Here is a 111,532-nt window from a genome sequence, read left to right on the forward strand (position 1 = left end):
AGCGATTGAGGCTGCCAGTTCGCCCGCCAACACGGTAAACCAGACGTCGGCCTTGCTCGACAGGGCTATGATGAGTGCGAGGACGACGGTGAGAGCCCAGGCCTCTCTCCACCGGTCCGAGAACCAGTAGGCCCGCATCAGTCCCCAGAAGGTCCGCATCGACGATACTGGCGTCAGGGGCGACGGCCCGGCGGGGGCGTCGCGTTTCCAAAGTGCCGATATTGAACGTCGCGGTCTGTCGACCCGAATCACAATCCCGCCCAAACCTTTTTTAGTTTTGTTACGGATAGTAACACCAATTGATCATTTTCTATGAATTTTATCCCGGCGAATGTGAAGCAGCCCACCCGCCGTTGCCATGAGGCAACAGTTGGTACTGCGAGATCGCCGTCTTTGGGTCAAATTTGTCCTTTGTTTCAATGTGTTGCGAGAACGCTCAGATGTGCGAATATATTCCCTGAGGGAAGGCTCATACACGGCTTTGTGACCAAAAGGCCTGCCCGTCGGCCGGTTTTCCCACCGCGCGCTAACCGGATCGCCCGAAAAATTGCCGTCCGTGATCGCCCCAGGCCGCCCGAATCATTTCACCGGCCATCATGGTTGGGCACGCAAGATCGTCGCTCCTGCACGGCGACTGCTCATGAGTTGGCCCACGCTTTTTAGCTGCAGCTCAACACCGTTTGACAATCAAGCGCACTGGAATGAACCTTGCCGGGCACTGTCGGCACCGATGCATGTCCGGTCCCCAACAAGGAAGCTCCCCAATGCTTGCACGCGCAGCCGTTCCCGCAATGGTGACGCTCTTTGCCTGGCTGCCTCTTGCGCATGCCGTCAGCCAGACCATTCCGGCAAGCGCCGAAGGGCAAATCGAGTTCAATGCTCCGTCCGGCAACATCGGCTGCATCTACACGCCGAAGGGCGGCACCAGCACCTACGAACCACAGGATGGCGGTCCGGAACTGAGCTGTTCGCGCGTCGAGCCCAGCTGCGTCACCGTGATCCTTGGGCCGAACGGCCCGGCGACATTGATCAAGAATCCGGGAGAGCAGGGCTGCTGCAGCGATGTCGCGAAGCTGGCCTATGGCAACAGCTGGAGCAAAGGGCCGCTTACCTGCCAGTCGTCAACCAAGGGACTGACCTGCACGGGCAGCAACGGGCATGGCTTCTTCCTCAGCAAAGCCAAGGTGACGGTGAAATAACCCGAGCATGATCCCGAAAAGTGGTTGCCGGTTTTCTCGGACAAACGGGAAACCGTTTTGTCCAGAGATCATGCTCAAACAAGGAGATAGAGCCCATCCCGATTTCCATCGGGATGGAACAGGCTCTAGCCGGCCTTTTCCAGTTCGCCCTTGGCCTTTGCGGCCGCGACTTGGCGGATGGCATCAGTCAGCGTGTCGGCGTCCTGCGCGCCCATGACGGCGTATTTGCCTTCGAGCAGGAAGCACGGCACGCCAGTGATCCCCATCCGCGATGCCGTGGCGATTTCTGTGCGCACCTCCTCGACGTCGGCATCGGTCGGCAGGAGCGTTTCGACCACGGCAGCGTCCATGCCGGCCTCGCGGGCGGCATCGATCAGCACGGCGTGGTCGCCAATATTGCCGCCTTTCTCGAAATACAGTTGGAACAGCCGGCGCACGAGCCGGTTCTGCACGGCTTCACCGGCGGCACCGGCCCAGCGGATGACACGATGCGCGTCCAGCGTGTTGGCGGCGACCTTGATGGCGTCGAAAGCGAAATTGATGCCTTCGGCTTCGCCGAGCGGCTCTACGCGGGCATGCATCTGACGGATGCGCTCGTCGCTGCCGAATTTGGCCAGCATGTATTCGCGCCGGTCCTTGCCCTCGGGCGGGATGGTCGGGTCGAGCTGGAACGGCCGCCAGCGCACATGAACCTCAACGTCGCCGGCAGCGGCAATCGCTTTATCCAGCCGCTTCTGGCCGACGAAGCACCAGGGGCAGACGACGTCGGAAACCACGTCGACGGTAATGGAATTGTCATCGCTCATCTTGATCTCCTGCAGCCGAACGTTTCAGCGAGACCGATCTCGGCCACGCTCAGTTCGGCTTGCGCCACCAGGTCGGCCATTGATAACCGAATATGGGCGTCTTTTTGGGATGGTCCAGGTAATTCCAGTAAGCGAGCCATTGCTGCGCGTTGTACTGCATCGGCACCATGTAATTGCCGGAGATCAGCAATCGGTCGAGCACGCGCACGGCGGCGACATAGTCTTCCTTGGTCCGTGCTCTCAGCATCGCGTCGATCGCCGCGTCGACCGCCGGATCGGCGACGCCGGCCAGATTGAATGAACCTTCTCTTTTGGCCTCTGAAGAACCCCAGCGAAGGTTCTGCTCCATACCGGGAGACAGCGAGTTGCTGAACCCGCTCGACCCGACAAGAACCTCAAAGTCGAAACGCTGCTTGCGCGACTGGATCTGGTCGGCCTCGAGGCTGCGGATGGTCACCGCGATGCCGATCTTTTCCAGCGAGCGCTGATAGATGGCGGCAAAGCGTTCCTCGTCCTGCGACGCCGTCAGGATCTCGAAACCGAACGGGTTTCCCTTGGGATCCAGCAGGACGCCGTCCCTAACGGCGTAGCCCTGGCTCTTCAGCAGGTCGAACGCCAGCTTCAGCACCTTGCGGTCCTGGCCGGTGCCGTCATTCACCGGCGGGCGCCAGCTGCCGTCCATGACATCGGCCGGCACGCGGCCGGGGTAGGGCGCCAGCAGCGCCTTTTCCCTGTCGCTGGCGGAATGGCCGAGCGCGGAAAGTTCGGAATTCTGCCAGTAGCTCATCGTGCGCGTGTACTTGCCGCCGAACAGGTTCTTGTTGGCCCATTCGAAGTCGTAGAGCATGCCGAGCGCGCGCCGCACCTCCGGATTGGAAAACTTCTCCAGTCGCGTGTTGAACAGGAAGCCGGTCACCACGGGCGGTATGCCGGTGTCGAAGGTCTCGGCGATCACCTCGCCGCGATGATAGGCGGGAAAATCGATATCGCGCTCGCGCTTGACCGGATCGCCCTCATCGTAAATGGCGCAGATGCCTTTCTTGAACGCTTCCGTCTTGGCATTGGCGTTGAGGAAGTACTCGATGGTGATCTGGTCGTAATTGTCGAAGCCGCGCTTGGAAGGGATGTCCTTGCCCCAGTAATTCGGGTTGCGCTTGAACACGATGCGCTGTCCCGGCTGCACCTTGTCGATGATGTAGGGACCGCTGCCGATCACCGGCTTCAACGTCGTCTTGTCGAAGGTATCCTTGTTGAAGGCGTGCTTTGGGATGATCGGCGTCAGCGCGATGATCAAGGGGGTCTCGCGATTGGCCTTGTCGTTGAAGGTGAAGCGCACGCTGTGATCGCCGGTCTTTTCGAGCTTGGCGATCAGGCTCATGCGATCCCTGTAGGGCGGGCGGCCCTTGTCGGTGAAGACATCGTAGGTGAACAGCACGTCATCCGGCGTCACCGGGTCGCCATCGGACCACTTTGCATTTGGGTTGAGATGGAACTCGATCCACTTGCGCTCGGGATCCATATCGGCTGTGTCTGCGAGCAGGCCATAGAGGCTGAAGGCCTCGTCGTAGTTGCGCATCATCAACGGCTCGAAGACGAGATTGCCGAAAATGAGGTCCTGCATGCCGCGCGCCGTGGTGCGCAGGCTCTTCAGGATGAACGGGTTCAGATTGTCGAAGCTGCCGACGACGCAGTAAGTGATGTTGCCGCCCTTCGGCGCATCGGGATTGACGTAGTCGAAATGCTGGTAGTCGGCTGGCAGCGCCGGCTCGCCCTGCATGGCGATGGCATGTTTCGGTTCCGACATCGCCACGCCGGGTGCAAAGGCGAAGAACGAAATTGCGGCGATCAGCCAAACAAGAATGCGGCCCATGACCGTCTCCTTACTGGGCGGCTTGATGATTCGGAGTGCACCCTAACATGGCGCCGCGGCGCTCCGGCCAGATACATCAACCCAAATCGCACGACCCAAATTGCGAGGCCAAGAATTGCAGGCGGCGGGCTGGATTCGGCTGCTCATGCAGTGTAACACGCGCTCCGAAGTCATTCTGTTGCCTCAATTCGGCAACAGGTAGCAGGACCACACGGCGCGAAGAAGCCGGTCCCGGGATCATTTGAGAGGAAATGCACGACATGACGAGCCTGAACAGCAACGCATACCGCCTTTCGGTCCTGGCCGCGGGCGTGGTCGGCTTTCTGGGCGCCGGACTTCCCACCGCTTCGGCACAGCAACAGATTCCGCAGGGTTGGTTCAAGGCCTGCACCAAGCAGGAAGATGTCGACATCTGCAATGTCCAGAACATCATCACTGCCGGCAACGGCCAGTTCGTCACCGGCGTCAGCCTGATCGAGTTGAAGGGCAAGGTAAACCGCAAGGTCTTCCAGGTCACGGTTCCCCCAGGTCGCCTGGTGCCCCCCGGCATCGCCCTGCAGATAGACGCCGGCAAGGCGACGAAGCTGGATTATGTCATTTGCTTCGCCGACCGTTGCGTTGCCGAAGTGCCGCTGACCGACGCGCTCGTCGCGTCCTTCAAGAAGGGACAGGCGATCACGCTGACCTCGATCAACTTCCAAAGTCAGCCAAATCCCATCAAGGTTGCCTTGACCGGCTTCAGCGGCGCCTTTGACGGCGCGCCGCTGCAGCAGTCGGACATCGAGGATCGGCAGAAAAAACTTCAGGATTTCGTCGTCAAGAACAACCAGGACTTCGCCAAGAAGCTCAAGGACGAGCAGGCCAAGGCCAAAGCCGCCAACTAATCGCCGGGACAGATACCGGAGCGACAAAAAGCGGGGTCATGCCCCGCTTTTTTTGTTGTCGTCACGTCGATGCAAGGTGATGTCAGTGTCTCGACTGGCGTTTTGGCTCATAGCGTCCGTCCGGCCGCTTGTCGAACATCTCGCCGATCTGTGGATGCCGGACCGGCTCACCTGACTGGTCCTCGAGCAGGTTCTGCTCGGAGACATAGGCAATGTATTCGGTTTCCGAGTTTTCAGCGAGCAGATGGTAGAACGGCTGGTCCTTGCGCGGCCGCACGTCGGCCGGGATCGCCTCGTACCATTCATCGGTGTTGGCGAATTGCGGATCGACATCGAAAATGATGCCGCGGAATGGAAACAGCCGGTGGCGAACCACTTGTCCGATCGAGAATTTGGCTGTTTTCATCGTACTCACCACTAAGCCTCTAGAGCGCCCGGCGTCCCCTCGAATGTGCGAAGAGCGCTCTAAGACTTTGAATTTACACACACTGTGGCCAAAAATCGAGCCCGACTTAGGTCTGGGATCAGGCTTTATTTGGCGCAGATAGCGTGTCAGTTCAATGCCGAAGCGCTTGACGCCCGATGAAGCTACGGGCTAGCCCGGTCCCGGGGTTTCGGGCCAGGGCAAAAATGTCTGACATTGTCGGTCTTGTTCTTCCGTTCTTCGGGCTGATTTTCATCGGCTTTCTGGTCGCGCGCATGACCAGGCAGCCGCTGGAAGCGCTTGGCTGGATGAACACCTTCATAGTCTATGTCGCGCTTCCTGCCCTGTTCTTCCAATTGCTGGCCCGGACGCCGTTCGAGCAGTTGACCGAATGGCGCTTCATCTTCGGCTCGGTCTTTTCCACCTACGCGATCTTCTCGATCATGTTCGTATGGTCGGTGACGGCGTCGCGCGGCGAGATCGCCCAGTCGACGATCAAGGCGTTGGCCGCCGCCTACGGCAATATCGGCTATATGGGGCCGGGACTGGCGCTGCTAGCCTTCGGCGAACAAGCGGCGGTCCCCGTTGCGCTGATCTTCTGCTTCGAAAATATCATGCATTTCGCCATCGCGCCGATGATGATGGCGCTGTCGGGCGACGACAAGACATCGCCGTGGCGGCTCATCCTCGGCGTAGTCAGGAAAATCGTCCTGCACCCGTTCATCATCGCGACCGCGCTTGGCGTCGGCGCCGCCTATCTCGGCTTTCACCCACCGCAGCCGGTCGATCGCCTGCTTGAATATCTTTCGCGGGCAGCCGCCCCTTGCGCCCTGTTTGCCATGGGCGTGACGCTTGCGCTCCGGCCGCTCAACCGCGTGCCGCATGAGCTGGCGTCGATCGCGGCGCTGAAGCTGATCCTGCATCCATCGCTCTGCTACGTCGTGCTGAGCTGGATCGGGAACTTTTCCGAAATCTGGGTTTTTTCAGCCGTGCTTTTGGCGGCATTACCGACCGCAACCAACGTCTTCGTCATCGCCCAGCAATATGGCGTCTGGGTGCAACGCGCCTCGGCCAGCGTGCTGATCACCACCTGCCTCTCGGTGCTGACGGTGACCGGGCTGCTCTACATGATCCGCCACGGCATCTTACCGCCGGACCTGTTTCCCTGAACCGCCGGTAAGCGCCGCAAAGCCGCTGCCCGGCCTCAAGCCTTCGCGCATGAAAAAGGCGCGCAGCGGCGCGAAACTGCCGAGCACATTGAGGCCGGCGCTGCGTGCCATCTGCGCCGGCAGCATGTCCGAAAGCAGCGACATGTTGAGCAGATTGACCGCGCCGGAACGCGCCAGAATGTCGGGACGGCGCCTGGAATCATAGGCGGCCAGGGCCTTCGCGGCGCCGGGGTCGCCGCGATTTTCACCAGCGATTCCAATCAGATCCTCGATGTCCCTGATGCCGAGGTTGAGACCTTGGGCTCCGATCGGCGGGAACACATGTGCAGCCTCGCCGACCAGCGCCACCCGGTTTTGCGCGAAGCGCCCCGGTGATGCCGCTGAAAGCGGGTAAATTTGTCGGCCGGGCTCGACCGACACCCGGCCCAGCATCGACTGCATCTGCTGCTCGACACGCTCGGAAAGCGTCGCGTCATCGAGTGCGGCGAGGTCCTTGGCCGTCTCCGGTTTCACCACCCAGACGAGGCTGGAGCGGTTGCCGGGCAGCGGCACCTGGGTGAACGGCCCGGTCTCTGTGTGGAACTCGGTCGAGGTGAAGCCGTGTTCGCTGCGATGGCCAAAGTTCAGCACCAGCGCCGCTTGGCGGTAGGATCGAACCGAGGCCACTATGCCTGCCGCCTCGCGCGCCGGCGATAGGCGCCCATCGGCAGCGACCGCAAGCGCGGCCGAGACTTCGCGACCTTCAGTCAAGACGGCATGCGCCTGATCGGCGTCCAGACGCCAACTCTCGACCATCGACGTCAGCCATTCGATGCCGGGATGCGCCGCGATGGACTTGGCCAGCGTCGGGTTCAGCGCACTGTTGGGCAGGTTGAGCCCGAACTGCTCCTCGCCGATCTCTATGGCGCGAAAAGTCACCACCGGGCTGCGGATCAGCCGGCTGGTCGCATCAACGATGCGCATGACCTTCAGCGGCGCGGCCTTCGGCGCAAGTTCGGCCAGCACGCCCAGCCGATCGAGAACCTTGAGAGCAGGGTTCATCAGCGCCGTGGTCCGGCCATCGGGCCCGCCTGCTTCGGGTCCGACCAGGGTTACCGGAAAGCCCGCCTCGGCGAAACCGAGCGCCGCGATCAGGCCGGCAGGGCCGCTGCCGGCTACCAGTATCCGTGCTGTCTCGCGATGATCCAAATTGGACTTCCAGTTTGCGATGCAGGTGTCTACCCATGGATATAGGTCAGACCATGCGGCTTGATCAACGCGGCGATTAGGCTCATTCGGTTGTCATGACCGGCCAGCAGGACGATTTCAGCCATCTCGACCGCGCCGGCCGCGCCACGGAAAGCCTGGCCCGCAGCCCCCGCCTGACGGTCAACATCGCCATCGCCGGCGGCATTCTGCTCGCCTGGTTCATTCTCGGCGCCATGGCGATCCGCGGCGCCGAAGGCCGGCTCCCCGGCGTACCAGGCGATGTGGTCCTGCGATATCTGCCGCAACTGCCGCTGCCGGATGTCCTCGACCGCTTCTTCGGCATGTGCCTGACGCCCGCACCACTTGATGCCGGCGGCGCACCGGTTCTGGCGCTGATCGTGATGTGGTTTTTGATGGCCGTGGCGACGATGCTGCCGTCGGCGGCGCCGATGATCCGTACCTATTGTGAAATCGCCGACACCGCCCGCATCAAGGGCGAGCCGGTGGCCCACCCGCTGGTCCTGGTTGCCGGCTACCTCTCGACATGGCTTGTCGCCTCTATCGGCTTCGCGGTGCTGACGTTGCTCGTCCACGCATTTGCGTCCTCCGCTCGATTGCTCGATCCGGTGAGCGGCCTTGCCGCGGCGGCCGCGCTGCTGGTTGCCGGCCTCTACCAGTTCAGCAGCCTCAAGCAGGCCTGCCTGACAAAATGCCGGAACCCGTTCTCGACACTGTTTTCCAACTGGAGCGCGGAGCCGGGTGGCATCTTCCGGCTAGGGCTGAAGCAGGGCCTGTGGTGCCTCGGCTGCTGCTGGGCGCTGATGCTGGTCATGTTTGCCGTCGGCGCGATGAACGTGTTCTGGATGGCGCTGATCGGCCTGTTCACCTTGATCGAAAAACAGACCACCGGCAGCCTTCCAACCCGAGTGGCCGGTGCGATACTGCTTGTCTGGGCAGTCGCCCTGCTAGTAGTCTCGGCATGACGGGGGATAATTCCATGGCAGAGCAAGGCTGGGCAATGAAAGGAGAGCTCGTACTCTCCTGCAATTGCACGGTTTTTTGTCCTTGCGTACTGTCGCTTGGCAGCCATCCGCCGACGGAGGGTTATTGCCAGACCTGGGCGGGCTTCCGCATCGACGCAGGCCATTTCGGCGAGGTCGACCTGTCCGGCCTCAATCTCGGTCTGGTCATGGAAATCCCAGGCTATATGAGCCGCGGCAACTGGACCGCAGGCCTGTTCATCGACAAGCAAGCCTCCGTCTATGCGGTGAAAGCGCTGACCAGGATCTTCACCGGGAAGGCCGGCGGAACCACCGCGCTGTTGTCGATCCTTGTCGGCAAGTTCCTCGGCGTCGAGCAGGTGCCGATCACCTACGAGACGCGTGACAAGACCCGTATTTTCCAGATACCGAAGATCATCGACGGGGCGGTCACACCGATTCCCGGCAAGGATCGCGAGAAGGATACCGTGATCGGCAACTCGGAATACTGGATCGCGCCGGAGATCATCGTGGCCAGGTCCGATAAGAGCAAGATGCGGGCTTTCGGCCGCAACTGGAACTTTGCCGGCCGCTCGGCCGAAATCTGCAAACTGGATTGGCGGGGCCCGTGAGCAAGAACACAACGGCCAGAAACGCCGCCAAAAAGATCACCGACCGGATACCCAGGCCGAAGAAAAAGGTCACCTGGCCGCAGGCGCGGGCATTCTCAGTGCATCTGTTGACCGCGTCTGGCTCGTTCCTGGCTTTCCTGTCGCTGGTGGCGGCAAGCGAGCAACGCTGGACGGCGATGTTCTGGTGGCTGGGGTTGGCGCTGTTCGTCGACGGCATAGACGGGCCGATCGCGCGCAAGCTCGAGGTCAAGGAGATTTTGCCGACCTGGTCGGGCGAGCTCCTCGACAACATCATCGACTATGTCACTTACGTGCTGATCCCGGCCTTCGCACTCTACCAGCGCGGCTTCATGGGCGAAGGGCTGTCGTTCCTGTCGGCGGCCATCATCGTGGTGTCCAGCGCCATCTATTATGCCGACACCGGAATGAAGACGAAGGAGAACTTCTTCAAAGGCTTTCCGGTGGTCTGGAACATGGTCGTGTTCACGCTGTTCGTCATCGAGCCCGGACAGTGGGTGTCCTTCGGCGTCGTCGTGGCGGCCGGCATCCTGACCTTCGTGCCGATCAACTTCATCCATCCCGTGCGGGTGGTGCGGCTGCGGCCAATCAATCTTGGCATGACGCTGCTCTGGTGCGCTTTCGGTGCGCTGGCGCTGGCGCAGGCGGCCCTTGCCGCCTTCTACGACCAGATCGGCGTTTTGGGCGAACAGGTCGGCGTCTTTACCAAGGTCGGCATCACCATCACCGGACTTTACCTCGCCTGCATCGGCGGTATCATGCAGTTCTTCCCCAAACTCGGCGCCAAGCCGGACACTAAGAAAGCCTGACCGCAGGAAAGCCCACAAATGTCCAAAGCAATCCGTATCCACGCCCATGGCGGTCCGGAAGTCCTGACCTATGAAGACGCCGATCCGGGGCAACCCGGCGCCGGGCAGATCCTGGTCAGGCACACCGCGATCGGCCTCAATTTCATCGATGTCTATCACCGCATCGGCCTCTATCCGCCGCCCGGCGGCTTCCCGCTGATCCCGGGCGGCGAGGCGGCAGGTGTGGTTCTCGAGGTCGGCGCAGGCATCGACTGGCTGAAGCCGGGCGACCGCATCGCCTATGCCGTCAATGTCGGTGCCTATGCCGAACAGCGCATTGTCGCCGCCGACCGCGTGGTCAAGGTACCGGACCGCATCAGCGACGAACAGGCCGCCGGCATGATGCTTAAAGGCATGACGGCGGAGTATCTGTTGCGCCGGACCTTCAAGGTGAAGGCAGGCGACACCATCCTGTTTCATGCCGCCGCCGGCGGCGTCGGGCTGATCCTGGGACAATGGGCAAAACATCTCGGCGCCACCGTGATCGGCACGGCAAGCTCAACCGACAAGATCGAGCTCGCCAAGGCGCATGGCTTCGACCATGTCATCAACTACAAGGAGCAGGATTTCGTCGCCGGCGTCGCCGTCATCACCGGCGGCAAGAAATGTGACGTCGTCTACGATTCGGTCGGCAACGACACATTCCCGGCCTCGCTCGACTGTCTGAAGCCGCTCGGCATGTTCGTCTCTTTCGGTCAGTCCTCTGGACCGATCCCGCCATTTTCGATGTCGGTGCTGGCGCAGAAGGGCTCGCTGTTCGCTACCAGGCCGACGCTGTTCGTCTACAACGCCAAGCGTGAAGACCTCGAAATCTCCGCCGCGGCATTGTTCGATGTGGTGTTGAGCGGCGCGGTCGAGATCAAGATCAACCAGCGCTATGCGCTGAAGGACGCCGGCAAGGCGCAAGCCGATCTCGAAGGGCGCAAGACCACGGGTACGACAATACTGATCCCCTGACGGAGGTTTGCCTTCCTTTCAGTGCTTTGCCGCGGCGCCCAGGCACTGTTTGCACGAAAAACCGGTCGGTCGGTTTGTTGTGCGAAACGGGTCTATCTTTACCCCTTGAGTTTCCGCTGAAATTCTTGAAGCTCTTTCAAGGTGGGTGCTGCTTTCGCACGAGAGCGGCCAGCGCATACGATGTTGGCGGGAACACAGAACATGTCCGGGAACCGGATGGGAGGCACTGTGAGTGCAGATCATGATGGAGCGAACCTGCTTGAGGTTCGTGGCCTGACCAAGATATTCGGCACGCTGACGGCGTGCGATCATATCGACCTCAACATCGCCAAGGGCGAGATCCACGCGCTGCTTGGCGAAAACGGCGCCGGCAAGTCGACGCTGGTCAAGATGCTGTTCGGCTCGCTGGAGCCCAATTCCGGCGAGATATTCTGGAACGGGGAAGCGGTGCGGATCACCAGTCCGGGCATGGCGAAGAAGCTCGGCATCGGCATGGTGTTTCAGCACTTTTCGCTGTTCGAGGCGCTGACCGCGGCCGAGAATATCGCTCTGTCTCTGGATGACGGCTCACCGATCAGCTCGATCGCGGCCAAGGCGAGGGCGCTTTCCTTCAGCTATGGCCTGCCGCTCGATCCGGACTCGCTGGTCGGCGATCTCTCGGTCGGCGAACGCCAGCGCATCGAGATCATCCGCTGCCTGTTGCAGACGCCGCAGCTCATCATCCTCGACGAGCCGACCTCGGTGCTGACGCCGCAGGAAGCCGACAAGCTGTTCGAGACGCTGGAGCGCCTGCGCTCCGAGGGCAAATCCATCCTCTACATTTCGCACCGGCTGGAAGAGGTCAAACGCATTTGCGACCGCGCGACCGTGCTGCGTCACGGCAAGGTCGTCGGCCATTGCAATCCGCGCGAGGAAACGGCTTCGTCGCTGGCCCGCATGATGGTCGGCAACGAGGTGAAGGCCGTGGTGCGTGCGCCGGCCGAAGGCATCGAGACCGCGCAGCCGCTGCTCGAAATCCGCGCCCTCAGCCGCAAGCCGGCAACGCCGTTTTCGATTCCGCTGAAGAATATCAACCTCACTGTGCGCGCCGGCGAGGTGATCGGCATTGCCGGTGTCGCCGGCAACGGCCAGGGCGAGTTCTTCGAATCCGTCTCCGGCGAGGTGCTGCAGCAGGACGCCGCATCCGTGCGCATCCGCGGCAAGGATGCCGGCTCGCTCTCGATCACAGGCCGGCGGCTGATGGGCGCTGCCTTCGTGCCGGAAGAACGCCTCGGCCATGGCGCGGCGCCACGCATGAAGCTTTCGGAAAACCTGCTTCTGTCGCGGCACGCCACCGACGGCAAGGTTTTTGTCGGCGCCGGCGGCGCCGTCAAAAGCGGTGCGGTCTATGCCGCCGCCCAGCGCATCATCGTGGCGATGGATGTGCGCAAGAGCGCGCCCGATCCGGAAGCTGCGGCCCTTTCGGGCGGCAATTTGCAGAAATTCATCGTCGGTCGCGAACTCGACCGCAGCCCTGCCGTCATGGTCGTCAACCAGCCGACCTGGGGCGTCGACGCCGGTGCCGCCGCCCACATCCGCCAGGCGCTGATCGAACTGGCGCGCAGCGGCTCGGCAGTTCTGGTCATCAGCCAGGACCTCGATGAGCTGTTCGAGATTTCGGACGCGATCGCGGTCATGCACAATGGCGAATTGTCCAAACCGCTGCCGATCGCCGAGGCAACTTTCGAAAAGGTCGGTCTGTTGATGGGCGGCGCCGAGCCTGGCCACGCCGAACATGGTCTGGAGACGGCATGATGCGCCTCGAACTCGTCAAACGCCCGCAGCGCTCTATGCTCTTTTCGGCGCTGTCGCCCTTCATCGCCTTCGCCCTAACGATCATCGCCGGCGCGGTTCTGTTCGCGCTGCTCGGCGTCAACCCGCTGAGCGCATTTGAGATCTATTTCATCGAGCCGATCAGCCAGGTCTGGCAGCTGCATGAGCTGGCGATCAAGGCCGCGCCGTTGATCCTGATCGCGGTCGGCCTGTCGGTCTGTTACAAGGCCAACATCTGGAACATCGGCGCTGAGGGACAGTTCATCCTCGGCGGCATTTTCGGCTCGGCCATTCCGGTGCTGTTTCCCGGGTTCGAAGGCCCGCTGGTGCTGCCGCTGATGCTGTTGTTCGGCATGGTCGGCGGTGCCGCCTATGCAGCAATCCCGGCTCTCTTGAAGACGCGCTTCGGCACCAACGAAATCCTGACCAGCCTGATGCTGGTCTATGTCGCCCAGCTTTTCCTCGACTGGCTGGTGCGCGGCCCCTGGCGCGATCCACAGGGCCACGGTTTCCCGCAGACGATCCAGTTCAATGACTCGGCGGTCCTGCCGGAACTGATGCCGGATGCCGGCCGCGCCAATTGGGGTTTTGTCTTCGCGCTTGTTGCAGCCGTGCTGATCTGGGTGCTGATGAGCCGCCTGCTCAAGGGTTTTGAGGTCCGCGTGCTCGGCTCCAGCCCGAGGGCAGGGCGCTTCGCCGGTTTCGGCCTCAACCGCATGGTGTTCTTCGCCTTCCTGCTGTCAGGCGCGCTGGCTGGGCTTGCCGGCATTTCGGAAGTCTCCGGCGCCATCGGCCAGCTCCAGCCGGTGATCTCGCCCGGCTACGGCTTCACCGCCATTATTGTCGCGTTCCTCGGCCGGCTCAATCCGCTCGGCATTGTCGCCGCCGGCCTGGTGCTGGCGTTGACCTATCTCGGCGGCGAGGCGGTGCAGAGCGCGCTCGGCATTTCCGACAAAGTGGCACGCGTGTTCCAGGGCATGCTTTTGTTCTTCGTGCTCGGCTGCGACACGCTCATCCACTATCGCATCCGTCTGGTCGGCATGGCGCTGACGAAAAGCGCGGCGAAGCTTGAAGCCGCGCCGAAGTTGAAGGAAGCCCGCTGATGGACATCGCCGTCAACATCCTTTTGACCATCGCCACGGCGGCGACGCCGCTTTTAATAGCGGCCATCGGCGAACTGGTGGTCGAGCGCTCCGGCGTGCTCAACCTCGGCGTCGAAGGCATGATGATCATGGGCGCCGTCGGCGGCTTCGGAGCCGGCTATCTCACGGGATCGCCCTGGATGGGCCTGTTGGCGGCAATTGCCATGGGCGCGGTGTTCTCGCTGCTGTTTGCGGTGATGACGCTGTCGCTCGCCACCAATCAGGTGGCGACCGGCCTGTCGTTGACGCTGCTCGGCCTCGGCCTTTCCGGCATGATGGGGACCAGCTTCGTCGGCCAGCCCGGCGAGCGGCTGCCAAACCTCTACGTTCCGGTGCTCACCGACATTCCCGTGGTCGGCAGGCTGTTGTTCGGCCAGGACCCGATCTTCTACATCTCGATCGCGCTGACGGCGGCCGTCATGTGGTTCCTGTTCAAGACCCGCACCGGCCTCACTCTGCGCTCGATCGGCGACAGCCACACATCGGCGCATGCGCTCGGCATCAAGGTCATCCGCTACCGCTATCTCGCGGTCATCTTCGGCGGCGCCTGCGCCGGCCTTGCCGGCGGCCATCTGTCGCTGGTCTACACGCCGCAATGGGTGGAGAACATGAGCGCGGGCCGCGGCTGGATCGCGCTGGCGCTGGTCGTCTTCGCCTCCTGGCGGCCGTGGCGCGTGCTCGCCGGCGCCTACATCTTCGGCGCGGTGTGGATCGGCCAGCTTCATGCACAGGCATTTGGCATTCCGGTGCCTTCGCAGCTGCTTTCTTCTCTGCCCTATCTGGCAACCGTCGTGGTTCTCGTTCTAATCTCGCGCAACAAGCGTCTGACGATGATGAACACGCCGGCTTCCTTGGGGCAGCCATTCGTTCCGGATCGTTGACAACAAAAACAAACGGGAAGCTCCAAGGCTAAACTCAGAGAGGTAACACAATGAAAAAACTGCTTATTGCGTTGATGACCACGACCGCCGCCATGTCACTGGCGGCGTCCGCGCAGGCCGCCGACAAGTTGAAGGCATGCTGGGTCTACACCGGCCCGATCGGCGACTTCGGCTATTCCTACCAGCACGACCAGGGCCGCCTCGAGGTGGAAAAGGCGCTCGGCGACAAGGTCGAAACCGCCTATCTCGAGAACGTCTCGGAAGGTCCCGATGCCGACCGCGCTTTCGAGCGTCTGGCGCGCGAAGGCTGCAAGATCATCTTCGGCACCTCTTTCGGCTTCATGGATCCGGAAGTGAAGGTCGCCAAGAAGTTCCCCAAAGTGATGTTCGAGCACGCCACCGGCTACAAGACCGCTGACAATCTCGGCATCTACAATGCGCGCTTCTATGAAGGCCGCTATGTGCTCGGCCAGATCGCCGCCAAGGAATCGAAGGCAGGGGTCGCCGGCTATATCGTTTCCTTCCCGATCCCCGAAGTGGTGATGGGTATCAACTCCTTCATGCTCGGCGCGCAGTCGGTCAACCCGAACTTCAAGGCCAAGATCGTCTGGGTGAACTCCTGGTTCGATCCGGGCAAGGAAGCTGACGCGGCCAAGGCACTGTTCGATCAGGGCGCCGACATCATCGTTCAGCACACCGATTCCACCGCTGCCTTGCAGGTGGCGGAAGAGCGCAAGCTGCACGGCTTCGGCCAGTCCTCCGACATGATCAAGTTCGCGCCGAACGCGCAGCTGACCTCGCTGACGGACGAATGGGGGCCGTACTACATCAGCCGCGTTCAGGCAGCGCTCGACGGCACCTGGAAGCCGGACAATGTCTGGCTCGGCATCAAGGACGGCGCCGTCAAGCTGGCGCCCTTCACCAACATGCCGGACGATGTGAAGGCGATGGCCGAGGCAACCGCCAAGAAAATCGCAGATGGCTGGAACCCCTTCACCGGACCGGTCGCCAAGCAGGACGGCACGCCGTGGCTCAAGGACGGCGAAGTCGCCGACGACGGCACGCTGCTCGGCATGAACTTCTATGTGAAGGGCGTCGACGACAAGTTGCCGCAGTAAATATCGGAAACGCAAAGGAGAAGGGGCGCCGCGCGGCGCCCTTTTTCATTTCGCGGGCTGCACGCTTCGACTGCGAAACCGCGCCGAGGGCTGTGCCAAAAATCCGAGGGCGCCGGGAGGCGCCCTTTTTGGTAATTTTCTAAACCGCCGAGCCGTAAAGGTCGTAGGCGTCGGCGCGGTCGATCTTGACCGTGACGATGTCGCCTTGGCGCAGCGGGCGGCGCGACTGGATATGCACCGAACCGTCGATCTCGGGCGCGTCGTATTTTGTCCGGCCCTTGGCAGACGTGCCATGCGCCTCGTCGATCAGCACCGGCAGGCGCTTGCCGACCTTCTTGGCCAGCTGCGTCGCCGAGATCTTCTGCTGGCGCTGCATGAAGCGATGCCAGCGCGCTTCCTTGATCTCCTGCGGCACCTGTTCGAGGCCGAGATCGTTGGAGCGGGCGCCGCGGACCGGCTCGTATTTAAAGCAGCCGGCGCGATCGATCCTGGCCTCGTCCAGCCAGTCGAGCAGCATCTCGAAATCCTCGTCGGTCTCGCCGGGGAAACCGACGATGAAGGTCGAGCGTATCGCCAGATCCGGGCACACCTCGCGCCAGCCGCGAATGCGCTCCAGCGTCTTTTCGCCATGGGCTGGACGGCGCATGTTCTTCAGCACCTGCGGCGAGGCGTGCTGGAAGGGGATGTCCAGATAGGGAAGGATTTTTCCATCCGCCATCAGCGGGATGACATCGGCGACATGCGGGTAGGGGTAGACATAGTGCATGCGTACCCAGATGCCGAGCTTGCCCAGCTCCTCCGACAGGTCGAGGAATTTCGCCCGCACTTCGCGGTCGCCGAACATCGACGTCTGGTACTTGATGTCGATGCCGTAGGCGCTGGTGTCCTGCGAGATGACCAGCAATTCCTTGACCCCGGCCTTGGCCAGCTTCTCGGCCTCGCGCAGCACATCGGCCGCCGGGCGCGAGACGAGGTCGCCGCGCAGTGCCGGAATGATGCAGAAGGTGCAGCGGTTGTTGCAGCCTTCGGAAATCTTGAGATAGGCGTAGTGCCGCGGCGTCAGCTTGACGCCTTGCGGCGGCAGAAGGTCGATATAGGGATCGTGGCTGGGCGGCGCCGCCTCATGCACCGCGGCCATCACGCTCTCATAGGCCTGCGGGCCGGTGATGGCGAGGACGTTGGGGTGCTTCTCTCGGATGACGTCCGGCTCGGCGCCGAGGCAGCCGGTGACAATCACCCGGCCGTTTTCCGAAAGCGCCGAACCGATGGCGTTGAGCGATTCGTCGCGGGCTGAATCGAGAAAGCCGCAGGTGTTGACGACGACAAGGTCGGCGCCGTCATGCTTGCGTGCGATCTCATAGCCTTCGGCGCGCAGGCGCGTGATGATGCGCTCGGAATCCACAAGCGCCTTCGGGCATCCAAGGCTGACGAAACTGACGCGAGGCGCAGACATGAGAAAACATTCCGGGTTTTTCGGGATCGGCGGCCAGTACCACACTTATTGCGGCATTGGTATGTGCAGCGGCTGCGGCGAACGCGACCATGCTGCTACAGAAGCTGTGGGACCGGCAGCGTCAGCTCACCACAGGACTGACATGCGGCCAGACCTCGACAACGCCGCGATAGACCATATCGATCGCGACGTAGAGAATGATCAGCAAGCCGACATAGGCGATCCAGCGGTGGCGATGCAGCAGCTTGGCAATGAAGCTCGCGGCCAAGCCCATCAAGGCGATCGACAGCACCAGGCCTATGACAAGCACGGGAAAATGATCGCGCGCCGCACCGGCGACCGCCAGCACATTGTCCAGCGACATCGAAACATCGGCGACGACGATCTGCAGGGCCGCCTGGCCGAGCGTCTTGCGCGGCGCCTTGCCACCCACCGTTCTGTCGCTGTTGAGGTCGGAATCGGAGAGCGCCTCGGTCGCCTCGAACTCGTCGGCATGCGACGTCCGCAGCTCGCGCCACATCTTCCAGCACACCCACAACAAAAGGATGCCGCCGGCCAGCAGCAGGCCGACAATGGCAAGAAGCTTGACGGTGACGGCGGCAAACAGGATGCGCAGCACAGTCGCCGCCAACACGCCGATCAGGATGGCTTTCTTGCGCTGCTCGACCGGCAGACCGGCGGCGGCAAGGCCGATGACGATGGCATTGTCGCCGGCAAGCACCAGATCGATGGCGATGACCTGGAGGAGGGCCGTCATGCTTGCAGCGCTGAAAATGTCCATCGACCGGAGCCCCTTGCTGTATCGGCGTGTTCGTCGTCGGATATGCCGACGCCCTAACGTGTATGGTTCCCGCGCGTCAAGAGACTGCCGGCGCAATTCCAGGAAAAGTGCGTAGCGGTTTTCCGTCCGGAATTACGCAAAAACAAAGAGTTACAGTGGGTCAGCTGCTCCATAAAAAGGCTGAACCGCTCTAACCGCCGACGCTGAAAGCCACGGGAATAGGGAAGGTCGTTCTGCCAGAGAGAATTCTGGTCGCAGCGAATTCAGTCGTAGAGATTGTACTTCGCCCAGTCGGCTTCCGGAATCTCGTCGCCGATGCGGTAACGGAACTGCAGGACCTCCATATGGTCAGGCGCCGTCTCGCATTTGAACTTCAGCCGGTACCACTGCCCCTTGCTGCGGAAGGCAGCGCCCGGGCTGCGGATGGCATCGGCCTTCATTTCCGGCGTCGCGAAGGCGTAGGCGACGACGCGGTCTGCCTTGTACTTGTGGTCGTCATGGCTGATGCGGTCGAGCACTTCGGCGTCGCATCTCTGCTCCAGCCGGGTCTCCGGGTCGAGTTTCAGCAGGCCGGCGCGCAGGGCGGCGTCCATCGCGTGGGCGGGCCAGGCCAGGGTCACCGAGGCCAGCGCCGCAAGGAATAGTTTTTTCATGGGCGGGAGAACGACCATAACTCGCGTGAAAAATCAACCGGAGTGCCATTTTGGGGCAGCCGGATATGCGCGGAAATCGCCGTTGGCCGGGCAGGTTGTTTTGACGCAGCCGCTTTGATACGTCGCCGGCGCCATTCTTATTTGTCCGGGCTGCCATGCACCGATTGCCTGTTTCGCCATCTTTGCGCTTCTCGCGATCGCGGCACCCACCGCCACGGCCGCAAGGCGATATAGACAGCGAGGAAGGTTCTCTGTGCAAGGCCGGCCTCGCTGTGCCAGACCTCCCTTATCCCCGCCGCCCGCAAGGCCCTTCGTTGGGTGCTGTTGCGGTCCCAGCGCCGGCTGATGCTGCCCGCCCGGTAGTATTTGTGGCAGAGCACTTGCGGCACGCGGACAAAGCCGCCGAGCAGCGACAGATGCAGAAGCCAGGTCCAGTCGGCGCTGAATTCGCCTTGGCTGTTGGGCTTGATCCCGCCGCTACGGTGGAACGCCCAGGCCCTGAATATCCCACGATTGGGAACCCACCATCCATGCGGCTGGCGCGCCATCGCCCGGCCACGCGCAAAACCGTCCTGCAAGCCCTCCAGCAGGTCGAACTTCCACGTGGCACTTTCGCCGCTGACTTCGATCACTTCGACATCGCTGAACGACAGTACGGCCTCGGGATTGGCATCGAGCGCCCGCACCAGCGCCTCGATATAGGTTGGATCGATGACGTCGTCATGGAAGGCAAAGAACATCAATTCGCCGCTGGCATTGGCCATCAGATCGTTGGAGTTCTTCAGCCATCCCAGGTTTTTGTCCCGGCGCAGGATACGGACATCGTCGCGGCCGCCGGCGAAGGCTGAAACGATCTCGAATGTCGCGTCGGTCGAATTGTCCTCCCCGACCAGGATCTCGATATTGTCCCAGGTCTGCGCGGCGAGGCTGTCCAGCGTACGCGAAATGAATGCCGCCGAATTGTAGCATGGCACCAGCGCCGTGACCTTCGGCCGCCAGCCGGATCGAAGCTGGACTTGTTTCTGCGCTACCTGCTTCGCGCCGCCCTGTTCTGTCTCACCCATTCACTCGATCCCGCAGATTTGCCGCGCCAGCCTGTCGGCAAGCCACGGCGCCGTCGAATATTTACCTGTGTCGACCGAGATGTAGTTGCCCAGGCGGTTGACCCCGAATTGGTCGCGGCGATGGATTGTGGCTTTCGGGTCGCTGAGCGAACCACGCCCTTGCGCAAACACGAAGCCGCCGCGTACCTCAAGCTCCTCGGCATCGTCGAACATGCTGGAAACACTGGGCACCAACCGGGCGAGCGTGGCGCGAACGTCGCCGATGAACCGCTGTCGTGCGTCGGCATCGAGCGCTTGCGGCGTTTCGATCGACAATTCGCCACTCTCCGCAAGCAACCCGCTCGGGTACCAGGAGAGATAGAAGTTGCGCCCGTCATAGTTTTTTATGTCGCCGAACGGGCCAAGGGCGACGACCGCGCACGGCACATCGACAGGCTGCCTGGTGCGGCCGAACAGGCAAAGCCTGTAGCGGTGCGACCATCCGGGAACCGGCTCGATGCCGGCCGTGCGGTCGACAGCCAGCCGCCCCTCCCAAAGGCAATTGACGACGATGTCGAACGCCTCACTTTTCTTGCCTGCGACCGCCACGCGCCATTTCCCGTCAATTCCGTCCACCGGCTGTGCCGACAGGACTTTGGACGCCATCCGCAAGCTGATATTGGGTTCACCCCGAAGCGCCGCGCAAAGCCGGCAGGCAACCCATCGCGTGTTGACGGATCGCTCCGGCACCTGGAAGCCCCCGACGATCTGGTCCGAGTTGGTGACATCGGCCAATTCAGTTTTGGAAAGCCGATTCGATCGCGCCGCCGATACGTCGGCAAGGTAGCTGGTGGCGTCAGCGTGGCTGCGCACCAATACATCCACACGTTCAAAGATCGCCCCCAGCGCCTCGGCAGCGACGATCGAGTTGCGATGGACCAGATAAAGGTCTTCCGAAAGGGTCGTGTGCGCTTCCAGATTGCTTCCGATCAGCTCGGAAACAAGCCTGCCGAAACACAGTCCTCCCGAAAGCAGATGCCGGGCGGTCAGCAGCGAGGGATCGTTCCCGTAGAGATAGCCGAGATGAATCTTGCCCTCGTTCCAACGGCTGGCGCAGGCCATCGGCTCGCTCTCCTTGTCGAAGAGGGACACCGCGTAGCCTCTGCGGGCCATCATGAGAGCGAGGCTGGCGCCCATGATGCCGGCGCCGAGAATAGCCATTCTGCCGCGAGGCGCTGTCATGTCCTGGCGCGCATCGCCTCTCCTTTCCCGATGAGTGTCATCAGGGGTTCGATACGTAGTTTTCAGGGTCGTATTCGGTATCGCAGAAAACCAGCAAAGACGGGTTCTCGCCTTCATAGGTCTGCAGCGCCCACACCGGGGCATCGACCAGCACCGCGCGGTTCGATGCGGTGAGCGTCAGCCGTTCGATCTGTTCCTGATAGCGAAATTCGATGCCGATCTGGCCCGACAGCTGCATCATCAATTGCCGGCCCGAGCCGTGTGCATGTCCGCCCCGCGACGTGCCGCGCGGCGCGGTGACGACGAACGCCCGCACGGCTTGGAAATTGTAACCGCTGAACTCGATAGCGGTCAGCATTCCCCTGGGATCGCAATGTAACGAAGTGGGGATCTCGGTGACCTTGCCGCCAAAGAACGTTCGATGCTGCATAACGTAAGCCCGCCAGATGCCGGTCGAAATTTACCTCAGACTAGCGCTTATATCAAAAGACAGAGAATACAACCACTTAGGCGGTGTTTTGGGACACAGCAGCGGATCGATGTCGAGCTCGGCCTCAGGCCGATACGGTGCCGACTACCGAAGGTCGCCGCGCCGTCACGACTTCTGAGTCGCGGCCGAAACCACGGCTTAAGACCTTGGTCCGAGCGGTCTAGGACCTTTGAGTTCGGAAGGCCGGCCGGTCCCAACGAGGGTGATCTACTTCAGCAATTTCAAAGAGTTATGCTGGTTGGCGTTTCGCCGGCCGGCCGCTTCGTTCTCGCAATGAAAGCACAGCTATATCCAAGTTTACCCTTTGTGTTAGCGATTCCTCATGTTGCCCGCTATAGCGGTTAGTGGCGGTGGCAATCTCGGAGGTAGTTATGACATCCCGAAAGACCCTTTTTGCTGCATTTGCGGTGTTCTCGCTTCTGGTGTCGCCGGCCCTGGCTGCTGCTGGTGGCAACGGCCATGGTAACGGCCATGGCAATGGTAACGGTAACGGCAATGGCAATGGCAATAGCGGAGGAAACGGTAATGCTGGCGGCAATGGCGGAGGCGGCGGTTCGCTCGGCAAGTCGGCATCCGCCAAGGGCCAGGTCGCCAAGGCCGCTACCGGTTCAGTGTCCAAGGAAAAGAATATCCATGCCAAGCTGGGCCGATTGAACTCACTGCAGCGCAACGCCAACGCCTTTATGCACTCCAAGAGCAAGAACTTCGCTGGCGTGCAGGCTTTTGTGACACAGTCGGCAATAGCCAAGAACGCTCAATCGGCGCTCGATGCCGCTAATCAGGCGGTTGCCGACGCCAAAGCGGCGCTCGACGCGCTGAATGCGAAAGCGGCTGACCCGAATACCCCGCCCGAAGATGTCCCGACGCAGGCCGACCTCGATGCAGCACAGGCAGCGCTCGATGACGCCACCCAGGATGCGGCCGCTGCTCAGACCGCCGCCACAGCTGCCGCTGCCAACGTCCCATCGATCGATGCAGCCCTTGCCCAAATGGCCAACAAGCCCGTTGACCCTGAGGTGACAGATTGGGCCAATAGCGTACTTGCCGACAAGATCGACCAAGTAGCCGCCAAGCTGGCGCCGGCCGCGCCTTAAGGCCCCATGCGGCGGCAGCGATCCAATCGACGATAAGCCGTCGGGTCCGCCCGGCGGCTGCACCTTTCTCGCCTATCTGCAGCGTTGGTCCCAATGCAGGTCCGAGATTCTGGTCATGGCTATTTTGCGAAATCTCCAGCCGGGCCGCCGTCCTCAAGGCTGAATTCATGCGTGCTTCGCGCATCTTCATCGACCACACGAAACCAATGCTCCTGAAGCGCTCTAGGCGACACCCTTTGGCCCGTGACCTTCTCTACCGCAGATAACGGATCATCGGCGCTCGTGGCCTGAGTTGAGACACACTCCTCTCCATGCCACTCTTCCACCTGGTACTCTGGCATGCCGGCCTACCTACCGCTCCCCAGAGCCTTCGCTTCCCGCTCCAGCGTCTCGCGTCGGTTGCCGTGCTTCGCGATCAATTCCTTGACCTGCTGCGGGGTGATGCCGGCCTTGGTGGCGAAATACTCGACTTCATAATCCTCATCGGCAGAGACGCGGTCCCGATCGCGGAAGTCCGTCTTCGTTTTGTCGTCGGCCATTTGCTTTGCTCCTGGTTGAATGATCAACCGCAACGTGCAGCCGCAGCCTTTTGTTGCAGCGGAGCCCGGATTTCCGAAACGGTCACATGGGAAAACGGCCCTCAGTCGCAGGAGGTGCTGGTGTTGCTGTAACTTTGAACGGAACGGTTCTTCTCCTTGACGGTTGTGACGTGAAGGAGATGCCTCATGTTTGAAAGTGTGATGTGGTTGATCGTCGTTGCTGGTGGGCCACTGTTGCTGGCCCTATTGATGGCATACGTTCTTATGACCCGACGCCACCGTGGTCCTGCAGAACGCATGGAAAGCGACCGCGCGACCAAACGGCTCTATCGCCAGGACGAACGTTGATCCTGAGGCTGGCGCAACGTTTGCGCTCACGCTGGCCCGCTGCCTCGCGGTGGCAGGCTTCTTCGTTTTAGAAAGTTAGGAATAACTTAGGAAAGATTTGGCCCTCTTTGAAAATACAGAGGCAATTCAGCACGGTAGCCAAATATCTGGCGGAGGGAGTGGGATTCGAACCCACGGTGGGCTTGCACCCACGCCGGTTTTCAAGACCGGTGCCTTAAACCGCTCGGCCATCCCTCCAACGTGACTTTTCAATCATCTAGGAACATCAACCGACCCAGTGAACGACAGTTGGTATCGAATGATACCTATCCTTCCGGACCAGCTTGCGGTTCATTTCTCTAGAGCGTTGCCCATCGCCAAGTCAACCATCGGCGCTGCCATGGATAATAGGGGGTGGCGTTCGTTACCCGAACGGAGCTGCGAACCCGTTTTCGAAGGAGCCGGGATCTAATTGCGATCCTTGCTGCCGACCTGCACAAGTTGCAGAAGACCCAGCACGACAAGTGCGAGCAAGGTAGCCAAAGCCGCGATCTGCCAGAACCCGAGCCCAACCGCCAGGCCTATGGCGCCTGCCAGCCACATGCCCGCCCCAGTGGTAAGCCCTTGAACCTCGCCCTTGGAGAAGAAGATCAAGCCCGCGGCCAGAAATGCCACGCCGGCAGTCGTGGCTTCGATCAAGCGGATAGGATCAATGGCGATTTCCTGACCATCGAAGACGTGAAGATGAGTAATCTCGATCGTGAGGATGGCAATTAGAGCCGTCGCAACACAGACCAGGATGTGTGTCCTCAATCCGGCCGGTCGGTTACGCCATTCGCGTTCGATCCCAACGATGGAGCCAAGGACGGCCGCGAGCAAAAGCCTGGCTGAAATTACGGAAAAGGGCAGCCACGTCTGTTGCCCGAAACGTTCAATGAATTCATCCATGAGGCGCAGAACGTATCTCGGGTCGGTCGGTTCCAGGCAGCCGCGCTTCATGCCACAGGTTCACTTCCAGACTCCAAAGGACAGAGGTCTCGGATGCCTCCTCACAGGCGCCCGGCCAGCCCGGGACCTGGCCGCCACATTCCTGCCCGGTTCCGGACACAATCGATTAATACGCTGATAAACAATTCCTGCGCACAAGGGATGGGGATTGGCGCGTCGCAGGCATTGCTCATCTGGCTCCGCCGAAATTCTAGAAGCGGCGCCTGTGTCGAGACGGTAGGGGACATCGGAAAACATGCAGACCACGACGCATCGGCGTCTTCGTCGCGCTCCTGCTTTGGTGTTGTGCGCTCTTTCGGCTGCGTTGCTGGCCGCGTGCGCGTCGCCGCAGTCCGAGCCGAAAGCCATGGTCTACAAGAAGCCTCGCTCGAAGGAATATTTTGCCGAGACCGAGTACGGCGTGAAGGCCAGCCCGCGCGTTCAGTACATGCGGCGCGGCGGCGGCCGCGACCAGTTGGGCAAGCCCTATCAGGTGCGCGGCAAGTGGTATTACCCCAAGGAAGACAAGCGCTACGCCAAGGTCGGTCTCGCCTCCTGGTATGGCGATGCCTTCCACGGTCGTCTCACAGCCAATGGCGAAGTCTACGACATGACCCATCTGACCGCGGCGCATCCGACCATGCCGCTGCCGAGCTATGCCCGTGTCACCAACACCGAGACCGGAAGCTCGGTCATCGTGCGCGTCAACGACCGCGGCCCCTATCATGAGGGACGCATCATCGATGTCTCGGAACGCGCCGCGCAAATGCTCGACTATGCCAAGGTCGGCACGGCCAGGGTCAAAGTGGAATATATCGGCCGCGCGCCGCTCGACGGCGACGACGACCAATATCTGGTCGCCTCCTATCGCCCGGGCAACAACCGCCCGGACCCGTCCGATGGCTTGCCGACCGGCGTCATGGTGGCGATGAACGGACCTTCGCCGAGCCTATCTGTTGGCGCACCCCCTGCCGTAGTGCCGTTTCCTGGTCAGTTGACGAATTCCGACACACAGCCAGTGATGTCGATGCAGGCACCGGCCTCAAGCGATGTGACGCTGCCTGAATTCGGGCCGATCGTGCCTCAGCGCCCGGAATCGTCCTTTGCCGTGGCTTCGCTCTCCTATGCGGATGAGCGCGTACAGCGCGCCGACGTCTTTGCAGCGCTTGACGACCAGGGCATGTCGCCAGCCGACATCCTGCAATCGTGGAAGAAATCCAACCCGCAGGCATCGCCTGCCGTTTCCGACTATGTCGCCGCCGGATCCTTCGACGATGCTGCCGAGGCAAAGCGGGTGGCTGCGGCTCTCGAACCGTTCGGCAGGACCGAAATCCAGAGCACCGAACTCGACGGCAATGACTGGTACGCGGTCAATCTCTATCCGGATGGCCATGGCAATGTCGACGACCTCTTGCGCGCGGCATGGTCGCATGGCGCGCCGGACGCGCTGGCTGTGCGCAACTGACCAACAAAGGCACGCCGGTTTTGTCATTGCGCGGTTGATCCGCCGGGAAGAAGCCTGATAGCGTTGCGGCAAGTTTCTGCCGGCTAACAGTCGAGCCTCTTCATGCGATTTCGCCTTTTCCACCCTTTTGCCGGGCTTTTTGGCCTTGGCTTCTTGCTTGCCGCGTTGGTTCCGGCCAACGCGCAGCTTTTTGAGACCAAGGCCACGCAGGCTTTCATGATCGATGCCGAAACCGGCACGGTGCTGTTTTCCAAGGATGCCGACCAACCGATCCCGCCGGCCTCGATGGCCAAGCTGATGACGATGGAGATGGTCTTCAACGCCATCAAGTCGAAGCGCATGAGCCTCGACGACACCTTCGTGGTTTCGGAAAATGCCTGGCGCAAGGGCGGTGCGCCTTCGGGAACGTCGACCATGTTTGCCAAGCTCAAATCGGCGATCCGGGTCGAGGATCTGATCCAGGGGGTCACCATACAGGCCGCCAATGACGGCTGCATGGTGCTGGCCGAAGGCATGGCCGGTTCGGAAGAGAATTTCGCGGCGCAGATGAACGATCGCGCGCGCCAGATCGGGCTGCCGAAATCGACATTTGTCAATTCCACCGGCCTGCCGGCCGACGGCCAGCAGACGACAGTGCGCGAACTGGCGCAGCTTGGCCTGCATATATGGCGCGAATATCCGGATCTCTATCTCTATTACGGCCGGGCCGATTTCACCTGGAACAAGATCTCGCAAAAGAACCGCAACCCATTGCTGGCCATGGGCATCGGTGCCGATGGGCTGGCGGTCGGGTCGAGTGAGGCGGGCGGTTTCGGCATCGTCGGCTCGGTCAGCCATGACGGGACGCGGGTGATCGCGGCGATGAGCGGATTGGCCAACGACCGCGAGCGCGCCGAGGAAGCGCGCAAGCTGCTTGAATGGGGCGTCCGCTCCTTCGAGAAGACCGAGATTTTCGCCAGCAACGAAGTGGTCGGCGAGGCCCAGGTGTTCGGCGGCGCCAAATCCAGCGTAGCGCTGAAGGCAAAGGCGCCCATCGACGTCCTGCTGCCGATCGCCAACCGCGACAAGCTGACCGCCAGGATCGTCTATCAGGGGCCGGTATCGGCGCCGGTGGAGGAGGGACAGCCCGTCGGCGCGCTGCGCGTCTGGATCGGCGACACGCTGAGCCAGGAAACCCCGCTTTTCGCCGCCGAATCGGTTGGCGTCGGCACACTGCCGCAACGAGCGTTTGATGCCGCCAGGGAACTGGCCGTAGGCTGGCTGCGTTGAGTTCCTGCGGCGTGGACCTTTTCTCGGGCGCGGACTAAGACACCAGCGCAAAGCAGGACAAAGGCCTTTCGATTGGCAAGCGGATTTTTCATCACCTTCGAAGGCGGCGAGGGCGCCGGCAAGTCGACGCAGATCGAGCGGCTGGCCCAGAAGATGCGCGCCAAGAAATACGATGTCCTCCTCACCCGCGAACCCGGGGGGTCACCCGGCGCCGAGGCGGTCAGGCACGTGCTCCTGTCCGGCGCCGCCGAGCCTTTCGGGCCGAAGATGGAGGCGCTGCTGTTTGCCGCCGCACGCTCCGACCATGTCGAGCAGGTCATCCGGCCGGCGGTGGAGCGCGGCTCCATCGTGCTTTGCGACCGTTTCCTGGATTCGTCGCGCGTCTATCAGGGCGTCACCGGCGGCCTCGATCCGGCTTTCATGGAAGCTCTGGAGGAGGTCGCCATCAACGGCATGATGCCGGACATGACGCTGATCCTTGACATTGACCCCGCCGAGGGCTTGCGGCGCGCCGCCGCGCGGCGTGGCGCCGAGGACGGTCCGGACCGCTTCGAAAAGGAGACGCTGGACATCCACCAGCGCCGCCGTGACGCCTTCCTGGCGATCGCAGCGGCCGAGCCGGACCGCTGCATCGTGATCGACGCGTCGGCGCCTCCCGCTGCGGTGGAGGATGTCATCACCGCGGTGGTGTTCGCCGCACTTGAGGCGAGGGCGCCCGCGCGCAACCGACAGGCGGCGCCCGCATGATCTTCGAACGCATCGCTCCCGAGCAGCACGACACGCTGGACGGTGTACCGGAGCCGTCCGAGACGCTGCGCCTGGTCGGCCATGAGCAGGCGGCCGCGATGCTCGCTGCCGCCTATCGCTCGGGAAAACTGCCGCATGCGGTGATCTTTGCCGGGCCGATCGGCATCGGCAAGGCGACGCTTGCCTTTCACCTGGCGCACCATCTGTTGAAGCATCCGGCCTTCGACCAGGCGCCGGATGTGTTTGCCGTTCCCGATCCGGCCTCATCGCTGTTTCGCCAGATCGCCACCGGGGCGCATCCCGGCGTGCTGCATCTGACCAGGCCGCTGAACGACAAGACCAAGAGCTTCAAGACGGTCGTCACCGTCGACGAGATCCGCAAGGTCAACCGCTTCCTGTCGCTGACCTCGCATGACGGCAGCTACCGGGTGGTGATCGTCGATCCGGCCGACGACATGAACACCAACGCCGCCAATGCCTTGCTGAAGAACCTCGAGGAGCCGCCGAGCCGCACGCTGTTCATCCTCATCGTGCATGCGCCGGGCAGCCTTTTGCCGACCATCCGCTCGCGCTGCCAGATGGTGCGGCTGACGCCGCTCGATGCCGGCAGCCTGATGAGCGTTCTGGAAACCGTCGAGCCGCCGCCACCTTCCGATCCTGCCGCGCGCGCGGCACTGGCGGAACGGGCAGGGGGCAGCGCCCGCAATGCGATCCTTCTGACCCAATATGGCGGGCTGGAGATTGCCGGCACGCTCGACGCCCTGGTCACGTCGGGCAGGAGCGACATCGCCGGCGCCTATCGCCTTGCCGAGGCCGTCGCCGGCCGCGACCAGGCGATCCAGTTCGACATCTTCAACCGCCGCGCGCTCGATCTGCTCTCCACCGGCGCCAGTGAAGCCGCGCTGGCTGGGGATCTCGCGCGGGCGAAAACGCTGTCCGACACTTGGCACGAGGCGCTGAACGCCATATCTGAGACCGATACCTACAATCTTGACAAGAAGCAGCACGCCTTGACCATGATCGACCGCCTGAATTCCGCAATGCGAATGTGACCGGTTTCGGCATTGGGGCGGGATGGCAATCGCCGTCTCGATGCGATATCCACCGCTCACATTCATTCGGCCATTCATGACGGTTAATTCATGTCACGCGACACATTCTACATCACGACACCAATTTTCTATCCGAACGGCAAGCCGCATATCGGCCACGCCTATACGGTCATTGCGACCGACGCGCTGGCCCGCTTCCAGCGCCTGGACGGCAAGGACGTGCTCTTCCTCACCGGCACTGACGAACACGGCCTCAAGATGCAGCAGACGGCCGAGAAGGAAGGCATAACGCCACTCGCGCTTGCCGACCGCAACTCGGCGATCTTCCGTTCGATGACAGAGGTCCTGGGCGGCTCGAATGATGATTACATCCGCACGACGGAACCACGCCACTACGAGTCGTGCCAGGCGATCTGGAAGGCGATGGCGGCCAATGGCGACATCTATCTCGACCGCTACAGTGGCTGGTATTCGGTCCGCCAGGAAGCCTATTTCGAAGAGAGCGAAACCACGCTTGGCGACGACGGCGTGCGCCGCGAGCCGCTTGGCTCGCCGGTCGAATGGAATGAGGAGGAAAGCTACTTCTTCAGGCTTTCCGCCTATCAGGACAAATTGCTTGCGCTGTACGAAAGCCAGCCCGATTTCGTCGGTCCGGCCGAGCGCCGAAATGAGGTGATGAGCTTCGTCAGGTCCGGCCTCAAGGACATCTCGGTCTCGCGCACGACCTTCAATTGGGGCGTGCCGGTGCCCGGCGACGACAAGCATGTGATGTATGTCTGGGTCGATGCCTTGACCAACTACATCACCGCTGCCGGCTATCCCGACACCAAGGCCGAGCAATGGCGCTACTGGCCGGCCACGCACATTATCGGCAAGGACATCGTCCGCTTCCATGCCGTCTACTGGCCGGCTTTCCTGATGTCGGCCGGCATCGAACTGCCGAAGCGCGTCTTCGCGCATGGCTTCCTGTTCAACCGCGGCGAGAAAATGTCGAAGTCGGTCGGCAATGTCGTAGACCCCTTCACCATGGTCGAGCATTACGGCCTCGACCAGGTGCGCTATTTCTTCTTGCGTGAGGTGCCATTCGGCCAGGACGGCAGCTACAGCCATGACGCGATCGTCAACCGCACAAATGCCGATCTCGCCAACGGTCTCGGCAATCTGGCGCAGCGCTCGCTGTCGATGATCGCCAAGAACTGCGGCGGCGTGGTGCCGCATCGCGGCGAGCTGACCGAAGCCGACAGCGCGATCCTCGACCAGGCGGTGGAAGCGCTGGGTACCGCGCGCCAGGCGATGGCGGAACAGGGCATCCATCTCGCGTTGGCGGCGATCTTCGGCGTTGTGGCGGAAGCGGATCGCTACTTCGCCTCGCAGGCGCCCTGGGCGCTGAAGAAGACCGATCCGGCGCGCATGGAAACGGTGCTGTGGACGACCGCCGAACTGGTGCGGCGCGTGGCATTGCTGTGCCAGCCCTACATTCCGGGGTCGGCCGGCAAGCTGCTCGATCTGCTGGCGGTGCCGGCGGACACGCGCGACTTCGCGCATGTCCATGCCGACTATGCGCTGGTGCCCGGCACGGCGCTGCCCGCGCCGGAGGGCGTGTTTCCGCGTTATGTCGAAAACCCTGAGGCGAGCGCCTGATGCTCGTCGACAGCCATTGCCATCTCGACTTTCCGGATTTCACCGAGGAGCGGGCCGCCATCGTCGCCCGCGCCAAGGCTGCCGGTATAGGTCACATGGTGACCATCTCGACACGCGTGAAGCGGTTTGCGCAAGTGCTTGAGATTGCCGAGAGTTTCGACGAAATCTATTGCTCGGTCGGCACCCATCCTCACAATGCCGGCGAAGAGCTGGATGTGACGGCTGAGGACCTTGTGCGCCTGTCCGCGCACCCGAAGGTGGTGGCGATCGGCGAGGCCGGGCTCGACTATTTTTACGACAAGGTGCCACGCGATGCGCAGGCGCAGGGTTTTCGCACTCATATAGCAGCTGCGCGCGAGACCGGGCTGCCGCTGGTGATCCATTCGCGCGATGCCGATGACGACATGGCTGCCATCCTCGAAGACGAAACAGGGAAGGGCGCCTTCCCCTTCATCCTGCATTGTTTTTCGTCGGGGCGACGGCTGGCAGAGGTCGGCGTGGCGCTTGGTGGCTATGTGTCCTTCTCGGGCATACTGACCTTCAAGAACTCCGCCGATTTACGCGCCATCGCAGCCGATGTGCCGCATGACCGGCTGCTGGTCGAGACCGACGCGCCGTATCTGGCGCCGGTGCCGTTCCGCGGCAAACGCAACGAGCCGGCCTATGTCGCGCATACAGCCAAGGTGCTGGCGGAGACGGTCGGCGTTGGCGAAGCCGAGATCGCGACGCTGACGACGGCGAACTTCTTCCGGCTGTTCGGCAAGATGCCGCGGCCCGCCGGGCTCTGACGCATGAGCGACCGGCTGCGCCTCACCATCCTCGGCTGCGGCTCGTCACCCGGCACGCCGCGCATCACCGGCGATTGGGGCAATTGCGACCCGGCCAATCCGAAAAATCGGCGTACACGCTCAGCCGCGCTCGTCGAGCGGATAGCAGCCAACGGCGCCAGAACCACGGTCGTCATCGACACCGGGCCTGATTTCCGTGAGCAGATGCTGATGGCGGCCGTCCGGCGCATCGACGCCGTCGTCTATACGCATCCGCACGCCGACCACATCCACGGCATCGACGATCTGCGCGGCTACGTGCTGGAGCAGCGCCATTTGATCGATGTCCATGCCGACCAGCCGACCATGCTCAGGCTGCGCGAAGCGTTCGGCTATTGCTTCGAGACGCCGTTTGGCAGTTCCTATCCGCCGATCGTCAGGCCGCACATCATCGATCACGCAAGGGCGGTGACGATCGAAGGCGAGGGCGGTGCCCTCACCCTCGAGCCGCTGCCGCAGATCCATGGCGACATCATTTCGCTCGGCTTCCGCATCGGCGGGCTGGCCTACTGCCCCGATATAAGCGACTTCCCGGATGCCACCGCCGAGCGGCTGCGCGGCCTGGAAATGCTGGTCATCGATGCCTTGCAGTACCATACCCATCCCAGTCATCTGTCGCTCGGTCAGGCGCTTGGCTGGATTGAAAAACTGGCGCCGAAACAGGCCGTGCTGACGCATATGCATGTGCCGCTCGACTTTGCCACGGTCAAGGCCGAGGTGCCGGCCAACGTCACTCCGGCCTATGACGGCATGGTGATCGAAATTCCCTATGAGTCAGCATGATACGAACAGCTCTTTATAAGGACGTTCGGTTCTTCGGCGCGAAGATCAGCAGCGTTCCAATCCGCTCATAGCCCATGCGGGGATAAAGCAGCGCTCCGGCACGCGTCGCCAACAGCATCGAGCACCGCGACCCATGCGCTTTGTCGTCATGCAGCATCTTGGCCATCAGCGCCTGGCCGATGCCTCGACGCCGGTGCGAAGGCTCGACAAACATTGCCGAGCACCATGTGGCGCCGACGGCGTCTATGCTGCGCACACGCCCGACGATGGCGTCGCCATCGAGCGCCACATACTGGCGAAACGGCGCATCGTCGCCGAGTTGATCGTCTGGAAGTGGCCGCCTGCGTATGACCTTTCCAGTTGTGCAGCGCGTTCAGCCGTCCTCACGCGTTCGATAGAGACGATTGCTGGCGGGTCTGGAATTTGGCGCAGCGACTGGACGAAAAAGCCTTCCGTCCGCAGCAGCCGGTAGCCGAGCGCCTTGTAGGCCGTTCGCGTTGGTTCGTCCGGGCCGTCATTCGCGATCACGACCGAAACGGCCGAGCGCCTTGTAGGCCGTTCGCGTTGGTTCGTCCGGGCCGTCATTCGCGATCACGACCGAAACGGCAAAGCCCGGCCGCGCATGCTGCCGCACGATGGCATCGGCTTCCTCGGCGGCGACGTCATGGACGATCCATTCTTCGCCACGGTAGTCGCGTGCATTCTTGCGCTCGGCATCGCGCATCAGCCACAAGGGTCCGACGCGGCTGGCTTCGTATGGAAAGGTGCGGCTCTTGTCGGTGCTGAAGCCGTGCACGAACACTTTGATCGCCGCTTCGATGTCACGCTTTCCTGTCGTCATCGACACAGCGTAGCGTTGGCCAACGGCTCAAGGCAACACGCGTCGATCATGCCAAACCCGTGAAAATCGCAGCAATTTCCAGCTTCAGTCTAATGCACAAGTTCCATAATCTATCTTATGCGACTTTTCATAGTGGCTGCTGCTTCCATTAGGGGCGTGCCAATATACGCCCTGCTGACTGAGATGCAGGCCGGCGGCTCGGATTGCTTGGCGGGAGGAACGTTGACGAAGCAGTGGCGAAATGAGTTGGCGTGGTCTTCATTTCTCAAGGGATGGCGCCTTTCGCAAAGGCCTCGACTTCCTGCTCGACCGGCCCGCGCCGGGATAACGAACAGGAGCGTCATCCCGAAAAGCTTTCCAGGAGGCCGCTGAAGGCTGCTGCGATTGCAACAAGATGGAAGACGCCAAGGGCCAGCCATCTGGAGCCGCCGGCGCCCGCAACAAATGCCCCATAGGCAGGAAACTGCAGCGCAGCCAATCCGATGGAAAGGCTGGTGATCATTGTGTTGGTCAAAAGCGTTGCCAGCATGGGGACCGGATAGAGAAGTCGCGCCAGCACATAGTCGCCATGCCCGGCCCCGGCCGAATAGAGCGCCAGGAAAAAGGCGACCGGCGTGACGCCGAGGCCGACAAGGAACCCTGCCCGCGAGGAGAATTTTGGCGACGTCATCTGGCCATGGCCATGGCGGCCGGTGGGTCGCGGTCGTCAGGCGCGAGCTTGGACGAAGTGACAAGCAGCTTCTCCTGATCGGCCCGCGACTTCGGCTCGATCGCGATTTGCAGCAGAGGCCAGGGCGCGGCAGACTTTTCCATCATGACGCCATGGTTGCAGATCGATCGGATGACCGCAACGGTGTCTACGCCCGGCCGCCCGTCCCTTTCGCTTCCTGACTGTGGACGCGCGCCAGAAAATCGCGCACCAGCGGAAGTGCCTCATCGAAATGCGTTTCGAGCAACCAGTGGCCGGCGCCATCGATCAGATGAAGCTCCGCTTCCCGCAAATCGCGCTGGTAGGCATGCGCCGATTGTGCCGGCATGTAACCATCCTCGGGGCCCCAGACGATGAGCGTTTGCGGTTGGTGCTCGCGCAGATAGCTCTGATAGCGCGGGAACCAGCCGAGGTTCGCCTCCAGCTTCTCCATCAGGCCGACCGCGAGTCGCCGGCGGATCGGCGTGTCCATCAAAGGCCAGTGGAGTTTCCAAAGATCGGGAGGCACGCGCTCGGCTACAGCGTAATCCACCTCTCCGACGAACTCGTGCCGGAACCCCTCCTCGCTCACCGCCTCTTCCAACGGCCGGTGCTTTTCGGGCGTCTTTTCCGTCCAATAGGCTTTTATCCCAGCGTATTTCGGCCCGAGAACATCCTCGTATATATCGCCGTTCTGGATGATGAGTGCCGCGATGCGCTCGGGATGTGCGATGGCGTGGCGCAGTCCGATCTGTGAGCCATAATCGTGCAGCCAGAGAGCATAGCGCGACGTGCCGAGCGCATCGGCGAAAGCTGTCAGAAACTCGGCATAGGCATCGAAATCATAGCCAAAAACCAACATCTCGGGCGTGGCGCTATAGCCAAAGCCGGGAAAGTCCGGCGCGAATGTATGCCAGCGATCGGCAAGTGCCGGCATCAACCGTCGGAATTGATAGGACGAGCACGGATAGCCGTGCGGCAGGAGAAGGACGGGAGCATCAGGCGGGCCGTCTTCGCGATAGAAGATGCTGTTTCCGTCAATGTCGATCCGGCGATGTTGCAATTCTACCTCCTTGCTCAAAGCTTGCCCGCCACTTTGTTTACGGTGCTCCGGCAAGAAGGTTCCTTTGAAGTCAGGGCGTGACGGCTTCCGGCTCTCCATTCCCCGACAGGATCTGCAGCGTTCCGCGCGTGGCGTTGCGGAACGCATCGTCGAAACTGACGCCACGTACCTGCCAGCGATAGTCCTTATCCTTGAAGCTGAGCCGCCAGTCGCCGACCCAGCCCAGCGCTTCCTGGCGCCATACCAAAGTGCCGGCAAGCAGGGCATCGCCATCCAGCGTGTTGGCCACGTCGGCGAGCGCGACGTCGGACGGCCGAGGCAACTCCAGCGGCAAACCGGTCCGGTGCGCCGCGTCCGCCAGCGCAACGCGCATATCCGCCGCAAGCTCGCCGCCGCCATCGCGCACCAGCGTGAAGCCGTCGCCTTTCATCGGCCTTACATCCAGCAGTGCGACGATTTTTGGCCGCGGCACCGCCCACGGTTTGCGCCCGAGCGACGCCAGCAAGGCATCGATCTTGTCCGGGTCGAAATCGGCGGTGATGTAATGCGGCCGGTCGTGGGTGCCCTGCTCGTCATGCGGCGGGCGGTTGTTGAGCAGGTCGCGGTAGCCGACACCAGTGACATAGTCGGCCGCGTGCCGGCTCATGTCCGCAACACGCGGGTCGCCGATCAGCCGCGGGTCGCCGGAAACCTTGACCAGCACCTCTTCAAGGCACGGCGCCAGGCCCCACGCCCGGTTCTCCTCGCCAGTGCCGCTGGTCACCGATTGCGCGCGGTAGAGGCTGGCGCGGTCGATGTCGGCGGCAGCGACCGGAAAGACAATCAGCACAGCCAGCGCCGCTGCCACAAAGCCCAATTTCAAGCATCCAGGCACCCGCCGACCCTCCCGAAACGGTCCGGAACATCCGTTGGAGCCATACTCCTGATCATCAGGGAATTTCAAGGTACCGCCCATCAAGGCGTATCGCCGACGATGCGCCGGTGTACGCCGTCCAGGCTCTCGGTAAGCGCCTCGAACACGTTTCGCGCCGTCAGTTCGCGAAGAACCTGTTCGTTGATGCCGCCGCGCGTCGCATAGTCCTGCGCCGGATTCATGAAGTCGGCATCCGGCGACATATCAGGAGCGCTTCCCAAGGCTTTGAAAAGCGAGGCGATGTAATCGCGCCCCTTCCCTTCCTCCACGCCATTCCTCTTGAGCCAGCTGTTAATCGTATCGAGATATCTAAAGTAGCTGGCATAGGTTGCGGTGGCCACGCTCAACGCGTTGAATTCGGCTGAGTTCTCGACCTCGATCGCTTTCCCCAGATTGCCGAACAAGGCAGCGACAGTGGCATCCGGCGGGCAGATGATCGTTGCCCCCAGCCGGTGGGCAATCATCGGCATGGGCAGCGCTTTCGTCACCTGGTGCGCTGGTGCGGTCAAGCCGGCAATCTCCTCGCGCGGCAGCGTGGCGATCAAGCTGATGAGGTGATGCTCGCGCCGAAACCGCAAACCCGGCAGGACGTCATGCGCAATTTGCGGCCGGACAGCCAGCATGACTAGGTCGCATTGATCGAGAACCGCCTGATTGTCATCAGCGATACGCACATCCGGATAACGGGCTGCCAGCTCTGCGGCGATCTCTTCATTGCGCGGCGACAGCAGCACGGAGACGGAGTTATCCGCGACGGATTTGAGCCCGCTGACAATGGCCGCTGTAAGGGCACCCGTGCCGATGAAGCCAAGTTTCATCGCGCCTGTCTCTGGTTCATCGGTCACAGCGGCGCATGGTCGAGCCGTACCTGATAGCTCAGCACGCGCTTTTCACCGGGCGCGATCAGCATCACGCCCGGCTTGTCCGCGAACTCGCCTTCGAAATCCACGGGGCTGGCAAGCCCGTGCCAGGGTTCAATGCACAGGAACGGAGCGCCGCCCGGCTTCGACCAGATGCCCAGTTCCTTAAAACCCTGCCACGACATCTCGATCGCCGCACCGTTCGCGGCGGCATAGCGCACGCTGGTGCTGGCCGGCCGGTCGAGGATCACGGCGTCTGCCTCGAACAGCTGTTCGGAAAGCGCCAGCGTTTTGCCTTCGATGGGCGTCGGCCGCGGTGCAGCCAGCACCAGGCCATCCTTCAGCCGGCGGATCGGCGCCGGCTCGTCCTGGGCAAAGGTCAGGTGGTAGTCGGTCTTGGCGAGCCCCGGCTGCAATGGCCAATTGAAAGCCGGATGTGCACCGATGGAGGCTGGCAGCGTCTCGTCGCCGGTGTTGGCAATCTCGAAGCTCACACCAAGTTCCCGACGCTCGAGCGTATAGGTGATGGCAAGGCGAAAGGCGAACGGATAGCGCGTGCGTGTATCGGCATCGTCGGTCAACACCAGCGTGCAGGATCGGGGGCTCGCGTCAGCCCACACAAATGGCTTGTCGCGCGCAAAGCCGTGCTGCATCAGGGGATAGACCTGGCCCCCATGGCGGAGCTGGTCGCCCTTCAGCCGGCCGACGATCGGAAACAGCACCGGCGAATGCCGCCGCCATTCCGGCCCGGCCTGCCACAAAAACTCCGGACCCTCGGCATTGCGCAAGGAGATGAGCTCGGCCCCCTGCCCGACAATGGTTGCCGAGATGCCGTCGCAGTGAAGCGTCACTTGTTCCATGCGTTCTCGCGGAAAGCTGCGTGCGAGCGGCAGGTTAGCAAAAGCCCGCATGGACTCAAGGGCGCAGCGACATCGCGCTGACAGAGGAGCGATGTCTCCACGCCAAACGACAGTGGCCGGAGATTCTCCTCCGGCCACTGCGAGATCGAGATTGTTGCCTTGCTACGGTTCGACTATTCGCGCTCGCCGGTGAAATTCAGCAACAGCTGGAAGATGTTGACGAAGTTCAGGTACAGCGACAGCGCGCCGAAAACGGCGAGCTTCTGCTGCGATTCCGCGTCGAAATTCCCCGCATACTGTTCCTTGATCGTCTGCGTGTCCCAGGCGGTCAGGCCGACAAAGACGGCAATGCCGATCACCGAGATGGCGAACTGCAGCGCGGTCGAGCCAAGGAAGATGTTGACGACGCTGGCGATCACCACACCGATCAGGCCCATGATCAGGAAGGACGAGAACTGGGTCAGGTCGCGCTTGGTCGTGTAGCCGTAGAGGCTGGTGGCGCCGAACATGGTGGCGGTGATGAAGAAGGTGCGCGCGATGCTGGTGCCTGTGAAGACCAGGAACACCGAAGCCAGCGACAGCCCCATCACCGCGCAGAAGGCCCAGAACATCGCCTGGGCGCTCGCCGCCGACATCGTCTGCATCTTGAACGAGAACAGCAGCACGAAGGCGAGCGGCGCCAGCATCACCACCCATTTCAGCGGGCTGGAAAAGATCGGCACGTAGAGGGCCGGCGTCGAAGCGACCACCATGGCGACGATGCCGGTGACGACGAGGCCGATGCCCATGTAGTTATAGACACGCAGCATGTGGCTGCGCAGGCCCTCGTCATAGACGGCGCCGGCGCGCGCGCCAGTGCCCATGCGGTATCCGAGGTCAGGGGTATTCATTGCGGGTTCTCCTTATGTGGTCTCAGTAAAGCGTCTTGAGCAGTAAAGTGTCCTGATCAGTAAAGTGTCTTGGCAAGCGTCTCGGCGGCGCGGTCGAGGTCGTGGACATCGCTGCGCGCGACGACCGCGTACGCGACCTCGCCGATCTGGAAATAGGCCGAGGAGATATCGCCCGAGAGCGCGATGGCAGGCTTGACGACGTCGAAGGTTCCGGGGCGGATCGCAAACAGCGAGACCAGCCCCATATCCTTCGTCTCCAGCGCCACCTCGACGCTCGGCCCGAAGCGCGACGGATAGATCTGCACGTCGCGAACCTTCCAGTCCTTGGGCAGCGATGGCATGACGATTGCGGTGGCGGCGCGGATTTCGTCGCCATTGTAGTTGGGCGCCTCCAGTTGCGAGGGCATCGCCTCGCGCATGAGCGTCGTCTTGTGCGCCCGGATCGCTTCTTCGACATAGGCGGGCGGCGGCGGCGAGGCCACCACTTTGGTCACCAGCAGCGGTCCGAAGAGGCCGTTCGCCAGCCAGCCGGCAGCGACAAAGACGGCGACCGCGGCCGCCCGCTGCAGCACGGCGAAGACGCGGCGACTGGCCAGTCCCCTGCCCAGCCGGCGCGCGACTTCAGTCGTCGCCGGCCGCGCCATTCCTGTGGAAGCAGCCAGCGCCAGGCGCAGTTCGTCGCGCGTCCTCAAGTCGGACATCACCCGCGCCGCAGCCTCCGGACGAACCGAGAGGAACGCCTCGACCTCGATGCGGCGCGCGACATCCAGCTGGTCGTCGACATAAGAATCGAGATCGGTATCGGTCACCGGGTCCCGCAACAGGTCGGTCATGACGGGTCTCCCACGATCCTCAGATGGCTTTTGGCCGGCGAAGGTGCAGCGTTTTCCATCTCGCGCAGTGCTGCGCGCGCCCTGCCGATGCGCGACATCAGCGTGCCCAGCGGCACCCCGCTGGCATCGGCGGCCTGCTGGTAGGAAAGGCCCTCGATGGCGACCAGATGCAGCGCCGAACGCTGCTCTTCCGGCAGATGGAAAAAGGCCTCGCGCACCTGCGCCAGTCGCACGGAATGTTCCTGCGGCGCCGGTGTGCTGGCATCGGTGAGATAGCCGGCCTGCTCGACACGCGCTGCTTCCGACCGGCGCGAGCGCATCTTGTCGATGAAAGCGTTGTGGACGATCGACAGCAGCCATGCCCGCAGATTGCCGCCCGAGCGGAATGTGTCGCGCCGCTCGTAGGCGCGCACCAGCGCATCCTGCACCAGATCCTCGGCGTCAGTGCCGTCGCGCGTCAGCGAGCGTGCGTAGCGCCTGAGCGAACCCAGCTGTCCGACAATATCGAAGCGTGGCATCGACCGTTTCATGCCCTGTTTACGGAACAGGCGGGGATCTTAATCCATCGCCACCAAACTTTTTTGCGTCGCCACAATAGGCATCATGCAATCAGAAGTCCGCTGCGCACTTACCCATCTCCCGTGCGGCAGATGTTTGCTCTATGATGACGATCTAGCCTTCTCCGTCGTTCCCGGGAGCAAAAGATGGCCAATGGTAGTCGTGTAACGGGTTTTGCAGCGTTGCCGGTCGTCGGCAGGGTGTTCATCATCTTTGGCATTATCGGACTGATCGCTTCCGGCGTGCTGGCCATCGTCGAGATGTACGGCCCTCGTACCGCTTCGGCGACAGGCAGGATTGTCGCCGCCGAATACAATCCCCGCATCGAGTTCTCGACCGCCGACGGCACCGTCATCCGCTTCAACAATGCCGTCCACAGCTCGTTCTGGGGTGATGGCGACAGCGTCCCTGTCGCTTACGACCCAACCAATCCGCAAAATGCCTCCGTCGACAGCTTCGCCGGACGCTGGTTCCTTGCCGGACTGGCCGGCATGCTCGGCGGTTTCTTCCTGCTGATCGGCATCGGTCTCTCGCTGATTGGACGGGTGCTTATCCGGCGGATGGCAATGAACCCGTCGCCATAGCCGTCGACCCCTGCCGTACAGACAAAGCTTGGCGTAAACGGTCCCGCACGGCTAGCGGGCCGGCGCAGATGGAAGCACTGGCGAAACGCGGTCGCTTTGCGTATTACTCCGCCGCCATTGGAGCCGTATTGATGTTCGAGACCCTGCAACCTGCCCCGGCTGACAAGATCATCGCCTTGATCGGCCTCTATCGCGCCGATCCGCGCCCCGGCAAGATCGATCTCGGCGTCGGCGTCTACAAGGACCGCGACGGCAGGACGCCGGTCATGCGCGCCCTGCGCGAGGCCGAGAAGTGGTTGCTGCAGGGCCAGGACACCAAGACCTATCTCGGCCTTGCCGGCGACACCGGCTTCAACACGGCGATGGTCAAGCTGGCCTTCGGCCCCGCTGCCGACATGACGCGCATCCGCGCCGCGCAAGCGCCTGGCGGTTCCGGCGCGCTGCGGCTGGTGGCGGAGCTGCTGAGCCGGACGCGCCCCGGCGCAACCGTCTGGCTGTCGGACCCGACATGGCCGAACCACCCGCCGGTGATGCGCGGCGCCGGCCTCAAGGTGCGCGATTATCCCTATTTCGATGCCGCTTCCGGCGCGGTGCGCTTCGACCACATGCTGGCAACGCTTGGCACAGCCGAGCCCGGCGATATCGTGCTGCTGCACGGCTGCTGCCACAACCCGACTGGCGCCAATCTCGATATCGCGCAATGGGCCAGCGTCGCCGATGTTGTCGTCGAGCGCGGGCTGTTGCCCTTTGTCGACATTGCCTATCAGGGCTTTGGCGAAGGCCTCGACGCCGATGCCGCCGGCTTGCGCCTTCTCGCGGCCAAGGTGCCTGAAATGGTCGTTGCCTCGAGCTGCTCGAAGAACTTTGCCGTCTACCGCGACCGCGTCGGCGCGGCGATGATCCTGGCGAAGGATGGCGCGCAAGCCGATGTGGCGATGAGCCAGATGCTCGGGGCGGCGCGCGCCATGTATTCGATGCCGCCGGACCATGGCGCCGCCGCCGTGCGCATGGTGCTGGAAGATGATGGCCTTCGCGCCGATTGGGAGGCGGAGCTGGAGGAGATGCGGCTGCGCATGCTGAGGCTGCGCGTCCAGTTCGCCGACGCGCTGCGCCGGCAGTCCAACTCCGACCGCTTTGAGTTCATCGCCAGCCATCGCGGCATGTTTTCCAGGCTTGGCCTGACCGAGGCGCAAGTCGAGCGGCTGCGTGCCGAGTATGGCGTCTACATGGTCGGCGACAGCCGCATCAACGTTGCCGGCCTGCCCGAGGACGGCATGGATGACCTCGCCAAGGCGGTTGTGTCGGTACTCGGCTGATACGGCTGAGCTGTGGACAAGGTCAGGCCGCCAGCTGACAGCGTTGGCCCCACGACAGGCAGCGGGATAGCATTCGCCGCATGAAACCTTCGCGCGACATTTCCCGGCTGATCGAGATCATGGCGGCGCTCAGGGCGCCGAAGACCGGCTGTCCCTGGGACATCGAGCAGGATTTCTCGACCATCGCACCCTATACGATCGAGGAAGCCTACGAGGTGGCGGACGCCATTGCGCGCGGCGATCTCGACGATCTGCGCGACGAATTAGGCGATCTCCTGCTGCAGGTCGTCTACCACGCGCAGATGGCTGAGGAAGCCGGCGATTTTGCCTTCGGTGATGTGGTCGAGGCCATCACCACCAAGATGATCCGGCGCCATCCGCATGTCTTCGGCGACGAAGAGGCGCGCAGCGCCGGCATGGCAAAGGGCATGTGGGAAAAGATCAAGGCTGAGGAAAAAGCCGAAAAGCGAAGCGCCCGCCTCGCCCGCGGCCTCGACCCCGAAGACAATGGCAAGGGGTTCCTGGACAGCGTGCCCGTCGCCCTGCCCGCTTTGACGCGGGCGCTGAAGCTGCAGGAAAAGGCTGCCCGTGTCGGTTTCGACTGGAGCGAGGCAGCACCCATCCTCGACAAGATCGAGGAAGAGATCGGCGAATTGCGCGAGGCGCTGGCCAAGGGCGAAACGGCGGAGATCAAGGACGAGTTCGGCGACATGCTGTTCGCCGTCGTCAATCTGGGGCGTCACCTCAAGCTCGATTCGGAAGCAGCGCTGAGCGGCACCAACGAAAAGTTCCGCACACGCTTTCACTATGTCGAGCGCGCCATCGATGCCTCGGGAAGCACGCTCGAAAAAGCCACGCTGGATGAAATGGAAGCGCTCTGGCAGCAGGCCAAGGGCCAGAAGTAGGCGGACTTACGCCTTGTTTTTACGGTGCAATCGGCTTTCGATCTCTTGCCGGGCGGTGTGCGTGGCCTTGAGCGAGATGGTCGCGCTGCCATCCTCATTGTCTACCCGCGAAACGACGTCACCATTGCGGTAGAGCCAGTCGACGAGACCGAACTGCGCCGGCTCGATCGTCACCGCCATCTCTTCGAGCTCGCCCGACATCCTGGTCTCGATCAGCGCCTTCAGCGCGTCGATACCTTCGCCGGTGATGGCCGAGATGGCGATCGGCGGCGCCTTGGCATCGGCGCCATCGGCCAGAAGCCGCTCGCGGTTGCCGTCATCGAGCAGGTCGACCTTGTTCCACACCTCGATGACCCGGTTCGCATCGCCAGCGTCGACACCGAGATCGGCAAGGATGCGCTCGACGTCCTCGGCCTGGGCGGCCGTATCCGGATCTGAGATATCACGCAAATGGATGACCAGATCGGCCTCGACCACTTCTTCCAGCGTGGCGCGGAAGGCGGCGACCAGATGCGTCGGCAGGTCCGAAATGAAGCCGACTGTGTCCGACAGGATGATCGGCGTGCCGTGCGGCAGGCGCACGCGGCGCAGCGTCGGGTCGAGCGTTGCAAACAACATGTCTTCGGCCAGCACGTCGGCCCCGGTCAGCCGGTTGAACAGCGTCGATTTTCCGGCATTGGTGTAGCCGACGATCGCCACCACCGGGAACGGCACCTTCTTGCGCTTGGCCCGGTGCAGGTCGCGGGTGCGGCGCACCGTTTCCAGCTCATGCTTGAGCTTGATGATCTTTTCCTGCAGCTGCCGCCGGTCCGATTCGATCTGGGTTTCGCCGGGGCCGCCGAGGAAGCCGGCTCCGCCGCGCTGGCGTTCAAGGTGGGTCCAGCTCCGCACCAAGCGGCCCTTCTGGTAGTTGAGATGGGCAAGTTCGACCTGCAGCGTGCCCTCCTTGGTCCGCGCGCGCTCGCCAAAAATCTCCAGGATCAATCCGGTGCGGTCGAGCACCTTGGCATTCATTTCTTTTTCGAGATTGCGCTGCTGCACCGGCGTCAGCGGATGGTCGACGATGACCACCTCCGCGTGACCCTCTTTGACGATCTCGGCAAATTCCGCAACCTTGCCGCTGCCGAGCAAGGTCGCCGGGCGTGGATCGTTGACGGTGACCACCGCCGTGTGGATCAGATCCAGGTTGATGGCGCGGGCAAGGCCGACCGCTTCGTCGTGGCGCGCATCCGCCGAACGCGTCAGCCGTGGACGGTTCGTTTCGTCATCGTTGCGCTGATGCCGGGTAAGCACCGGCACAATGACAACCGCCCGGGTCGGACCTGTGGCTTCCGTCCCGGAATTATGTGCTGGTTTCCCGCGGACGCCGCGGTCCGCGTCTTTTTCACGTGCCAATCAGGCGCCCTGGCTTTCCTCGCCATCGAACATCTGAACCGGCTGGCTCGGCATGATCGTGGAAATGGCATGCTTGTAGACGAGCTGGGAGTGGCCGTCACGGCGCAGCAGAACACAAAAATTGTCGAAGGAAGTGACCACGCCGGTCAGCTTGACGCCGTTGATGAGAAAGATGGTGAGTGGATTTTTGCTCTTGCGAACAGAATTCAGGAACAGGTCCTGAAGGTTTTGCGATCGTTCCGCCATTGTTCTTGTCTTTCGCCGATCCCCTTCGGTTTGCAGGCTAATGCGCCAAATTAGCGGGCACATGTCAAGCTTGCAAACACCCCCTTGCCGTCAGTAACGACAAGCAGAACGAGATATATTGATGTGCAGTCCGTCTGTGCGGTTATCAGGCTGGACTTTTTTCCGCAACGTCAAAAAAGGCTTGCCGCAATGAAAGTGTTATCGAACCGGGGTGCCCATTGGCGACCGCGGCACCGTCGATTGCCACGACCGGCATGGCGATTGTCGTTGCCGAACTGATGAAAGCTTCTCGCGCAGCCTTGGCTTCAGTGACTGAAAAACCGCGCTCCTCGATCGTCAACCCGAGCTTTGCCGCCACTTCGAACATGGTCGTGCGGGTGATGCCGCGCAGGATGCCATGCTCCGCCGGCCGGGTGACCAGAACGCCGTCCCTTGTAACGATCCAGGCGTTGGACGAGCCGCCCTCCTTGACGTTGCCATCGGTGTCGACGAACCAGGCCTCCTGGGCGCCGGCCTCCTTGGCCTTCTGCTTGGCCAGTACGTTGGGCAGCAGGCCGGTGCTCTTGATGTCGACCCGGTCCCAACGGTTTTCCGGCACGGTGATGACCTTGATGCCCGCCTCGGCTCGCTTGGCGGCCGCCGCCGGGTCGGCCTTTCTGGCCGTAATCACTAGAGATGACGGTGTATCGGCGGGGAAAACGAAGTCGCGGCTGGCAACACCGCGCGTAACCTGGACATAGACCAGGCCGTTGACGACGTGGTTGCGCCGGACGATTTCGCGCAGAAGAAGCGGCAGCACACCCTTGGTGACCGGCCAGTCGATCGACAATTCGCTAAGGGAGCGGCTCAGCCGGGCAAGATGGCGCGGCATGTCGACGATAAAGCCCTGCGCCACCTCGCAGACCTCGTAGACGCCGTCGGCGAATTGATAGCCGCGATCCTCGATATGCACGGCAGCGTCGGCATGGGCGACATAGCGCCCGTTCACATAGGTAATGCGCGGCATGGGTGATCCCTCAGAAAAGTCCTGGTTTTTCTATGCGATTCCGCCGCTGCCGTAACCGGCAATTGAATGGGCCACAGCCCGCTGGACCAACAACAACGGGGGTCAGACCCCCAGCGACTTCAGTTTCCGGTGCAGCGCCGAGCGCTCCATGCCGATGAATTCGGCCGTCTTCGAGATGTTGCCGCCGAAACGGTTGATCTGGGCGATCAGATAGTCCTTCTCGAACTGTTCGCGCGCCTCGCGCAGCGGCAGCGCCATGATGTGCTGGTCGGACTGGTTCGGCGTGCGCGGCATGACATCGCCGATCTCCGACGGCAACAGGTCGGCGGTGATCGGCGCATCGATATCGTCGCCACGCGCCAGGATCATCAGCCGTTCGACATTGTTGCGCAGCTGGCGGACATTGCCCGGCCAGTTGTGCGCCTGCAGCACGGCAAGCGCATCATCGCCGATGCGGCGCGGCTTGATGCCGGCCTGACGCGCAATCTGCTTCATGAAATTATCGACGAGATAGGGAATGTCCTCTCGCCGCTCGGCCAGGCCCGGCACCATGACCGGAACCACCGCCAGGCGGTGATAGAGGTCTTCGCGAAAACGGCCGTCGGCGATCATCGCCTCCAGGTTCTGCGAGGTCGAGGAGATGATGCGGACGTCGACCTTGACCCGCTTGGTGCCGCCGACCCGCTCGAACTGCTGTTCGACCAGCACGCGCAAAATCTTGTTCTGCGTCTCGCGCGGCATGTCGGCCACTTCGTCGATGTAGAGAATGCCGCGGTGCGCCTCTTCAAGCGCGCCGACCTTGCGCTCGGTGCCGTTCGATTCGGTGCCGAACAGCTCGATCTCCATGCGCTCGGGCGTGATGTTGGCCGCGCTCAGCGTCACGAACGGCGCGCCCTTGCGCGTCGACAGCGTGTGGATGGCGCGCGCGGCGAGCTCCTTGCCCGAACCGGACGGACCGATGATCATGACGCGGCTGTTGGTCGGCGCAACGCGCTCGATGGTCTGGCGCAGCTGGCTCATCGCCGACGACATGCCGATCAAGTCGAAAGTTTCGCCGCTGCGCTGCTTGAGGTCGGACACCTCGCGCCGTAATTTCGAGGTTTCGAGCGCCCGCTCGGCGATCAGGATCAGCCTGTCGGCCTTGAACGGCTTCTCGATGAAATCATAGGCGCCGCGGCGGATGGCCGACACCGCTGTCTCGATATTGCCGTGGCCGGAGATCATCACCACCGGCAGGCTCGGATGCATCGTCTTGATCTCGTCGAGCAGCGCCAGCCCGTCGAGGCGCGAGCCCTGCAACCAGATGTCGAGGAAAATCAGCCGCGGCGCCCGGTCGGCGATTGCCGCGAGCGCGCTGTCGGCATCGAATGCCGTGCGGGTTTCATGCCCTTCGTCGCTCAATATGCCCGCGACGAGTTCACGGATGTCTTCCTCGTCATCGACGATGAGAATATCAGACGCCATTACCGACCTTTTCAGTTTCTCGTTCGTGTTCCGTTTCGCCTTGACCGCGTGGCGGCGCGGTTGCGGCAGCTGGCGGCAGGATGATCGAGATCATCGCGCCGCGTCCACCGTGGAAATCCGCGGGCGCATCGTGCAATTCGAGCCGCCCGCCATGGTCCTCCACGATCTTCTTGACGATGGCGAGACCGAGCCCGGTGCCCTTCTCGCGCGTCGTCATGTAGGGCTCGAGCAGCCTTTGGCGGTTCTCGCGCGGCAAGCCTTTGCCATTGTCGATGACGTCGATTCTGATCGCGCCATTCTGCCGGGCAGCTTGAATCCGGATTATGCCGTGCGAACCGTCCTTTTGTTCCAGCCCGTCAATCGCCTCGGCCGCGTTCTTGATGACGTTGCCGAAAGCCTGCGCCATCAATCGGCTATCGAACGTGCCCTTGAGCGGTTCGTTGCCGAACACGCGTTCGAAAGCAATGTCGGCGCGGCTGACTTCGACCAGGAACGACGCCTCGCGCAGCGATTCACGCAGATCGATGGCTTTCATCTCGGGCTTGGGCATGCGGGCGAAAGCCGAGAACTCGTCGACCATGCGGCCGATATCCTCGACCTGCCGGATGATCGTGTCGGTGCACTGGTCGAAAATCTCGCGGTCCTCGGTGATGACCTTGCCGAAGCGTCGCTTGATGCGCTCGGCCGAGAGCTGGATCGGCGTCAACGGGTTCTTGATTTCATGTGCGATACGCCGCGCCACATCCGCCCAGGCCGACGAGCGCTGTGCCTGGACGAGATCGGTGATGTCGTCGACCGTCACGACGTAGGATTTCTCCTCCTCGCCGTCGTCGCCGGCCTCGATGGTGATCTGCACGTTGAAGGTACGCTCGGCGCCGGTGCGATAGAAGGTGACCTGCTCGCGATAGACCGGCTTGCCGGATTTGCGGCCGATCTCGAAGACACGCCCGACATGCGGTAGCACGGCGGACAGGTTCTGCCCCAGCGCCGCCGTGGCCGATATGGCCAGCATCGTTTCGGCCGATTTGTTGACGATGGAGACGATGCCGTAGGGATCGACGCCGATGACGCCGGCGGTGACGCCGGCCAGCACCGCTTCCGAGAAACGACGCCGTTCGTCGATCAAATCCTTGGCCGACAGGATCTCGTTGCGCTGCGATTTAAGCTCCAGCAGCATCTTGTTGAACGTATCGCCAAGCGAGGCGACATCGCCGTCGGAAGGCCGTACCGGCACGGCGACATCGAGATTGCCGGTGGCAACCTCGTCAGCCGCGCCGATGAGCTGGCGGATGGGCCGCACCAGACGGTCGGCCACCGCTATGCCGGTCCAGATGGCCGACAGGATGATGATCAGCGTCAGTGACAGATAGGGCAGCGCGAACGCCACCTGCGACGTCCGCCTGTTGTCTTCCAGGCCGCGATATTCGGCGGTGTTGGACTGGACGATCGCCCTCGCCTTGATCACTTCGGGGTCGACCAGGCGATTGGTGTAGAGGTAGAGGCCTTCGATCTCCCGCAGCTTGATGATGGCGCCCATGATGTTGCGCGTCTTCGGCTCGATCAGCACCGGTTTGCCGTCGGCCGCGGCGCTGACCGCGCCCTCCGGCGGTGGCGGCATAGAGAAATCCGCATCGGTCTTCGCGCTCATGACAAAGGAGCCGTCTTCCCTGACCAGCGCCGCATGCACCAGGCTCCTGCCCACGGCTTCCTTGTTCATCAGGTCGAGAAAGCCGGTTCGATCGAGGCCGTAAAGCGTGCGCGAGGCGTCGAGATCATAGGCCATCGACAGCGTCGTGCCCTGAAGATTACGAGCGTTTTCCTGCACATAGGCGTCGGCGATCGACAGCGACGAGTTGACGATCGCCTTGGTGCGGATTTCGAACCAGCGGTCGAGGCCGATATCGAGCGTGATCGAGGCAATGATGGCCACCATGATGGCGGGGATGGCCGCGACCAGCGCAAACATCGTCACGATGCGCACATGCAGCCGTGACGCCGCCTTGCCGTGCCGGCGCGCCATGGTGATGCGATGCACCTCGCGGCCGACCAGAGCAATCAGCGCCAGCACAAATAAGGCATTGGCCGCAATCAGCGTCAGCGTTGTGTTTGCGTCTGGCGTGATCGGCGTGGCGCCGACAAGAATCGCAAACGAGATTGCCGCCGTAACCAGCGCGCCGGCAATTGCCACAACGCCAGGCAACGCAAGCAGCCGCCGTCCATCCCTCTGGCCGGGTCTGCTGAAAAGCGGTTCGTTTGATGTGAGAGCTTGCGAAGCCATGTCGCCGTCTAAGAGCCAGTGATTGCGTTGGATGTATGCAACGCATTGTGGCGATTATGCAACAAGTGTGGCCGTGACGGAAATCTTTCGGCCGCCGATCCCCTGAAAAGGGGATGACCTCGCGTCACTTCGGGCAGCAGGCGCTCATGATCTCGACGATTTGTACACGTTGACACCCAGCTCGCGAATCTTCTTGCGCAACGTGTTGCGGTTGAGGCCCAGCAGTTCGGCGGCCTTGATCTGGTTGCCGCGGGTTGCCGTCATCGAGGCAAGGACCAGCGGATATTCGACCTCCGACAAGATGCGTTGATAGAGACCTGCCGGCGGCAAATCACCGGCAAAAGAGGCGAAATAGCGCTGCAGGAAGTGCTCCACCGCCTGGCCGATGGACAGATCGTCCGGGATCAAATTGCCGCCGCCGGGAATGACCGGCCTTTCGCCTGTCTTCAGTTCGGCCTCGATGATCTCGGCTGATATTTCGTCCTGCGAATAGAGCGCCGCAAGCCGGCGCACCAGGTTTTCCAGCTCGCGCACGTTTCCCGGCCACGGATAGCGCTTCATCAATTCGATGCCGCCGGTCGAAATGCGCTTGGTCTGCAAGCCTTCGCTGGCGCCGATCTTGAAGAAATGCCGCACCAGGTCGGGAATGTCTTCCGACCTCTCACGCAAGCCCGGCAGTCTCAGCGGCACGACATTCAGGCGATAGAACAGATCCTCGCGGAAAAGCCCCTGGTTGATCAGCGTGCGCAGATCCTTGTTGGTGGCGGCGACGATGCGTACATCGGTCTTGATCGGCGTGCGCCCGCCGACCGTTGTGTATTCGCCCTGCTGCAGCACGCGCAGCAGCCGCGTCTGCGCCTCCATCGGCATGTCGCCGATCTCGTCGAGGAACAGCGTGCCGCCCTCGGCCTGCTCGAAGCGGCCGGTCGAGCGGTTCTGTGCGCCGGTGAAGGCGCCCTTCTCGTGGCCGAACAGCTCCGATTCGATCAAATCGCGCGGGATCGCCGCCATGTTGATGGCAACGAACGGACCGCCGCGGCGACGGCCATATTCGTGCAACGCGCGCGCCACCAATTCCTTGCCGGTGCCGGACTCGCCCGAGATCATCACCGTCAAGTCGGTCTGCATCATGCGCGCCAGCATCCGGTAGATGTCCTGCATGGCGGCCGAGCGGCCAACCAGCGGCATCGAGTCAGGCTGCTCTTCCGGCCGCGTATCGATCTTCGGTCGCCGCGGCTCGGACAGCGCCCGGTTGACGATATTGAGCAGCTCGGTCAGGTCGAACGGCTTCGGCAGATACTCGTAAGCACCTGTTTCGGAAGCCCGAATCGCCGTCATGAAAGTGTTTTGCGCGCTCATCACGATGACCGGCAGCTCCGGCCGCGCCTTCTTGATGCGCGGCAGCATGTCGAAGGCATTTTCATCAGGCATCACCACGTCGGTGATGACGAGATCGCCCTCGCCCGCCGCCACCCAGCGCCACAGCGTCGAGGCGTTGGAGGTCACGCGCACCTCATGGCCGACGCGCGACAGCGCCTGATTGAGCACGGTGCGGATGGCCGCATCGTCGTCGGCGACGAGAATATTGCCGCGAACCGTCATTTGCGGTCTCCTTCGCCTTCATCATCGGCAGTGTCGATGGGTGTTTCTTTCCAGGCCGGCATCAGGATTCGGAAGGTGGTGCCGCGCGGCGTCGAATCGCATTCGATGATGCCGCCATGCTCGCCGACGATTTTCGCCACCAGCGCCAGGCCGAGCCCCGAGCCGTTCGGCTTGGTGGTGATGAACGGATCGAACAGGATCGGCAGAATGTCTTCCGAGACGCCCGACCCATTGTCGCGCACGCAGAATTCCAGCGGCAGCGAGACGCGGTCCTGGGTTCCGGGAACGGAAACGCGGATGCCCGGCCTGAACGCCGTCGACAGCACGATCTCGCCCTGCGGATCGCCGCCGATCGCCTCGGCGGCATTCTTGACCAGGTTGAGGAACACCTGGATCAGTTGGTCGCGGTTGGCGAAAACCGGAGGCAATGATGGATCATAGTCCTCCAATATCCTGATTCGCTTGGCAAAACCGTTCTTCGCGATTGCCTTCACATGGTCCAGAACGACATGGATGTTGACAGGATAGCGGTCAATCGGCCGCTCGTCGGAAAACACTTCCATGCGGTCGACCAGGGAGACGATACGATCGGTCTCGTCGGTGATGAGGCGGGTCAGCGCGCGATCCTCGTCGGACGCCGAGAGTTCGAGCAGCTGTGCGGCGCCACGTATGCCGGACAGCGGGTTCTTGATCTCATGTGCCAGCATGGCGGCAAGGCCGGTGACCGAACGCGCGGCACCCCTGTGTGTCATCTGGCGGTCGATCTTGTCGGCCATCGAGCGTTCCTGGAACATCACCACGATCGAGCCTGGGAATTCCGGCACCGGCGCGACATAGAGATCAACGACCTTCTCGATGCCGAGACGCGGCGACGACACGTCGACACGGTATTCGTTGACCGGCGCACGGCGCTCGCGCACCTGGTCGACCAGCTGCAACAGCGGGCTGCCGAACGGGATCAGCTTGGAGAGTGTGTTGCGGGCAAGCATGTTGGCACTTGAGCGGAAGAAGTCTTCCGCATCGGCATTGGCGTAGGTGATGAACCCGTCCGGATCGACCATGATGACGGGACGGCGGATGGTGTTCAGCACTATACTGGCGGCATCCGCCATGTCGGAGCTCGGTGTGACGGTGGCGTTCATGCGGCGCTCCGCAAGGGCGTGGCTTCGCCGGAAAACACCTCATGCAGCAAGGCAATGACGCGGGCGGGTTCGAAAGAGGTGAGGATGGCTTTCCGCCGCTCATCGGAAACGCCAGCAGCGTGGCGGTCGAGATACCAGCCGAGATGCTTGCGCGCCTGGCGCAAGCCGCTTTCGACGCCGTAAAGCGTCAGCATGTCCTCGTAGTGGGAAACGATGTAGTCGGCCATGGCTTGCGGGCTTTCCGGCACGCCGGAGAGCGCGTCGCCCGCAGCCTTCGCCGCAATGCGGCCCGCCGTCCATGGCGCGCCATAATGGGCACGACCGATCATCACCGCGTCGGCGCCCGACTGTTCAAGGATTTCGGCGGCCTCCGCGGGCGAGCCCACATCGCCGTTGGCGACCACCGGGATCGAGACGGCGTCCTTGATGCGGGCGATGGCGCCCCAATCGGCCTTGCCTTGATAAAACTGGCAGCGCGTGCGCCCATGCACGGTCACCATTTTAACACCGGCCTCTTCGGCGCGGCGCGCCAAAACGGGTGCATTGAGCGCATTGTCGTCCCAGCCGAGCCGCATCTTGACCGTGACCGGCACCTGGATCGCGCCGACCACCGCTTCGATCAGTGACAGCGCGTGGTCGAGATCGCGCATCAGCGCCGAGCCGGCATAGCCGCCGGTCACCTTCTTGGCCGGGCAGCCCATATTGATGTCGATGATGTCGGCGCCCTCGCCGGCAGCGATGCGCGCGCCCTCGGCCATGTGCTCGGCCTCGCGGCCAGCAAGCTGAACCATATGGACGGGCAGCCCGGAATGACGGATGCGCAGGTCGCAGCCGGCCCTGCCCTTGGCAAGCTCGCCGCTCGCCACCATTTCCGACACGACCAGGCCCGCGCCATGCGCGTAGGCGCGCTGCCGGAACGGCTCGTCCGTTATTCCCGACATGGGCGCGAGGAAGACGCGGTTGCGGATCGTAACGCCGCCAATGTCGAGCGGCGAAGCCAATTTTGTCACTTCAGGCATGCACAAAAACCAAGCATATCGGATTGCTGCACATTCTCTAGCCATAAGAAAGGCATTGTGCAACGCGCAATGACGTCACATTGCGGCGCATTTGGGAAAATGCTGGCCTTCGCCATAAGCCGCGACTAAGCCTCTCGGCATGACAGACGCAAGCGAAAAACCGGCCGAGGCGACGACCGACAAGGTCGGCTTGGTCATCGTTGCCGCCGGTCGCGGCGCGCGTGCCGGAAAGGCCGACGGGCCGAAGCAATATCAACGCATCGGTGGCCGTGCCGTCATCGCGCGCACGCTGGAGACGTTCCTGGCGCATCCCAAAATTGGCCCCGTCGTCGTCGCCATCCATGCCGATGACCGCGCGCTTTTCGACAAGGCAGCCGGCGTGTATGCCGAGCGGGTTACCGCCGTGGTCGGTGGCGAGTCGCGCCAGGCATCGGTCCGGCTCGGCCTGCTGGCGCTGAGGGACCGTACGCCCGGCCGTGTCCTTGTCCATGACGCGGTGCGGCCCTTTGTCGACGCGGCCCTGATCGACCGTACCATCGCCGCCATTGGCGAGCGGCAGGGCGCGCTGCCCGCTTTGCCCGTCGCCGATACGCTGAAGCGCGAGTCGACGACCGGCATGATCGAAGAGACGGTGCCAAGGGCCGGCCTTCATGCCGCCCAGACGCCGCAAGGCTTTCCGTTCTGGCCGTTGCTCGCCGCGCATGAAAAGGCCCATCATCTCGGCAAGGCGGATTTCACCGACGATGCCGCGATCGCCGAATGGGCGCATATTCCGGTAAAAATCGTCGAGGGGTCGCCGGACAATGTCAAATTGACCTGGGCAAGGGATATTGCGATGGCAGATCAACGGCTTACTGGCGAGCGTTTTCCAGACATTCGCACCGGCAATGGCTATGACGTGCACGCCTTCGAGGCCGGCGACCATGTCACCCTGTGCGGCGTCGCCATTCCGCACGGCAAGAAGCTTTCCGGCCATTCGGATGCCGATGTCGGCCTGCACGCGCTGACCGATGCGCTGCTCGCCACTTGCGGCGCCGGCGACATCGGCACGCATTTCCCGCCTTCCGATCCGCAATGGAAGGGCGCGGCGTCAAAGATCTTCGTCGAGCATGCGGCCAGGTTGGTGCGCGAACGCGGCGGCCGCATCGCCAATGCCGACATCACGCTGATCTGCGAGGCGCCGCGCGTCGGCCCGCATCGCGGGGCCATGACCAATGCGCTGTCGGCGATGCTGGGCATTTCCAGCGATCGCATCTCGATCAAGGCGACGACGAACGAGAAACTCGGCTTTGTCGGCCGCGAGGAAGGCATCGCCGCCATCGCCACCGCCAGTGTCGTCTTCCCCGGGGAGGTTCCCGCATGAACAACAGCGATCTTGCCAACGCCCTGCTCCAGGTCTGCCAGCAACGCGGCATCATGCTGGCGACGGCCGAGAGCTGCACCGGCGGCATGATCATCTCGGCACTGACCGACATTGCCGGCTCGTCCGCTGTCGTCGATCGCGGCCTCATCACCTATTCCGATGAAGCAAAGATGGAGATGCTCGGCGTCTCGCCCGCCACACTCGAGGCGCATGGCGCCGTCTCGCGCGAAACGGTTCTGGAGATGGCGGAGGGCGCTCTGGCCCGCTCGCGCGCCGGGCTTGCGCTTGCCGTCACCGGCATTGCCGGCCCAGGCGGCGGCTCGCCGGAAAAACCGGTCGGCCTCGTCTGGTTCGGAGTTGCCCTAAGAGGTGGGCCGGTGGCTGCCGAGCTCAATATGTTTGCCGACAATGGCCGCGACTTCATCCGCCGCGAGACGGTCAAGCATGCGCTGGAGATCGGCCTGCGCGCGCTCGGCGACACTCATGAGATGGGCGTCGTTCCGTAGATGACGTCCGCACGTTTTTCGAAGGCTTCGGAAAACATGCGGAAGGCGCGATCGAACATGGTGCCCATCAACACGCCGAGGATGCGGCTCTTGAACTCGTAGTCGATGAAGAAGCGAACGTTGCAGCCGCCGCCGTCGGCCGGCTCGAAGCGCCAGATATTGCTGAGATATTTGAACGGCCCATCGATGTATTTGACGTCGATTGTGTTCTCGTCCGGCTTCAGCAGCACCTGCGTCGTAAAGGTCTCGCGGATCGCCTTGTAGCCGATGCTCATATCGGCGAGGAGAATGGTGCGGCGATCACGCTCCTTGCGAGAGCGCACCGTCAGCGCCTCGCACAGCGGCAGAAATTCAGGATAGGTCTCGATATCGGCGACCAGCGCAAACATCTGCTCCGGCGTGTGGGCAACGCGGCGTGTGGCTTCGAATTTCGGCATTGAAGCAGGATTTAACTGGCTTTTTTGAGCTGCGCCTCACGCGCCGCCCGCAGCCTGGCGAAATCGTCACCGGCATGATGCGAGGAGCGCGTCAGCGGGCTCGACGCCACCAGCAGGAAACCCTTGGTCTTGCCGATCGTCGCGAAGGAGTTGAACTCCTCCGGCGTGACGAAGCGGATCACCGGGTGGTGTTTCTTCGACGGCTGCAGATACTGGCCAATGGTCATGAAGTCGACATTGGCCGAGCGCAGGTCATCCATCAGTTGCAGGATCTCGTTCCGCTCTTCGCCGAGGCCGACCATGATGCCGGACTTCGTGAAGATCGACGGGTCGAGCTCCTTGACCCGCTGCAACAGCCGGATCGAGTGGAAATAGCGAGCACCCGGCCGCACCGTCAGGTAGTTCGACGGCACGGTTTCGAGATTGTGGTTGAAGACATCGGGCTTGGCCGCCACGACGATCTCCAGCGCGCCCTCCTTGCGCAGGAAATCGGGCGTCAGGATTTCGATCGTGGTCAAGGGCGTCGCTGCTCGGATCGCCCGGATAACCTCGGCGAAATGCTGCGCGCCGCCATCGGCGAGATCATCGCGGTCGACCGAGGTGATGACGACATGGGTCAGCCCCATCTGCTTGACGGCATGCGCGACACGCGCCGGCTCATCGGCATCGAGCGCGGTGGGAATGCCGGTGGCGACATTGCAGAAGGCGCAAGCGCGCGTGCAGATCTCGCCCATGATCATGAAGGTGGCGTGCTTCTTTTCCCAGCACTCGCCGATATTGGGGCAGCCGGCCTCTTCGCACACCGTGACCAGCTTGTGCGACTTCACGATCTCGCGAGTTTCGGCATAGCCCTTCGACATCGGCGCCTTGACGCGGATCCAGTCGGGTTTGCGCAGCACGTCCTGATCAGGCTTGTGTGCCTTCTCGGGGTGCCGCAGGCGCGGCGCGTTGGCGATCGTGTCGAGAACAGTGACCATCTCAAACCTGACTTGTTGGCGTCTGCCCGTCGGCATTCGCCCTTCTGGCGTCATCTAGGACTTTTCGGTGCAAAGAAAAAGGCTGCGGCGGCGCATGCCGCCACAGCCTTTTTCGCATAGCGGGGATCCAGAGCAATTCCAGGAAAAGTGTGACACGGTTTTCCGTCCGGAATTGCGTCAGAAGAACGAGATAAAACGGCGAGCCGTTTTATCGGCGAATGAGCCGCCCGGCAAAGATCAGCAGGCAGGCGCCGATGAAGCCGGTGATCAGGTAGGCGAGCCAGCCGACACCGAAGGGTTCGATGTTGAGCGCCCTGAGAATTGCGTTCAGCACCACCGCGCCGACAATGCCCATAATGATGTTCATCAAGACGCCGGTATTGCTCTTCATGACCATCTCGGCCAGCCACCCGGCCAAACCGCCGATGATGATGGCCGCAATCCAGCCCACGCCATTCACGTCCATATGCCAACTCCTCCAGTGTCAGGTGAAAATGCATCCGGAAACGAACTGTCTTGCCGTAAGGTTCCTCCGGCGCATGCGTCTGAGTCTCGCGGCACCAATTTATCACGCGTTGAGCGCACGGCCATAGGCATCGAGCACGCTTTCCTTCATCATCTCCGACAGCGTCGGATGCGGGAAGATGGTGTGCATCAGCTCTTCCTCGGTGGTCTCCAGGTTCATCGCCACGACAAAGCCCTGGATCAGCTCCGTCACCTCGGCGCCGACCATATGCGCGCCGAGCAGCTGGCCGGTTTTCTTGTCGAAGATGGTCTTGATGAAGCCCTGGTCCTCGCCAAGCGCGATCGCCTTGCCGTTGGCGCCGAACTGGAAACGGCCGACGCGGATGTCCTTGCCTTCAGCCTTCGCCTTGGCTTCGGTGAGCCCGACCGAGGCGACCTGCGGGTTGCAATAGGTGCAGCCCGGGATCTTCAGCTTGTCTGTCGCATGCACGCCGGGGAAATTGGCGATCTTCTCGATGCAGACCACGCCTTCATGCTCGGCCTTGTGGGCGAGCATCGGCGGTCCGGCGACATCGCCGATAGCGTAGATGCCGGGAACGTTGGTCTTGCCATAGCCGTCAATGACGACGCAGCCGCGATCGGTCTTCACGCCGAGCGTCTCGAGGCCGAGATTATCGATGTTGCCCTGCACGCCGACGGCCGAGATCATGCGGTCGGCGGTGATCTTCTCGACCTTGCCGTCCTTCATCTCGACATGGGCGGTGATCGAGTTGGCACCCTTCTCGACCTTGGTCACCTTGGCCTCGAGGATGATTTTCATGCCCTGCTTCTCGAACTGCTTCTGCGCGAATTTCGAGACCTCGGCATCCTCGACCGGCATCACCGCCGGCAACAGCTCGACCACCGTCACCTCGGCGCCCATGGTGCGGTAGAAGGAGGCGAACTCGATGCCGATGGCGCCCGAACCCATGACCAGCAGCGACTTCGGCATCTCCTTCGGCACCATCGCCTCGAAATAGGTCCAGATCAGCTTGCCGTCCGGCTCGATGCCGGGCAGCGCGCGCGGCCGGGCGCCGGTGGCGAGAATAATGTGCTTGGCGGTATAGGTGCCCTCGCCCTTGACGCCCTTGGGCACCGGCGGCTGCGGCTCCATCGGCTTCTTCGCCGTCTTGGAGACGACGATTTCACCCGGCTTGGAGAGCTTGGCCTCGCCCCAGATAACGTCGACCTTGTTCTTCTTCATCAGGAAGGCGACGCCGCCATTGAGCCTCAACGACACTTTGCGCGAGCGGTCGACGACAGCGGCCGTGTCGGCGCTGACCTTGCCGCCTTCGAGCTTCAGGCCGTAGTCCTTCAGATGATCGGAATAGTGCATGATCTCGGCCGAGCGCAGCAGCGCCTTGGTCGGGATGCAGCCCCAGTTGAGGCAGATGCCGCCGAGATGCTCGCGCTCGACGATCGCCGTCTTGAAGCCGAGCTGGGCGGAGCGCACCGCCGTGACATAGCCGCCGGGGCCTGAGCCGATGATTATGACGTCGTAGGATTCAGCCACGGGGTTTCTCCCTGATTTTCTCTAGAGTTCCAGCATCACACGCACCAATGGCGCCAATGCGTCACCTATATTGCGCGTGTTTTCGGCATCGAGATGGACGCCGTCGATCGGTGTGGTCTCGGCCACCGTGCCGGCATCGAAAAAGCCGCAGCCGGCCTCGTCGGCGAGCGCGGAATATTGCGGCGCCAGCCGCTTCGAGGCCTCGTCGCCGCCGGCAAACATTTCCTTGAATTCGGCATTGTCGGTGCGGCTGACCGCTGGTGGCGCGACGATCAGGATTTGCGGCGCGGCCCAGTCGAACGGATAATCGTGGCCGCGCACGATGTCGATCAGCCGCTGCACCCCCTGCTTGGCCGCGACCGGATTGCCGTGGATCCAGGGCTTCATGTCGTTGGCGCCGAGCATGACGATGATCAGGTCGAGCGGCGCATGGCTGGTCAGGATCGTCGGCAGCACCTTGGCGCCATTGCGGTCGGCACCAGCCAGGTGATCGTCGAAAGCCGTGGTGCGGCCGTTCAGACCTTCGGCAATGACTTCGATATCATCGTCGCCCAACGCCGCCTTGAGCACGCTCGGCCAGCGATCTTCCAGCGCATGGCGCCCGAGGCTCGCCGCGTCATAGCCCCAGGTCAGGGAATCGCCGTAGCAGAGGATCGTCTTCATGCACCCGCACCCGCCTCCGCCCTAAGCCCGCGCCGTACGCGCCATCCCACGAGCAGCCACTGCACGATAACCGTGGCGATGCTTGGCAAAATCAGACCGGCGACAACGGGGAGATCGCCCGACCACTGGGCCTTGCCCGGCGGCTGAGAGAAGGTCCAGGCAATCAGCCCGATCCCGGCCAGCACGAACAACGCAATCCCAACAAGCCCCGTCAGGTTTATCGCCCTTTGCGGGTTTGGCACGAACTGCGCGATGAAAAACGCCACCGTCGCAACGATGGTGACCAGCGCCGAAACCATGAAGACCAGGATGTATTCGGAATTCGCATTGGTGACGATTGCCAGCCACAGCGCCACCAGCCCGCCGGCCAGGCCGGAAAGGATCAGGGCGAAAAGGCTGGTGACGAATTTCCGCACAGCCTTTTTCCTTCCTAGACCAGCATGCCCATCGGATTTTCGATCATGCGCTTGAAGGCGACCAGAAGTTCGGCGCCGAGCGCTCCGTCGACGGCGCGGTGATCGGTCGACAGCGTCACCGACATGACGTTGGCGATTTTGATCTCGCCATTCTTGACCACCGGCCGCTGCTCGCCCGCACCCACGGCCAGGATCGTCGCATGCGGCGGGTTGATGACGGCGGCAAAGTCCTTGATGCCGAACATGCCGAGATTGGAAACCGCCGTCGTGCCGCCTTGATATTCCTCAGGCTTCAGCTTGCGGCTGCGCGCACGGCTCGCCAGATCCTTCATCTCGTTGGAGATAGTGGACAGCGTCTTTTCGTCGGCGTGGCGGATGATCGGTGTGATCAGGCCGCCGGGGATCGACACGGCAACGCCGACATCGGCGTGCTTGTGCTTGGCCATGGCGCTTTCGGTCCACGATGCATTGGCATCCGGCACCGCCATCAGCGCCATCGCCATCGCCTTGATCACCATGTCGTTGACCGACAGCTTGTAGACGGGCACTTCGCCCTTGTCGGTCTTCTTCATCGGAGCCGCCGCATTGATCTGTGTGCGCAGCGCCAGCAGGGCATCGAGCTCGCAGTCGAGCGTCAGGTAGAAATGCGGGATGGTTGTCTTGGCCTCGACCAGGCGGCGCGCAATGGTCTTGCGCATATTGTCGTGCGGGACGAGCTCGTAGGACCCTTCGGCAAACAGCTTCAGCACCTGTTCGTCCGACATCGCCTTGGGTGCCGGAGCCGGAGCCGCAGGTGCCGGAGCGCCGGCAGGTGCGGCTTTCGCGGCCGGCGCGGCCTTGGCGCCACCGCCGGCGATCGCCGCCTCGACATCGGCCTTGACGACACGGCCATGCGGGCCGGTGCCACTCACGGCGGACACATCGACGCCGGCGTCTTTGGCGATGCGCCGCGCCAGCGGCGAGGCGAAAGTGCGCTCGCCTGACGATTGGCTGATCTCCCCCCTTGTGGGGGAGATGGCCGGCAGGCCAGAGGGGGGCGCGACAGACTGAGAGGTCGGCGGGACAGCGCCCCCCTCCGTCGACTTCGTCGACATCTCCCCCACGGGTGGGGAGATTGACGCCTTATCCTGTTTGGCATCGGCTTTCGCGGGCGCGGCATCGCCGCCGCCCTTTGCCGCCGCCCCTGCATCCTCGCCTTCGCCAGCCAGAATGGCGATCAGAGCATTGACCTTGACGCCTTCGGTGCCGGCCGGAACGACGAGCTTGGCGACGGTGCCCTCATCGACGGCCTCGACTTCCATCGTCGCCTTGTCGGTCTCGATCTCGGCGATCACGTCGCCCGGCGAAACCTTGTCGCCCTCCTTGACCAGCCACTTGGAAAGATTGCCCTCTTCCATCGTGGGCGAGAGCGCCGGCATGGTGATGTTGATTGGCATGATGTCCTCCCGACCGGCTCAGCGATACGTGACGGCTTTGACCGCCTCTATGACCTCGCCGACATTGGGCAAAGCCAGCTTTTCGAGGTTCGCCGCATAAGGCATCGGCACGTCCTTGCCGGCGATCGTGATGACCGGCGCGTCGAGGAAATCGAAGGCGCGCTGCGAAACCTGGTTGGCGATGTGGTCGCCGACCGAGTTCTGCGGGAAACCTTCTTCCACCACGATCAGGCGGTTGGTCTTTTTCACGGAGGCAATGACGGTGTCGAGGTCGAGCGGGCGGATGGTCCGGAGATCGATGATCTCGGCATCGATGCCCATGCCGCGCAGTTCGGCTTCCGCCTTGATGGCATAGGTCATGCCGATGCCGAACGAGACGATGGTGACGTCCTTGCCCTGCTTGTGAATGCGCGCCTTGCCGATCGGCAGCACGAAATCATCGAGCTTCGGCACGTCGAAGGACTGGCCGTAGAGGATTTCGTTTTCAAGGAAGATGACCGGGTTCGGATCGCGGATCGCCGCCTTGAGCAGGCCCTTGGCGTCGGCAGCCGTGTACGGCATCACCACCTTCAGGCCGGGAATATGGCTGTACCAGGCGGCATAGCACTGCGAATGCTGGGCGCCGACGCGGGCGGCCGCACCGTTCGGTCCGCGGAACACGATCGGTGCGCCCATCTGGCCGCCCGACATATAGAGCGTCTTGGCCGCGGAGTTGATGATCTGGTCGATCGCCTGCATGGCGAAGTTGAAGGTCATGAACTCGACGATCGGCTTCAGGCCGGCCATCGCCGCACCGACGCCGACGCCGGCAAAGCCGTGCTCGGTGATCGGCGTGTCGACGACGCGGCGCGGCCCGAATTCCTGCAGCAGCCCTTGCGTGATCTTGTAGGCGCCCTGGTATTCCGCGACCTCCTCGCCCATGACGAAGACATCGCCGTCGCGGCGCATTTCTTCAGCCATGGCATCGCGGAGCGCTTCGCGCACCGTGGTCGAGACCATCTCGGTGCCGGCGGGAATATCCGGATCGGCCGCAGGTTTGGCCGCCGGAGCGGCGGGAACTGCCTTCGGAGCCTCGCCGGCATCCTGGGGAGCCGCTTTTGTACCTTCCTCGGCTGCATCGGTCCGCTGACCGCCAGCGGAAACGGCATCCTGGGTGGAGGCAGGCTTGCCGCTCTTTTCGACATCGCCTGCACTTTCACCGTCCTGCAGCAACACGGCGATCACCGCGTTGACCTTGACGCCTTCGGTGCCGGCGGGAACCACGATCTTGCCGATCGTGCCTTCATCGACGGCTTCGACTTCCATCGTCGCCTTGTCGGTTTCGATCTCGGCGATGACATCGCCGGCGACGACCTTGTCGCCCTCGTTCTTCAACCATTTGGAAAGATTGCCCTCTTCCATGGTCGGCGAGAGAGCGGGCATGAGAATTTCGATCGGCATGTCCTTGCCCTCCCGTTACAATACGATGTCGGTCCAGAGCTCGGACGGATCCGGCTCTGCGTCGTGCTGGGCAAATTCGGCGGCGTCGGCGACGATGTCGCGGACTTCCTTGTCGATGTTCTTGAGTTCGTCCTCGGTCGCCCACTTCTTGGCCGTCAGCCGCGCCTTGACCTGCTCGATCGGATCATGATCCGAGCGCATCTTCTGCACTTCTTCCTTGGAGCGGTATTTTGCGGGATCCGACATCGAGTGACCGCGATAGCGATAGGTCTGCATCTCGAGGATGATCGGACCGTTGCCGGCACGGCACCATTCGGTCGCCTGATCGCCGGCGGATTTGACCGCACGCACATCCATGCCGTCGACCTGAATGCCGGGAATCTTGAACGAGGCGCCGCGATGCGAAAAATTGGTTTCGGCCGACGAGCGCGACACCGAAGTGCCCATGGCGTAGCGGTTGTTCTCGATGATGTAGATCACCGGCAGCTTCCACAGCGAGGCCATGTTGAAGCTTTCATAGACCTGACCCTGGTTGGCAGCGCCATCGCCGAAATAAGTCAGCGACACATTGTTGTTGTCGCGGTAGCGGTTGGCGAAGGCGAGACCGGTGCCGAGCGAGACCTGCGCGCCGACAATGCCGTGGCCGCCGTAAAAATGCTTCTCCTTGGAGAACATGTGCATGGAGCCGCCCTTGCCCCTCGACAGGCCACCACGGCGTCCGGTCAGCTCTGCCATGACGCCCCGCGGTGACAGTTCCATCGCCAGCATGTGGCCATGGTCGCGATAGGCGGTGATCATCTGGTCGCCGTTGATCAGCGACATCTTCATGCCGGTGACGACCGCTTCCTGGCCGATATAGAGGTGGCAGAAGCCGCCGATGAAGCCCATGCCGTAGAGCTGGCCGGCCTTTTCCTCGAAGCGACGGATAAGCAGCATGTGCCGGTAGGCGGCAAGCTCCTCGTCCTTGGTGAAGTCGGCCGGCTTGGGGGCGGAAAGCCCCGTTGATTTGGCGGATGTCGATTTAACGGATTTGGCAGGCGCTTTTTTGGCGGCGGTGGCCATGCATCACTCCCTGTTGGCGTCTCTTCGCGGACACTAAAGCAGACCATGTCTGCTCCGGGGAGGATCAGCTCCTCCCCACCGATTGGAAGGAAGCTAACATTCGAGACCGCGTTTCGCCATGCAGAAAAACGCATGGCTGGCATGCGCCTAAACGCCCAGAATCATTAGAGATAACAGCGATTAACCGAAATTCGGTTATTTCGAATTGGCCGGCAGCATGATGGTGATTTCATCGGGCTGGGACAGATTGAGCGCCCGGCGTGCCTGCTCGTCGAGCATATCCTTTTCGAGCGTGCCCTCATGCATCAGCTGGACGCGCCGCTCCAGATCGATCCGGCGCGCCTTGATGGCATCGTACTTGGCCTGCAATTCGATGGTCTGCGCTTCGAGCTGATATTTGGAATTGATGCCGAACTCGCCATGATAGGCATGGAAGCCGAAATAGGCCAGGAACGCCACGCAAAGCGACGGGATGATCAGCCGGCCGGTGTTTCTCTGCTTGTGCTGGCGTGTCCACATGGTCGCAATCCTTTGACCGCCATTTGTCGCTCGATTGTGCTTAATGGACGGTTACGGACAGGTGCATTAGCCAGCGGCCGCAACGAAAAAGGGCGGGAAAATCCCGCCCTTCCATCGTTTTCGCCAGTTCGGCAGAATTTAGGCTTTGACCACCGACTTGCCAGCGTAGCGCGCCTGCTTGCCGAGCTCTTCCTCGATGCGGATCAGCTGGTTGTACTTGGCCATGCGATCCGAGCGCGACAGCGAACCGGTCTTGATCTGCCCGCAATTGGTGGCGACGGCGAGGTCGGCGATGGTCGAATCCTCGGTTTCGCCCGAACGGTGCGACATGACTGCGGTGTAGCCTGCCTTGTGCGCGGTCTCGACAGCGTCGAGCGTTTCGGTAAGCGAGCCGATCTGGTTGACCTTGACCAGGATCGAATTGGCGACACCCATGCGGATGCCGTCGCGCAGCCGCGCCGTGTTGGTGACGAAGAGGTCGTCGCCAACCAGCTGCGTCTTGTTGCCGATCAAATCGGTCAGGTACTTCCAGCCCTCCCAGTCGTCCTCGGCCAGGCCGTCCTCGATCGAGATGATCGGATAGTCGGCGGCGAGCTTGGCCAGGTACTTGGCCTGCGCCTTCGGATCGCGGGTCTTCTTCTCGCCCTCATAGACGTAATTGCCGTCCTTGAAGAATTCGGTCGCCGCACAGTCGAGACCGAGCGCGATCTCTTCGCCCGGCTTGAAGCCGGCCTTCTCGATTGATTCCATGATGAAATCGAGCGCCACCGGCGCACTCTTCAGATTGGGCGCGAAGCCGCCTTCGTCGCCGACATTGGTGTTGTGGCCGGCATCCTTGAGCTTCTTGCGCAGCGTGTGGAAGATTTCCGAGCCCCAGCGCACGCCTTCGCGCAGCGTCGGCGCGCCGACCGGCAGGATCATGAATTCCTGGAAATCGATCGGATTGTCGGCATGCGCGCCGCCGTTGATGATGTTCATCATGGGCACCGGCAGCAAATGCGCCTTGGTGCCGCCGACATAGCGGTAGAGTGGCAGGCCGGCGGCTTCCGCTGCTGCCTTGGCGACCGCCAGCGAAACGCCGAGAATGGCGTTGGCGCCGAGCCGGCTCTTGTTGGGCGTGCCGTCGAGCTCGATCATGGTCTGGTCGATGTGGATCTGGTTTTCGGCTTCCATGCCGCCGATCGCCTCGAACAGCTCGCCATTGACGGCCTCGACCGCCTTGAGCACGCCCTTGCCGAGATAGCGGGCGCCACCGTCGCGCAGTTCGACGGCCTCATGCGCGCCGGTCGACGCGCCCGACGGCACGGCGGCGCGGCCCATCGAGCCGTCTTCGAGAACGACGTCGACCTCGACGGTCGGATTTCCACGGCTGTCCAGGATTTCACGCCCGACAATGTCGATGATGGCGGTCATTGCGATGTCCCCGATTGATCGATTGAAAGCGTCGCGCCCCTCTTAGCCAAAGTGCCGCAAAAGGCAATCAGGAATGGCATGAAATAATAGTGACGATCGCCCCATGCGCTCAGGCCGTGGGGCATGGGCGACGCCATCTGAACGCAAACAGCCCGCCCTGACGTCATATGTCTGGCGCCGCATGGGGCGGGTGCCCCTCCCCTTTGATCGCGGCAATCCCTTATCACAAAATACCAGGCGGCACGCAAACTCCAGCAGATGCTTCAAAAGAGGCTACCGCCAACGTGACAAACTTCACAATGCAGAGAATTCGAAGATGTTAGGGTCACATCTACAACGCGAACTATTTGGCGACCACAGTGAAATCAACAAACTTGAACTCTTTGGGGAGGCGGCAATGGCAGCGATTTCAGGTACTGGCTGGGAACTTCTTATTAGTCGCCAAGTCGAGCATACGAGGGGCACCAGACGCAGGACAGTTGGTACCTATAAAGTCTTTCACAACGGCACGGCAGTAACGGGTCTATCGGGGTTCGTGTGTGAATCTCGCGGCCCAGGCGACAATTCCAAAGAAGACAATGGCAGGCGCATCGAGCCCGGCACCTATCCACTGGCGACGCAGGCCGGAGGCAAATATGTGACCATCGGCTACACTGGCGGCAAGACGCCACCCAAACCTGGACTCGAACTGCTGAAGACCAACAAGCGCACCGAAATCCTGATCCATCCGGGCGTCAATTTCCTGTCCAGCGTCGGGTGCATCAATCCGACGAAGAAGGTGAGCGGTCCGCTTTCCGACATGGATTTCACGGAGAGCCGGACACGCGTAATCGCCCTCATCGACGATCTGAAAACCTTTGCCGGCGGTGGCTTCCCGAAAAGCAACGGCAAGCGAATTCCCAATGCTTCGGTGGTCGTCGAAGGCGAACCGGTGCTCTCGACCGAGAGTGTCGAGAGCGTGCTCGAAGCCGTTGCGGGCGATCCGAACAAGGGTTTGCCAGCAGCGGTCTTCCAGAAATTCGCGCCGAGACCGGCAAGCGGTTCCAAGCGAACAATCTATGACGGTTACATCGGCGCCTTTACCTCCGACAAAGGCCTCAAGACACTTGGCGATCATGGCGTGTGCAACAACTATGATCGGCTGATGCATTTCTTCGCTCAAGCGGCGATGGAAACCGGTGGCTTCACCCTCATTCGCGAATCCCTGACCTACACGACCGTGGCGGCAATCCGGAACGCATGGAGGTCGCGAGCCGCGGGCAAGACGGATCAGTGGATCAAGGACAACCTGCTGCGCAAGCCGCAAGCCCTGGGCGACTGGGCCTATGGCGGCCGCATGGGCAATGTGAAGGGAACGTTGGACGGCTTCAATTTCCGCGGCGGCGGCACGTTCCAGACCACCGGGCGCGACGCGTACACGGCCAAGGGCAAGCTCGCCAAGGTTGACCTCGCCAATCATCCTGAACTGATCGAGGATCCGCAGACTTCGCTGCTCGCAGCTTGCGCCGAATGGAAAGGGTCAGGCTGCAATGCCTTTGCCGATGCCGGCCTGATCAAAAAGATCTCGCGCGCGATCAACGTCGGCAACGCCAATTCCGCCACGCAGGCCAATGGCGAAGCGGATCGGATCGCCTGGCACGAAAAGATTTTCAAGGCGGTGAAGAATGCCGGACTCCTCGGCTGAGCATGCCTCGGATCACGTTCGACAACACCACGTCATCATAATTCAGAGATAACAATCTCTGTGTCGACTAGGATGGTGATGCGCGGGGCGAAACAGGAGGAGTTTCGCCATGTCCGAGTTGAGCGGTATCGTGAGTTTGTTCCTGATCGCGGCGGCGTTCCTGACGTCCTGCGATACGCAGCAGCCGCCCAGGGCGGCGACGCAGCTGTCCACGCTTCATGCAGCAGAATAATTTAGAAACTGTCGGGTTGCACTGAAAAGGCCCCCGTTTCGGAATTCGGGGGCCTTTTCACGTCAGGCGTCAGCGCAGCTGATCAATGCCAATACGGCGTGACCTTGTAGTAATCATAGGAAGCGTCACGTGCGGCCTCGCCATCGGCGCCGGCCAGTTCATTGATCGAATAGGCGGGTGCTGCCTTCAGCTGCTCCTTCGAGAACGGCACGACATAGCCGCCCTTGTCCTCGTCATAGTCGAGGCTCGCCCACGGAATGGCGTGATACTTCTCGCCAATGCCGAGAAATCCACCGAACCCGATCACCGCGAACATGATGCCGTTCGACGTCTTGTCGAGCATGATGTCCTCGATGCTGCCGATGCTCGTGCCTTCGGTGTTGTAGACCGACGTGCCGATGACGCGCGAAGCGGCGATGGCTTCGGTGTGGCCTGTCTGGGTGGTCATGGCTGCTGCTCCTCATGTCGTTGATCGATACTTTGACAATGAGGTGCGCGGGCGAAAGTTCCCGTTTTTCGAGCGGCGGGCGGTTACTCCGCGAGGATGAACGTCACCTTCATGTTGACGCGATAGGCCGCAATCCTGCCGTCCTCGACGACGATCTTCTGGTCCTGGATCCAGGCGCCTTCGACGTTCTTCAGGGTCTTTGAGGCGCGCTCAATCCCCTTCTCGATGGCGTCCTGAAAGCTCTTTTTCGACGACGACGTGATTTCGGTGACGCGGGCGACGGACATGGCTTCCTCCTGCCAAGACGCTCATTTGCAGCAGCGAGCCTACAGCCGGCTTATGCCTTCCACAAGCAGGGCAGCGCGCGCGAGCGCCGTAGCCGAAACCATCAGCCTCGGTTTAGGTCAGCAGCATTCTTGGAAATGCGGTCGAATGCCATCAGTCTTTCGAGCAGCGCCGGCATGTCCTTCAGCGGCAGCATGTTGGGCCCGTCGGAGGAGGTCGAATTGTCGGGATCCTGGTGGGTCTCTATGAACACGCCGGCGACGCCGACGGCAACGGCAGCCCGCGCCAGCGTCTCGACAAAGCGGCGCTCACCACCGGAGGAACCGCCCTGCCCGCCCGGCTGCTGCACCGAATGGGTGGCGTCGAAAATCACCGGCGCGCCGATCTCGGCCATCACAGGCAAAGCCCGCATGTCCGACACCAGCGTGTTGTAGCCGAAAGACGCGCCGCGCTCGGTGGTCAGCACATTGAGGTTGCCCGAACCGGTGATCTTGGCCACCACGTTCTTCATATCCCAAGGCGCCAGGAACTGCCCCTTCTTGACGTTGATCACCTTGCCGGTCTTGGCGGCGGCGACCAGCATGTCGGTCTGGCGCGACAGGAAGGCCGGAATCTGCAGCACATCGACATGGGGTGCGACGATCGCGCACTGCTCCTCGGTGTGGACATCGGTCAGAATGGGAAGCGAAAACGCCTTGCGCAACTCGTCGAACACCGGAAGCGCCGCGTCCATGCCCGCGCCGCGCGTTGCCGACAGTGAGGTGCGGTTGGCCTTGTCGTAGCTGGTCTTGTAGACGAGGCCGATGCCGAGCTTGCCGGTCAGTTCCTTCAGCGCGCCGGCCATGTCGAAAGCGTGCTGGCGCGATTCGAACTGGCACGGGCCGGCGATCAACGCCAAGGGCCCGCTATTGTCGAAGACGACATTGCCGACGGTTACCGACGAATTCGGCGCCAGCGAATTGGGCCCTTGCGGCTTGCTCATGGGGTCTCCCGGAAGATGAAAGCCGCGCCCTGCCCGGATGCCGGCTGCACGACAATTTCGTTGCCCGCTATATCGTGCCGGACGGCGTTGTCTGCAAGCAGCCTCGCGACAGTGCCGGCACTGCGGGCCGAAAAGACGATCGCGGCGAAGCGAAGGTCCGTCGGCGCGCCAGCCGACATGCCGAAGCGCTCAGCGAAAGCCGCGGGCTCGAGAACGCTCAAACGCGCGTTCGCCAGGTCGAACGCCGTGCTGCTCCTCTGCCTCGAACCCGTCGCTGTCTCGATCAGGTGGCGCTTTTCGGATGGCACGCCGCTGACCGCGACGATTTCGGCAATGCCGGTCACGCCGTTGGCATGGGCCTGCAGTGCCGTACGGTCGATTTGAGGGGCGTTGATCCGCTCGCAAGCGAACAGAAAGGCGTCCGTCGTCTCGGCGCCGGCGGCGAAAGCCAGTTTGAACGAGGCCATGTCGCTCTTTCCGGCCGTGTCGGTGAAGTCGCGGGAAAAGCTCAGCACGTCTCCCGCCGACAGGCCGGCTTTGATAAAGCGCGCATGGTCCGCATCGGCATCGTCGGTGGCCAGCACCACGGCGGAAAAGCCCTCATCGCCCAGCCTGGCGCGATTGAGCCGGTCGCGCGCGACAAAGACATTGCCACCGGCAAATGCCTCGTCTGCAGCCTGTTCATTCCCGACCGCCAGCGGTTCGAGGTAGGTGCCGTCGGCGAAGAAGACGCAGCAATTTTCGGTGCCGAAAGGGTGGATGCCGGTTGGTGCGACGATGAAGCCAAGCGATGTCAGCCGCGCCCGCGCCACGGCGAGGCTCGCCGTCGGCAGCACCAGATGGTCAAGCGGATGGGTCGTGCTGGTCATGCCGGCGCGGTGTGCATCATTCCCGAAATTGGTTCAAGGCCTCTTGCCGGCCCGATCAGGCCGTCGCCACGATATCGGCCGAATAGCGCAATTCGCGCAAGGGTTTGACCCGGCTGGTCGTCTCGGCATAGAGCGGGTGCGCCTTGTATGCGGCAAGCGCGGCATCGTCCTCGAACTCGGCATAGACGACCACGTCGATCGCATCCGACAGCGGATCGACCTTGGTGTTGAGCGTCACCTCGAAGAGGCTTGAATGCGGGATCTTGCCCAGTGTGAGCAAGCCCGTGCGCACGGCCTCGACATCGTCCTTGCGCCGCGCGCTGAAGAAAACGATATGCCGGATCACGCCTGCCTCCACGTTCGATTTGCGGCATGTTTTGTGTGAGCGGGACCGTCGCGTCAACCGCCACGATGTCGCGCCCGGCAATGCCGGCAGGCGACTTTGCAGAGGCGCAAAAAGCTAGGCTTTGCCGGTGACGTAGCGCACGACGCGCGACATCTCCCTGACCGTCGTGTCGAGATAGCGGCCCTGATTGTAGAGGCCGTCCCAGATCAGGAAAAAGGCGATGGCGGTGATGACGATGACGTAACGCATGGCTGAAACTAACGTATGTGGCTGTTCGTAACCACAGCGATTTCACCGGCCTCACGGATTCTGGCCCCAGGCACGCCACCTGGGCCAGTGCCGGGCACGGCTTGCCTCTTGAAGTTCCCGTCGATGCGGTGGAAGATTGTGGCCAAAATTCACGCAGGCTACGGCGTTCGCGCCTGACGAATGAAAGTGGAGGATGTGGAGGCCGGCAGATCTTGCGCCGCCCCCGCGGAAGTCCAGGGGGGTGTGAGATGGCTGTCAGGGAATACAAAGGCATCGGCGACGCCATCAGGCTGGACGAACTCAATTTCGCCGAGATGGTCAAGGGCCTGCCGGCCAAGGCGCGCATGGTGCTGTCGGCGGCGATGAAATTGCCGCGCGGTTCGCTGAAGGTGAGGATGCCGGATGGCCGGGCGGTTCTTGTCGGCGGCAACGGACCCGGCCCGGATGCCGAACTGGTGTTGAAGAACTGGCGCCTGCCCGGCCGTGCCTTTTCCGGCGGCACCATCGGCGTTGCCGAATCCTACATGGACGGCGACTGGGAAAGCCCTGATGTAACCAGCTTCCTGGAACTGTTCGTCGTCAACTCGGCCGTTGGCGAACGCATTGCCGGCGGCGCCAGCTGGCTCATCAACACGGTCCAGCGCATCCGCCACTGGTTCAACGAAAACACCCGCACAGGCTCGAAGCGCAACATCTCGGCGCATTACGATCTCGGCAACGCCTTCTACAAGCAATGGCTCGATCCCAGCATGACCTATTCGTCGGCGCTCTATGCGACCGGCGCCAACGACCTGGAAAGCGCTCAGGCCGCCAAATACCGCGCGCTGGCCAAGGATACGGGCATCGGCAAGAAGGACCATGTGCTCGAGATCGGCTGCGGCTGGGGCGGTTTTGCCGAATTTGCCGCGCGCGAGATCGGCTGCCGCGTCACCGGCCTGACCATCAGCCGCGAACAGCACGATTTCGCCAAGGCGCGCATCCAGAAGGCGGGACTGTCTGACAAGGTCGACATCAAGCTGCAGGATTACCGAGACGAAACGGGCACTTACGACCGCATCGCCTCGATCGAGATGTTCGAGGCGGTCGGCGAAAAATATTGGCCGGTATTTTTCGGCAAGATGAAGGCATGCCTGAGGCCCGGCGGCACCGCCGGCCTGCAGATCATCACCATCAACGAGGCCGCCTACGACACCTATCGGGCGAGGCCGGATTTCATCCAGCGCTATGTCTTCCCAGGCGGCATGCTGCCGACGCCGTCGATCCTGAAGACGCTGGGCAGCGACCATGGCCTTGCCCATCTGCGCGAGCGCGTCTTTCCGGACGACTATGCCCGCACGCTTGCCGAATGGCGCAACCGCTTCTGGGCGTCGTGGGAAAAGATCGTCCCGCTCGGCTTCGACGACCGCTTCAAGAAGCTTTGGGAATTTTATCTCCACTATTGCGAAGCCGGCTTTAGAGCCAGCTACATCGACGTGCGCCAAGTGGTCTACAAAGCCTGATCCGAAGCGTGATTGAGCGGGCGTATGCCCGCTCGTTTTCCCTGTTAGCTGCACGTTGCCTCAAAGCAGGATGCGATACTTCGCAAACCCGGATTCGCCCTCGCCGGCCGGCTCGATCTTGAGCGATTTCACTCCCGATATAAAATCCTTCGCTTTGGGGCCGGTCTCGAACACGACGCTGGTGCCGGGCAGCGGCGTGAACGACCAATTGTCGTCGGCCGAGGGATTGATCGTGCCTTCGCTGACGACGTAGCGCACGATCACGTCGCGGTTGGTGTCCGGCGCCTCGTAGATGATCTTCGAGGCATTGATGTCGGGGAAATTGCCGCCACCGCCGGCGCGGTAATTGTTGGTGGCGACGACGAATTTCGCTGCCGGATCAATAGGCTTGCCGTCGAAGCTGAGGCCGACGATGCGGTTCGAGCCGGCATTGGCGACGCCACCCTTGGCATCGTATTTCGGCAGCTGCGACAGGTCTATTCCGTAGCTGACGCCATCGATCACATCGAAATTGTAGGACGGGAATTCGGTGTCGATGAGCGCCTGGTCGGCCTTGCCCGGCTCGATCTTCCTGAAAATGCCGGCCGACATTTCCAGCCATTCCTTCACTTGCGCGCCGGTGATTTCGACGGCGCGCACCGTGTTCGGATAGAGATAGAGGTCGGCGACGTTCTTGATGGCGATGTCGCCCACCGGCACGTCGGTATAGTAGTCGGCGCCGTTGCGCCCGCCGGCCTTGAAGGGTGCTGCCGCCGACAGCAGCGGCACATCCTTCCACTGCGTGCTCTTCAATATGTCCTTGAGGTACCAGCTCTGCGCCTGGTTGACGATCTGCACCGACGGATCGTCGGCGACCAGCGCGAAATAGGAATAGAGCGGCGCCGAGGTCTTGCCGACCGGTCGGCGGACATAGGCAAGTGTCGCCTCATGGTCCGCCTTCAGCGCATCGACGACGCGCTGGTCGTCCGCCACCGTCGGCTTGTTTGCCTTGTCGACGCGCTGGTAGATCGGCCTTGCCTCCGATGTGGCCGAGGCTACGCGCCATTTCGATCCGTCCCGTTCCAGAAGCAGATCGATCAGTCCCATATGCGAGCCCCAGAAACCGCCCATCACGGCGGGCTTGCCCTGCAGCGTGCCTTTCTCGGTGTCGACGCCATCGAGCGCCTGAAAATCCTTCTTGCCGGGGAAGACGAGATGCTGATGGCCGGTGAACACCGCATCGATGCCTTCGACGCCGGCGACGAAGAAGGAGGCGTTCTCCATGCCGTCGCCCTGCTTGATATCGATGCCGGAATGCGAGAGCGCGATGACGATGTCGGCGCCCTCCTCCTTGATCTGCGGCACCCATGCCCTGGCCGCCTCGACGATGTCGCGCGTCCTGACATTGCCTTCCAGGTTCTTCAGGTCCCAGACCATGATCTGCGGCGGCACAAAGCCGATGATGCCGATCTTGATCGGCTGCTCGGCGCCCGACCCGTCCTTGATCTTCTTGTCGAGGATGACATAGGGCTTGAGGTAGAGCTTGTCGTCGCGCGGTTTGGCGGCAAGCTCGGTGCCGCGGATCAGATTGGCGCAGACGAAGGGGAAATTGGCTCCGGCCAGCACCTTGTCGAGGAACGACAGGCCGTAATTGAACTCGTGATTGCCGAGCGTCGAGCATTCATAGCCCAGCAGGTTCATGCCCTTCATGATCGGATGCAGATCGCCTTCCTTGAGGCCCTTCTCATAGGCGATGTAATCGCCCATCGGATTGCCCTGCAAAAGATCGCCATTGTCGATCAGCATCGCATTGGTGGCTTCCTTGCGCACCGCCGCGATCAGTGAGGCCGTCCGTGACAGGCCCATCGTGTCGTTGGCTTTGTCGGCGTAGTAGTCGTAAGGCAGCACATTCACATGGATGTCGGTGGTCTCCATGATCCTCAGATGCGCCTGATTGGCCTGCGCGCGGGCGGAAAACGGATGGAGCATGATCAGCGCCCCGCTGGCGGCCGTACCGGCAAGAAAACTACGGCGGGAGACGGGGTAATTGAGATGCGGCATTGGTTTTCCTTCCCAGCGACGTGACAAGATCCCAGCCCCGGGCGGAAGCTTCGCGCCGAAAACCGGCCATGTCCATCGGGAAGTCAGTCGATCAGCAAAAGGTGACGGCTGGATGAATATCCTTGGCCGCGGTTGAGAACCTCAGCCCTTGTCATCGTCGCCCTGGGTGATCAGCCGCGCGCTGCGCTGGCCGGTGAAATAGATCCATAGCCAGCTAAGCGACACCGAGAGCCGGTTGCGGAAACCGATCAGGAAGTAGATATGCGCCACGCCCCACAGCCACCAGGCAAGCCATCCCGTGAGCTTGATCGAGCCGAAATCGATCGCGGCTGCCCACTTGCCGATCGTCGCCAGGTCGCCGGCATGTTTGTAGCGGAAAGGCCGCGGCGCGCCATCGCCGGCCAGCCGCGCCCTGATCGTCGCGGCGACATGCTTGCCCTCCTGCTTGGCCGAGGGCGCCACGCCGGGCACCGGTTTGCCGTCCGGCCGCAAGACATGCGCGGTGTCGCCGATGACGAAGATTTCAGGACTGTTCGGCACGGTCAGATCGGGCTCGACCATTACCCTGCCCGCCCGGTCCACCGGCGCGCCCAGCCACTCTCCCGCGGGTGAAGCCGCCACGCCGGCGGCCCACAGGATGGTTCGCGCCGGCAGATGCGTATCGCCAAAGACGACGCCTTCGGCATCGAGGCGCGTGACGGCGCGGCCAAGCTCGACCGTGACGCCCCGCCGCTCCAGCGCCTTGCGCGCATAGTCGGACAGCTTTGGCGCGAAATTGGCTAGGATCCTGTCTCCGGCCTCGACCAGCACCACACGCGCCTCACGCGTGTCGATGTTGCGGAATTCGCCGCGCAGCGTTTCATGCGCGAGTTCGACAATGGTGCCGGCAAGCTCCACGCCGGTCGGGCCGCCGCCGACGATGACCAGTGTCAGCAGTGCCTGGCGCTTGGCCGGATCGGTCTCGCGCTCGGCCTGCTCGAAGGCGAGCAGGATGCGCCGCCGAATGGTGGTTGCGTCTTCAAGCGTCTTCAGCCCGGGCGCGAAAGGCTCCCATTCGTCGTGGCCGAAATAAGCATGACGCGCGCCGGTGGCGAGCACCAGCGTGTCGTAGGGAACAGAACTGCCGTCCTCAAGCAGCACGCGTTTGCCTGGACGGTCGACGCCGGTGACGTTGCCGAGCAGGGTCGTCACGTCCTCGCGCTTGCGCAGCAGATGACGGATCGGCCAGGCAACTTCCGAGGTCGCCAGCGAGGTGGTCGCCACCTGGTAAAGCAGCGGCTGGAAAAGGTGATGGTTGCGCTTGTCGATCATGGTGATGCGCACGGGTGCGCCGGCCAGCGCCCGGGTGAGTTCGAGACCGCCGAACCCTGCGCCGACGACAACGACATGATGGCTGGTTTCACTCATCGCATTCACCCCTGTTTGTCTCTCTTTATCTAGTGATTTTTGTGCACCGCAACAATGTCGCGGCGCGCTAGACTGCCGCGCGTAAGGCTGCCCAGGACTCGTCGCCGGATGTCGCGAATGCCTATGTCGGCAAGCCTGGACGGGTATAGCCTTGCAGGGGCTGGAACCACGGGAGTGAAGCATGGCCAACGACGATGACAAAGATCGCAAAGGGCGGGCGCAATATTCTTCGCCGCCTTGCTTCATGCACGAATTCGATCCGGAATTTCGCGCGCCATTGACCGACTGGACCGATGTGCGCCGTTGGCGCAAGGCCGAGCGCGAGCGTCTGATCGCGGCACGGTTGGCGGTTTCCGCCGATGCGCGGGTGGCGATGTCGCGGGCTATCGCCGAAGGGCTCGACGCGACCATCGGCGACATTGCCGGCCGCATGGTCAGCCTCTATTGGCCGTTTCGCGGCGAGCCGGACCTGCGGCCGTGGATGGCGTCGATCAACGAACGCGGCGGCCGCACGGCGCTGCCCATCGTGATCGAGAAGGGCCAGCCGCTGATCTTCCGCGCTTATGTGCCTGGCGACCGGCTGGAAAAAGGCGTCTGGAACATCCCTATCCCCGCCGAAGGCGACCCGGTGCTGCCCGACATCGTCATCTCGCCGATCGTCGGCATCGACCCGCGAAACTACCGCCTGGGCTATGGCGGCGGCTTCTTCGACCGCACGCTGGCTGCCATGCCGTTCAAGCCATTGGTCATCGGCGTCGGCTACGAACTGCAGCGCATCCCCACCATCTACCCGCAGCCGCACGACATCCCGATGGACCAACTGGTGACCGAGGTATTAAAAGCCTAGCGTGATGAGATTCAGAGACCCTCCGTGTGATCGCACATATTCATAAATATCACGCTTAGAAAAGATCGCCGTTGGTGTCATTCCCAGGCAACTGAGGAATATCCGCCTTACCGGCATCTTTATACTCGGCCAACAAACGAATGCGGCGATACACACTGAACAGAATTTTCAGCAAGACAAGCGGATCTCCGGTGCGCGCGTGTAGCGCACCTGCAGACGGAAGCTCAATCAATCGGGCCATGTCATTGGCATTGTCGGCGATTATCTTCACCTCTTCAGCGGCTTTTCTAGTATCCACTTTATTTGATTTTACGCACAATTCCGTGCACTCCGCTACTCAGTTCCTAAGCCTCTCCGCTTCTTCTCCATCGCCGCGCGATCAACAATCGCGCAAGGCAAAGGACGAACTGATCTTCATCACGTGCGGCATAACAGACAGCCACTTCTTGTGGATGCGTTGATAGCCCACGAGGTGCTTCGCCGCGATGCGCAGGATGTAGTCGTATTCACCCGACATCAGGTGGCAGGACAGCACATTTGGGCAGCACTTTATCGCCGCATCGAGGCCGGTTGACCGCCGTGTAGCAACACAAATGTTACGTGACAAAAATCCGACGTGGTCGATAAATACTCTTTAAGGGAACCATGCTGCAGCGAACCGCTTCGACATGCGCTTCGGGCGGATCCAACAGTGTCGAGCCGCTCTTGAATTGGCTGCTTCGCAACGGGTGGCGAGATGATCGGACGAACCATAGCAATTACCCTCGCAATTGCGTTTTCCCTTTCGCCTTTGCATGCGCAACCACGGCATCGTTTGCCGAGCGGCTACAAATGGGGCCGCTGCCTGCTTGTTGTTGGCGGTCAGACCCGCATATCCGGAAGGTGCTCTTATCAAATCGAGCAGGGCGGCGATTTCAATATCCAGGGACCGAAGCAAGTTTTTGCAGGGATCGACTATCCTGATCCGCATAGTGGCGCTGGTGAAATGTCTAAAGATTACTGGGCGGATGTCTACAAGGACGGTGATGTCTGGGCGGGCTATGCAAACTCCGACATTCGCGCCACCCACGGTGATGAACGCTGGGAAGAACTTCGCCGCGAAGGCGCATGCTATATCGGGAAGGACGTCCGAGTATGTTTGTGGCGTTAAGCCAGTTCCGGCTTCATTCCCATGGCGGTCCGATCGACGATCTCGCGCAGGGCAAAGGATGAGTTGATCTTGGTCACATGCGGCATCGCCGACAGCCACTCCTTGTGGATGCGCTCATAGTCGACCAGATCCTTGGCGGCGATGCGCAGGATATAGTCGTATTCGCCCGACATCAGGTGGCACGACAGCACATTCGGGCAGCGCTTGATCGCCGCCTCGAAATCCGACAGCGTCTTTTCGAACTGTCCCGACAGCGATATGTGCACGATCGCCGTCATCTGGTGACCGAGCGCTGCATTCGAAAGCCGGGCGTGATAGCCGCGGATGGTGCCGGATTTCTCCAGATTGTCGAGCCGGCGCGAACAGGCCGACTGCGACAGGCCGACCCTTTCGGCGAGCGCCGCATTGGGTATGCGGCCATCCTTCTGCAGTGCCTCGAGAATGGCGATATCGATCCTGTCGAGCGGCATTTCTCGTGATTCCTGCGAAATTTCCTTGATTTCGCGCAACGATTATCGAAACGCGTGACCCCGCGCAAGCGCATTCGCAAACACCTGCGCAACGATTTGTGGTTCACTCGGTTGATACAGGGAACGAGCCCGAAGGGCCGGATCAGGAGAAGACTATGCGCGTCGGTTGCCCCAAGGAAATCAAGAACCACGAATACCGCGTCGGCCTGACGCCGGGCTCCGTCCGCGAATATGTCGCGCATGGTCATGAAGTGCTGGTCGAAAGCGGCGCCGGCGCCGGCATCGGCGCCGATGACAATGCCTACCGCGCCGCCGGCGCCACCATCGCCAAGACCGCCGCCGACGTGTTCGCCAAGTCCGACATGATCGTCAAGGTCAAGGAGCCGCAGCCCAACGAATGGGCGCAGCTGCGCGACGGCCAGATCCTCTACACCTATCTGCACCTGGCCCCGGATCCGGAGCAGACCAAGGGCCTGCTCGCGTCCGGCGTCACCGCAATCGCCTATGAGACCGTAACCGACGACCGCGGCGGCCTGCCGCTCTTGGCGCCGATGTCGGAAGTTGCCGGCCGCCTGTCGATCCAGGCCGGCGCGACCGCGCTGCAGAAGGCCAATGGTGGCCGCGGCGTGCTGCTCGGCGGCGTGCCCGGCGTGCTGCCCGGCAAGGTCACCGTGCTCGGCGGCGGCGTCGTCGGCCTGCATGCCGCCCGCATGGCGGTCGGCCTCGGCGCCGACGTCACCATCATCGACCGCTCGATCCCGCGCCTGCGCCAGCTGGACGACCTCTTTACCGGCCGCGTCCACACCCGCTACTCCACAGTCGAGGCGCTTGAGGAAGAATGCTTCTCGGCCGACATCGTCGTCGGCGCCGTGCTCATCCCGGGTGCTGCTGCACCCAAGCTGGTGACCCGCGAAATGCTGTCGGGCATGAAGAAGGGCTCGGTGCTGGTCGACGTCGCTATCGACCAGGGCGGCTGCTTCGAGACTTCGCACGCCACCACCCATGCCGAGCCGACCTATGAGGTCGACGGCGTGATCCATTACTGCGTCGCCAACATGCCGGGCGCCGTGCCGGTGACCTCGGCGCACGCGCTCAACAACGCGACGCTGCATTATGGCCTGCAGCTGGCCGACAAGGGCCTGAAGGCGCTGGTCGACGACCACCATTTGCGCAACGGCCTCAATGTCCACAGGGGCAAGATCACCAATCGCGCCGTGGCCGAAGCACTCGGCTATGAGCTGGTCGAACCGAAAGTGGTTCTGGCTGCCTGACCTGACCTGGCATTTTGCCTCCCTTACCCGCCGGTTGTACCGGCGGGTTTTTCTTGGCTACAAGACCGCAAAACGCCCGCTCCAGGGCAAGGTGCAGCCCCTCTCGACAGCGCTTTTGCCTGTCGATGTGACATTTTTGTCATTCCAATATTAACGAGCATCCTGTTAGAACACGGACGGGTTTGTTCTATGCTAAGGGGCTAAAATGTTTATTTCTGCTAAATCCGTTCTTCTCGGCGCCGTTTCGGCAATGGCTTTGATATCGGTAGCGCATGCCGCCGACGTTGTGCAGCCGGTGGAAGAACCTGCCGGTTTCAACTGGAGCGGCGCCTATGTCGGCATCGGCGGCGGCTTCGGCGCCACCGTGCACCGCATCAGCGTCGACCCGTTTCTCGACTTCAATGGCATCGGCGGCAACGGCGTGTTTGGCGAAGTGACCGCCGGCTACGACTACATGGTCTCTGAACGCTTCCTGCTCGGCGGCTTCATCGACGCCAACATCGGGAATATCGGTCCGTCGATCAGCCTTCCGGGCGCTGATATCGACCTGACGAACGCTTATGGCTTCGACGTCGGCTTGCGCGCCGGCTATCTCTTGAACCCCAGTACGCTCGGCTATGTGCTCGGCGGCTACACTTGGAACCATTTCAAGCTCGAGGGTTCGGGCTTTGCCGACGGTCTTGATTTCACGGAGAACCGTGGCGGCTATGTCGTCGGCGTTGGTATGGAAACCGTGCTGCGCGGCAACTGGACGATTAAGACCGAGTACCGCTACGCCAACTATGGCGACGACTCGGTGGCTGACCTCGGCATTATCGGCGGCCCGGGAACCTCTCTGGATGTCGAGCCGTCCAGCCACACCTTCCACATCGCGGCCAATTACCGCTTCGGCGCCCAGAATGGCGGCGGGGCCTCGTTTGCTGCTCCGACCTACAACTGGACCGGCTTCTATGTCGGCGGCGCGCTTGGCGCCGGCACCGTGGTGCATGACCTGACGCTCGCCAGCGCCCTCGAATTGGATGGCATCGGCGGCGAAGGCGTGTTCGGCGAGGCGAGCATCGGTTACGACCATGATTTCGGCGGCTGGGTCGCCGGCGTTCTGGTCGACGCCCGCTATTCCGGCATACGCTCGAAGCTGGACATTCCGGGTGGGTCGATCAAGGGCGATGCCGACTATGGCTTCGATGCCCTGGCCCGCATCGGCGCCAAGGTCAACGAATCGACGCTGGCCTATGTCCTCGGCGGTTACAGCTGGCAGCATTTCGACCTGCATGCCTCCTCGCCCGTTGGCGACATCGTCGACTGGGGATCGAGCGGCTTCTCGGTCGGTGGCGGCCTGGAAACGGCCGTTTCCAGCAACATGACGCTTGGTCTCGAATACCGCTATTCGCAGTATGAGAAAGAAGATTTCGGCTCGGGCGGCTTCCTCACCGACGAGCCTTCCTTCCAGACCGTTCGCGTCGGCGCGAAGTATAAATTCAACTAAACGCCGCACACACACACGGCGAAGGCCCGTCGGTCAATTCCGGCGGGCTTTTTCTTTGCGCAAAATTCCTGGCGCCGGAATTGAACAGGCTGGCGGACATCAAAAAAGCGGAGCCAAAGCCCCGCTTCCTCGGTCATCGAGATCCCCGCCGGCTCATCCGCGGTCGGCAATCCATCGACGCTGGTCTTTTACCGAGAGAATGCGACGGGAGTACGACAAGTCCCAACCGCCATCGGCGTGCGTCGCCATGCCGGCGAGGATCGCGATGCTGTGTGAAGTGCTTCACATCCGCAATTCGAAAAGCATGCGCAGACAGGGATGCCAACTTGACGGATCGAGCCGTCACACGGTTCCCAACTTCCCGCCAGACCACCGGCGGGCATCTTTTTGTCAGAAACGCTCGATGCGGCACTGATAACAATTGTTGCGCGCCGAGCGGACGTGGACATAGGCGATGTCAGCGCGCTCAAACAGCGTCTCTGCCCGCGCCGCAATGCCGCCAGTCGGAATGACGCCGCCGCTGCCATAGACGATGCGGTCATCCGCACCATAGCCGCGCACGATATAGTCGCTGCTCTCAAGCATCTCTGGAAGCGCTTCTGTCTCGGCTGCGCGTTCGCATTCCTGCGCATGCAGGAAGATCGGTCCTGTCTCGGCGTAAGGCTGCAACGCCGGAAACGGCCGATAGGCCATGATCAGATAGCCATCGCCTTCGGCGACGTTTCTCAGGCAATGCCGGCACGGCACCCCGTCGCCATCTGAAACCTTCCGCTCCGGCGTTTGCCCGTAGGCGTCCGGCCCGCCGCGCTGCAGCGCTCTCACATCTTCTGTCGGCAAGGCTTTGAACTGGACGGTCATGGCTAAATCTCCGGTGTGGTTGACCGGAAATTATGCCCCCGCCGAGGTGCTTCCCACCCGATTCCTGTCAACTGTCAGCAGCCCGGCCAGTCTCAGGCCGGACTGCTTCGGCATTGGGCAGGTCCCGCGCCGGCTCAGCGGATGAAATCGTCGAAGCGGCGCAGCATCACCCGGCGCCTGCGCCAGTTCTCGTCCTGGGTCCGCACGAGCAGGAATTCCTCGCCATGAACGGTCGGTTCGGCCTTCAGTCGGAGAAAGTCACGGCCGCATGACGCTGGCCGAGCGCTCGGCGAACGACAGCGGATGCACGGTCTCCTTCTTTTGCGCCACCGGCGCAAAACCGAGCTTCTGGTAGAGCGGCAAGGCAGCCGGATGGTCGAGCGTGCAGGTCTGCACCGTTACCCGTTTCGGCCCATACGACCATGCTGCGGCAATCGCCGCACCGAGGAACCAACGGCCGATGCCTTGCCCGGTCGCATGTTCCATCATGCCGAAATAGGCGAGCTCGACTTCCTCTGGCAAATGCGGCTTGAGGTCGAAGAAACCGGCCGGCGCGCCGTCGAGATAAAGCACCCTGATGTCGCGGTCCTCGCGGTGGATCCCGGCGGCAAGCTCGTCATCGTCCAGCCTCAGCACATTGACCCAATGCCATTTGCGCCCGACCCGATCCATCAGATAGCGATAGAAATGCAGCGGAATGTCCTTGGTCCTGAGCAGCGCGATCTGCCTGTTGTAGGGCAAGGGCGGCGAATAGGCCGGCGGCACATGCATTTCCAGAAACGTGACCGTGACCTCGATGTCGTCCAGCGCGCCATTTTCCATCGCCATCATTCCTTGCCCGTCACCACGGGCGTGTCTGCCAGCCCGCCCCATTCCGTCCATGAGCCGTCGTAGAGCCGGTTGTCGGTGTGGCCGAGCGTCTCCAGCGCCAGAGTGACGACAGCCGCCGTGATGCCGGAACCGCAAGAGGTGACGACCGGTTTCGACAGATCGATACCGGCATCCTCAACGGCCTTGCGCAACTGGTCCTTCGACAACAGCGCGCCATCCTGTGACAGCGCCGAATAAGGCAAATTGTGCGCGCCGGGCATGTGGCCGGAGCGAACACCCGCGCGGGGCTCTGGCTCGGCGCCGGTGAAGCGGCCCGCGCCTCGGGCGTCCGCAATCTGGCTCTCGCCAGTCTCGACGATGCGGCGCATGTCGGCAAGGCTGGCGACGCGAGCGGCATCGAAATCGGCATGAAACACATTCGGCGCGATCTTGGTCGGCTCCGCCGTCACCGGCCGGCCCGCCGCCTTCCAGCGGTCGAAGCCGCCGTCGAGCACATAGACCTGGAACACGCCCATGACGCGGAACATCCACCAGGCGCGCGGCGCCGAGAAGAAACCCGGACCGTCATAGACGACAATGGTGTCGTCGGCCGAAATTCCCATGGCGCCTACATATTGCGCGAAATGCTGTGGCGAGGGCAGCGTGTGCGGCAGCTTGGCATCAGGATCGGAGGCCGCATCATGATCGAAGAATCGCGCACCCGGAATATGCGCAGCCTCATACTCGGCGCGCGCATCGCGCTTCTGCGCCGGCAGATACCAGGATGCATCGACGATCGTCAGGCCGGGCTCGCCAAGACGGCTCTGCAACCAGTCCGCATCGACGGTGAAAGGGCTGTCATCGGCCATTGTTCTTCTCCTGCTCCGCCTTGGCGAAGCATTGCTTCCTGTTGACCATGATCTTCCCCGAAAACCCGCTTCCACTTTTCGGGATCATGGTTCGTTCAAGCTACCGGCATTGGTCCGAAGCGAATGCGAAAACGCCGGTTTTCGCGGCCCTTCTTCTCGATCTTGCCGATGTGGATTTCACCGACTTCGCCGGTGCTTTTGACATGGGTGCCGCCGCAGGGCTGGCTGTCGATCGAAGCGTTGTCGCCGATGCAGACCAGGCGGATCTTGCCGGTGCCGGCGGGCGGCCGGACAGTCTTGGATTTCACCAGGCCAGGATTGGCTGCCAGTTCCTCGTCGGTGATCAGCCTGACGAAGATCGGATGATCGGCCCGCACCAGCTCCATCAGCCCGGCGGTGACGTCTTCCCTGGTGAAGCCGGCATCGGGAGCGTCGAAGTCGACGCGGCTGTCATCTTCGGAAACCGCAGCACCGGTAATCGGAAACGGACAGACGACGGTGAGCAAATGGCAAGCTGCGTGCATGCGCATCAGGAGATGCCGCCGCTCCCAGTCGATGGCGAGTTTCACCTGCTCGCCGACCTCGGGTGCCGGCTGCTCCGGCGCCGGCACATGGATGATCTCGTCCTTGGTCTCGCCGGTGATGGTGGCGGCAATGGCGATGCGGGTGCCGTCGGCGCGCTCTAATGTGCCGGTATCGCCAGGCTGGCCGCCCGATGTGGCATAGAAGATGGTCCGGTCGAGAATGATGCCGCCGCGCTCGTTGATGGCGACAACGGTGGCGTCGGCCGCTCTGAGATAGGCGTCGTCGCGAAACAGCGCTTCTGTTCTGTGCGCCATCAGGCGACCTTCTCATACGGCACCGGAATTGTGCTGCGCTCATCCATCCAGCCCGGCACCGGCAGGTTCTTCTCGCGCAGGAATTCCGGGTTGAACAGCTTCGACTGGTAGCGCGTGCCATAGTCGGCAAGTATGGTCACGATGGTGTGGCCGGGGCCAAGCTCGCGCGCCATCCGTATAGCGCCGGCAATGTTGATGCCGGTCGAACCGCCGACGCACAGGCCTTCTTCCTGGATCAGGTCGAAGACGATCGGCAGCGCCTCTTCGTCCGGCACCTGGAACGAGAAGTCCGGCGTGAACCCATCGAGATTTGCCGTGATGCGCCCCTGCCCTATCCCTTCGGTGATCGAGCTGCCGTCGGACTTCAATTCGCCACTGGTGTAGAAGGAATAGAGCGCCGCACCCAGCGGATCGGCGAGCGCGATCTTGACGTTGCTGCTCTTGGCCTTCAGCCCGAAGGCGACGCCGGCCAGCGTTCCGCCCGAACCCACCGCCGAGACGAAACCGTCGACCTTGCCGCCGGTCTGCATCCAGATTTCTTCCGCCGTGGTGCGGATATGGCCGTCGCGATTGGCAACGTTGTCGAACTGGTTGGCCCAGATCGCGCCGTTCGGCTCCGACCTCGCCATCTGCTCGGCCAACCGCCCCGACAGTTTCACGTAATTGTTGGGGTTCTTGTAAGGCACCGCCGGCACTTCGATCAGCTCGGCACCAAGCAGCTTGATCGTGTCCTTCTTTTCCTGGCTCTGGGTGTCGGGAATAACGATCACTGTGCGATAGCCCAGCGCCTTGGCAACCAGCGTCAGGCCAATGCCGGTATTGCCTGCCGTGCCTTCGACGATGACCCCGCCCGGCTTCAACAGCCCGCGCTGTTCGGCGTCGCGGATGATGAACAGGCCGGCGCGATCCTTGACCGACTGGCCGGGGTTCATGAACTCGGCCTTGCCCAGGATCTCGCAGCCGGTCTGCTCCGAGGCCTTGTTGAGGCGGATCAGGGGCGTGTTGCCGATCGCTTCGATCACAGAACGGGGCATCCGGGATTCCTTATGTAGCTGCGGCGAGACCCTAGAAACCCGAAGCTTGCGTTTCAAGGCAAGAATTCGCCTGGTCCAGTCGCATTTCGGGCACTGCAATCTCCCGCGGCCGGACAACGCGCGATGACGATCATTTCAACCAGTACGGAAAAGCGCTCTTTTCATTCGATTTTTTCACCGCTAGAGCACTAATGACAGATCGGCAGGGCGCAGAATGACACTTTACCGGGCCAACCCGAAGCACGGCGTCGCCTGGATAACCGGCGGCAGCAGCGGCATCGGCCGTGCGCTGGCCAAGGACCTCGCGGCAAAGGGCTTTGTCGTCGCGGTCACCGCACTCGACGGCGACCCACTCGACGCGCTCATCGTCGAGACGGCGCAGATGCCGGGACGTGTCGTCGCCTACCCTTGCGACGTCACCGATGAGCCGCGCATGGCAAGCACGGTGGCGGCGATTGAAAAGGAGCTCGGGCCGATCGTGCTCGCCGTCTTCAACGCCGGCAACTACATCGCCACGCCCGGCGAAGACCTCAGGGTCCGCGACTTTCGCCAGACCTTCGAGGTCAACTATTTCGGTATCATCAATGGCCTCGTCCCGCTCATGGAGCGCATGCGCATCCGTGCGCGCGGCCATATTGTGCTTGTCGGATCGGTTACCGCCTATTTCGGCTGGCCGACCACGGCGGCCTATGGCGGCTCGAAGGCGGCGATCAACATCTTGGCCGAGTCGCTGAAATACGATTTCGACAAGATGAATGTCCGGATCCAGGTGATGAATCCGGGCTTCATCGACACGCCGCTGACCGAAAAGAACATGCTGCCGATGCCGGGACTGATGCCGGTCAACCGCGCCTCGCGCCGCATGCTGCGCGGCATCGAGCATGGCGGCTTCGAGGTTACCTTCCCTCACCGGCTGAGCTGGGGGCTGAAGGTGCTGGCACTGCTGCCAAGGCCAGTCTGCCGGTGGTTCATCAGCACGGCGACCCGCTGGACAGGGCGGCCGCTGAATTTCGACCGCAAGCCGCCGAACCAATAGCTGTCCACAGTCCGGCTGTTGCCTGACTGCACCGGCCGCCATAGGCTTTAGAATTGTTGTGGAGTCTGAGATGGGGCGACGGATCGTGCTTGCGGTGCTGGGCGTCGTCATCATCCTTGTCTTGGCCCTCCTGCTTGGTCCGCGCGTTCCCGTCGACACAACAATCAGCTTCGACCCCAAAGTGATCGGCGACGATCCGCAAGCGTATATTGCGCGCGAAGAGGCTGCCGTGCCCAACGTTCGCGACGGGCTCGAGAAAGAAATCATCTGGGCCGATCCGATGGTTCACGCCAGGACGCCATTGGCGATCGTCTATATCCATGGCTTTTCGGCATCGAAGGGCGAGGTTCGCCCGCTGGCCGACGAGGTCGCCGACCAACTCGACGCCAACCTTTTCTACACCCGCCTCACCGGTCATGGGCAGGACGGCGCTGCTATGGCGCAAGGCAGCGTCAATGCCTGGATCAACGACTATGAGGAGGCGCTCGCCATCGGCCGAGCCATCGGCGACAAGGTGATCGTCATCGGCACCTCGACCGGTGGATCGCTGGCGGCATGGGCGGCGACTGAGCCTGGCGCATCGGACGGCGTCGCTGCAATCGCATTCATCTCGCCGAATTTTGGCATCAGGGCTTCAGGCGCCGAGCTGCTGACCATGCCCTGGGGCAGGCAGATCGCCGATTTCGTCGGCGGCAAGGAGCGCAGCTTTCCGACCCGCAACGCGCTGCACGAGAAACTCTGGACGCACACATATCCAATGGCAGCTGTGCTACCGATGGCGGCGCTGACCAACCTTGCCTACGCAGCGCCTGTGGAGAAGGCAACCATACCGGCGCTGTTCATCTTCTCGGATTCCGACAAGGTGGTGCGCCAGGATCGCACCCGCGAAATCGCCGGCCGCTGGGGCGCACCGCATGAACTGGTGCCCGTCGACGACAATGGCGATCCCGACGACCACGTCATTGCCGGCGACGCGCTGTCGCCCTCGACCACGGCTTTCCTGGCGCAGCGGATCGTCGTGTGGGTGAAGGCAATTACCGGGCAGCCCTAAACGAAAAGGACGGCCGAAGCATTGCCCCGGCCGTCCTCATATTCAATCGTCAGCAATCAAGCCAGGCTCGACGAGCCTGACCGGTTCGTCTGATCAGGCAGCCCGCGCAGCGGGCCGCTTGCCGCCGAAGCGGCGCTTGTTGTTGCCCTTGAAGGCCTTGGCGCCTTCCGGCTTGCGCTCGCTTGCACCCGCAAAGGCCGGCTTGTCACCAAAACGCTTCTTGGCGAAGCCGTTGTTCTGGCCACCGGGCCGCCTGCCGTCGCGACGGCCATTGCGGTCGTTGCGATCATTGGCGGGCTCGAAGCGCTCGTTCTTTTCGGCCGGATTGCGCACCGGATCCGGGCTGCCGAGATGGTCGGCAACGATCGGCAGCTTGCTGCGGATGATGCGCTCGACCTGACGCAGCTTGCTGTTTTCGGAAGGATCGCAAAGCGTGATGGCGATGCCGTCCATGCCGTTACGGCCGGTACGTCCGATGCGGTGGACATAGCTTTCGGCCTCATCCGGCAGGTCGAAATTCACCACATGGCTGATGCCGGGAACGTCGATGCCGCGCGCCGCGATGTCGGTCGCGACGAGAATGCGCACCGAACCCTCGCGGAAATCGTTGAGCGCCTTCTGGCGGGCGTTCTGCGACTTGTTGCCGTGGATGACGGCGGCCTTGAAGCCGTCGCGCTCGAGGTCCTTGGTCACCCGGTCGGCGCCATGCTTGGTGCGCGAGAAGATGATGACGGACTTCATTGCCTCGTCGGCGAGCATCGTCGACAGCACCTGGCGCTTCTGCTTGGTGCGGGCAAAGACGACGCCCTGCACGATCTCGGCGGCCGCGGTGCTCTGCGGCGCGACTTCGACGCGGATCGGGTTCTTCAACAGGCCCTTCGCCAGCTCGGCGATTTCGTTGGGCATGGTGGCCGAGAACAGCACCGTCTGACGGTCGGGCGCGGTCGCCTTGGCGATCCGCTTGACGTCGTTGATGAAGCCCATGTCGAGCATGCGGTCACCCTCGTCCAGCACCAGCCATTTGGTGTCGGAGAGAATGAGGTCGCCCTCGCGCACCAGGTCGGTCAGGCGGCCGGGCGTGGCGATCAGGATGTCGACGCCGGGCGCAACCTTCTTCACCTGGCTGAAGCGCGAGACGCCGCCAAGCACGAGAGCGGTCGAGACATGCGCGCCCTTGGCGAGGATCTTGATGGTGTCCTCGATCTGGACGGCGAGTTCGCGCGTCGGCGCCAGGATCAGCGCACGAGTGGTCTTGGCTCGGCGCTTGGTGCCGAGCGCGATGATCTTCGACAGGATCGGCAGCGCGAAGGCAGCGGTCTTGCCCGAGCCGGTCTGGGCGATGCCGAAGATATCACGGCCTTCCATCTGCGGCGGGATCGCCTGCGTCTGGATCGGCTTCGGCTCGGTGAAGCCGGCGCCATGCGTCGCCTTGAGCAGCGCGCCCGTGATCCCAAGAGCTGCGAAACCGGTGAGGTCCGCAGTGTTGCCGGTCGAGATCGCGTTACCGGCTGAGGTGTTTTCGTTGGTCAAAATAGTCTTCTTTCACGCGGTCTTGGCCGCAAACATCGATGGCGGCAGGGCGCAACCTGCCGTCGAAAAAATTGATTTGAAACGACAAGGCGGGCGGACGGAAACGTCCACTCGGCTGCGCTGTCGTGCCCGCAGGCGTCATGCCACGGGGCTCTTTCGCCACTTCGTGATGTATCGGAAAGAGGGGCCGATATACCGGAAAGAGGGAAAACAGACGCAACCAGTCTCATTTGTCGAGAAGGCCGGAATCTCCCGGCCCAAGCGCCTATGGGCTGCATATGGCTGAGTTCGCCCCGGAATGCAAGGGGCGACATGTTGCAGCGCAGCAAAATCGACTGCGAAAGCGGCGCTTGCGCACGCCCGCAGCCATCATTACCACAAAGGCAGCTGCCATTTCTGGGGACCGAGCGATGAAGGACGTGCTGAAGGAACTCGAGCGCCGCCGCGAGATCGCCCGCATGGGCGGCGGCCAGGCCCGCATCGACGCCCAGCACAAGAAGGGCAAGCTCACCGCGCGCGAGCGCATCGATGTCTTTCTCGACGAAGGCTCGTTCGAGGAGTTCGACATGTATGTCGAGCATCGCTCGACCGACTTCGGCATGGAGAAAACCAAGATCGCCGGCGATGGTGTCGTCACCGGCTGGGGCACCGTCAATGGCCGTCCGGTCTATCTGTTCGCCAAGGACTTTACCGTCTTCGGCGGCTCGCTGTCGGAGGCTCACGCCGAAAAGGTCATCAAGGTGCAGGAGATGGCGCTACGCAACCGCGCGCCGATCATCGGCATCTACGACGCCGGCGGCGCCCGCATCCAGGAAGGCGTGGCGGCGCTAGGCGGCTATGCCGAGATTTTTCAGCGCAACGTGCTCGCATCCGGCGTCATTCCTCAGATTTCCGTGATCATGGGCCCGTGCGCCGGCGGCGACGTCTATTCGCCGGCCATGACCGACTTCATCTTCATGGTCCGCGACACCTCTTACATGTTCGTCACCGGGCCGGATGTGGTCAAAACGGTCACCAACGAGACGGTGACGGCCGAGAGCCTTGGCGGCGCGTCCGTCCACACGACCAAATCGTCGATTGCCGACGGCGCCTACGACAATGACGTCGAGGCGCTGTTGCAGATGCGCCGGCTGGTAGACCTTTTGCCCGCGTCAAATACGTCGGAGCTTCCTGAGATCGAGTGCTACCAGTCGGTCACCGACCATGATCTGTCGCTCGACCGGCTGATCCCAGACAACGCCAACAAGCCTTACGACATCAAGGAGCTGATCCTCAAAGTTGCCGATGAAGGCGATTTCTTCGAGATCCAGCAGAACTTTGCCAAGAACATCGTCACCGGTTTCGGCCGCGTCGAAGGCCGCACCGTCGGCTTCGTCGCCAACCAGCCGATGGTGCTGGCCGGCGTGCTCGATTCCGACGCAAGCCGCAAGGCGGCGCGCTTCGTGCGCTTCTGCGACTGTTTTTCCATTCCCATCGTCACCTTCGTCGACGTACCCGGCTTCCTGCCCGGCACCGCGCAGGAATATGGCGGCCTGATCAAGCATGGCGCGAAACTCCTGTTTGCCTACGCCGAGGCGACCGTGCCGAAAATCACGGTCATCACCCGCAAAGCCTATGGCGGCGCCTATGACGTGATGGCCTCAAAGCACCTGCGCGGCGATATGAACTATGCCTGGCCGACGGCGCAGATCGCGGTGATGGGGGCGAGAGGCGCGGTCGAGATCATCTACCGCAAGGATATTGGCGACGCCGAAAAGATCGCAGCTCACACAAAGGCTTACGAGGACCGTTTCCTGTCGCCCTTCGTCGCCGCCGAACGCGGCTATGTCGACGAGGTGATCATGCCGCATTCGACCCGCCGCCGCATTGCCCGGGCACTGCGCATGCTGCGCAACAAGGACATGCAGAACCCTTGGAAGAAGCACGACAACATCCCGTTGTAACATCCAATGTCGCGACTGATCATCAGCGCCGGTCGGCGGTTTGGCAGGTTCACGGTCCTGTTTTTCGTTGTTCCCGCTCTCATCGTCTTCTGCGTCTGGATGTCCCTGCTCGACAACCAACCAATCTGGTTTATGGCCAGCGGCTTCGTCGTCATGCCGATCGCCACCACGGCCTTGGCATTTCTGTTCGGCACATTGTTTGCGGGCTTCCGACGCAGCAAGATCAAAGGCGTCAGTGAAGCAGAAGCGCCCGGCCTGTGGGCGCTGTGGCGGAGCGTCGCCGGACCGCGCCGTGCTGCGCGCACGGTTGTCATACTAGAGGGCAACCTGAACGCCAGCGTGCGCGAAGAGCGCACGCTTCTCGGCCTTCTCGGCAATCGGCTGTTTCTAACCATTGGCATCCCTCTCCTCGCAGTGACCGATGAAAGAGCGCTTGCCGCGATCCTTGCCCATGAGGACGCGCATGTGCGCAACAAGGATACCAATGGCAGCCTCAATCTCGCTGAGTTCGAAAACGGTTTCGGATTTGTCTTCGAGTATGCCCCGCCCGGAACCACGATCACAGGCAGCCTGCTCCACGCCGCTATCGGCTGGCTGGCGCAATCGTTCGAGCGGGAAGAAATCCGGCTTTCGCGCGAAGCGGAGATCAAGGCAGATCGACACGCGGCATCCTCCGGCGACGCCGAGCACGCCGCACGCGCGCTGTTGCTTCTTGCCACGGCAGACGTGCATTTCACGGAGACGGTCTATGACCCTTTGCAGCATGAATTGCGAGGTGCTTTGCGTCCGCCGCGAGCGCCGCTCGAGCGCGTGCTGGAAGCTGCCGGCCAGCTGCGAGAACCCATTTGCCTCAATGTTTGCGCCCGCAAGGCGTGGGCAAGCCCGGATGACGCAAAGTCTACCCATCCATCATGGGCTCAACGGCTGGCGGCGCTTGGCTACACGGAGCCGCCCGACCTGGACCCGATCGCCGTGACCGCGCTCTCGACGCTGCTGAACTCGAGCGTAGCACAGCGGCATATTGCGGAATTCGACACCAAATGGACTGCGCGGATGGAAGACTATCTCCAGCGCTGAACTGGTGGTCGCCCAACTCGCAGGCTCACTCCTCTTCCGCCGCGCCGAACCCCGCATCCCTGGGGGCGCTGGTCGCGGTCGCCCAAGGCGTTGCGTGGTTGTCGATGCGCATCTGGAAGATGAAATAGGTCGGCGAGCAGTAGCCGATGCCTTTTACCTTGTCGGCGCCCGGCGTGTCCGGCGGCAGCGACTGGCACATATAATCCTCGCGGCAGAAATGATCGGCCGAACATGCGGGACGGTTGCCGCGGTTGACCGCGCCGCCGAGGCACTGGTCGAAATTGTTGGTGGCGACGCAGGTGTCGAATTTCTTGCCGCCGACCATGCCGCAAATTTCCGATGGCATCGGCTTGCCCGTCTTGAAGGCGGCGAAGCTGCGGTCCTTGTCGTCGCAGGCGCGATAAGCGATGCCTGCCGGTACGCCGATTTTCGGTGGCCGGCAGGTGTAGGCGGTCCGCGAAAGGGTCGGCGCAAAAGCGGCGAACTGGCCGGTGATCTTGTAGCGGTCGTTGAACGGCTGAGACGGGTTGCTGGAGATCGACCCGGTCAGGCAGGGATGGCCCGAAAACATCTTTGGACTGTCCGTGGGCAACAGACATTGCGCCAGCGCGGTATGCACGCCTGAGGCCGTCGCGAGCGGCGTGCAGACGGTGCCGCCACCGCATTGCCAGGTCGCGCCGAAGCGTTTTGCATCATCCGGCATCAGGCACGGCATCGCGATCTCGGCCGGGGCGTAGTCGACATCGCCGGCATCGGTCCATGTCGCCGGCGGCGCGAAGGACAGCGGCCGGTAGCGGTTCGGCTCCTTGCCTTCTTCCGTCGCGCGCAGCCAGGCCTCACGTCGCGCAATCTCGGCATGGAGATGCGGCGAGATGCCGACCTCGATCCGGTTGAGAGGCGACGTCGTTTTGTCGTCGAGGCCGATGAAGTGAAAGCCGGCCGTCGAGCCCGCCTGGTGGCACCCCTGGCAGGCGCCATTGTCCAGCCGCTCGACCAGCGCCTCCGGTGTCCGCACCAGCTTTAGCGCCGCATAGTCCAAGCCGGCGAAATCCGCTGGCTGGAACAGCGGCGTGAACGGATGGTTGGCCCGTCTCGCGCTGCCGAAGGTCGACCACGAGATGATTTTCTTGGCCAGGAATTCGTCGGGGATTTCGTAGACGCCGAGATCGACGGCCGCGACATTGGCGCTGACGTAGTCGGCGAGCCCTTTCTTCAGTGCGGCATCATCCGAGAGCCGCGCAACGTCAGGCGTATTCTCCAGCGGCTTCTCGCTGATGGCAGCGCCATCGATGCCGAAGATCCGCATCAGATAGGCCGCCTGCCCGCCGAATTCGGTCTCCTGGCCCGAGGGAAAGCGCACCACCTGCGCGTTGAGTTCAAGCTGCTTGAACGTCAGTTCCTCCGGTGCCAGCGAACCGCCGGCCAGCCAGCCGGCATCGACGTTTTCGTCGATCTGCGGTGTCCAGCGCCCGGCAACGCCGACGCAGCCGCCATCGGCATCCGGCGCCACGCTGTAGACGGCGTTGAAATTGAATGGCAGCCGCGATGCCAGAACCTTGCCGTTCTTGCGGAAACTGTAGGCCAGGCGATAGATGAAGCGCACCTCGCCACAGCTCTTGTCGCCAGCCAAAACATTGAAATCGCGCCGGTCGAGCCGGTTGACGACGCCGACCAGGCGGAAGCGCGCGGCCTCGGTCTTCAGCCAGCGCATATCCATGATGCGGCCGACATTGCCGTCGGTCACCTCGTAGAGCGTGCGCCCGCCGGCCTTTATCTCGGCCCGCAGCGCGGCAATATCGGCCGCAACCATGTCGACAACAGCACGATAGGCCGGCGCCTCACTGTAGAGCGTCTTCAGATCGTCCGCGCCGTCGACGGCGAAAATGCGGGCGAAGCCAAAACCCTTGGCATCGAGGGCGGCGAGCACCGCCGGATCGTCGACGATGGTCACGGGCTCTTGAGCACGCACGCCATGTGACGCGAACAGCGCGATGATGGCTGCAATGGCGAGCGCGAAATGCTTCATCTGATCGCCACCTTCTGCCGTGCATCGACCAGTTCACGCAGCACCGGCACCAGTGCCAGCGGGAGATCCTCGGCGATCAGACCCGGTCCGAAGCGGCTGCCGGCCTCGGCGTGTATCCAGACCGCTGCGCAGGCGGCCTCGAATGCCTGCATGCCCTGCGCCAGCAGCGCGGCGACAATGCCCGCCAGCACGTCGCCGGAACCAGCGGTGGCGAGCCATGGTGCACCATTGGCGTTGATCACCGCGCGGCCGTCCGGCGCCGCGATGACGGTGTCGGCGCCCTTGTAGACCATGATGGCGTTGGCTCGTTCAGCGGCTGCGCGCGCCTTGGCGAGTTTCGACTGCTTCTTGTCCTTCGCGATGTCGGGAAAAAGTCTGGCGAATTCGCCTTCATGCGGCGTCAGCACCAATACCGGCCCCAACGGGAGCAGCGCGGCGTCGAACAGGGCCTGAGGCTGATGCGCCAATGACGTGATGGCGTCAGCATCCAAGACAATGGCAGGGCGCTGAATTCCGAATGAACTCGTCGACGTGCGGTTTAGGTCAGCGACCGTCGCGATCAATTGCAACGCGAAATCCCCCACTTTGGGTTTCGGCCCGAGCCCTGGTCCGAACACAAGTACTTCGGGGTGCCTCGCCGACAAAAATTCCTGCACTTCCTCCATCGAACCGGCCTCGCGCAGCATGATCGATGTCAGATGCGCGGCGTTTACCTGCATGGCATTTTCAGGCGAGAGCACGGTCACCGCCCCTGCCCCGGCTCTGGCTGCAGCCATCGCCGACAGCCGCGCCGCACCTGTCGCGCTCGGCCCGCCGGAAAAGACGCTGACGTGGCCGCGCTTATACTTATGTGTATCGGCCGCCGTTTTCGGAAAACTGTATAGCCAGAAGTCAGGCGTGTTCTCGAACGTCTTGATCTTGAACTCATCGACGATCGCATCCGGAATGCCGATATCGGCGATGATGATCTCGCCGCAGAGGCTGCGCCCCGGCATCAGCAGATGGCCGGGCTTTTTCCGCACGAACGTCACCGTCACGTCGGCCTTGAAATAAGCGTTGCTCAAGCCGGTCTCGCCCGACACACCAGAAGGCAGATCGATTGACACCACAGGCACGCGCTCCGCCGCGGCCAATCCTGAGACGGCAGAGGCATGCAGGGATATCTTCTTCGACAATCCCGCACCATAGAGCGCGTCCACGACGACTTCACCCGGTTCCGGGTAGCAGTGTCCGATGTGCTCGACCGGCAGATTGCAGGCCTCGGAAGCTCGCGCCGCATCACTCCCGGGCTTCTGCTTGCCTTCGGCCCAGAGCGCCACATTCACACCAGCCTCGGCCAGCAACCGCGCTACAACATAGCCGTCGCCACCATTATTGCCGGGGCCGCACAGCACGTGCACGCGGCTTGCTGCGGGATAGCGTGCCAGGACCACAGCAGCGACCGCTTCGCCGGCGCGCTGCATCAGGCCATAGCCGTCGAGCGGACCGGCCGCGATCGCCAGCCGGTCGGTCTCGCCCATCTCGGCCGGCGACAGGACTTCATTGCTCATGGATTGCCGATCCGCATTTCGTTCAAGGCCGACCCCTTTGTCCCTATCGAGCATTGTCCAGTTTCGGATTCGAAGCAAACGGCCAGGTGCTGCGTTGGCGTGCGGCCAATCCTTTCGCAGACTGGTGCCACGGATCCGCGCGGGCCTGCAAAATGCGCAATCTGCCTAATTATCGTGCAGACGCCCGAAGCGGCAATGTGTAGGCTTCGGGCAGCTTTGCCGCAGCCGAAGCAGAGGATGACGCGAATGTGCATCCCGGCGCGGCGCGGCATTGGAATTGCGCGAAACCGCTTCGCGTGGGCTGAAATTGGCACAGTTCGTGCTTGATGGAGGCGCAAGCGGGGCGCACAACCCGTTTTTTTGGCAGTGGAGGCCACTTTCTACATGAAAAAGATCGAAGCGATCATCAAGCCGTTCAAGCTAGACGAAGTGAAGGAAGCGCTTCAGGAGGCCGGTCTGCAAGGCATTACCGTGACCGAGGCCAAGGGCTTTGGCCGCCAGAAAGGCCATACCGAACTCTATCGCGGCGCCGAATATGTCGTCGACTTCCTGCCCAAGGTGAAGATCGAAGTCGTGCTGGGCGACGACGCCGTCGAAGGCGCCATCGAAGCCATCCGCAAGGCGGCGCAGACCGGCCGCATCGGCGACGGCAAGATCTTCGTCTCCAACATCGAGGAGGTCGTTCGCATCCGTACCGGCGAAACGGGGATGGACGCCGTCTGAGCTTTCTGATTTCAGATTAACGTCTCCTCGAAACGTCATCACACAGGGAAGAAACGACATGACGACAGCCAAAGACATCATGAAGCAGATCAAGGACAACGACGTGAAATTCGTCGACCTGCGCTTCACCGATCCGAAGGGCAAGCTGCAGCACGTGACGATGGATGTCATCGAGGTCGAGGAAGACATGTTCGCCGACGGCGTCATGTTCGACGGCTCCTCGATCGCCGGCTGGAAGGCGATCAACGAGTCCGACATGGTGCTGATGCCCGATGCGGACACCGTCCACATGGATCCGTTCTTCGCCCAGTCGACCATGGTCATCCTGTGCGACATTCTCGATCCGGTCTCCGGCGAATCCTACAACCGTGATCCGCGCGGCACTGCAAAGAAGGCCGAGGCCTACATGAAGGCCGAAGGCATCGGCGACACCATCTATGTCGGCCCCGAAGCCGAGTTCTTCGTCTTCGACGACGTCAAGTACAAGGCCGATCCCTACAACACCGGCTTCAAGCTGGACTCGACCGAACTGCCGTCCAACGACGACACCGATTACGAGACCGGCAATCTCGGCCACCGCCCGCGCGTCAAGGGCGGCTACTTCCCTGTGCCGCCGATCGACAGCGCGCAGGACATGCGCTCCGAAATGCTGACCGTGCTCGCCGAAATGGGCGTGCGCGTCGAAAAGCACCATCACGAGGTTGCCGCTGCCCAGCACGAGCTCGGCATCAAGTTCGACACGCTGGTCCGCAACGCCGACAAGATGCTGATCTACAAATATGTCGTGCACCAGGTCGCCAACGCCTATGGCAAGACGGCCACCTTCATGCCGAAGCCGATTTTCGGCGACAACGGCTCGGGCATGCACGTCCACCAGTCGATCTGGAAGAACGGCAAGCCGACCTTCGCCGGCAATGAATATGCCGGCCTGTCGGAGTCGTGCCTGTTCTACATCGGCGGCATCATCAAGCACGCGAAGGCGATCAACGCCTTCACCAACCCGCTGACCAACTCCTACAAGCGCCTTGTGCCTGGCTATGAAGCACCGGTTCTGCTCGCCTACTCCGCGCGCAACCGTTCGGCCTCCTGCCGCATTCCGTTCGGCTCGTCGCCGAAAGCCAAGCGCGTCGAGGTCCGCTTCCCCGATCCGGGCGCGAACCCCTACCTCGCTTTCGCCGCCATGCTGATGGCCGGCCTCGACGGCATCAAGAACAAGATCCACCCGGGACAGCCGATGGACAAGGATCTTTACGACCTGCCGCCGAAGGAACTGAAGAAGATCCCGACCGTCTGCGGTTCGCTGCGCGAAGCGCTGCAAAGCTTGGACAAGGACCGCGGCTTCCTGAAAGCCGGCGGCGTCTTCGACGACGACCAGATCGACTCTTACATCGAGCTCAAGATGGCCGAAGTGATGCGCTTCGAAATGACCCCGCATCCGGTCGAATACGACATGTACTATTCGGTCTGAACGATAAGCCTCAGCGACAAGGAAAAACCCCGGCGTCAGTTCAGACGCCGGGGTTTTTGTTTGACCAATAGCAGACCGTAGATGTGGTAGCGGCAGGCTACGGCGCAGGCTTACGAAGCCTGCGCCGCTATAGATGCTTAGGCGGCCGCCGAGACCTGGGCGCTGGTCGAAACCTCCGCGATGGTCTTCAGGATCTGCGAAGCGATCTGGTAGGGGTCGCCCTGCGAATTCGGGCGGCGGTCTTCCAGGTAGCCCTTGTAGTCATTGTTGACGAAGGAATGCGGCACGCGGATCGAGGCGCCGCGGTCGGCGATGCCGTAGCTGAAGCGGTTCCACGGCGCGGTCTCATGCTTGCCGGTCAGGCGCTTGTCATTGTCCGGGCCGTAGACGGCGATGTGGTCCATCAGGTTCTTGTCGAATTGAGCCATCAGCGCTTCGAAATAGGCCTTGCCGCCGACTTCGCGCATATAGGCGGTCGAGAAGTTGGCGTGCATGCCCGAGCCGTTCCAGTCGGTGTCGCCAAGCGGCTTGCAGTGATACTCGATGTCGATCTCGTATTTTTCGGTCAGGCGCTGCAAGAGATAACGGGCCATCCACATCTGGTCGGCGGCCTTCTTGGAGCCCTTGCCGAAAATCTGGAATTCCCACTGGCCCTTGGCCACTTCGGCGTTGATGCCTTCATGGTTGATGCCTGCTGCGAGGCAAAGGTCGAGATGCTCCTCGACGATCTGGCGCGCGATCGGGCCGACATTCGAATAGCCGACGCCGGTGTAGTACGGGCCCTGCGGCGCCGGATAGCCGCTCTCGGGGAAGCCGAGCGGACGGCCGTCCTTGTAGAAGAAATACTCCTGCTCGAAGCCGAACCAGGCGCCCTCGTCGTCGAGGATGGTGGCGCGCTTGTTGGACACATGCGGCGTCACGCCATCTGGCATCATCACTTCGCACATCACCAGCACGCCATTGCTGCGGGCCGGGTCCGGGAATACGGCGACCGGCTTCAGCACGCAGTCGGAGCTGTGGCCTTCGGCCTGCTGCGTCGAAGAACCGTCGAAGCCCCACAGCGGCAGCTGCTCGAGCGTCGGGAACTCGGCGAACTCCTTGATCTGGGTCTTGCCGCGAAGATTGGGGACCGGCGTGTAACCATCGAGCCAGATATACTCGAGCTTGTATTTCGTCATTCTAGAGCCTCTCGTTGCTTGATCACCGAACCTGGATGACGCCGGCGCGCCGAGCCATCCAGCAGCCCAGCTGCCGGTCGATAAAATGCAAATCGTGTGCCACTTCAGTTGGTCAGGGTGCGGCAAAAATGCCCTTTCATCCCGCCGGTGATGGCAAGCCGCCTAAGCAATGCGCCCGGATCAATCAAAGGCAGAATTTGCTTAAATAACAGGCAAATGCCGATCTTTCTTTAGGCATCTTGCCTAAAAGGATTGCAGGACCTACCTTGATGGAAAGATGAATCGAAGAGCCTCTCCAGAAGAAAGGAGACCGACCATGGAAATCACCTCAGCCCGTCCGTCGGCCAAAATCCTGATGTTCCCGGTGGCAGCGCGTGCGGGTGCCTCAAATTTAGGCGTAAAGGCCAAGTTTGCGGCAGAGCTTGCTTCGCTGCGCGATCACCCGCTTGCCCATGGCGGGGCCTGGTATCATGAGGCCGCCATTGCGGAGGCCGAACAGCCTCGCAAGAGCTAGGCGTCTTCCGCGCTGATAGATCGAACAGGCCCACAAATCAAAAACCCGGCGCGATCGCTCGCGCCGGGTTTTTTGTTTGATACAGAGCCGTCGGCTACTGCTTGGTATGCAGGTCGGTGCCGAGCGTATCCCTGACGAAGATCATGCCGATGATCAGCGTCACCGCCGCGATCACCACCGGATACCAAAGGCCGTAATAGATATCGCCCTTGTAGGCGCTGAACGCGAACACGATCGCGGGCAGCAGGCCGCCGAACCAGCCATTGCCGATGTGATAGGGCAGTGACATGCCGCTGTAGCGGATGCGTGTCGGGAACATCTCGACCAGGATCGCCGCGATCGGCCCGTAGACCATGGTCACGTAGAGGACCAGGATGAACAGGATGCCGATGACCTTTGCCCAGTTGACCTGTGCGGGGTCGGCAAACATCGCGAACGCGCCCGCTGCCGGAACGCTGTACACGGTCACCTCGGTGGCGCCCGCGGCCTCATCCTTGGTCAGCACCTTGTCCTTGATGGCCTGTTCGGTCGGGACCGCGGTCTTTTCGCCGGCGCGGATGGCTGCCGCATCGAGCTTCAGTTCAGGATTGGCCGCGACAAAGGCGTCGAGCTTCTGGTCGGCAACCTTGGCGGCAGCGCGCTTCAACGGGTAACCGCCACCCTGAAGCGCGAGGTTGATACCCTTCTTGAAGGCAGCGTCGCTTGCAGCCTTCTTGTCGCCCGCGGCCTTGGCATCATAAGACGCCACAGTTTCGCTGCCGATCATGACACTCGCCGGGGTCCCCGCCGCCGCGGTAGAGACGATGTCGTAAGGCACCGAGTTCTTGGCAAGGAAGTCGGTCGCGATATCGCACGAACTGACCGGTACGCGCGTGCCGGTCGGGTTGAACTGGAAGTTGCAGTCTCCCGGAGCCGCCGTCACCGTGGCGCGCGTGTTCTGCTGTGCGGTGGCGAGCGCCGGATTGGCGGCCCAGGTCAACGCCTTGAACAGCGGGAAGGTGGTGACGACTGCCAGCGCAAGGCCGGCCATGATGATCGGCTTGCGGCCGATCTTGTCGGACAGCCAGCCGAAGAAGACGAAGAAGCCCGTGCCGAGTGCCAGCGCAATGGCGATCATGATGTTGACCGACTGCGCGTCGACCTTGAGCACATTGGCCAGGAAGAACAGTGCATAGAACTGGCCATTGTACCATACCACGGCCTGACCGGCGGTGAGGCCGAACAGCGCCAGGATGGCGATCTTGGCGTTTTTCCACTGGCCGAAGGCTTCCGACAGCGGCGCCTTGGAACTCTTGCCCTCTTCCTTCATGCGCAGGAAGGTCGGCGATTCCGAAAGCGACAGCCGGATCCAGACCGAAATGCCGAGCAGGATAGCCGAGACCAGGAACGGAATGCGCCATCCCCAGGCGTTGAAGGCGTCCTTGCTTACGGAATTCTGCACCAGCAGGATGACAATCAGCGACAGGAAAAGGCCGAGCGTCGCCGTCGTCTGGATCCATGAGGTGTAGAAGCCGCGACGGTCGTCCGGCGCATGTTCCGCGACATAGGTCGCGGCGCCGCCGTACTCGCCGCCAAGCGCCAGGCCCTGCAGCATGCGCAGCGCGATCAACAGGATCGGCGCCAGAATGCCCAGTGTCTCTGAACCCGGAAGCAGGCCGACAAGGAAAGTCGACAGACCCATGATCATGATGGTGACAAGGAATGTGTATTTGCGGCCGACGAGATCGCCGATGCGGCCGAACACCAGCGCGCCGAACGGGCGCACGATGAAGCCGGCGGCGAAGACCAGCAGCGTGAAGATGTAGCGGGTGCTTTCGGGAAACGAGTTGAAGAAGGTCAAGCCGATCGCGCCGGCCAACGCTCCGTAGAGATAGAAATCATACCATTCGAAAACCGCGCCCAGCGAGGAGGCGAAGATGACCTTCTTCTCCTCTCGTGTCATGCCGCGGCTGGCTCCGCCGGCGGTCGATGCCAATGCCATTGAACTGTCCTCCCGTGAATCGTCTGCCTTCGACGCTGGGCGTCATCGTCGGCGTTCCCTCTGAACGCGACTCGAACCAGCCATCAGCGTAAAAAATGACAGAAAGCGACCGCCGGAGGCAGACAGACCTTGGATTTATGACTTTGGTATTAGGTGCAGTGCGGCAAAGGCCGAGGATCAGGTCTTCAGCGCATCGAGCAGGCCGACGGCCGCCATCATGTCGCGTTTGCGGGCCGAGCGGCGTGCGACAGCCTCGGCATCCTGGCCCCAATGCTCGATCTGCCAGTCCTCGTCGACATGGCCGGCGGCCCAAGCCGCGTCGCCATCGAGCGCGCCGTAATCGACCGCCAGCGCCAGCAGCGCCGACCCGGTCAGCGAAGTCATGACATGGATTGCGGCCAGCCGCAGCGGCTCGGCACGCTGGGCAAGATGAGCGCCGAGCACTGCGATGCTCTCGCGCGGCTGCTCGACATGGATGATGCCCTCGGCGAGATTGAACCGAGCCCCTAATGTCGCTCTCGCCCAGTCGATCACCGGATCCCAATGCTGGTTCTGCCGCTCGACCAGCCCCTGTGGCGCGTCGGCGCGGTAGCAGGTCAGATCGGACGAGGCGAAGCGCAAGACGTCCTCCAGCACCGCCTGCGGGTCGCTGGCGACGCCGTCGATGGCGGTGTTGACCAGACGCAGCACCGGCATCGTGACCGGGTCGATGGTCTCGCCCTGTGCAGCGAACTCATTGGCGACCAGGGCGGCGGCCTTTTCGGTCGGCAGCGCCAGCAGCGCCTTGCCCGGCGTGCGCACCGGCTTGCCGTCGAGATGGACGGCAAAACCGTCCTCCACAGCTGCGACCGACACGTCCTTGTAGAAGCGCTTCGGCAGGTGCGTCTTCATCTGGATCTGCGCGCGGCGGACCGGATCCGGATCGGACAGATGCTTTCCTGCTTCGAGGTCGTTGAGGATGTCACGCATGGTCGAACTTTCTATCCAGGTACCTGCTTGCGCGCCGGCCGGTTGACGATGATCAGGCCGACTGCGATCAGCCCAAGCGCCACAAAGATCCTGGTCGTTGGCGCCTCGCCAAGAATGATAGCGCCGCAGAGGACGCCGAACACCGGCGACAGGAAGGCGAAGCTCGACAGGCCCGATGCCGGATAGCGCCTGAGCAGCCAGAACCACAGCACATAGGTGAAGGCAACTATATAGAGCGACTGGAACAGCAGCGCCAATGTCGGCAAGGCACTGACCGCGCGGATCGGCGGGCCGGCGAAAGGCAGAACCAGGACACCGACAATGGCCGCACCGGCCAGCTGATAAAGCAGCAATTTCTCGGCACTGGTCTCGACCAGTTTCGAACGCTTGATGACGATACTGGTCGCCGCCCACAGAATACCGGAGCCGAGGCTGAGCAGATCGCCCATCAAGGTCACGTCGGTGCCGCCGGCAATCCCGTCTGAAAACACCGCCACCAGGCCGCAGAAGGCGAGAACGAGCCCGCCAAGCTTGCGCGCGTTGATACGCTCACCGAGCAGGAAATGGCCGCCGATCAGGACCCAGAACGGCATGGTGTTGACCAGCAGTGTGTTGCGGGCAACGGTCGTGTATTCCAGCCCGATATAGAGGCACAGGAACTCGACGCCGAACAGCACGCCGACGATGATGCCGGCGACAAGCGACCCGTCGGCCTTAAACAGCCTGATGCCGCGCAGCCAGCACCAGCCGAGCACACAGAGCCCGCCAATGATCGAACGTGCGATCGAGACGAAAACCGGATCGAAGCCGGCATAGGAGATCTTGGCGGCGACGTAGTTCAGCCCCCAGGAAAAGGTCAACCCGACCATGATGGAAGCAGCCGCCAGATCGACCGCATCGCGGCGATCCAATACCGAGGCAACGGCCAATGTCAGTCCTCCGCGCTGGCGTCGTCGAAGCCGATCAGGTTCCAGCTCTGGCGCATATGCGGCGGCATCGGCGCGGTGACGTCGATGACGCCCTTGTCCGGGTGCGGAATGACGATGCGGCGCGCATGCAGATGCAGGCGGTTCTGAATGCCGCCCGGAAAGTCCCAGTTGGTGTCGGCCTCGAAATATTTGGGGTCGCCGAGGATCGGGCAGCCGATATAGGCGGCATGAACGCGCAGCTGGTGGGTGCGGCCAGTGTACGGCTCCATTTCCAGCCAGGTCATCGTCTGAGCCGCCTGCTCGATGATGCGATAGTAGGACACGGCGTGGTCGGCGCCCTTTTCGCCATGGGCTGCCACGCGCACGCGGTCGCCGTCCTCGGTCGGCTCCTTGATCAGCCAGGTCGAGATCTTGTCCTCACGCTTGGGCGGGACGCCCTTGACCAGCGCCCAATAGGTCTTCTTGGTCTCGCGCGCCCGGAATGACTCGGAAAGCTTCATCGCCGCAAGCCTGGTGCGGGCAACCACCAACACGCCCGACGTGTCGCGGTCGAGCCGGTGCACCAGGCGCGGCTTCTCGCCCTTCTGGCTGCGCCAGGCCTCCAGCATGTCGTCGACATTGCGGGTGACGCCCGAGCCGCCTTGCACCGCCAGGCCGGCCGGCTTGTTGAAGACGAAGACTTTTGGATCTTCGTGGATCAGCATCTTGGCCAGCACATCGGCGTCGCCCTGGTTGCGGATCGAGTAACCCGTAAGCGCACTCTCGCCCTTCTTGTCGACCTCGAGCGGCGGCACACGCACCACCTGGCCGGGCTCGACACGGCTGTCGGCCTTGACCCGGCCGCCATCGACGCGGATCTGGCCCGAGCGCAGCAACTTCTGCAGATGGCCAAAGCCGAGGCCGGGGAAATGGGTCTTGAACCAGCGATCGAGCCGCATGCCCGCCTCGCCGGCCTCCACCGTGATCTGTTCTACGCCTGCCATGATTTTCGCTTTATCCGTTTCTAACGCGTGACCCCGAAAATCTACTCCGGCTTTCGGAAAGGATCATGCGCAAGATCAAAGTTTCTGCAGCGCGTCCAGAGGATGCGGCGTGCTCCAGGTCGGGGCAATAACACTATGAAACGGTTCTTGCGAGCCAAAGTCCCAGAAACAGGGCGATAATGGCGCCAACGACGCTGGCAAGCGCATATCCCAACGCCGTCAGCGTCGCTCCGCGCTCCCACAGGGTCGCGAAATCGAGCGAAAAGGCGGAGAAGGTGGTGAAGCCGCCAAGGATGCCCGTGGCGACGAACAGCCGGAGCTCATTGGAACCGCCGCGCCGCATCAGCGCGGCGACGAACAGCCCCATAACAAAGGAGCCGAGGATGTTGATCGCCATTGTCCCCCAGGGGTAGTTGGGCCCGACGAGGCGCAAGGCGCCGATGTTGGTCAGGTGGCGGATGCCGGCGCCGATGCCGCCGCCGACCACAACAAGAAGCAGATTGAACATGCCCGTTTACTGCCCGGCCAAGGCAGTGCGGTCAATCCCTTCAGGCTAACGCCTCAGGTCGTCTCGACCTTCTTTGCCTTGCTCGAGCCGATCATCTTCCAGTTCTTGTAGAACATGGAATTGATGCGCTCGACGGTGACCGAAACGATGGCCAGAAGTCCGGCGATGAAACCGGGGAACGGCGACGGGCGGATGATGTCCATGAACACGCAGTAGCGGCGCCCATCATACTCGTTGACCGAGCGGTGCAGCAGCGTGTCGTCGAAAATATAGAGCGGGTTGTCGTGCCAGTAATTCCTGGCGCCGTTGCATTCGACGAAAACCTCTGCCTTCACCGGCAAGAGATTGTAGAGGATGCGCAGGCTGAGCCGCAGCGGTCCGAAATGCCAGGAAGTCGATTCCTTGCCTCTGAAGACAGACACGGCAATGGTCTTGATGTATTTGAAATCCTTGTTGAATTCCGCAACATTGTCGATCCGGTGCTTGCCGTACCACTGATAGACATACATGCCGCGACGACCGGTGCCGAAATTGGCGTCGATATCGGCGATGATCTCGTCCTTGCGCGCCTTGAAGACGTCAAGAACCTCGTTGACCTCGCGCTGATAATCGGCAGGAAACTGCTCCAGCTTCCACACACCCGGGTTGCGGTAGCAAACGAGGTCCACCAGCAGATTGAAGGGCGACAGCAGCCAGGTGAAGATGCCATTGCCGAGGAAATAGCCGCGCAACAGCGACAGATCCTTGCTGGCGTTGCGCAGCACATCGATCAGGCCGCAGACGATCCAAATCGTGGTCAGGATCGGAATGAAATAGAAGCCGAGCACGAGCAGCGGGACAGCAATCACAGCCTGGCGAAGCGTTTTGCGAAGGGATTTTGTCATTTCTGTTCGCGCCGCGCGCTGTCCCCGTTCCGAATTATCGCCCGTCCTGGCAGCCTCCCGGCCGAGTCATGCGACGTGATAGGGCTTTTTGTCATGCGGTACAATCACACTGCTGTGACTGGCGGGGACAGAATTTCAGTTCATCGCGGGCAGGCCGAGTTCGTCCCGTTTGTCCCGCGCACCTATTTTTCCCGCTCGCTGCGCAGCTTTGCCCAATAGTCCAGCCGTTTCTTGATATCGCGCTCGAAGCCGCGTTCGGGCGGATCATAAAAGGTCTGCCGGCCCATCTTTTCGGGGAAATAGTCCTGGCCGGAAAAAGCATCGGGCTGGTCGTGATCGTAGCGGTAGCCGGCGCCGTAATCCTCCTCTTTCATCAGCTTGGTCGGCGCGTTGAGGATGTGCTTGGGCGGCAGCAGCGAACCGAACTCCTTCGCCGCCCGCGTGGCTGCCTTGAAGGCGGTATAGACGGCGTTGGATTTGGGCGCGGTGGCGAGATAGACGGTGGCCTCGGCGAAGGCCAGTTCGCCTTCGGGCGAGCCGAGATAGTCGTAGGCGTCCTTGGCGGCGTTGGCGATAACCAGCGCCTGCGGGTCGGCCAGCCCGATATCCTCCATCGCCATGCGCACCAGCCGGCGGCCGAGATAGAGCGGATCCTCGCCGGCGTCGAACATGCGGGCAAGATAATAAAGCGCCGCGTCCGGGTCGGACCCACGCACCGATTTGTGCAGCGCCGAGATCAGATTGTAGTGACCGTCCTGGCCCTTGTCATAGATCGGCGCGCGGCGCTGGACGATGCGCTGCAGCCCTTCGGGATCGAAAACCTCGCCGGGTTTGGCGGCGCGCCAGACTTCCTCGGCCAGCGTCAGCGAGGCCCGGCCGTCGCCATCGCTCATGCGGATGAGCATCGCCCGCGCCTCGTCGTCGAGCGGCAGCGCCCTGCCCTCCGTCTCCTCCGCGCGCGTCATCAGCTTGGCAATGCTGTCCTCGCCCAGCGAGTGAAACACCAGCACCCGCGCGCGCGACAGAAGCGCGGCGTTCAGCTCGAAGGACGGATTTTCGGTCGTGGCGCCAACCAGCACGACGGTGCCGTCCTCCATGACCGGGAGAAACGAATCCTGCTGGGCGCGGTTGAAGCGATGGATCTCGTCGACGAACAGCAGCGTCTGGCGGCCATTGGTGCGACGCAGCTTTGCCGCCTCGAACACTTTCTTCAAATCGGCAACGCCGGAAAACACCGCTGAGATCTGCTCGAAGGCAAGGCTGGTCTCGCCGGCCAGCAGCCGCGCCACCGTGGTCTTGCCGGTGCCGGGTGGCCCCCAGAAAATCATCGAGCCGAGCGAACCGGAGTTGATCAACCGCGTCAGCGCGCCGTCCGGCCCGGTCAAATGCTCCTGGCCGACAACCTCGCCGAGGTTTTTCGGACGCAGCCGATCGGCCAAAGGCCGGCCGGGCGGCGCTCTTTCCGGTTCATCGACGCTGAACAGATCGGCCATCTAGGTCTTCTGGTTGGAGCACGATCCTCAGAAATGGGAAGATCGCCTCAGTAACGCAACACCTGGCGCAGTATCTGCCCGCCGCGCTCGACGGTAAAGCGCCACCAGCGTGTATCCTGCTGGGCAAGCTGCGCCAGTGTCGCCGCCGTATCGACCGTCGTGCCGTTCACCTCGCGCACGATGTCGCCCGGCTGGAAGCCGAAATCGGCGGCCGGCGAATCGCGGTTGATGTCGACCACGGTTACCCCCTTGAGGTCGGTGCGCAGGCCGAGCCGCTGGGCGAGCCTGGGCGACAGTTCCGCGACCTTGGCGCCGGAGAACGGGCTGCGGCCATGCAGGGTCACTTCCGACGCCTTGGCGCCTTCCGGCGCGCGCTCCAGTGCAATCTCCATCGTCGCCTGCTGGCCCTTGCTCAGGATGGCGAAGGTCGCCTTGGTGCCGATCGACAGGGTCGCCATGCGGTAATCCAGCGCCTCGATGCCTTCGACCGTCGTGCCATTGAGCTGCAGCACGACATCGCCGGGCTTCAGCCCTGCCTTGGCCGCCGGTCCGGCTTCCTCAACCGACGACACCAGCGCGCCGGTCGGCTTCTCCATGCCAAGCGATTCAGCGATCTGCGGTGTGACCGCTTCGAACTCGGCGCCTATATAGGGCCGCTCGAAGAAATCGAGCCCGGCCTTGGCCGCGTCGGCGAAGGCGCGCACCATGTTGGCGGGGATGGCAAAGCCGATGCCGATCGAGCCGCCGCTGCGGCTGTAGATGGCGGTGTTGATGCCGACCAGCTGGCCGCCCATGTTGATCAGCGCGCCGCCGGAATTGCCGGGATTGATGGCGGCGTCGGTCTGGATGAAGTAGCCCGAATCCGAAACGCCGATATGGCTGCGGGCAAGCGCCGACACGATGCCGCTGGTGGTGGTCTGGCCGACGCCGAACGGATTGCCGATGGCCAGCACCAGGTCGCCGACCTCGAGCGCGTCGGAATCGCCGATGGCAATCACCGGGAACGGCTTGTCGGAGGTGATCTTGAGCACGGCGAGGTCAAGCGTCTCGTCCTTGAGCATGACCTTCGAGGTGAATTCGCGCCCGTCGGCGGTCGCGACCTTGACCTCGTCAGCATCCTTGATCACGTGGAAATTGGTGACGACGACGCCGCTCGGGTCAACCAGCACACCCGAGCCGAGCGAGGATTGCGCGCGCGGCTGTGCGCGGCCAAAAAATTCCTCGAAGAACGGGTCGCCGTCAAAGGGCGACGTGACCTTGGCCGTCTGTGAGGCATAGACATTGACCACCGCCGGCGCCGTCTGCTTGACCAGCGGCGCGAACGAAAGCTGCACCTCCTCGCGGCCGAACGGCACGCGTTTGTCGGGACCGGAGGTGCCGTTCTCGCCCTCGACGCCATGCAAGAGGTCGGTCAGCACATCGGAGAGCCCCGGATCGGCTGGCTTGGCGGCGTCCTCGGCCAGCGCCTGCCTGACTGTCGGCGCGGCTGCGAACGCCATTATGGCGAAGAGCAGAACAAGAGACAGTCGGTTGGCGCGCATTCGCGAATCCTCCAAGGCAAGTTCGGGGGCATTGTCCCGACGATTGTGCAAAATGAAAGGCTAAGCCGCTGAAATCCGATTATTCTGGGCAGCAAAGCAGCTATAGGTCGACTTGAAACTGAAAACCTTCGTCGGCCCTCATGAAAAAACAACTCCTGTCATTCCGTGACTTTTTGAAGACCGGCACTTTTGGGCCTGTTTTCCCTTCTCTGAAAATGATCGACATCGCCAGTATGCTAGGTCCGCCTGACGGCTGGATCACGGAACATGCAGAGACGATTCCGGTCTATTGGACTTTCGGAAAGCTCGAAATTTCCTTTGATGAAGAAGCACCTCATTGGATGAACTGGTTTCAGATCGAAGAAGCGGGCTATCTCGAAGGTGATTTTGAGGTTCTCACCGATCGCCTTGTGCTCTCATTGGATGGGTTCAGTGGAGAGACGACACCTTCGGAATTCTTGACTGCCGGCCTTTGGGCTCCAGAAGAGGCAGCGGTGTTCTACGCCGCCTTGAGCGACGAAATATTGCTGAACATCTGCGCGGGTCCCGTTCAGATTCATTTCCGAGTCGATACAGACTTCATCGAAGATGGGGACGCCCAAAAATACCTGACCAATTCCACCGTGTCGCGAGTGGTCAGCGATATAGATTCCCGCGCCACCCTCGACAGTATCTATTCCTATCCCCAACCGGCGTTCGAAGAGATTCCCGGCGCCTTCAATTGGAATCTGCTTAGCGGTCGCGACTACCTGATGCTTACTCGCTAAACGTAAGACACGCTAAACGTAGGACGCCGGCAACAAAAAGGGGCCCGAAGGCCCCTTGAAGTCATTCCTGAAAAACCGAGCCTTATGCGGCAGCGGCTTCCTCGTCGGTGCCTTCGGCCTCGATGCGGGCGCGGTCGCCGGCGCCCTTGGCCGAGGTGTCGCGATCGACGAACTCGATGACTGCCATGGCGGCATTGTCGCCGTGGCGGAAGCCGGCCTTCATGATGCGCAGATAGCCGCCATTGCGGGTGGCGTAGCGCGGCGCGATGGTGTCGAACAGACGCTTGACGACGCCTTCATTGCCGATCTGGGCAATGACCTGGCGGCGCGCATGCAGGTCGCCGCGCTTGCCGAGCGTCACCAGCTTCTCGACGATCGGACGCAAATCCTTCGCCTTCGGCAGGGTGGTGACGATCTGCTCATGCTCGAGCAGCGACACGGCGAGGTTGGCGAACATCGACTTGCGATGGCTAATGCTTCGGGCGAAGCGGCGGCCTTTAAAACCGTGGCGCATGGCTCTTTTCCTTCAGTTGCTCAAGAGGCCACGGCCTCTGATGGTTTTCCGCATGACCGTCGGATCGAGCGGCCCACGCCGCCGATCCTTGGACTTCATGCTCAATATTGGTCTTCGTAACGCTTGGCCAGGTCTTCGATGTTTTCCGGCGGCCAGTCCGGCACTTCCATGCCGAGGTGCAGGCCCATCGCCGCGAGCACTTCTTTGATCTCGTTCAGCGACTTGCGGCCGAAGTTCGGGGTGCGCAGCATCTCGGCTTCGGTCTTCTGGATGAGATCGCCGATGTAGACGATGTTGTCGTTCTTCAGGCAGTTGGCCGAACGCACCGAAAGCTCGAGCTCGTCCACCTTCTTGAGCAGCGCCGGGTTGAAGGCGAGCTCGGTGACGGCCTCGGTGGCGACTTCCTTCTGCGGCTCGTCGAAATTGACGAACAGGCCAAGCTGGTCCTGCAGGATGCGGGCAGCGAATGCCACCGCGTCCTCGCCCGAGATCGAACCGTCGGTCTCGATGGTCATGGTCAGCTTGTCATAGTCGAGAACCTGGCCCTCGCGGGTGTTCTCGACCTTGTAGGAGACCTTCTTGACCGGCGAATACAGGCTGTCGACCGGGATCAGGCCGATCGGCGCGTCTTCGGCGCGGTTGCGGTCTGCCGGCACGTAACCCTTGCCGGTGTCGACTGTGAATTCCATACGGATTTCAGCGCCCTCGTCCAGCGTGCAGATGACGTGGTCGGGGTTGAGGATCTCGACGTCGCCAACCGTCTGGATGTCGCCAGCCAGAACCGCACCCGGGCCCTGCTTGCGAACGACCATGCGCTTGGGACCATCGCCTTCCATGCGGATGGCGATTTCCTTGATGTTGAGGACGATGTCGGTCACGTCCTCACGCACGCCGGCAATCGACGAGAATTCATGCAGAACGCCGTCGATCTGCACGGCGGTGACAGCCGCACCGCGCAGCGAAGACAAAAGCACGCGGCGCAGCGCGTTGCCGAGCGTCAGGCCGAAGCCACGCTCGAGCGGCTCGGCGACCAGCGTGGTCAGCGTCTTCTTCTTCGACGAGAACTCGATCTTGTTCGGCTTGATCAGTTCCTGCCAATTTTTCTGGATCATGATGCTTTCCTTCCGTTGACCCGCCACCATCCAATCGTGGCGGGCGACCTGGAGTGCCGTGGAGGAGCGCCTTGAGGCGCTCACGCGGCGTTCGGTAATGTCTTAGACGCGGCGCTTCTTACGCGGGCGGCAGCCATTGTGCGGGATCGGCGTCACATCACGGATCGAAGTGATGGTGAAGCCGGCCGCCTGCAGGGCGCGAAGCGCCGATTCACGACCGGAGCCGGGTCCGCAGACCTCGACTTCGAGCATGCGCATGCCGTGTTCCTGGGCCTTCTTGGCGACGTCTTCGGCAGCCATCTGGGCGGCGAACGGGGTCGACTTGCGCGAACCCTTGAAGCCCTGGGCACCGGCCGACGACCAGGCAATGGAATTGCCCTGCGCGTCGGTGATGGTGATCATCGTGTTGTTGAAGGTCGAATTGACGTGGGCAACGCCCGACGAGATGTTCTTGCGTTCGCGACGGCGAACACGAGCGGCTTCCTTGGCCATGATAGTCCTTTCAGTTGATCTCTACACCGCCGTAATGCCAGCGGCTCCACCTTTGAAAGCGAGTAGTGAATAGGGACTAGCGAATAGGGACCCCTACTCGCTAATGGCTACTCGCTATTCGCTCACTTACTTCTTCTTGCCGGCGATCGACTTGGCCGGGCCCTTGCGGGTGCGTGCATTGGTGTGCGTGCGCTGGCCGCGAACCGGCAGCGAACGGCGGTGACGCAGACCGCGGTAGCAGCCGAGGTCCATGAGACGCTTGATGTTCATCGACACTTCGCGGCGCAGGTCGCCTTCGACCTGGTAGTCGCGGTCGATGGTCTCGCGGATCTGCAGCACTTCCGCGTCGGTCAACTGGTTGACGCGGCGCTCGGCCGGGATGCCGACCTTGTCGACGATCTCCTGGGCGAACTTCTTGCCAATGCCGTGAATGTACTGAAGCGCAATGACGACGCGCTTGTTGGTCGGAATGTTGACGCCGGCTATACGAGCCATATTCTTCTCTTCTCCATGTGGGACCGGCCGGCCTTCAAAACAAGGCATGCGCGGCGCTGT

The 111,532-nt window shown here is 62.2% G+C and carries 115 protein-coding genes, 1 tRNA gene and 2 pseudogenes (1 of these 118 running past the window's edge); 40 read left to right on the forward strand and 78 right to left on the reverse strand.

The window, feature by feature from the left end; genetic code table 11:
• Positions 1-159: the start of an ABC transporter ATP-binding protein/permease gene (locus tag X728_RS146900; protein ID WP_023682514.1), read on the reverse strand. The gene continues 1,728 nt to the left of window position 1, outside the view; the window shows 159 of its 1,887 coding nt (coding positions 1-159); its start codon is at positions 157-159; its stop codon lies beyond the left edge, outside the window.
• Between the two features lie 605 nt (positions 160-764).
• On the opposite strand from X728_RS146900, the gene X728_RS146895 reads away from it, so the two are divergent.
• Positions 765-1,199, forward strand: a complete 435-nt coding sequence (locus X728_RS146895; protein ID WP_023832176.1) for a hypothetical protein — start codon at positions 765-767, stop codon at positions 1,197-1,199.
• Between the two features lie 125 nt (positions 1,200-1,324).
• Here the strand turns inward: X728_RS146895 and X728_RS146890 are convergent, their stop codons facing one another.
• On the reverse strand, positions 1,325-2,005 hold the full coding sequence (locus X728_RS146890; protein ID WP_023726576.1) for a DsbA family protein: 681 nt from the start codon (positions 2,003-2,005) through the stop codon (positions 1,325-1,327).
• A gap of 49 nt (positions 2,006-2,054) precedes the next feature.
• Positions 2,055-3,875: an extracellular solute-binding protein gene (locus X728_RS146885; protein ID WP_023829831.1), complete on the reverse strand. Its 1,821-nt coding sequence runs from the start codon at positions 3,873-3,875 to the stop codon at positions 2,055-2,057.
• Between the two features lie 260 nt (positions 3,876-4,135).
• Here X728_RS146885 and X728_RS146880 point away from each other — a divergent pair, with 260 nt between their 5' ends.
• On the forward strand, positions 4,136-4,759 hold the full coding sequence (locus X728_RS146880) for an invasion associated locus B family protein (RefSeq protein WP_023668972.1): 624 nt from the start codon (positions 4,136-4,138) through the stop codon (positions 4,757-4,759).
• Between the two features lie 82 nt (positions 4,760-4,841).
• On the opposite strand, the gene hspQ is transcribed toward X728_RS146880, so the two are convergent.
• A complete protein-coding gene (hspQ, locus tag X728_RS146875) occupies positions 4,842-5,165 on the reverse strand; it encodes a heat shock protein HspQ (protein WP_023668971.1) in 324 nt (107 codons plus the stop codon).
• Between the two features lie 224 nt (positions 5,166-5,389).
• Here hspQ and X728_RS146870 point away from each other — a divergent pair, with 224 nt between their 5' ends.
• Positions 5,390-6,352 carry an AEC family transporter gene (locus X728_RS146870; RefSeq protein ID WP_023832177.1) on the forward strand — a complete coding sequence of 321 codons (963 nt, stop codon included), beginning with the start codon at positions 5,390-5,392 and terminating at the stop codon, positions 6,350-6,352.
• Here X728_RS146870 and X728_RS146865 read toward each other — a convergent pair.
• Entirely contained in the window at positions 6,329-7,540 is a 1,212-nt protein-coding gene (locus X728_RS146865; protein WP_023832178.1) for a UbiH/UbiF family hydroxylase, read from the reverse strand. The genes X728_RS146870 and X728_RS146865 overlap by 24 nt on opposite strands.
• A 95-nt stretch (positions 7,541-7,635) precedes the next feature.
• Between X728_RS146865 and X728_RS146860 the strand changes: the two genes are divergently transcribed.
• The 8 genes from X728_RS146860 (at position 7,636) to X728_RS146825 (ending at position 15,928) form a co-directional block, all read left to right on the forward strand.
• A complete protein-coding gene (locus X728_RS146860) occupies positions 7,636-8,523 on the forward strand; it encodes a DUF2182 domain-containing protein (protein WP_023832179.1) in 888 nt (295 codons plus the stop codon).
• A 14-nt stretch (positions 8,524-8,537) separates the two neighbouring features.
• On the forward strand, positions 8,538-9,152 hold the full coding sequence (locus tag X728_RS146855; protein WP_023706821.1) for a DUF1326 domain-containing protein: 615 nt from the start codon (positions 8,538-8,540) through the stop codon (positions 9,150-9,152).
• Positions 9,149-9,979 carry a phosphatidylcholine synthase gene (gene pcsA / locus X728_RS146850; RefSeq protein ID WP_023682522.1) on the forward strand — a complete coding sequence of 277 codons (831 nt, stop codon included), beginning with the start codon at positions 9,149-9,151 and terminating at the stop codon, positions 9,977-9,979. Before X728_RS146855 ends, pcsA begins: the two co-directional genes overlap by 4 nt.
• Positions 9,980-9,997: 18 nt before the next feature.
• On the forward strand, positions 9,998-10,975 hold the full coding sequence (locus X728_RS146845; protein ID WP_023832180.1) for a quinone oxidoreductase: 978 nt from the start codon (positions 9,998-10,000) through the stop codon (positions 10,973-10,975).
• A gap of 216 nt (positions 10,976-11,191) precedes the next feature.
• A complete protein-coding gene (locus X728_RS146840) occupies positions 11,192-12,769 on the forward strand; it encodes an ABC transporter ATP-binding protein (protein WP_023682524.1) in 1,578 nt (525 codons plus the stop codon).
• Positions 12,766-13,890 (forward strand): ABC transporter permease, encoded by a 1,125-nt coding sequence (locus X728_RS146835; RefSeq protein WP_031193354.1) that lies wholly within the window; start codon positions 12,766-12,768, stop codon positions 13,888-13,890. Before X728_RS146840 ends, X728_RS146835 begins: the two co-directional genes overlap by 4 nt.
• Positions 13,890-14,810 carry an ABC transporter permease gene (locus X728_RS146830; RefSeq protein WP_023682526.1) on the forward strand — a complete coding sequence of 307 codons (921 nt, stop codon included), beginning with the start codon at positions 13,890-13,892 and terminating at the stop codon, positions 14,808-14,810. The genes X728_RS146835 and X728_RS146830 overlap by 1 nt, the downstream gene beginning before the upstream one ends.
• Positions 14,811-14,860: 50 nt before the next feature.
• Positions 14,861-15,928: a BMP family ABC transporter substrate-binding protein gene (locus X728_RS146825; protein WP_023682527.1), complete on the forward strand. Its 1,068-nt coding sequence runs from the start codon at positions 14,861-14,863 to the stop codon at positions 15,926-15,928.
• 139 nt (positions 15,929-16,067) lie between these two features.
• Here X728_RS146825 and rimO read toward each other — a convergent pair whose 3' ends face one another.
• The 6 genes from rimO to X728_RS1000000167900 all read right to left on the reverse strand — a co-directional run bounded on the left by rimO (position 16,068) and on the right by X728_RS1000000167900 (position 21,530).
• A complete protein-coding gene (gene rimO / locus X728_RS146820; protein WP_023691314.1) occupies positions 16,068-17,381 on the reverse strand; it encodes a 30S ribosomal protein S12 methylthiotransferase RimO in 1,314 nt (437 codons plus the stop codon).
• Positions 17,382-17,502: 121 nt separating this feature from the next.
• Positions 17,503-18,162 (reverse strand): TerC family protein, encoded by a 660-nt coding sequence (locus X728_RS146815; RefSeq protein ID WP_023668959.1) that lies wholly within the window; start codon positions 18,160-18,162, stop codon positions 17,503-17,505.
• A gap of 263 nt (positions 18,163-18,425) precedes the next feature.
• Positions 18,426-18,833 (reverse strand): DUF930 domain-containing protein, encoded by a 408-nt coding sequence (locus tag X728_RS146810; RefSeq protein ID WP_032889884.1) that lies wholly within the window; start codon positions 18,831-18,833, stop codon positions 18,426-18,428.
• Between the two features lie 119 nt (positions 18,834-18,952).
• The gene (locus X728_RS146805) at positions 18,953-19,879 is read right to left on the reverse strand and encodes a glycosyltransferase family 2 protein (RefSeq protein WP_023832181.1); all 927 of its coding nucleotides are present in this window, start codon (positions 19,877-19,879) and stop codon (positions 18,953-18,955) included.
• On the reverse strand, positions 19,880-21,100 hold the full coding sequence (locus X728_RS146800) for an FAD-dependent oxidoreductase (RefSeq protein WP_196815089.1): 1,221 nt from the start codon (positions 21,098-21,100) through the stop codon (positions 19,880-19,882). It abuts the gene before it with no gap.
• 40 nt (positions 21,101-21,140) lie between these two features.
• A complete protein-coding gene (locus X728_RS1000000167900) occupies positions 21,141-21,530 on the reverse strand; it encodes an FdtA/QdtA family cupin domain-containing protein (RefSeq protein WP_023832183.1) in 390 nt (129 codons plus the stop codon).
• 431 nt (positions 21,531-21,961) lie between these two features.
• Here X728_RS1000000167900 and X728_RS146795 point away from each other — a divergent pair, with 431 nt between their 5' ends.
• On the forward strand, positions 21,962-22,684 hold the full coding sequence (locus X728_RS146795; protein WP_023668954.1) for a hypothetical protein: 723 nt from the start codon (positions 21,962-21,964) through the stop codon (positions 22,682-22,684).
• 347 nt (positions 22,685-23,031) lie between these two features.
• On the opposite strand, the gene X728_RS146790 is transcribed toward X728_RS146795, so the two are convergent.
• Positions 23,032-23,223, reverse strand: coding sequence for a DUF3606 domain-containing protein (locus X728_RS146790; RefSeq protein ID WP_023668952.1), 192 nt, complete (start codon positions 23,221-23,223; stop codon positions 23,032-23,034).
• A 186-nt stretch (positions 23,224-23,409) separates the two neighbouring features.
• Here X728_RS146790 and X728_RS1000000171065 point away from each other — a divergent pair, with 186 nt between their 5' ends.
• Positions 23,410-23,571, forward strand: coding sequence for a hypothetical protein (locus X728_RS1000000171065; RefSeq protein ID WP_023691300.1), 162 nt, complete (start codon positions 23,410-23,412; stop codon positions 23,569-23,571).
• A 147-nt stretch (positions 23,572-23,718) separates the two neighbouring features.
• On the opposite strand, the gene X728_RS146785 is transcribed toward X728_RS1000000171065, so the two are convergent.
• Positions 23,719-23,808: transfer RNA gene (locus tag X728_RS146785), tRNA-Ser, on the reverse strand.
• A 210-nt stretch (positions 23,809-24,018) separates the two neighbouring features.
• Entirely contained in the window at positions 24,019-24,498 is a 480-nt protein-coding gene (locus X728_RS0135555) for an MgtC/SapB family protein (RefSeq protein ID WP_027050850.1), read from the reverse strand.
• 295 nt (positions 24,499-24,793) lie between these two features.
• On the opposite strand from X728_RS0135555, the gene X728_RS146780 reads away from it, so the two are divergent.
• The 7 genes from X728_RS146780 to X728_RS146750 all read left to right on the forward strand — a co-directional run bounded on the left by X728_RS146780 (position 24,794) and on the right by X728_RS146750 (position 32,321).
• On the forward strand, positions 24,794-26,002 hold the full coding sequence (locus tag X728_RS146780; protein WP_023830024.1) for a septal ring lytic transglycosylase RlpA family protein: 1,209 nt from the start codon (positions 24,794-24,796) through the stop codon (positions 26,000-26,002).
• A 102-nt stretch (positions 26,003-26,104) separates the two neighbouring features.
• The gene (locus X728_RS146775; RefSeq protein WP_023736648.1) at positions 26,105-27,271 is read left to right on the forward strand and encodes a D-alanyl-D-alanine carboxypeptidase family protein; all 1,167 of its coding nucleotides are present in this window, start codon (positions 26,105-26,107) and stop codon (positions 27,269-27,271) included.
• A gap of 72 nt (positions 27,272-27,343) precedes the next feature.
• On the forward strand, positions 27,344-28,018 hold the full coding sequence (gene tmk / locus X728_RS146770; RefSeq protein ID WP_023668949.1) for a dTMP kinase: 675 nt from the start codon (positions 27,344-27,346) through the stop codon (positions 28,016-28,018).
• Positions 28,015-29,070 (forward strand): DNA polymerase III subunit delta', encoded by a 1,056-nt coding sequence (locus X728_RS146765; protein ID WP_023745049.1) that lies wholly within the window; start codon positions 28,015-28,017, stop codon positions 29,068-29,070. The genes tmk and X728_RS146765 overlap by 4 nt, the downstream gene beginning before the upstream one ends.
• A gap of 90 nt (positions 29,071-29,160) precedes the next feature.
• Positions 29,161-30,711 (forward strand): methionine--tRNA ligase, encoded by a 1,551-nt coding sequence (gene metG, locus X728_RS146760; RefSeq protein WP_023832184.1) that lies wholly within the window; start codon positions 29,161-29,163, stop codon positions 30,709-30,711.
• Entirely contained in the window at positions 30,711-31,499 is a 789-nt protein-coding gene (locus tag X728_RS146755; protein WP_023832185.1) for a TatD family hydrolase, read from the forward strand. Before metG ends, X728_RS146755 begins: the two co-directional genes overlap by 1 nt.
• A 3-nt stretch (positions 31,500-31,502) precedes the next feature.
• Entirely contained in the window at positions 31,503-32,321 is an 819-nt protein-coding gene (locus X728_RS146750) for an MBL fold metallo-hydrolase (RefSeq protein WP_023832186.1), read from the forward strand.
• 13 nt (positions 32,322-32,334) lie between these two features.
• On the opposite strand, the gene X728_RS1000000171675 is transcribed toward X728_RS146750, so the two are convergent.
• From X728_RS1000000171675 to X728_RS146710, 12 genes are all read right to left on the reverse strand, one after another.
• The gene (locus tag X728_RS1000000171675) at positions 32,335-32,610 is read right to left on the reverse strand and encodes a GNAT family N-acetyltransferase (RefSeq protein ID WP_348625637.1); all 276 of its coding nucleotides are present in this window, start codon (positions 32,608-32,610) and stop codon (positions 32,335-32,337) included.
• Positions 32,565-32,849 (reverse strand): hypothetical protein, encoded by a 285-nt coding sequence (locus tag X728_RS1000000171680; RefSeq protein ID WP_245266174.1) that lies wholly within the window; start codon positions 32,847-32,849, stop codon positions 32,565-32,567. The genes X728_RS1000000171675 and X728_RS1000000171680 overlap by 46 nt, the downstream gene beginning before the upstream one ends.
• Positions 32,836-33,162 (reverse strand): hypothetical protein, encoded by a 327-nt coding sequence (locus tag X728_RS1000000171685; protein WP_245266172.1) that lies wholly within the window; start codon positions 33,160-33,162, stop codon positions 32,836-32,838. Before X728_RS1000000171685 ends, X728_RS1000000171680 begins: the two co-directional genes overlap by 14 nt.
• A 340-nt stretch (positions 33,163-33,502) precedes the next feature.
• Positions 33,503-33,832 carry a hypothetical protein gene (locus tag X728_RS146745; RefSeq protein WP_023832187.1) on the reverse strand — a complete coding sequence of 110 codons (330 nt, stop codon included), beginning with the start codon at positions 33,830-33,832 and terminating at the stop codon, positions 33,503-33,505.
• Positions 33,829-33,978, reverse strand: a complete 150-nt coding sequence (locus tag X728_RS1000000170405) for a hypothetical protein (RefSeq protein WP_023741235.1) — start codon at positions 33,976-33,978, stop codon at positions 33,829-33,831. Before X728_RS1000000170405 ends, X728_RS146745 begins: the two co-directional genes overlap by 4 nt.
• A gap of 41 nt (positions 33,979-34,019) precedes the next feature.
• A complete protein-coding gene (locus tag X728_RS146740; protein WP_031195682.1) occupies positions 34,020-34,931 on the reverse strand; it encodes an alpha/beta hydrolase in 912 nt (303 codons plus the stop codon).
• A 52-nt stretch (positions 34,932-34,983) separates the two neighbouring features.
• Positions 34,984-35,760 (reverse strand): DUF2066 domain-containing protein, encoded by a 777-nt coding sequence (locus X728_RS146735; protein ID WP_050589933.1) that lies wholly within the window; start codon positions 35,758-35,760, stop codon positions 34,984-34,986.
• Between the two features lie 107 nt (positions 35,761-35,867).
• Positions 35,868-36,644: a pyrroline-5-carboxylate reductase gene (locus X728_RS146730; RefSeq protein WP_023832190.1), complete on the reverse strand. Its 777-nt coding sequence runs from the start codon at positions 36,642-36,644 to the stop codon at positions 35,868-35,870.
• Between the two features lie 23 nt (positions 36,645-36,667).
• Positions 36,668-37,546 carry an aldose 1-epimerase family protein gene (locus X728_RS146725; protein WP_023832191.1) on the reverse strand — a complete coding sequence of 293 codons (879 nt, stop codon included), beginning with the start codon at positions 37,544-37,546 and terminating at the stop codon, positions 36,668-36,670.
• Between the two features lie 173 nt (positions 37,547-37,719).
• Positions 37,720-38,436, reverse strand: a complete 717-nt coding sequence (locus X728_RS146720; RefSeq protein WP_023832192.1) for a Bax inhibitor-1/YccA family protein — start codon at positions 38,434-38,436, stop codon at positions 37,720-37,722.
• Positions 38,437-38,492: 56 nt separating this feature from the next.
• Complete coding sequence (locus X728_RS146715) at positions 38,493-39,269, reverse strand: anti-sigma factor (RefSeq protein ID WP_023832193.1); 777 nt, start codon at positions 39,267-39,269, stop codon at positions 38,493-38,495.
• On the reverse strand, positions 39,266-39,787 hold the full coding sequence (locus X728_RS146710) for a sigma-70 family RNA polymerase sigma factor (protein ID WP_196815091.1): 522 nt from the start codon (positions 39,785-39,787) through the stop codon (positions 39,266-39,268). The genes X728_RS146715 and X728_RS146710 overlap by 4 nt, the downstream gene beginning before the upstream one ends.
• Before the next feature lie 186 nt (positions 39,788-39,973).
• On the opposite strand from X728_RS146710, the gene X728_RS146705 reads away from it, so the two are divergent.
• The 3 genes from X728_RS146705 (at position 39,974) to mazG (ending at position 42,632) form a co-directional block, all read left to right on the forward strand.
• Positions 39,974-40,411 (forward strand): DUF3592 domain-containing protein, encoded by a 438-nt coding sequence (locus tag X728_RS146705; RefSeq protein WP_081732442.1) that lies wholly within the window; start codon positions 39,974-39,976, stop codon positions 40,409-40,411.
• A 131-nt stretch (positions 40,412-40,542) separates the two neighbouring features.
• Complete coding sequence (locus X728_RS146700; RefSeq protein WP_023832196.1) at positions 40,543-41,727, forward strand: amino acid aminotransferase; 1,185 nt, start codon at positions 40,543-40,545, stop codon at positions 41,725-41,727.
• An 80-nt stretch (positions 41,728-41,807) separates the two neighbouring features.
• Positions 41,808-42,632: a nucleoside triphosphate pyrophosphohydrolase gene (gene mazG, locus X728_RS146695; RefSeq protein WP_023832197.1), complete on the forward strand. Its 825-nt coding sequence runs from the start codon at positions 41,808-41,810 to the stop codon at positions 42,630-42,632.
• Positions 42,633-42,638: 6 nt separating this feature from the next.
• On the opposite strand, the gene hflX is transcribed toward mazG, so the two are convergent.
• The 8 genes from hflX to dusB form a co-directional block, all read right to left on the reverse strand.
• The gene (gene hflX, locus X728_RS146690) at positions 42,639-44,027 is read right to left on the reverse strand and encodes a GTPase HflX (RefSeq protein WP_023832198.1); all 1,389 of its coding nucleotides are present in this window, start codon (positions 44,025-44,027) and stop codon (positions 42,639-42,641) included.
• The gene (gene hfq / locus X728_RS146685) at positions 44,028-44,273 is read right to left on the reverse strand and encodes an RNA chaperone Hfq (RefSeq protein WP_006202172.1); all 246 of its coding nucleotides are present in this window, start codon (positions 44,271-44,273) and stop codon (positions 44,028-44,030) included.
• Between the two features lie 145 nt (positions 44,274-44,418).
• Positions 44,419-45,279, reverse strand: a complete 861-nt coding sequence (locus X728_RS146680; RefSeq protein ID WP_023701734.1) for a D-amino-acid transaminase — start codon at positions 45,277-45,279, stop codon at positions 44,419-44,421.
• A 102-nt stretch (positions 45,280-45,381) separates the two neighbouring features.
• The gene (locus tag X728_RS146675; protein WP_023668929.1) at positions 45,382-46,743 is read right to left on the reverse strand and encodes a sigma-54 dependent transcriptional regulator; all 1,362 of its coding nucleotides are present in this window, start codon (positions 46,741-46,743) and stop codon (positions 45,382-45,384) included.
• Positions 46,733-49,021 (reverse strand): PAS domain-containing sensor histidine kinase, encoded by a 2,289-nt coding sequence (locus tag X728_RS146670; protein WP_023668928.1) that lies wholly within the window; start codon positions 49,019-49,021, stop codon positions 46,733-46,735. The genes X728_RS146675 and X728_RS146670 overlap by 11 nt, the downstream gene beginning before the upstream one ends.
• A gap of 144 nt (positions 49,022-49,165) precedes the next feature.
• Positions 49,166-50,623 (reverse strand): nitrogen regulation protein NR(I), encoded by a 1,458-nt coding sequence (gene ntrC, locus X728_RS146665; RefSeq protein ID WP_023832199.1) that lies wholly within the window; start codon positions 50,621-50,623, stop codon positions 49,166-49,168.
• The gene (locus tag X728_RS146660) at positions 50,620-51,765 is read right to left on the reverse strand and encodes a nitrogen regulation protein NR(II) (RefSeq protein ID WP_023706549.1); all 1,146 of its coding nucleotides are present in this window, start codon (positions 51,763-51,765) and stop codon (positions 50,620-50,622) included. Before X728_RS146660 ends, ntrC begins: the two co-directional genes overlap by 4 nt.
• Positions 51,762-52,784: a tRNA dihydrouridine synthase DusB gene (gene dusB / locus X728_RS146655; protein ID WP_023832200.1), complete on the reverse strand. Its 1,023-nt coding sequence runs from the start codon at positions 52,782-52,784 to the stop codon at positions 51,762-51,764. Before dusB ends, X728_RS146660 begins: the two co-directional genes overlap by 4 nt.
• A 139-nt stretch (positions 52,785-52,923) precedes the next feature.
• Here dusB and X728_RS146650 point away from each other — a divergent pair, with 139 nt between their 5' ends.
• On the forward strand, positions 52,924-54,147 hold the full coding sequence (locus X728_RS146650) for a bifunctional 2-C-methyl-D-erythritol 4-phosphate cytidylyltransferase/2-C-methyl-D-erythritol 2,4-cyclodiphosphate synthase (protein ID WP_023832201.1): 1,224 nt from the start codon (positions 52,924-52,926) through the stop codon (positions 54,145-54,147).
• Positions 54,144-54,653 carry a CinA family protein gene (locus X728_RS146645; protein WP_023696095.1) on the forward strand — a complete coding sequence of 170 codons (510 nt, stop codon included), beginning with the start codon at positions 54,144-54,146 and terminating at the stop codon, positions 54,651-54,653. The genes X728_RS146650 and X728_RS146645 overlap by 4 nt, the downstream gene beginning before the upstream one ends.
• Here X728_RS146645 and X728_RS146640 read toward each other — a convergent pair.
• From X728_RS146640 to eno, 11 genes are all read right to left on the reverse strand, one after another.
• Positions 54,629-55,090: a type II toxin-antitoxin system RatA family toxin gene (locus X728_RS146640; RefSeq protein ID WP_023736661.1), complete on the reverse strand. Its 462-nt coding sequence runs from the start codon at positions 55,088-55,090 to the stop codon at positions 54,629-54,631. The genes X728_RS146645 and X728_RS146640 overlap by 25 nt on opposite strands.
• A gap of 11 nt (positions 55,091-55,101) precedes the next feature.
• A complete protein-coding gene (gene lipA / locus X728_RS146635) occupies positions 55,102-56,067 on the reverse strand; it encodes a lipoyl synthase (RefSeq protein ID WP_023688453.1) in 966 nt (321 codons plus the stop codon).
• Positions 56,068-56,275: 208 nt separating this feature from the next.
• Positions 56,276-56,533: a GlsB/YeaQ/YmgE family stress response membrane protein gene (locus tag X728_RS146630; protein WP_023668920.1), complete on the reverse strand. Its 258-nt coding sequence runs from the start codon at positions 56,531-56,533 to the stop codon at positions 56,276-56,278.
• A 102-nt stretch (positions 56,534-56,635) separates the two neighbouring features.
• Positions 56,636-58,084, reverse strand: coding sequence for a dihydrolipoyl dehydrogenase (lpdA, locus tag X728_RS146625; protein ID WP_023668919.1), 1,449 nt, complete (start codon positions 58,082-58,084; stop codon positions 56,636-56,638).
• A gap of 21 nt (positions 58,085-58,105) precedes the next feature.
• Positions 58,106-58,747: an SGNH/GDSL hydrolase family protein gene (locus X728_RS146620; RefSeq protein WP_023668918.1), complete on the reverse strand. Its 642-nt coding sequence runs from the start codon at positions 58,745-58,747 to the stop codon at positions 58,106-58,108.
• Positions 58,744-59,163 (reverse strand): hypothetical protein, encoded by a 420-nt coding sequence (locus X728_RS146615; protein WP_023832202.1) that lies wholly within the window; start codon positions 59,161-59,163, stop codon positions 58,744-58,746. Before X728_RS146615 ends, X728_RS146620 begins: the two co-directional genes overlap by 4 nt.
• Before the next feature lie 14 nt (positions 59,164-59,177).
• Positions 59,178-60,599, reverse strand: coding sequence for a pyruvate dehydrogenase complex dihydrolipoamide acetyltransferase (locus X728_RS146610; RefSeq protein WP_023832203.1), 1,422 nt, complete (start codon positions 60,597-60,599; stop codon positions 59,178-59,180).
• A gap of 18 nt (positions 60,600-60,617) precedes the next feature.
• A complete protein-coding gene (locus tag X728_RS146605; RefSeq protein ID WP_023682558.1) occupies positions 60,618-62,039 on the reverse strand; it encodes a pyruvate dehydrogenase complex E1 component subunit beta in 1,422 nt (473 codons plus the stop codon).
• A 15-nt stretch (positions 62,040-62,054) separates the two neighbouring features.
• Positions 62,055-63,101 (reverse strand): pyruvate dehydrogenase (acetyl-transferring) E1 component subunit alpha, encoded by a 1,047-nt coding sequence (pdhA, locus tag X728_RS146600; RefSeq protein WP_023682559.1) that lies wholly within the window; start codon positions 63,099-63,101, stop codon positions 62,055-62,057.
• Positions 63,102-63,296: 195 nt separating this feature from the next.
• On the reverse strand, positions 63,297-63,620 hold the full coding sequence (locus tag X728_RS146595) for a septum formation initiator family protein (RefSeq protein WP_023682560.1): 324 nt from the start codon (positions 63,618-63,620) through the stop codon (positions 63,297-63,299).
• Between the two features lie 138 nt (positions 63,621-63,758).
• Positions 63,759-65,033 carry a phosphopyruvate hydratase gene (gene eno, locus X728_RS146590; protein ID WP_023682561.1) on the reverse strand — a complete coding sequence of 425 codons (1,275 nt, stop codon included), beginning with the start codon at positions 65,031-65,033 and terminating at the stop codon, positions 63,759-63,761.
• A gap of 103 nt (positions 65,034-65,136) precedes the next feature.
• On the opposite strand from eno, the gene X728_RS1000000171070 reads away from it, so the two are divergent.
• On the forward strand, positions 65,137-66,717 hold the full coding sequence (locus X728_RS1000000171070) for a hypothetical protein (RefSeq protein WP_196815092.1): 1,581 nt from the start codon (positions 65,137-65,139) through the stop codon (positions 66,715-66,717).
• Positions 66,718-66,826: 109 nt separating this feature from the next.
• Positions 66,827-66,949 carry a hypothetical protein gene (locus tag X728_RS1000000172085; protein ID WP_023682563.1) on the forward strand — a complete coding sequence of 41 codons (123 nt, stop codon included), beginning with the start codon at positions 66,827-66,829 and terminating at the stop codon, positions 66,947-66,949.
• Between the two features lie 82 nt (positions 66,950-67,031).
• Here X728_RS1000000172085 and X728_RS146585 read toward each other — a convergent pair whose 3' ends face one another.
• From X728_RS146585 to X728_RS1000000172090, 6 genes are all read right to left on the reverse strand, one after another.
• The gene (locus X728_RS146585) at positions 67,032-67,397 is read right to left on the reverse strand and encodes a PRC-barrel domain-containing protein (RefSeq protein ID WP_023668909.1); all 366 of its coding nucleotides are present in this window, start codon (positions 67,395-67,397) and stop codon (positions 67,032-67,034) included.
• Between the two features lie 83 nt (positions 67,398-67,480).
• Positions 67,481-67,684 carry a dodecin family protein gene (locus X728_RS146580; protein ID WP_023668908.1) on the reverse strand — a complete coding sequence of 68 codons (204 nt, stop codon included), beginning with the start codon at positions 67,682-67,684 and terminating at the stop codon, positions 67,481-67,483.
• A gap of 101 nt (positions 67,685-67,785) precedes the next feature.
• Positions 67,786-68,664 (reverse strand): 3-deoxy-8-phosphooctulonate synthase, encoded by an 879-nt coding sequence (gene kdsA / locus X728_RS146575; RefSeq protein WP_031195684.1) that lies wholly within the window; start codon positions 68,662-68,664, stop codon positions 67,786-67,788.
• A complete protein-coding gene (locus X728_RS146570) occupies positions 68,661-69,533 on the reverse strand; it encodes a VOC family protein (protein ID WP_023832205.1) in 873 nt (290 codons plus the stop codon). The genes kdsA and X728_RS146570 overlap by 4 nt, the downstream gene beginning before the upstream one ends.
• A gap of 55 nt (positions 69,534-69,588) precedes the next feature.
• Positions 69,589-69,879 carry a Dabb family protein gene (locus tag X728_RS146565; RefSeq protein WP_023696086.1) on the reverse strand — a complete coding sequence of 97 codons (291 nt, stop codon included), beginning with the start codon at positions 69,877-69,879 and terminating at the stop codon, positions 69,589-69,591.
• Between the two features lie 114 nt (positions 69,880-69,993).
• Positions 69,994-70,128, reverse strand: coding sequence for a hypothetical protein (locus tag X728_RS1000000172090; protein ID WP_023668905.1), 135 nt, complete (start codon positions 70,126-70,128; stop codon positions 69,994-69,996).
• 248 nt (positions 70,129-70,376) lie between these two features.
• On the opposite strand from X728_RS1000000172090, the gene X728_RS146560 reads away from it, so the two are divergent.
• Positions 70,377-71,627, forward strand: coding sequence for a cyclopropane-fatty-acyl-phospholipid synthase family protein (locus X728_RS146560; protein WP_023743028.1), 1,251 nt, complete (start codon positions 70,377-70,379; stop codon positions 71,625-71,627).
• Between the two features lie 60 nt (positions 71,628-71,687).
• Here the strand turns inward: X728_RS146560 and X728_RS146555 are convergent, their stop codons facing one another.
• Complete coding sequence (locus tag X728_RS146555) at positions 71,688-73,667, reverse strand: bifunctional 2',3'-cyclic-nucleotide 2'-phosphodiesterase/3'-nucleotidase (protein WP_023832206.1); 1,980 nt, start codon at positions 73,665-73,667, stop codon at positions 71,688-71,690.
• Positions 73,668-73,808: 141 nt separating this feature from the next.
• Positions 73,809-75,074, reverse strand: coding sequence for an NAD(P)/FAD-dependent oxidoreductase (locus X728_RS146550; RefSeq protein ID WP_023668902.1), 1,266 nt, complete (start codon positions 75,072-75,074; stop codon positions 73,809-73,811).
• A 181-nt stretch (positions 75,075-75,255) separates the two neighbouring features.
• On the opposite strand from X728_RS146550, the gene X728_RS146545 reads away from it, so the two are divergent.
• Positions 75,256-75,921 carry a 5-formyltetrahydrofolate cyclo-ligase gene (locus X728_RS146545; RefSeq protein ID WP_023832207.1) on the forward strand — a complete coding sequence of 222 codons (666 nt, stop codon included), beginning with the start codon at positions 75,256-75,258 and terminating at the stop codon, positions 75,919-75,921.
• 55 nt (positions 75,922-75,976) lie between these two features.
• Here X728_RS146545 and X728_RS146540 read toward each other — a convergent pair whose 3' ends face one another.
• Both X728_RS146540 and X728_RS01000000166945 read right to left on the reverse strand, forming a co-directional pair.
• A complete protein-coding gene (locus X728_RS146540) occupies positions 75,977-76,240 on the reverse strand; it encodes a hypothetical protein (protein WP_155923997.1) in 264 nt (87 codons plus the stop codon).
• Positions 76,241-76,300: 60 nt separating this feature from the next.
• Positions 76,301-76,483 (reverse strand): annotated as a pseudogene (locus X728_RS01000000166945) (Lrp/AsnC ligand binding domain-containing protein); the annotation flags it as partial.
• A gap of 174 nt (positions 76,484-76,657) precedes the next feature.
• Here X728_RS01000000166945 and X728_RS1000000170415 point away from each other — a divergent pair.
• Positions 76,658-77,071, forward strand: a complete 414-nt coding sequence (locus tag X728_RS1000000170415) for a hypothetical protein (protein WP_155922397.1) — start codon at positions 76,658-76,660, stop codon at positions 77,069-77,071.
• Here the strand turns inward: X728_RS1000000170415 and X728_RS146535 are convergent.
• The gene (locus X728_RS146535) at positions 77,068-77,541 is read right to left on the reverse strand and encodes an Lrp/AsnC family transcriptional regulator (protein WP_023668897.1); all 474 of its coding nucleotides are present in this window, start codon (positions 77,539-77,541) and stop codon (positions 77,068-77,070) included. The two genes, X728_RS1000000170415 and X728_RS146535, sit on opposite strands and share 4 nt — an antisense overlap.
• A gap of 155 nt (positions 77,542-77,696) precedes the next feature.
• Here X728_RS146535 and ald point away from each other — a divergent pair, with 155 nt between their 5' ends.
• Together ald and X728_RS146525 are read left to right on the forward strand one after the other, a co-directional pair.
• On the forward strand, positions 77,697-78,812 hold the full coding sequence (gene ald / locus X728_RS146530) for an alanine dehydrogenase (protein ID WP_023832208.1): 1,116 nt from the start codon (positions 77,697-77,699) through the stop codon (positions 78,810-78,812).
• Between the two features lie 205 nt (positions 78,813-79,017).
• Entirely contained in the window at positions 79,018-80,298 is a 1,281-nt protein-coding gene (locus tag X728_RS146525) for an outer membrane beta-barrel protein (RefSeq protein ID WP_031195686.1), read from the forward strand.
• 390 nt (positions 80,299-80,688) lie between these two features.
• Here the strand turns inward: X728_RS146525 and X728_RS146520 are convergent, their stop codons facing one another.
• The 6 genes and pseudogenes from X728_RS146520 to X728_RS146500 all read right to left on the reverse strand — a co-directional run bounded on the left by X728_RS146520 (position 80,689) and on the right by X728_RS146500 (position 84,708).
• A complete protein-coding gene (locus X728_RS146520; RefSeq protein WP_023736671.1) occupies positions 80,689-81,156 on the reverse strand; it encodes a DUF1203 domain-containing protein in 468 nt (155 codons plus the stop codon).
• A 134-nt stretch (positions 81,157-81,290) separates the two neighbouring features.
• Positions 81,291-81,383: pseudogene (locus X728_RS1000000171690) on the reverse strand (OmpA family protein); the annotation flags it as partial.
• 31 nt (positions 81,384-81,414) lie between these two features.
• Complete coding sequence (locus X728_RS146515; protein WP_023682574.1) at positions 81,415-81,978, reverse strand: GNAT family N-acetyltransferase; 564 nt, start codon at positions 81,976-81,978, stop codon at positions 81,415-81,417.
• A gap of 5 nt (positions 81,979-81,983) precedes the next feature.
• A complete protein-coding gene (gene sseA, locus X728_RS146510) occupies positions 81,984-82,835 on the reverse strand; it encodes a 3-mercaptopyruvate sulfurtransferase (protein ID WP_023691267.1) in 852 nt (283 codons plus the stop codon).
• A gap of 95 nt (positions 82,836-82,930) precedes the next feature.
• On the reverse strand, positions 82,931-83,674 hold the full coding sequence (locus X728_RS146505) for an alanyl-tRNA editing protein (RefSeq protein ID WP_023832210.1): 744 nt from the start codon (positions 83,672-83,674) through the stop codon (positions 82,931-82,933).
• On the reverse strand, positions 83,674-84,708 hold the full coding sequence (locus tag X728_RS146500) for a cysteine synthase A (RefSeq protein WP_023830002.1): 1,035 nt from the start codon (positions 84,706-84,708) through the stop codon (positions 83,674-83,676). Before X728_RS146500 ends, X728_RS146505 begins: the two co-directional genes overlap by 1 nt.
• A gap of 214 nt (positions 84,709-84,922) precedes the next feature.
• Between X728_RS146500 and X728_RS146495 the strand changes: the two genes are divergently transcribed.
• Positions 84,923-85,744 (forward strand): SDR family oxidoreductase, encoded by an 822-nt coding sequence (locus X728_RS146495; RefSeq protein WP_023698793.1) that lies wholly within the window; start codon positions 84,923-84,925, stop codon positions 85,742-85,744.
• A gap of 70 nt (positions 85,745-85,814) precedes the next feature.
• Positions 85,815-86,795, forward strand: coding sequence for an alpha/beta fold hydrolase (locus X728_RS146490; RefSeq protein WP_023698794.1), 981 nt, complete (start codon positions 85,815-85,817; stop codon positions 86,793-86,795).
• 93 nt (positions 86,796-86,888) lie between these two features.
• Here the strand turns inward: X728_RS146490 and X728_RS146485 are convergent, their stop codons facing one another.
• Positions 86,889-88,292 (reverse strand): DEAD/DEAH box helicase, encoded by a 1,404-nt coding sequence (locus X728_RS146485; RefSeq protein ID WP_023738893.1) that lies wholly within the window; start codon positions 88,290-88,292, stop codon positions 86,889-86,891.
• 443 nt (positions 88,293-88,735) lie between these two features.
• Here X728_RS146485 and X728_RS146480 point away from each other — a divergent pair, with 443 nt between their 5' ends.
• On the forward strand, positions 88,736-90,268 hold the full coding sequence (locus X728_RS146480) for an acyl-CoA carboxylase subunit beta (RefSeq protein ID WP_023682585.1): 1,533 nt from the start codon (positions 88,736-88,738) through the stop codon (positions 90,266-90,268).
• Between the two features lie 6 nt (positions 90,269-90,274).
• Positions 90,275-91,345, forward strand: coding sequence for a M48 family metallopeptidase (locus tag X728_RS146475; RefSeq protein ID WP_023832211.1), 1,071 nt, complete (start codon positions 90,275-90,277; stop codon positions 91,343-91,345).
• A gap of 25 nt (positions 91,346-91,370) precedes the next feature.
• On the opposite strand, the gene X728_RS146470 is transcribed toward X728_RS146475, so the two are convergent.
• Positions 91,371-93,371, reverse strand: coding sequence for a hypothetical protein (locus tag X728_RS146470; protein WP_023832212.1), 2,001 nt, complete (start codon positions 93,369-93,371; stop codon positions 91,371-91,373).
• Positions 93,368-94,921: a bifunctional ADP-dependent NAD(P)H-hydrate dehydratase/NAD(P)H-hydrate epimerase gene (locus tag X728_RS146465; RefSeq protein WP_023832213.1), complete on the reverse strand. Its 1,554-nt coding sequence runs from the start codon at positions 94,919-94,921 to the stop codon at positions 93,368-93,370. The genes X728_RS146470 and X728_RS146465 overlap by 4 nt, the downstream gene beginning before the upstream one ends.
• A 384-nt stretch (positions 94,922-95,305) precedes the next feature.
• On the opposite strand from X728_RS146465, the gene X728_RS146460 reads away from it, so the two are divergent.
• Together X728_RS146460 and glnA are read left to right on the forward strand one after the other, a co-directional pair.
• A complete protein-coding gene (locus tag X728_RS146460; protein ID WP_006205430.1) occupies positions 95,306-95,644 on the forward strand; it encodes a P-II family nitrogen regulator in 339 nt (112 codons plus the stop codon).
• 58 nt (positions 95,645-95,702) lie between these two features.
• On the forward strand, positions 95,703-97,112 hold the full coding sequence (glnA, locus tag X728_RS146455) for a type I glutamate--ammonia ligase (protein ID WP_023672775.1): 1,410 nt from the start codon (positions 95,703-95,705) through the stop codon (positions 97,110-97,112).
• Between the two features lie 137 nt (positions 97,113-97,249).
• Here glnA and X728_RS146450 read toward each other — a convergent pair whose 3' ends face one another.
• Entirely contained in the window at positions 97,250-98,290 is a 1,041-nt protein-coding gene (locus tag X728_RS146450; protein ID WP_023691256.1) for a glutamine synthetase beta-grasp domain-containing protein, read from the reverse strand.
• Between the two features lie 316 nt (positions 98,291-98,606).
• On the opposite strand from X728_RS146450, the gene X728_RS146445 reads away from it, so the two are divergent.
• A complete protein-coding gene (locus X728_RS146445) occupies positions 98,607-98,804 on the forward strand; it encodes a DUF2735 domain-containing protein (RefSeq protein WP_023706518.1) in 198 nt (65 codons plus the stop codon).
• Positions 98,805-98,898: 94 nt separating this feature from the next.
• On the opposite strand, the gene X728_RS146440 is transcribed toward X728_RS146445, so the two are convergent.
• From X728_RS146440 to X728_RS146405, 8 genes are all read right to left on the reverse strand, one after another.
• Positions 98,899-100,785, reverse strand: coding sequence for an MFS transporter (locus X728_RS146440; RefSeq protein WP_023682590.1), 1,887 nt, complete (start codon positions 100,783-100,785; stop codon positions 98,899-98,901).
• 177 nt (positions 100,786-100,962) lie between these two features.
• Positions 100,963-101,754 (reverse strand): ATP12 family chaperone protein, encoded by a 792-nt coding sequence (locus X728_RS146435; RefSeq protein ID WP_023738898.1) that lies wholly within the window; start codon positions 101,752-101,754, stop codon positions 100,963-100,965.
• Between the two features lie 11 nt (positions 101,755-101,765).
• Positions 101,766-102,683 (reverse strand): DMT family transporter, encoded by a 918-nt coding sequence (locus X728_RS146430; protein WP_023738899.1) that lies wholly within the window; start codon positions 102,681-102,683, stop codon positions 101,766-101,768.
• Between the two features lie 2 nt (positions 102,684-102,685).
• Entirely contained in the window at positions 102,686-103,666 is a 981-nt protein-coding gene (locus X728_RS146425) for an RluA family pseudouridine synthase (protein WP_023672769.1), read from the reverse strand.
• A gap of 133 nt (positions 103,667-103,799) precedes the next feature.
• A complete protein-coding gene (gene crcB / locus X728_RS146420; protein ID WP_023682593.1) occupies positions 103,800-104,174 on the reverse strand; it encodes a fluoride efflux transporter CrcB in 375 nt (124 codons plus the stop codon).
• 53 nt (positions 104,175-104,227) lie between these two features.
• Positions 104,228-105,058 carry an aspartyl/asparaginyl beta-hydroxylase domain-containing protein gene (locus X728_RS146415; RefSeq protein WP_023738900.1) on the reverse strand — a complete coding sequence of 277 codons (831 nt, stop codon included), beginning with the start codon at positions 105,056-105,058 and terminating at the stop codon, positions 104,228-104,230.
• Between the two features lie 182 nt (positions 105,059-105,240).
• Positions 105,241-106,551, reverse strand: coding sequence for a replication-associated recombination protein A (locus X728_RS146410; RefSeq protein WP_023682595.1), 1,311 nt, complete (start codon positions 106,549-106,551; stop codon positions 105,241-105,243).
• A gap of 47 nt (positions 106,552-106,598) precedes the next feature.
• Positions 106,599-108,092, reverse strand: coding sequence for a DegQ family serine endoprotease (locus X728_RS146405; protein ID WP_023682596.1), 1,494 nt, complete (start codon positions 108,090-108,092; stop codon positions 106,599-106,601).
• 140 nt (positions 108,093-108,232) lie between these two features.
• On the opposite strand from X728_RS146405, the gene X728_RS146400 reads away from it, so the two are divergent.
• Positions 108,233-108,859: a hypothetical protein gene (locus X728_RS146400; RefSeq protein ID WP_023832214.1), complete on the forward strand. Its 627-nt coding sequence runs from the start codon at positions 108,233-108,235 to the stop codon at positions 108,857-108,859.
• Between the two features lie 82 nt (positions 108,860-108,941).
• Here the strand turns inward: X728_RS146400 and rplQ are convergent, their stop codons facing one another.
• The 4 genes from rplQ to rpsM all read right to left on the reverse strand — a co-directional run bounded on the left by rplQ (position 108,942) and on the right by rpsM (position 111,472).
• The gene (rplQ, locus tag X728_RS146395; protein WP_023682598.1) at positions 108,942-109,373 is read right to left on the reverse strand and encodes a 50S ribosomal protein L17; all 432 of its coding nucleotides are present in this window, start codon (positions 109,371-109,373) and stop codon (positions 108,942-108,944) included.
• A gap of 101 nt (positions 109,374-109,474) precedes the next feature.
• The gene (locus tag X728_RS146390; RefSeq protein ID WP_023682599.1) at positions 109,475-110,485 is read right to left on the reverse strand and encodes a DNA-directed RNA polymerase subunit alpha; all 1,011 of its coding nucleotides are present in this window, start codon (positions 110,483-110,485) and stop codon (positions 109,475-109,477) included.
• A 102-nt stretch (positions 110,486-110,587) separates the two neighbouring features.
• On the reverse strand, positions 110,588-110,977 hold the full coding sequence (rpsK, locus tag X728_RS146385; RefSeq protein ID WP_006205444.1) for a 30S ribosomal protein S11: 390 nt from the start codon (positions 110,975-110,977) through the stop codon (positions 110,588-110,590).
• Positions 110,978-111,103: 126 nt separating this feature from the next.
• Entirely contained in the window at positions 111,104-111,472 is a 369-nt protein-coding gene (gene rpsM, locus X728_RS146380; RefSeq protein ID WP_006205445.1) for a 30S ribosomal protein S13, read from the reverse strand.
• Positions 111,473-111,532 lie beyond the last annotated feature (60 nt).

The organism is Mesorhizobium sp. L103C119B0 (genome assembly GCF_000502235.1).
In the GTDB taxonomy this organism is placed as follows: Bacteria; Pseudomonadota; Alphaproteobacteria; order Rhizobiales; family Rhizobiaceae; genus Mesorhizobium.

What these genes read in the sequence shown, in the direction of transcription:
- X728_RS146895 (WP_023832176.1), top strand. Translation starts at nt 765, where the DNA reads ATGCTTGCACGCGCAGCCGTTCCCGCAATGGTGACGCTCTTTGCCTGG.
- X728_RS146890 (WP_023726576.1), bottom strand. Translation starts at nt 2,005, where the DNA reads ATGAGCGATGACAATTCCATTACCGTCGACGTGGTTTCCGACGTCGTC.
- X728_RS146885 (WP_023829831.1), bottom strand. Translation starts at nt 3,875, where the DNA reads ATGGGCCGCATTCTTGTTTGGCTGATCGCCGCAATTTCGTTCTTCGCC.
- X728_RS146880 (WP_023668972.1), top strand. Translation starts at nt 4,136, where the DNA reads ATGACGAGCCTGAACAGCAACGCATACCGCCTTTCGGTCCTGGCCGCG.
- hspQ (WP_023668971.1), bottom strand. Translation starts at nt 5,165, where the DNA reads ATGAAAACAGCCAAATTCTCGATCGGACAAGTGGTTCGCCACCGGCTG.
- X728_RS146870 (WP_023832177.1), top strand. Translation starts at nt 5,390, where the DNA reads ATGTCTGACATTGTCGGTCTTGTTCTTCCGTTCTTCGGGCTGATTTTC.
- X728_RS146860 (WP_023832179.1), top strand. Translation starts at nt 7,636, where the DNA reads ATGACCGGCCAGCAGGACGATTTCAGCCATCTCGACCGCGCCGGCCGC.
- X728_RS146855 (WP_023706821.1), top strand. Translation starts at nt 8,538, where the DNA reads ATGGCAGAGCAAGGCTGGGCAATGAAAGGAGAGCTCGTACTCTCCTGC.
- X728_RS146845 (WP_023832180.1), top strand. Translation starts at nt 9,998, where the DNA reads ATGTCCAAAGCAATCCGTATCCACGCCCATGGCGGTCCGGAAGTCCTG.
- X728_RS146840 (WP_023682524.1), top strand. Translation starts at nt 11,192, where the DNA reads ATGGGAGGCACTGTGAGTGCAGATCATGATGGAGCGAACCTGCTTGAG.
- X728_RS146835 (WP_031193354.1), top strand. Translation starts at nt 12,766, where the DNA reads ATGATGCGCCTCGAACTCGTCAAACGCCCGCAGCGCTCTATGCTCTTT.
- X728_RS146830 (WP_023682526.1), top strand. Translation starts at nt 13,890, where the DNA reads ATGGACATCGCCGTCAACATCCTTTTGACCATCGCCACGGCGGCGACG.
- X728_RS146825 (WP_023682527.1), top strand. Translation starts at nt 14,861, where the DNA reads ATGAAAAAACTGCTTATTGCGTTGATGACCACGACCGCCGCCATGTCA.
- rimO (WP_023691314.1), bottom strand. Translation starts at nt 17,381, where the DNA reads ATGTCTGCGCCTCGCGTCAGTTTCGTCAGCCTTGGATGCCCGAAGGCG.
- X728_RS146815 (WP_023668959.1), bottom strand. Translation starts at nt 18,162, where the DNA reads ATGGACATTTTCAGCGCTGCAAGCATGACGGCCCTCCTCCAGGTCATC.
- X728_RS146810 (WP_032889884.1), bottom strand. Translation starts at nt 18,833, where the DNA reads ATGGTCGTTCTCCCGCCCATGAAAAAACTATTCCTTGCGGCGCTGGCC.
- X728_RS146805 (WP_023832181.1), bottom strand. Translation starts at nt 19,879, where the DNA reads ATGGGTGAGACAGAACAGGGCGGCGCGAAGCAGGTAGCGCAGAAACAA.
- X728_RS146800 (WP_196815089.1), bottom strand. Translation starts at nt 21,100, where the DNA reads ATGACAGCGCCTCGCGGCAGAATGGCTATTCTCGGCGCCGGCATCATG.
- X728_RS1000000167900 (WP_023832183.1), bottom strand. Translation starts at nt 21,530, where the DNA reads ATGCAGCATCGAACGTTCTTTGGCGGCAAGGTCACCGAGATCCCCACT.
- X728_RS146795 (WP_023668954.1), top strand. Translation starts at nt 21,962, where the DNA reads ATGACATCCCGAAAGACCCTTTTTGCTGCATTTGCGGTGTTCTCGCTT.
- X728_RS146790 (WP_023668952.1), bottom strand. Translation starts at nt 23,223, where the DNA reads ATGGCCGACGACAAAACGAAGACGGACTTCCGCGATCGGGACCGCGTC.
- X728_RS1000000171065 (WP_023691300.1), top strand. Translation starts at nt 23,410, where the DNA reads ATGTTTGAAAGTGTGATGTGGTTGATCGTCGTTGCTGGTGGGCCACTG.
- X728_RS0135555 (WP_027050850.1), bottom strand. Translation starts at nt 24,498, where the DNA reads ATGGATGAATTCATTGAACGTTTCGGGCAACAGACGTGGCTGCCCTTT.
- X728_RS146780 (WP_023830024.1), top strand. Translation starts at nt 24,794, where the DNA reads ATGCAGACCACGACGCATCGGCGTCTTCGTCGCGCTCCTGCTTTGGTG.
- X728_RS146775 (WP_023736648.1), top strand. Translation starts at nt 26,105, where the DNA reads ATGCGATTTCGCCTTTTCCACCCTTTTGCCGGGCTTTTTGGCCTTGGC.
- X728_RS146765 (WP_023745049.1), top strand. Translation starts at nt 28,015, where the DNA reads ATGATCTTCGAACGCATCGCTCCCGAGCAGCACGACACGCTGGACGGT.
- metG (WP_023832184.1), top strand. Translation starts at nt 29,161, where the DNA reads ATGTCACGCGACACATTCTACATCACGACACCAATTTTCTATCCGAAC.
- X728_RS146755 (WP_023832185.1), top strand. Translation starts at nt 30,711, where the DNA reads ATGCTCGTCGACAGCCATTGCCATCTCGACTTTCCGGATTTCACCGAG.
- X728_RS146750 (WP_023832186.1), top strand. Translation starts at nt 31,503, where the DNA reads ATGAGCGACCGGCTGCGCCTCACCATCCTCGGCTGCGGCTCGTCACCC.
- X728_RS1000000171685 (WP_245266172.1), bottom strand. Translation starts at nt 33,162, where the DNA reads ATGACGACAGGAAAGCGTGACATCGAAGCGGCGATCAAAGTGTTCGTG.
- X728_RS146745 (WP_023832187.1), bottom strand. Translation starts at nt 33,832, where the DNA reads ATGACGTCGCCAAAATTCTCCTCGCGGGCAGGGTTCCTTGTCGGCCTC.
- X728_RS1000000170405 (WP_023741235.1), bottom strand. Translation starts at nt 33,978, where the DNA reads ATGATGGAAAAGTCTGCCGCGCCCTGGCCTCTGCTGCAAATCGCGATC.
- X728_RS146730 (WP_023832190.1), bottom strand. Translation starts at nt 36,644, where the DNA reads ATGAAACTTGGCTTCATCGGCACGGGTGCCCTTACAGCGGCCATTGTC.
- X728_RS146725 (WP_023832191.1), bottom strand. Translation starts at nt 37,546, where the DNA reads ATGGAACAAGTGACGCTTCACTGCGACGGCATCTCGGCAACCATTGTC.
- X728_RS146720 (WP_023832192.1), bottom strand. Translation starts at nt 38,436, where the DNA reads ATGAATACCCCTGACCTCGGATACCGCATGGGCACTGGCGCGCGCGCC.
- X728_RS146715 (WP_023832193.1), bottom strand. Translation starts at nt 39,269, where the DNA reads ATGACCGACCTGTTGCGGGACCCGGTGACCGATACCGATCTCGATTCT.
- X728_RS146710 (WP_196815091.1), bottom strand. Translation starts at nt 39,787, where the DNA reads ATGCCACGCTTCGATATTGTCGGACAGCTGGGTTCGCTCAGGCGCTAC.
- X728_RS146705 (WP_081732442.1), top strand. Translation starts at nt 39,974, where the DNA reads ATGGCCAATGGTAGTCGTGTAACGGGTTTTGCAGCGTTGCCGGTCGTC.
- X728_RS146700 (WP_023832196.1), top strand. Translation starts at nt 40,543, where the DNA reads ATGTTCGAGACCCTGCAACCTGCCCCGGCTGACAAGATCATCGCCTTG.
- mazG (WP_023832197.1), top strand. Translation starts at nt 41,808, where the DNA reads ATGAAACCTTCGCGCGACATTTCCCGGCTGATCGAGATCATGGCGGCG.
- hfq (WP_006202172.1), bottom strand. Translation starts at nt 44,273, where the DNA reads ATGGCGGAACGATCGCAAAACCTTCAGGACCTGTTCCTGAATTCTGTT.
- X728_RS146680 (WP_023701734.1), bottom strand. Translation starts at nt 45,279, where the DNA reads ATGCCGCGCATTACCTATGTGAACGGGCGCTATGTCGCCCATGCCGAC.
- X728_RS146675 (WP_023668929.1), bottom strand. Translation starts at nt 46,743, where the DNA reads ATGGCGTCTGATATTCTCATCGTCGATGACGAGGAAGACATCCGTGAA.
- X728_RS146670 (WP_023668928.1), bottom strand. Translation starts at nt 49,021, where the DNA reads ATGGCTTCGCAAGCTCTCACATCAAACGAACCGCTTTTCAGCAGACCC.
- ntrC (WP_023832199.1), bottom strand. Translation starts at nt 50,623, where the DNA reads ATGACGGTTCGCGGCAATATTCTCGTCGCCGACGACGATGCGGCCATC.
- X728_RS146660 (WP_023706549.1), bottom strand. Translation starts at nt 51,765, where the DNA reads ATGAACGCCACCGTCACACCGAGCTCCGACATGGCGGATGCCGCCAGT.
- dusB (WP_023832200.1), bottom strand. Translation starts at nt 52,784, where the DNA reads ATGCCTGAAGTGACAAAATTGGCTTCGCCGCTCGACATTGGCGGCGTT.
- X728_RS146650 (WP_023832201.1), top strand. Translation starts at nt 52,924, where the DNA reads ATGACAGACGCAAGCGAAAAACCGGCCGAGGCGACGACCGACAAGGTC.
- X728_RS146645 (WP_023696095.1), top strand. Translation starts at nt 54,144, where the DNA reads ATGAACAACAGCGATCTTGCCAACGCCCTGCTCCAGGTCTGCCAGCAA.
- X728_RS146640 (WP_023736661.1), bottom strand. Translation starts at nt 55,090, where the DNA reads ATGCCGAAATTCGAAGCCACACGCCGCGTTGCCCACACGCCGGAGCAG.
- lipA (WP_023688453.1), bottom strand. Translation starts at nt 56,067, where the DNA reads ATGGTCACTGTTCTCGACACGATCGCCAACGCGCCGCGCCTGCGGCAC.
- X728_RS146630 (WP_023668920.1), bottom strand. Translation starts at nt 56,533, where the DNA reads ATGGACGTGAATGGCGTGGGCTGGATTGCGGCCATCATCATCGGCGGT.
- X728_RS146620 (WP_023668918.1), bottom strand. Translation starts at nt 58,747, where the DNA reads ATGAAGACGATCCTCTGCTACGGCGATTCCCTGACCTGGGGCTATGAC.
- X728_RS146610 (WP_023832203.1), bottom strand. Translation starts at nt 60,599, where the DNA reads ATGCCAATCAACATCACCATGCCGGCGCTCTCGCCCACGATGGAAGAG.
- X728_RS146605 (WP_023682558.1), bottom strand. Translation starts at nt 62,039, where the DNA reads ATGCCGATCGAAATTCTCATGCCCGCTCTCTCGCCGACCATGGAAGAG.
- pdhA (WP_023682559.1), bottom strand. Translation starts at nt 63,101, where the DNA reads ATGGCCACCGCCGCCAAAAAAGCGCCTGCCAAATCCGTTAAATCGACA.
- X728_RS146595 (WP_023682560.1), bottom strand. Translation starts at nt 63,620, where the DNA reads ATGTGGACACGCCAGCACAAGCAGAGAAACACCGGCCGGCTGATCATC.
- eno (WP_023682561.1), bottom strand. Translation starts at nt 65,033, where the DNA reads ATGACCGCCATCATCGACATTGTCGGGCGTGAAATCCTGGACAGCCGT.
- X728_RS1000000171070 (WP_196815092.1), top strand. Translation starts at nt 65,137, where the DNA reads ATGCGCTCAGGCCGTGGGGCATGGGCGACGCCATCTGAACGCAAACAG.
- X728_RS1000000172085 (WP_023682563.1), top strand. Translation starts at nt 66,827, where the DNA reads ATGTCCGAGTTGAGCGGTATCGTGAGTTTGTTCCTGATCGCGGCGGCG.
- X728_RS146585 (WP_023668909.1), bottom strand. Translation starts at nt 67,397, where the DNA reads ATGACCACCCAGACAGGCCACACCGAAGCCATCGCCGCTTCGCGCGTC.
- X728_RS146580 (WP_023668908.1), bottom strand. Translation starts at nt 67,684, where the DNA reads ATGTCCGTCGCCCGCGTCACCGAAATCACGTCGTCGTCGAAAAAGAGC.
- kdsA (WP_031195684.1), bottom strand. Translation starts at nt 68,664, where the DNA reads ATGAGCAAGCCGCAAGGGCCCAATTCGCTGGCGCCGAATTCGTCGGTA.
- X728_RS146570 (WP_023832205.1), bottom strand. Translation starts at nt 69,533, where the DNA reads ATGACCAGCACGACCCATCCGCTTGACCATCTGGTGCTGCCGACGGCG.
- X728_RS1000000172090 (WP_023668905.1), bottom strand. Translation starts at nt 70,128, where the DNA reads ATGCGTTACGTCATCGTCATCACCGCCATCGCCTTTTTCCTGATCTGG.
- X728_RS146560 (WP_023743028.1), top strand. Translation starts at nt 70,377, where the DNA reads ATGGCTGTCAGGGAATACAAAGGCATCGGCGACGCCATCAGGCTGGAC.
- X728_RS146555 (WP_023832206.1), bottom strand. Translation starts at nt 73,667, where the DNA reads ATGCCGCATCTCAATTACCCCGTCTCCCGCCGTAGTTTTCTTGCCGGT.
- X728_RS146550 (WP_023668902.1), bottom strand. Translation starts at nt 75,074, where the DNA reads ATGAGTGAAACCAGCCATCATGTCGTTGTCGTCGGCGCAGGGTTCGGC.
- X728_RS146545 (WP_023832207.1), top strand. Translation starts at nt 75,256, where the DNA reads ATGGCCAACGACGATGACAAAGATCGCAAAGGGCGGGCGCAATATTCT.
- X728_RS1000000170415 (WP_155922397.1), top strand. Translation starts at nt 76,658, where the DNA reads ATGATCGGACGAACCATAGCAATTACCCTCGCAATTGCGTTTTCCCTT.
- X728_RS146535 (WP_023668897.1), bottom strand. Translation starts at nt 77,541, where the DNA reads ATGCCGCTCGACAGGATCGATATCGCCATTCTCGAGGCACTGCAGAAG.
- ald (WP_023832208.1), top strand. Translation starts at nt 77,697, where the DNA reads ATGCGCGTCGGTTGCCCCAAGGAAATCAAGAACCACGAATACCGCGTC.
- X728_RS146525 (WP_031195686.1), top strand. Translation starts at nt 79,018, where the DNA reads ATGTTTATTTCTGCTAAATCCGTTCTTCTCGGCGCCGTTTCGGCAATG.
- X728_RS146520 (WP_023736671.1), bottom strand. Translation starts at nt 81,156, where the DNA reads ATGACCGTCCAGTTCAAAGCCTTGCCGACAGAAGATGTGAGAGCGCTG.
- X728_RS146515 (WP_023682574.1), bottom strand. Translation starts at nt 81,978, where the DNA reads ATGGAAAATGGCGCGCTGGACGACATCGAGGTCACGGTCACGTTTCTG.
- sseA (WP_023691267.1), bottom strand. Translation starts at nt 82,835, where the DNA reads ATGGCCGATGACAGCCCTTTCACCGTCGATGCGGACTGGTTGCAGAGC.
- X728_RS146505 (WP_023832210.1), bottom strand. Translation starts at nt 83,674, where the DNA reads ATGGCGCACAGAACAGAAGCGCTGTTTCGCGACGACGCCTATCTCAGA.
- X728_RS146500 (WP_023830002.1), bottom strand. Translation starts at nt 84,708, where the DNA reads ATGCCCCGTTCTGTGATCGAAGCGATCGGCAACACGCCCCTGATCCGC.
- X728_RS146495 (WP_023698793.1), top strand. Translation starts at nt 84,923, where the DNA reads ATGACACTTTACCGGGCCAACCCGAAGCACGGCGTCGCCTGGATAACC.
- X728_RS146490 (WP_023698794.1), top strand. Translation starts at nt 85,815, where the DNA reads ATGGGGCGACGGATCGTGCTTGCGGTGCTGGGCGTCGTCATCATCCTT.
- X728_RS146480 (WP_023682585.1), top strand. Translation starts at nt 88,736, where the DNA reads ATGAAGGACGTGCTGAAGGAACTCGAGCGCCGCCGCGAGATCGCCCGC.
- X728_RS146475 (WP_023832211.1), top strand. Translation starts at nt 90,275, where the DNA reads ATGTCGCGACTGATCATCAGCGCCGGTCGGCGGTTTGGCAGGTTCACG.
- X728_RS146470 (WP_023832212.1), bottom strand. Translation starts at nt 93,371, where the DNA reads ATGAAGCATTTCGCGCTCGCCATTGCAGCCATCATCGCGCTGTTCGCG.
- X728_RS146465 (WP_023832213.1), bottom strand. Translation starts at nt 94,921, where the DNA reads ATGAGCAATGAAGTCCTGTCGCCGGCCGAGATGGGCGAGACCGACCGG.
- X728_RS146460 (WP_006205430.1), top strand. Translation starts at nt 95,306, where the DNA reads ATGAAAAAGATCGAAGCGATCATCAAGCCGTTCAAGCTAGACGAAGTG.
- glnA (WP_023672775.1), top strand. Translation starts at nt 95,703, where the DNA reads ATGACGACAGCCAAAGACATCATGAAGCAGATCAAGGACAACGACGTG.
- X728_RS146450 (WP_023691256.1), bottom strand. Translation starts at nt 98,290, where the DNA reads ATGACGAAATACAAGCTCGAGTATATCTGGCTCGATGGTTACACGCCG.
- X728_RS146445 (WP_023706518.1), top strand. Translation starts at nt 98,607, where the DNA reads ATGGAAATCACCTCAGCCCGTCCGTCGGCCAAAATCCTGATGTTCCCG.
- X728_RS146440 (WP_023682590.1), bottom strand. Translation starts at nt 100,785, where the DNA reads ATGGCATTGGCATCGACCGCCGGCGGAGCCAGCCGCGGCATGACACGA.
- X728_RS146435 (WP_023738898.1), bottom strand. Translation starts at nt 101,754, where the DNA reads ATGCGTGACATCCTCAACGACCTCGAAGCAGGAAAGCATCTGTCCGAT.
- X728_RS146425 (WP_023672769.1), bottom strand. Translation starts at nt 103,666, where the DNA reads ATGGCAGGCGTAGAACAGATCACGGTGGAGGCCGGCGAGGCGGGCATG.
- crcB (WP_023682593.1), bottom strand. Translation starts at nt 104,174, where the DNA reads ATGTTCAATCTGCTTCTTGTTGTGGTCGGCGGCGGCATCGGCGCCGGC.
- X728_RS146415 (WP_023738900.1), bottom strand. Translation starts at nt 105,058, where the DNA reads ATGACAAAATCCCTTCGCAAAACGCTTCGCCAGGCTGTGATTGCTGTC.
- X728_RS146410 (WP_023682595.1), bottom strand. Translation starts at nt 106,551, where the DNA reads ATGGCCGATCTGTTCAGCGTCGATGAACCGGAAAGAGCGCCGCCCGGC.
- X728_RS146405 (WP_023682596.1), bottom strand. Translation starts at nt 108,092, where the DNA reads ATGCGCGCCAACCGACTGTCTCTTGTTCTGCTCTTCGCCATAATGGCG.
- X728_RS146400 (WP_023832214.1), top strand. Translation starts at nt 108,233, where the DNA reads ATGAAAAAACAACTCCTGTCATTCCGTGACTTTTTGAAGACCGGCACT.
- rplQ (WP_023682598.1), bottom strand. Translation starts at nt 109,373, where the DNA reads ATGCGCCACGGTTTTAAAGGCCGCCGCTTCGCCCGAAGCATTAGCCAT.
- X728_RS146390 (WP_023682599.1), bottom strand. Translation starts at nt 110,485, where the DNA reads ATGATCCAGAAAAATTGGCAGGAACTGATCAAGCCGAACAAGATCGAG.
- rpsK (WP_006205444.1), bottom strand. Translation starts at nt 110,977, where the DNA reads ATGGCCAAGGAAGCCGCTCGTGTTCGCCGTCGCGAACGCAAGAACATC.
- rpsM (WP_006205445.1), bottom strand. Translation starts at nt 111,472, where the DNA reads ATGGCTCGTATAGCCGGCGTCAACATTCCGACCAACAAGCGCGTCGTC.